At 32.6% G+C, this 115,343-nt stretch carries 99 protein-coding genes and 1 pseudogene (2 of these 100 running past the window's edge); 55 read left to right on the forward strand and 45 right to left on the reverse strand.

Going from position 1 to position 115,343, the window contains the following annotated elements; genetic code table 11:
* The 7 genes from H593_RS0102070 to H593_RS0102100 form a co-directional block, all read right to left on the reverse strand.
* Positions 1 to 88: the beginning of an S-methyl thiohydantoin desulfurase family protein gene (locus H593_RS0102070; protein ID WP_028870890.1), read on the reverse strand. Its footprint begins 998 nt before the window's first position; the window shows 88 of its 1,086 coding nt (coding positions 1–88); its start codon is at positions 86 to 88; the stop codon falls past the left edge of the window.
* A gap of 2 nt (positions 89 to 90) precedes the next feature.
* Positions 91 to 1,290, reverse strand: coding sequence for a cytosine permease (locus H593_RS0102075; protein WP_028870891.1), 1,200 nt, complete (start codon positions 1,288 to 1,290; stop codon positions 91 to 93).
* Positions 1,291 to 1,293: 3 nt separating this feature from the next.
* Positions 1,294 to 1,614, reverse strand: a complete 321-nt coding sequence (locus tag H593_RS0102080) for a hypothetical protein (protein WP_028870892.1) — start codon at positions 1,612 to 1,614, stop codon at positions 1,294 to 1,296.
* Positions 1,614 to 2,414: an aspartate/glutamate racemase family protein gene (locus H593_RS0102085; protein WP_028870893.1), complete on the reverse strand. Its 801-nt coding sequence runs from the start codon at positions 2,412 to 2,414 to the stop codon at positions 1,614 to 1,616. The genes H593_RS0102080 and H593_RS0102085 overlap by 1 nt, the downstream gene beginning before the upstream one ends.
* 11 nt (positions 2,415 to 2,425) lie before the next feature.
* Complete coding sequence (locus H593_RS0102090) at positions 2,426 to 4,087, reverse strand: hydantoinase B/oxoprolinase family protein (RefSeq protein ID WP_037051270.1); 1,662 nt, start codon at positions 4,085 to 4,087, stop codon at positions 2,426 to 2,428.
* Between the two features lie 2 nt (positions 4,088 to 4,089).
* Positions 4,090 to 6,153 (reverse strand): hydantoinase/oxoprolinase family protein, encoded by a 2,064-nt coding sequence (locus H593_RS0102095; RefSeq protein ID WP_028870895.1) that lies wholly within the window; start codon positions 6,151 to 6,153, stop codon positions 4,090 to 4,092.
* A 121-nt stretch (positions 6,154 to 6,274) separates the two neighbouring features.
* Positions 6,275 to 8,635: a TonB-dependent receptor gene (locus tag H593_RS0102100; RefSeq protein WP_028870896.1), complete on the reverse strand. Its 2,361-nt coding sequence runs from the start codon at positions 8,633 to 8,635 to the stop codon at positions 6,275 to 6,277.
* A gap of 115 nt (positions 8,636 to 8,750) precedes the next feature.
* On the opposite strand from H593_RS0102100, the gene H593_RS0102105 reads away from it, so the two are divergent.
* The 14 genes from H593_RS0102105 to H593_RS0102175 all read left to right on the forward strand — a co-directional run bounded on the left by H593_RS0102105 (position 8,751) and on the right by H593_RS0102175 (position 24,143).
* Positions 8,751 to 9,974, forward strand: coding sequence for a hypothetical protein (locus H593_RS0102105; protein WP_028870897.1), 1,224 nt, complete (start codon positions 8,751 to 8,753; stop codon positions 9,972 to 9,974).
* A 515-nt stretch (positions 9,975 to 10,489) separates the two neighbouring features.
* Entirely contained in the window at positions 10,490 to 11,608 is a 1,119-nt protein-coding gene (locus H593_RS0102110; protein WP_028870898.1) for a helix-turn-helix domain-containing protein, read from the forward strand.
* A 155-nt stretch (positions 11,609 to 11,763) separates the two neighbouring features.
* Positions 11,764 to 12,297, forward strand: a complete 534-nt coding sequence (locus H593_RS0102120) for a hypothetical protein (RefSeq protein ID WP_028870899.1) — start codon at positions 11,764 to 11,766, stop codon at positions 12,295 to 12,297.
* A gap of 69 nt (positions 12,298 to 12,366) precedes the next feature.
* Positions 12,367 to 12,780, forward strand: a complete 414-nt coding sequence (locus tag H593_RS18350) for a hypothetical protein (RefSeq protein ID WP_245584992.1) — start codon at positions 12,367 to 12,369, stop codon at positions 12,778 to 12,780.
* Between the two features lie 130 nt (positions 12,781 to 12,910).
* On the forward strand, positions 12,911 to 13,468 hold the full coding sequence (locus tag H593_RS0102130) for a porin family protein (protein ID WP_028870900.1): 558 nt from the start codon (positions 12,911 to 12,913) through the stop codon (positions 13,466 to 13,468).
* A gap of 951 nt (positions 13,469 to 14,419) precedes the next feature.
* Complete coding sequence (locus tag H593_RS0102135) at positions 14,420 to 14,869, forward strand: lipocalin family protein (RefSeq protein WP_245584993.1); 450 nt, start codon at positions 14,420 to 14,422, stop codon at positions 14,867 to 14,869.
* Positions 14,866 to 15,939 (forward strand): hypothetical protein, encoded by a 1,074-nt coding sequence (locus tag H593_RS19820; protein ID WP_028870902.1) that lies wholly within the window; start codon positions 14,866 to 14,868, stop codon positions 15,937 to 15,939. Before H593_RS0102135 ends, H593_RS19820 begins: the two co-directional genes overlap by 4 nt.
* 58 nt (positions 15,940 to 15,997) lie before the next feature.
* Positions 15,998 to 16,882 (forward strand): sterol desaturase family protein, encoded by an 885-nt coding sequence (locus H593_RS0102145; RefSeq protein WP_028870903.1) that lies wholly within the window; start codon positions 15,998 to 16,000, stop codon positions 16,880 to 16,882.
* Between the two features lie 32 nt (positions 16,883 to 16,914).
* Entirely contained in the window at positions 16,915 to 17,991 is a 1,077-nt protein-coding gene (locus tag H593_RS0102150) for a DUF418 domain-containing protein (protein WP_028870904.1), read from the forward strand.
* A 168-nt stretch (positions 17,992 to 18,159) separates the two neighbouring features.
* The gene (locus H593_RS0102155; RefSeq protein WP_028870905.1) at positions 18,160 to 18,744 is read left to right on the forward strand and encodes a CPBP family intramembrane glutamic endopeptidase; all 585 of its coding nucleotides are present in this window, start codon (positions 18,160 to 18,162) and stop codon (positions 18,742 to 18,744) included.
* 228 nt (positions 18,745 to 18,972) lie between these two features.
* The gene (locus tag H593_RS0102160) at positions 18,973 to 19,542 is read left to right on the forward strand and encodes a hypothetical protein (RefSeq protein ID WP_028870906.1); all 570 of its coding nucleotides are present in this window, start codon (positions 18,973 to 18,975) and stop codon (positions 19,540 to 19,542) included.
* Between the two features lie 148 nt (positions 19,543 to 19,690).
* Complete coding sequence (locus H593_RS0102165; RefSeq protein WP_245584994.1) at positions 19,691 to 20,785, forward strand: metallophosphoesterase; 1,095 nt, start codon at positions 19,691 to 19,693, stop codon at positions 20,783 to 20,785.
* Between the two features lie 260 nt (positions 20,786 to 21,045).
* Positions 21,046 to 23,529, forward strand: a complete 2,484-nt coding sequence (locus tag H593_RS18360) for an oxidoreductase (protein ID WP_169338342.1) — start codon at positions 21,046 to 21,048, stop codon at positions 23,527 to 23,529.
* Positions 23,530 to 23,555: 26 nt separating this feature from the next.
* On the forward strand, positions 23,556 to 24,143 hold the full coding sequence (locus H593_RS0102175) for a thiamine phosphate synthase (RefSeq protein WP_028870908.1): 588 nt from the start codon (positions 23,556 to 23,558) through the stop codon (positions 24,141 to 24,143).
* A gap of 720 nt (positions 24,144 to 24,863) precedes the next feature.
* On the opposite strand, the gene H593_RS0102180 is transcribed toward H593_RS0102175, so the two are convergent.
* The 3 genes from H593_RS0102180 to H593_RS0102190 are packed head-to-tail and all read right to left on the reverse strand — an operon-like array spanning position 24,864 to position 27,469.
* Positions 24,864 to 25,919, reverse strand: a complete 1,056-nt coding sequence (locus H593_RS0102180) for an NAD(P)-dependent alcohol dehydrogenase (protein ID WP_028870909.1) — start codon at positions 25,917 to 25,919, stop codon at positions 24,864 to 24,866.
* Positions 25,920 to 25,921: 2 nt separating this feature from the next.
* Positions 25,922 to 26,347, reverse strand: coding sequence for an OsmC family protein (locus tag H593_RS0102185; RefSeq protein WP_028870910.1), 426 nt, complete (start codon positions 26,345 to 26,347; stop codon positions 25,922 to 25,924).
* 27 nt (positions 26,348 to 26,374) lie between these two features.
* Entirely contained in the window at positions 26,375 to 27,469 is a 1,095-nt protein-coding gene (locus H593_RS0102190; protein ID WP_028870911.1) for an alkene reductase, read from the reverse strand.
* A gap of 688 nt (positions 27,470 to 28,157) precedes the next feature.
* Between H593_RS0102190 and H593_RS19825 the strand changes: the two genes are divergently transcribed.
* From H593_RS19825 to H593_RS0102270, 16 genes are all read left to right on the forward strand, one after another.
* Positions 28,158 to 30,881: an ice-binding family protein gene (locus H593_RS19825; protein WP_084142246.1), complete on the forward strand. Its 2,724-nt coding sequence runs from the start codon at positions 28,158 to 28,160 to the stop codon at positions 30,879 to 30,881.
* Positions 30,882 to 31,190: 309 nt separating this feature from the next.
* Positions 31,191 to 33,911 carry an ice-binding family protein gene (locus H593_RS19830; RefSeq protein WP_028870913.1) on the forward strand — a complete coding sequence of 907 codons (2,721 nt, stop codon included), beginning with the start codon at positions 31,191 to 31,193 and terminating at the stop codon, positions 33,909 to 33,911.
* A 478-nt stretch (positions 33,912 to 34,389) separates the two neighbouring features.
* On the forward strand, positions 34,390 to 35,034 hold the full coding sequence (gene thiE / locus H593_RS0102205) for a thiamine phosphate synthase (protein ID WP_037051275.1): 645 nt from the start codon (positions 34,390 to 34,392) through the stop codon (positions 35,032 to 35,034).
* Between the two features lie 646 nt (positions 35,035 to 35,680).
* Entirely contained in the window at positions 35,681 to 36,295 is a 615-nt protein-coding gene (locus H593_RS0102210; RefSeq protein ID WP_028870915.1) for a TetR/AcrR family transcriptional regulator, read from the forward strand.
* A 1-nt stretch (position 36,296) separates the two neighbouring features.
* Positions 36,297 to 37,547, forward strand: coding sequence for a TolC family protein (locus H593_RS0102215; protein WP_028870916.1), 1,251 nt, complete (start codon positions 36,297 to 36,299; stop codon positions 37,545 to 37,547).
* A 10-nt stretch (positions 37,548 to 37,557) separates the two neighbouring features.
* Positions 37,558 to 38,463: an HlyD family secretion protein gene (locus tag H593_RS0102220; protein ID WP_037051330.1), complete on the forward strand. Its 906-nt coding sequence runs from the start codon at positions 37,558 to 37,560 to the stop codon at positions 38,461 to 38,463.
* Positions 38,464 to 38,476: 13 nt separating this feature from the next.
* Positions 38,477 to 38,965 (forward strand): hypothetical protein, encoded by a 489-nt coding sequence (locus H593_RS0102225; RefSeq protein WP_028870918.1) that lies wholly within the window; start codon positions 38,477 to 38,479, stop codon positions 38,963 to 38,965.
* Positions 38,966 to 39,871: an ABC transporter ATP-binding protein gene (locus H593_RS0102230; RefSeq protein WP_028870919.1), complete on the forward strand. Its 906-nt coding sequence runs from the start codon at positions 38,966 to 38,968 to the stop codon at positions 39,869 to 39,871. It begins immediately after the preceding gene.
* A complete protein-coding gene (locus H593_RS0102235) occupies positions 39,868 to 40,596 on the forward strand; it encodes an ABC transporter ATP-binding protein (protein WP_028870920.1) in 729 nt (242 codons plus the stop codon). Before H593_RS0102230 ends, H593_RS0102235 begins: the two co-directional genes overlap by 4 nt.
* Positions 40,593 to 41,699 carry an ABC transporter permease gene (locus H593_RS0102240; protein ID WP_028870921.1) on the forward strand — a complete coding sequence of 369 codons (1,107 nt, stop codon included), beginning with the start codon at positions 40,593 to 40,595 and terminating at the stop codon, positions 41,697 to 41,699. The genes H593_RS0102235 and H593_RS0102240 overlap by 4 nt, the downstream gene beginning before the upstream one ends.
* Complete coding sequence (locus H593_RS0102245; protein WP_028870922.1) at positions 41,699 to 42,820, forward strand: ABC transporter permease; 1,122 nt, start codon at positions 41,699 to 41,701, stop codon at positions 42,818 to 42,820. Before H593_RS0102240 ends, H593_RS0102245 begins: the two co-directional genes overlap by 1 nt.
* Positions 42,821 to 42,833: 13 nt before the next feature.
* Positions 42,834 to 43,580, forward strand: a complete 747-nt coding sequence (locus H593_RS0102250) for an LOG family protein (RefSeq protein ID WP_028870923.1) — start codon at positions 42,834 to 42,836, stop codon at positions 43,578 to 43,580.
* Between the two features lie 7 nt (positions 43,581 to 43,587).
* The gene (locus tag H593_RS0102255) at positions 43,588 to 43,998 is read left to right on the forward strand and encodes a hypothetical protein (RefSeq protein WP_028870924.1); all 411 of its coding nucleotides are present in this window, start codon (positions 43,588 to 43,590) and stop codon (positions 43,996 to 43,998) included.
* Positions 43,977 to 44,420, forward strand: a complete 444-nt coding sequence (locus H593_RS0102260; RefSeq protein ID WP_028870925.1) for a DUF2141 domain-containing protein — start codon at positions 43,977 to 43,979, stop codon at positions 44,418 to 44,420. Before H593_RS0102255 ends, H593_RS0102260 begins: the two co-directional genes overlap by 22 nt.
* A 2-nt stretch (positions 44,421 to 44,422) precedes the next feature.
* Positions 44,423 to 45,316, forward strand: coding sequence for a hypothetical protein (locus tag H593_RS0102265; RefSeq protein ID WP_037051279.1), 894 nt, complete (start codon positions 44,423 to 44,425; stop codon positions 45,314 to 45,316).
* A 14-nt stretch (positions 45,317 to 45,330) separates the two neighbouring features.
* Positions 45,331 to 46,182: a restriction endonuclease gene (locus tag H593_RS0102270; RefSeq protein WP_028870927.1), complete on the forward strand. Its 852-nt coding sequence runs from the start codon at positions 45,331 to 45,333 to the stop codon at positions 46,180 to 46,182.
* A gap of 385 nt (positions 46,183 to 46,567) precedes the next feature.
* Here the strand turns inward: H593_RS0102270 and H593_RS0102275 are convergent, their stop codons facing one another.
* Together H593_RS0102275 and lpxD (H593_RS0102280) are read right to left on the reverse strand one after the other, a co-directional pair.
* Positions 46,568 to 46,759, reverse strand: a complete 192-nt coding sequence (locus H593_RS0102275) for a cold-shock protein (protein WP_028870928.1) — start codon at positions 46,757 to 46,759, stop codon at positions 46,568 to 46,570.
* A 63-nt stretch (positions 46,760 to 46,822) separates the two neighbouring features.
* Positions 46,823 to 47,812: a UDP-3-O-(3-hydroxymyristoyl)glucosamine N-acyltransferase gene (gene lpxD, locus H593_RS0102280; RefSeq protein WP_028870929.1), complete on the reverse strand. Its 990-nt coding sequence runs from the start codon at positions 47,810 to 47,812 to the stop codon at positions 46,823 to 46,825.
* Positions 47,813 to 47,955: 143 nt separating this feature from the next.
* Here lpxD (H593_RS0102280) and H593_RS20695 point away from each other — a divergent pair, with 143 nt between their 5' ends.
* Together H593_RS20695 and H593_RS0102285 are read left to right on the forward strand one after the other, a co-directional pair.
* On the forward strand, positions 47,956 to 48,132 hold the full coding sequence (locus H593_RS20695; protein ID WP_157588753.1) for a hypothetical protein: 177 nt from the start codon (positions 47,956 to 47,958) through the stop codon (positions 48,130 to 48,132).
* Positions 48,133 to 48,590: 458 nt separating this feature from the next.
* Positions 48,591 to 48,947: a DoxX family protein gene (locus H593_RS0102285; RefSeq protein WP_084142247.1), complete on the forward strand. Its 357-nt coding sequence runs from the start codon at positions 48,591 to 48,593 to the stop codon at positions 48,945 to 48,947.
* Here H593_RS0102285 and H593_RS0102290 read toward each other — a convergent pair.
* Both H593_RS0102290 and H593_RS0102295 read right to left on the reverse strand, forming a co-directional pair.
* A complete protein-coding gene (locus H593_RS0102290) occupies positions 48,944 to 49,321 on the reverse strand; it encodes a DoxX family protein (RefSeq protein WP_028870931.1) in 378 nt (125 codons plus the stop codon). The genes H593_RS0102285 and H593_RS0102290 overlap by 4 nt on opposite strands.
* Positions 49,322 to 49,728: 407 nt before the next feature.
* Positions 49,729 to 52,209, reverse strand: a complete 2,481-nt coding sequence (locus H593_RS0102295; protein WP_028870932.1) for a zinc-dependent metalloprotease — start codon at positions 52,207 to 52,209, stop codon at positions 49,729 to 49,731.
* Between the two features lie 181 nt (positions 52,210 to 52,390).
* On the opposite strand from H593_RS0102295, the gene hpf reads away from it, so the two are divergent.
* The 4 genes from hpf to H593_RS0102315 all read left to right on the forward strand — a co-directional run bounded on the left by hpf (position 52,391) and on the right by H593_RS0102315 (position 55,304).
* On the forward strand, positions 52,391 to 52,693 hold the full coding sequence (gene hpf, locus H593_RS0102300; RefSeq protein ID WP_028870933.1) for a ribosome hibernation-promoting factor, HPF/YfiA family: 303 nt from the start codon (positions 52,391 to 52,393) through the stop codon (positions 52,691 to 52,693).
* A gap of 137 nt (positions 52,694 to 52,830) precedes the next feature.
* Positions 52,831 to 53,658, forward strand: a complete 828-nt coding sequence (locus tag H593_RS0102305; RefSeq protein ID WP_028870934.1) for an OmpA/MotB family protein — start codon at positions 52,831 to 52,833, stop codon at positions 53,656 to 53,658.
* Positions 53,659 to 53,775: 117 nt separating this feature from the next.
* Positions 53,776 to 54,066, forward strand: coding sequence for a DUF3817 domain-containing protein (locus tag H593_RS0102310; protein WP_028870935.1), 291 nt, complete (start codon positions 53,776 to 53,778; stop codon positions 54,064 to 54,066).
* Positions 54,066 to 55,304, forward strand: coding sequence for a mechanosensitive ion channel family protein (locus H593_RS0102315; protein WP_037051282.1), 1,239 nt, complete (start codon positions 54,066 to 54,068; stop codon positions 55,302 to 55,304). The genes H593_RS0102310 and H593_RS0102315 overlap by 1 nt, the downstream gene beginning before the upstream one ends.
* A gap of 9 nt (positions 55,305 to 55,313) precedes the next feature.
* Here the strand turns inward: H593_RS0102315 and H593_RS0102320 are convergent, their stop codons facing one another.
* The gene (locus H593_RS0102320) at positions 55,314 to 55,697 is read right to left on the reverse strand and encodes an acyl-CoA thioesterase (RefSeq protein WP_028870937.1); all 384 of its coding nucleotides are present in this window, start codon (positions 55,695 to 55,697) and stop codon (positions 55,314 to 55,316) included.
* 309 nt (positions 55,698 to 56,006) lie between these two features.
* Here H593_RS0102320 and H593_RS0102325 point away from each other — a divergent pair, with 309 nt between their 5' ends.
* Entirely contained in the window at positions 56,007 to 56,420 is a 414-nt protein-coding gene (locus tag H593_RS0102325) for a hypothetical protein (RefSeq protein ID WP_028870938.1), read from the forward strand.
* Positions 56,417 to 56,863: a hypothetical protein gene (locus tag H593_RS0102330; RefSeq protein ID WP_028870939.1), complete on the forward strand. Its 447-nt coding sequence runs from the start codon at positions 56,417 to 56,419 to the stop codon at positions 56,861 to 56,863. Before H593_RS0102325 ends, H593_RS0102330 begins: the two co-directional genes overlap by 4 nt.
* Here H593_RS0102330 and H593_RS0102335 read toward each other — a convergent pair.
* The 4 genes and pseudogenes from H593_RS0102335 to corA form a co-directional block, all read right to left on the reverse strand.
* A complete protein-coding gene (locus tag H593_RS0102335) occupies positions 56,856 to 57,536 on the reverse strand; it encodes a DUF2461 domain-containing protein (protein ID WP_028870940.1) in 681 nt (226 codons plus the stop codon). The genes H593_RS0102330 and H593_RS0102335 overlap by 8 nt on opposite strands.
* 228 nt (positions 57,537 to 57,764) lie before the next feature.
* On the reverse strand, positions 57,765 to 58,649 hold the full coding sequence (locus H593_RS0102340; protein ID WP_028870941.1) for a mechanosensitive ion channel family protein: 885 nt from the start codon (positions 58,647 to 58,649) through the stop codon (positions 57,765 to 57,767).
* Positions 58,650 to 58,796: 147 nt separating this feature from the next.
* Positions 58,797 to 59,300, reverse strand: a pseudogene (locus tag H593_RS18375) (Dps family protein).
* A 114-nt stretch (positions 59,301 to 59,414) separates the two neighbouring features.
* The gene (gene corA, locus H593_RS0102350) at positions 59,415 to 60,485 is read right to left on the reverse strand and encodes a magnesium/cobalt transporter CorA (protein ID WP_028870942.1); all 1,071 of its coding nucleotides are present in this window, start codon (positions 60,483 to 60,485) and stop codon (positions 59,415 to 59,417) included.
* A 197-nt stretch (positions 60,486 to 60,682) separates the two neighbouring features.
* Between corA and H593_RS0102355 the strand changes: the two genes are divergently transcribed.
* Positions 60,683 to 60,907, forward strand: a complete 225-nt coding sequence (locus tag H593_RS0102355) for a hypothetical protein (RefSeq protein WP_028870943.1) — start codon at positions 60,683 to 60,685, stop codon at positions 60,905 to 60,907.
* A 420-nt stretch (positions 60,908 to 61,327) separates the two neighbouring features.
* On the opposite strand, the gene H593_RS0102360 is transcribed toward H593_RS0102355, so the two are convergent.
* From H593_RS0102360 to H593_RS0102375, 4 genes are all read right to left on the reverse strand, one after another.
* Positions 61,328 to 62,188 carry an N-acetylglucosamine kinase gene (locus tag H593_RS0102360; RefSeq protein ID WP_028870944.1) on the reverse strand — a complete coding sequence of 287 codons (861 nt, stop codon included), beginning with the start codon at positions 62,186 to 62,188 and terminating at the stop codon, positions 61,328 to 61,330.
* 63 nt (positions 62,189 to 62,251) lie between these two features.
* Positions 62,252 to 63,253 (reverse strand): type I glyceraldehyde-3-phosphate dehydrogenase, encoded by a 1,002-nt coding sequence (gene gap, locus H593_RS0102365; protein ID WP_028870945.1) that lies wholly within the window; start codon positions 63,251 to 63,253, stop codon positions 62,252 to 62,254.
* A 48-nt stretch (positions 63,254 to 63,301) separates the two neighbouring features.
* Positions 63,302 to 64,288 (reverse strand): 6-phosphofructokinase, encoded by a 987-nt coding sequence (pfkA, locus tag H593_RS0102370; RefSeq protein WP_028870946.1) that lies wholly within the window; start codon positions 64,286 to 64,288, stop codon positions 63,302 to 63,304.
* Positions 64,289 to 64,424: 136 nt separating this feature from the next.
* On the reverse strand, positions 64,425 to 68,807 hold the full coding sequence (locus H593_RS0102375) for a translocation/assembly module TamB domain-containing protein (RefSeq protein ID WP_028870947.1): 4,383 nt from the start codon (positions 68,805 to 68,807) through the stop codon (positions 64,425 to 64,427).
* Between the two features lie 127 nt (positions 68,808 to 68,934).
* Here H593_RS0102375 and tsaD point away from each other — a divergent pair, with 127 nt between their 5' ends.
* Positions 68,935 to 69,957: a tRNA (adenosine(37)-N6)-threonylcarbamoyltransferase complex transferase subunit TsaD gene (tsaD, locus tag H593_RS0102380; protein WP_028870948.1), complete on the forward strand. Its 1,023-nt coding sequence runs from the start codon at positions 68,935 to 68,937 to the stop codon at positions 69,955 to 69,957.
* 797 nt (positions 69,958 to 70,754) lie between these two features.
* On the opposite strand, the gene H593_RS0102385 is transcribed toward tsaD, so the two are convergent.
* Entirely contained in the window at positions 70,755 to 71,537 is a 783-nt protein-coding gene (locus H593_RS0102385) for a tRNA pseudouridine synthase A (protein WP_028870949.1), read from the reverse strand.
* A 101-nt stretch (positions 71,538 to 71,638) separates the two neighbouring features.
* Between H593_RS0102385 and H593_RS0102390 the strand changes: the two genes are divergently transcribed.
* Both H593_RS0102390 and H593_RS19835 read left to right on the forward strand, forming a co-directional pair.
* The gene (locus H593_RS0102390; protein ID WP_028870950.1) at positions 71,639 to 72,427 is read left to right on the forward strand and encodes a LytTR family DNA-binding domain-containing protein; all 789 of its coding nucleotides are present in this window, start codon (positions 71,639 to 71,641) and stop codon (positions 72,425 to 72,427) included.
* A gap of 205 nt (positions 72,428 to 72,632) precedes the next feature.
* The gene (locus H593_RS19835; protein ID WP_157588756.1) at positions 72,633 to 73,877 is read left to right on the forward strand and encodes a S41 family peptidase; all 1,245 of its coding nucleotides are present in this window, start codon (positions 72,633 to 72,635) and stop codon (positions 73,875 to 73,877) included.
* Positions 73,878 to 73,971: 94 nt separating this feature from the next.
* Here H593_RS19835 and hisIE read toward each other — a convergent pair whose 3' ends face one another.
* From hisIE to H593_RS0102495, 20 genes are all read right to left on the reverse strand, one after another.
* Positions 73,972 to 74,568, reverse strand: a complete 597-nt coding sequence (hisIE, locus tag H593_RS0102400; RefSeq protein WP_028870952.1) for a bifunctional phosphoribosyl-AMP cyclohydrolase/phosphoribosyl-ATP diphosphatase HisIE — start codon at positions 74,566 to 74,568, stop codon at positions 73,972 to 73,974.
* A 195-nt stretch (positions 74,569 to 74,763) separates the two neighbouring features.
* Positions 74,764 to 75,519 (reverse strand): imidazole glycerol phosphate synthase subunit HisF, encoded by a 756-nt coding sequence (hisF, locus tag H593_RS0102405; protein ID WP_028870953.1) that lies wholly within the window; start codon positions 75,517 to 75,519, stop codon positions 74,764 to 74,766.
* A gap of 3 nt (positions 75,520 to 75,522) precedes the next feature.
* Positions 75,523 to 76,239 (reverse strand): 1-(5-phosphoribosyl)-5-[(5-phosphoribosylamino)methylideneamino]imidazole-4-carboxamide isomerase, encoded by a 717-nt coding sequence (gene hisA / locus H593_RS0102410; protein ID WP_028870954.1) that lies wholly within the window; start codon positions 76,237 to 76,239, stop codon positions 75,523 to 75,525.
* Positions 76,240 to 76,332: 93 nt separating this feature from the next.
* Complete coding sequence (gene hisH / locus H593_RS0102415) at positions 76,333 to 76,914, reverse strand: imidazole glycerol phosphate synthase subunit HisH (protein WP_028870955.1); 582 nt, start codon at positions 76,912 to 76,914, stop codon at positions 76,333 to 76,335.
* 135 nt (positions 76,915 to 77,049) lie between these two features.
* Positions 77,050 to 78,183: a bifunctional histidinol-phosphatase/imidazoleglycerol-phosphate dehydratase HisB gene (gene hisB, locus H593_RS0102420; RefSeq protein WP_028870956.1), complete on the reverse strand. Its 1,134-nt coding sequence runs from the start codon at positions 78,181 to 78,183 to the stop codon at positions 77,050 to 77,052.
* Positions 78,184 to 78,220: 37 nt separating this feature from the next.
* Positions 78,221 to 79,270 carry a histidinol-phosphate transaminase gene (gene hisC / locus H593_RS0102425; RefSeq protein ID WP_028870957.1) on the reverse strand — a complete coding sequence of 350 codons (1,050 nt, stop codon included), beginning with the start codon at positions 79,268 to 79,270 and terminating at the stop codon, positions 78,221 to 78,223.
* 4 nt (positions 79,271 to 79,274) lie between these two features.
* Entirely contained in the window at positions 79,275 to 80,594 is a 1,320-nt protein-coding gene (hisD, locus tag H593_RS18380; RefSeq protein ID WP_051229597.1) for a histidinol dehydrogenase, read from the reverse strand.
* Positions 80,595 to 80,650: 56 nt separating this feature from the next.
* The gene (gene hisG, locus H593_RS0102435) at positions 80,651 to 81,508 is read right to left on the reverse strand and encodes an ATP phosphoribosyltransferase (RefSeq protein ID WP_028870958.1); all 858 of its coding nucleotides are present in this window, start codon (positions 81,506 to 81,508) and stop codon (positions 80,651 to 80,653) included.
* An 830-nt stretch (positions 81,509 to 82,338) separates the two neighbouring features.
* Positions 82,339 to 83,154 carry a prohibitin family protein gene (locus H593_RS0102440; RefSeq protein WP_028870959.1) on the reverse strand — a complete coding sequence of 272 codons (816 nt, stop codon included), beginning with the start codon at positions 83,152 to 83,154 and terminating at the stop codon, positions 82,339 to 82,341.
* Between the two features lie 11 nt (positions 83,155 to 83,165).
* Positions 83,166 to 85,199, reverse strand: a complete 2,034-nt coding sequence (locus H593_RS0102445; protein ID WP_028870960.1) for a hypothetical protein — start codon at positions 85,197 to 85,199, stop codon at positions 83,166 to 83,168.
* A gap of 14 nt (positions 85,200 to 85,213) precedes the next feature.
* Positions 85,214 to 85,960 (reverse strand): 3-oxoacyl-[acyl-carrier-protein] reductase, encoded by a 747-nt coding sequence (gene fabG / locus H593_RS0102450; RefSeq protein WP_028870961.1) that lies wholly within the window; start codon positions 85,958 to 85,960, stop codon positions 85,214 to 85,216.
* Positions 85,961 to 86,113: 153 nt separating this feature from the next.
* Positions 86,114 to 89,086, reverse strand: a complete 2,973-nt coding sequence (locus tag H593_RS0102455; protein ID WP_028870962.1) for a M16 family metallopeptidase — start codon at positions 89,084 to 89,086, stop codon at positions 86,114 to 86,116.
* 97 nt (positions 89,087 to 89,183) lie between these two features.
* Positions 89,184 to 90,059 carry a succinate--CoA ligase subunit alpha gene (sucD, locus tag H593_RS0102460; RefSeq protein ID WP_028870963.1) on the reverse strand — a complete coding sequence of 292 codons (876 nt, stop codon included), beginning with the start codon at positions 90,057 to 90,059 and terminating at the stop codon, positions 89,184 to 89,186.
* A 158-nt stretch (positions 90,060 to 90,217) separates the two neighbouring features.
* Positions 90,218 to 90,622 (reverse strand): nuclear transport factor 2 family protein, encoded by a 405-nt coding sequence (locus tag H593_RS0102465; protein WP_028870964.1) that lies wholly within the window; start codon positions 90,620 to 90,622, stop codon positions 90,218 to 90,220.
* Positions 90,623 to 91,558 carry a UDP-3-O-(3-hydroxymyristoyl)glucosamine N-acyltransferase gene (locus H593_RS0102470; RefSeq protein ID WP_028870965.1) on the reverse strand — a complete coding sequence of 312 codons (936 nt, stop codon included), beginning with the start codon at positions 91,556 to 91,558 and terminating at the stop codon, positions 90,623 to 90,625.
* Positions 91,559 to 91,644: 86 nt separating this feature from the next.
* Positions 91,645 to 92,211 (reverse strand): elongation factor P, encoded by a 567-nt coding sequence (efp, locus tag H593_RS0102475; protein WP_028870966.1) that lies wholly within the window; start codon positions 92,209 to 92,211, stop codon positions 91,645 to 91,647.
* An 86-nt stretch (positions 92,212 to 92,297) separates the two neighbouring features.
* On the reverse strand, positions 92,298 to 93,083 hold the full coding sequence (gene lpxA / locus H593_RS0102480; protein ID WP_028870967.1) for an acyl-ACP--UDP-N-acetylglucosamine O-acyltransferase: 786 nt from the start codon (positions 93,081 to 93,083) through the stop codon (positions 92,298 to 92,300).
* A 172-nt stretch (positions 93,084 to 93,255) separates the two neighbouring features.
* Complete coding sequence (locus tag H593_RS0102485; RefSeq protein ID WP_028870968.1) at positions 93,256 to 94,662, reverse strand: bifunctional UDP-3-O-[3-hydroxymyristoyl] N-acetylglucosamine deacetylase/3-hydroxyacyl-ACP dehydratase; 1,407 nt, start codon at positions 94,660 to 94,662, stop codon at positions 93,256 to 93,258.
* Complete coding sequence (lpxD, locus tag H593_RS0102490; RefSeq protein WP_028870969.1) at positions 94,649 to 95,677, reverse strand: UDP-3-O-(3-hydroxymyristoyl)glucosamine N-acyltransferase; 1,029 nt, start codon at positions 95,675 to 95,677, stop codon at positions 94,649 to 94,651. Before lpxD (H593_RS0102490) ends, H593_RS0102485 begins: the two co-directional genes overlap by 14 nt.
* Before the next feature lie 354 nt (positions 95,678 to 96,031).
* Complete coding sequence (locus H593_RS0102495; protein WP_028870970.1) at positions 96,032 to 97,255, reverse strand: HD domain-containing protein; 1,224 nt, start codon at positions 97,253 to 97,255, stop codon at positions 96,032 to 96,034.
* Between the two features lie 56 nt (positions 97,256 to 97,311).
* Here H593_RS0102495 and porX point away from each other — a divergent pair, with 56 nt between their 5' ends.
* The 7 genes from porX to H593_RS0102530 all read left to right on the forward strand — a co-directional run bounded on the left by porX (position 97,312) and on the right by H593_RS0102530 (position 103,558).
* On the forward strand, positions 97,312 to 98,868 hold the full coding sequence (porX, locus tag H593_RS0102500; RefSeq protein ID WP_028870971.1) for a T9SS response regulator signal transducer PorX: 1,557 nt from the start codon (positions 97,312 to 97,314) through the stop codon (positions 98,866 to 98,868).
* Between the two features lie 247 nt (positions 98,869 to 99,115).
* Positions 99,116 to 99,571 carry a tRNA (adenosine(37)-N6)-threonylcarbamoyltransferase complex ATPase subunit type 1 TsaE gene (gene tsaE, locus H593_RS18385; RefSeq protein WP_245584995.1) on the forward strand — a complete coding sequence of 152 codons (456 nt, stop codon included), beginning with the start codon at positions 99,116 to 99,118 and terminating at the stop codon, positions 99,569 to 99,571.
* A gap of 166 nt (positions 99,572 to 99,737) precedes the next feature.
* Entirely contained in the window at positions 99,738 to 99,881 is a 144-nt protein-coding gene (locus H593_RS20965; protein WP_169338343.1) for a hypothetical protein, read from the forward strand.
* Positions 99,865 to 100,377 carry a hypothetical protein gene (locus tag H593_RS0102515; RefSeq protein WP_245584996.1) on the forward strand — a complete coding sequence of 171 codons (513 nt, stop codon included), beginning with the start codon at positions 99,865 to 99,867 and terminating at the stop codon, positions 100,375 to 100,377. The genes H593_RS20965 and H593_RS0102515 overlap by 17 nt, the downstream gene beginning before the upstream one ends.
* A 694-nt stretch (positions 100,378 to 101,071) precedes the next feature.
* Complete coding sequence (locus H593_RS0102520; RefSeq protein WP_028870973.1) at positions 101,072 to 101,443, forward strand: hypothetical protein; 372 nt, start codon at positions 101,072 to 101,074, stop codon at positions 101,441 to 101,443.
* Positions 101,444 to 101,878: 435 nt separating this feature from the next.
* Positions 101,879 to 103,078 carry an alanine dehydrogenase gene (locus H593_RS0102525; protein WP_028870974.1) on the forward strand — a complete coding sequence of 400 codons (1,200 nt, stop codon included), beginning with the start codon at positions 101,879 to 101,881 and terminating at the stop codon, positions 103,076 to 103,078.
* Between the two features lie 108 nt (positions 103,079 to 103,186).
* Positions 103,187 to 103,558: a hypothetical protein gene (locus tag H593_RS0102530; RefSeq protein WP_028870975.1), complete on the forward strand. Its 372-nt coding sequence runs from the start codon at positions 103,187 to 103,189 to the stop codon at positions 103,556 to 103,558.
* A 62-nt stretch (positions 103,559 to 103,620) separates the two neighbouring features.
* Here H593_RS0102530 and H593_RS0102535 read toward each other — a convergent pair whose 3' ends face one another.
* On the reverse strand, positions 103,621 to 108,156 hold the full coding sequence (locus H593_RS0102535) for a T9SS type A sorting domain-containing protein (RefSeq protein WP_028870976.1): 4,536 nt from the start codon (positions 108,154 to 108,156) through the stop codon (positions 103,621 to 103,623).
* 330 nt (positions 108,157 to 108,486) lie between these two features.
* Between H593_RS0102535 and H593_RS0102540 the strand changes: the two genes are divergently transcribed.
* The 6 genes from H593_RS0102540 to asnB form a co-directional block, all read left to right on the forward strand.
* A complete protein-coding gene (locus H593_RS0102540) occupies positions 108,487 to 109,437 on the forward strand; it encodes a glycosyltransferase family 2 protein (protein WP_028870977.1) in 951 nt (316 codons plus the stop codon).
* A 21-nt stretch (positions 109,438 to 109,458) separates the two neighbouring features.
* The gene (murJ, locus tag H593_RS0102545; protein ID WP_028870978.1) at positions 109,459 to 110,796 is read left to right on the forward strand and encodes a murein biosynthesis integral membrane protein MurJ; all 1,338 of its coding nucleotides are present in this window, start codon (positions 109,459 to 109,461) and stop codon (positions 110,794 to 110,796) included.
* The gene (locus H593_RS0102550; protein ID WP_028870979.1) at positions 110,789 to 111,676 is read left to right on the forward strand and encodes a glycosyltransferase family 2 protein; all 888 of its coding nucleotides are present in this window, start codon (positions 110,789 to 110,791) and stop codon (positions 111,674 to 111,676) included. The genes murJ and H593_RS0102550 overlap by 8 nt, the downstream gene beginning before the upstream one ends.
* A complete protein-coding gene (locus H593_RS0102555) occupies positions 111,673 to 112,800 on the forward strand; it encodes an O-antigen ligase family protein (RefSeq protein WP_028870980.1) in 1,128 nt (375 codons plus the stop codon). Before H593_RS0102550 ends, H593_RS0102555 begins: the two co-directional genes overlap by 4 nt.
* Before the next feature lie 2 nt (positions 112,801 to 112,802).
* The gene (locus tag H593_RS0102560) at positions 112,803 to 113,861 is read left to right on the forward strand and encodes a glycosyltransferase (protein WP_028870981.1); all 1,059 of its coding nucleotides are present in this window, start codon (positions 112,803 to 112,805) and stop codon (positions 113,859 to 113,861) included.
* A 116-nt stretch (positions 113,862 to 113,977) separates the two neighbouring features.
* Positions 113,978 to 115,343, forward strand: the 5' portion of a protein-coding gene (asnB, locus tag H593_RS0102565; RefSeq protein ID WP_028870982.1) for an asparagine synthase (glutamine-hydrolyzing). The gene runs 485 nt beyond the window's last position; the window shows 1,366 of its 1,851 coding nt (coding positions 1–1,366); it begins with the start codon at positions 113,978 to 113,980; its stop codon lies beyond the right edge, outside the window.

Here is a 115,343-nt window from a genome sequence, read left to right on the forward strand (position 1 = left end):
CTATATAAGGGTCTCCACCTCCACCAGTTCCCAAAACAGTAGAGCCCATAGCGATATAGTCTATGTCTTTTGAGTTTATTTTTCTCATTGTTATTTCATGATTTTTTGAAGTAAATAATAGACTAAAGCAGCCACAATAATTCCTAAAATATTTTTGATTTGAGAGGTCATTACTAGCATTAAAATAACGCCACTAGCCCAAGAAATGACTCCTTTCCAATTGACCTTTTGAGGCATGTCTTGATACGTCTTAGAGATGTAATAATCTGAAATCATAACACCAGCAATAGGTGTAATAGTTATTGTTAATAGGGTGATAAAACTCATGAAGTGGGTTAAGATTCCAAGAGCAGCTAATAGTATTCCAACTAATCCAACAACTAAGGTTGTTTTAGAACGTTGTGAGTTATTTAATTTAAATAAATCATTGAATGCTAAACCAGAAGAATAGATATTCATCACATTGGACGTCCAGGTCGCCAAAATTAAAATGGACATTGCAAAAAACGGAAATCCTAAAGTTGAAAATATGTCAACAATATCATAAGTACCTTGTGTAATCGCTAATATGGCTCCTATAGCCAAAAGACAAAGCGCAGAAGGTATAATACCGAATATAGAACCCAATATGGCATCTTTTTTTGTGGCTGCAAAACGATTATAATCTGGCGATATAACACCACCAACCGATATAAAACCGATTGTGAAACTAATAGCTTGTAATAAGGGCATTTTTTCTTGAGGCTTAAAACTCAATATCTCCTGAAAACTATGCGTTTTAAATGTGACAACTAATCCATAGATAAGAAGTAAAACGATAGCTGGTACGGCGATATAATTGAGCCATTTTAAGTATTTAAAACCAAACACTGCGGTGAGCACCATGATGATTCCCCAAAACACAGAAGAGAGCCATACTGGAATTTCTGGGCCATTCATTTCAATTAATATTTTTGAAAAAGAGGCCCCTGCAATATTACTTTGTATTCCAAACCAACCCAAAGTAGATAATCCTATAACCAAGCCTACTATTAATTTTGCCCCATGGTCTCCAAAACTACTTGAGGCTAATGAAACAGTAGCTTTTCTCTTCTCTACAGCCGAAATACTAAGCAACGACATAAATAATACAACAAAGCTAAAGCCGACTAATCCTGCAAGTATAGAATGACCAAAACTGAGTGAAGCAATTAATGTACTCCCGACTAATAATGCCGGAACACTTACAATCCCACCGAACCATATTCCGGCAAGACTAAACCATTTCGTTGTATTTTGACTGTTTTCCATTTTCTATTTAATTAAGGTATAAATAAGCGATGTGTCCTCCAATACGTTGCCTGCTTGCGCTTCAAAAGCTTTAATATATACAACATCCCCTTCTTTTAAATAGGCTTTTGAAGAGCCATCCTCGTTTAGCATTTCTATTTTTCCTTTTTGAATAATTGAAATTTCATGGCAGGCATGTTTCGTAAATCCTTTTTCAGGAATTCGAGTGCCTTTCTTTAAAAATACAGTGCCAAACTGAATATCAACTTGCTCATTCTTAATATGAAATAAAGACATGTTATAATGCTCTTTAGACGACGGATATATTATGTTCTTAATTTCCATTAGTCAACGATGATATTATTTCCAAATTGATAGTCTTCTTTAAATAAACCAAAACGTTTTATATCGTCTTCGGAAGGTGCTTCTGTGCTCCATTGTCTTGAAGGTTTCCAATTATAATTACGTTTTAAAATAGCAGCTTGCTCTGCTTGTTTTAATGCGGCTAACGAAGGATCTAATACTGGTACATTAAATCTGGATTGGATTTTTTTGAAAAAACCAAACTCTAAAGTACAGCCGAGAATAATGGATTCCGCATGGTCTTTTTCAATCGCTAATTGAGCAGCTTCCATTAATTTTTCTTCGGTTACTTTATGATCTTTCTGAAACTCTGGTACTGTCATACCGACCGCTCTAAAAGAAGCGAGATGATCCTTATAGCCATAGTCTTTGATCGTAGCCTGCATTTCGTGTTCCCATTTTTTTTGACCAATAATTACAGAAAACTTGTTAGATAATTTTAAAGCAATTTCTATCGAAGATTGACAAGGTCCAATGACCACCATATCTCCTGAAATTTCGCGAGTATCGAAAATATAAGGATCGTAAAAACAACCTATAATTAAAGCATCAAAGCCTTCTTTTGCTGCTTGTCTTGTTGCTTTTATTAAATCGGAAGCAATTAAAGCGTTAAAGGTTCTATATTCTAAATTGTCCATTTGACCAACAGAAGCGTTCAATGACCTCACATGCACTTCTGTATCTGGAAACTTGTTTTCTTTGATCATCGTAGCGAAAAAAGAATCGTAAGCATCAAAACCCACAGGGTTTATATACATTATTTTAATAGGTGTAGTTTCCATTTTAACTATTCTTATACGTTATAAAATTCTTTTGCTTCGCTTTTGCTTATGTATCCATTTTTCACATCTAATGCTACATAGTCTTTTGGTCTGTCTGCTGGTTTTCCGTAGCCACCACCAGTAGCTGTAACACATCTAACGATATCACCTTTTTCTAAAGCTATATTTGTTCCTAAATTATGTCGCGTTTCTTCACCATTTTTTCGAATAATTTTAAAATAATTGTACGACCCATCATAGCCACCATTCATCCCCCAAGTTTTCGTTTTTTCTCCTAAAAATGCGGCTGTAACATGTGCGCCATTAGAAACAATTTTATAATCTAGATATTGTCCGTTACCGCCTTGAAACTCACCATATCCACCACCTTCATTATGAAAAGCATATTGTTCTACCTGAATACCGTAGCGCATTTCTCTAATCTCAATAGGAATGTTATACGATTCCCCACTTCCGCAAGATAGTTGCCCACGATTTCCGTCGTGCGTAGCAGAAGCTCCCCAACCACCGGCCAAGGGCTCAGCTTGAATATAAAATTGCTTGGTATCTTGATGAATGCCTGAAATAAATGTGGCACACACAGAGCGCAAATGTCCTGCTGGTAATTTATCTGGAATTAATGGTGCTAAAATTTTCCAGATTAAATCGATAGAAGTGATTAAAACCTCGTAGTACACAGAAACTGCCGAAGGCGCTTCTGCACTTACAATTGTACCGGGTTCACAAAGGACTTTCATGGGTCTAAATGATCCGCCATTTGCATCCATTTGTGGTGTTGTAATCGCTTTAAATAAGCTTCTACAGCCTGTTACCAGTCCGCTAAATGATAGGTTAGTTGCTCCTTTTACTTGTGGATGGGAACCGTTAAAATCGGCTATAAACTCCGTATCTGTAACCGTAATTTTTGCCTTAATGGGAAAAGGGCCTTCTCCAAAACCATTATCTTCAATCGCAGATTCACCTTCATAAACACCATTTGGAATTGTTTTTAAAGCTTCAATAGCCATACGTTCACCATAATTCAAGAAATCCTCTGTCGCTTTTTTATAAGTCTCTAGTCCATATTTTTCAATAATTGAAACCACACGTTTCGCACCAACTTCTGCTGCAGCAATACCAGCGTGTAAATCACCTAAAGTACTTTCTGGTAATCTTACATTGGCTTTAATTAAATCGAGAATAGCGTGATTAAAAACACCTTCTAATTTTACCTTTATAAATGGAAAATGTAACCCTTCCTGATAAATTTCTGTTGCCACTGTTGATACTGAACCAGGAAATGTACCTCCCAATTCTGTCCAATGGGCCTTATTTACTGTGAATGCGATGAGTTCTTTTTTATAAAAAACCGGATAGATGATAGACACATCCGATAGATGTGTTCCTCCACCTGAATAGGGTGTATTGGCGATTACAATATCGCCTTCTTTAAGAGTGTTTTCTCCTTTAAATTTTTCTAATGTTGACTTAACAACAGCATCTAAAGCTGCTAAAAATGCAGTCACACCATTTCCTTGTGCTAATAATTCACCTTTTGTATCTGTAATACCAACGGCATAATCTAAAGACTCATATATAATTGGACTCATACTGGTACGCTCTAATGTTTTGAACATTTCATCTCCGGCTGCTACTAAGGCATCTTGAATAATTTCTAGTGTAAATTTTTCCATTATTATACGTTTTGAAGTGTTAAAATTAAGTTACCATAAATGTCGATATTCAATTTATGAACTGGCGTAACTACCGTTGTAGTGTCTTTTTCAGCAATAATTGCTGGCCCAGAAATAGTCATATCTGGTTCTAGTAAATGGCGATGATAAAATTTTGTTGATTGAATTCCTAAATCATCAAAATCTACTTTTCTAGTGTCAAAAATAGCATCTTCAACTTTTTTACCTGTTTTCTGTAGTGTTGGAAAATCTGGTTTTTCAACAGCTACTTCAGCAACTAAATGAAAGTTTACAAGCTCAACAGGCGCTTCTAATTGAAAAGAATAGTGCTTTTTATGTTCCTTATGAAAGTGAGAAATAATAGTTTCTAAAGGCATACTTTCTGAAAAGTCTTCTAATAATACTTTTACATAATGTTCTTGCCCTGCATAACGTAAATCAGCATAATAGGTGAATTTTATATCATCTAAAGTATAACCATCTAATTTAAAACTAGTGATAGCTTGGTGTTCAATATTTTTAAATTCAGTTTCAATAATCGCTTTTTGACTATCTAATAAGGTAATAACATTGGTACGTATATAATCTCTACGAATATCTGACATTAACATTCCAAAAGCAGAAAACACACCTGCGTGCGAGGGAATTATTAGTTCAGAAACTTGTAACTCTCTGGCTAAATCAGAGCCATGCATAGCACCACCACCTCCAATAACAACCATTGTAAAATCTCGTGGATCGTATCCTTTATTTACTGAAATTAACTTTAACGCGTTAATCATGTTGGCATTTGCGATGCGTAAAACACCTTTAGCAACATCCTCTTTTGAGCCCTTTAATTTTTCACATAATGGTTTTGAAGCGTCTTCAATACCTTTAAAATTAGGCTGTAGTTCGCCTCCTAAAAAATAATCTGGATGAATACGTCCTGTTATAATATTGGCATCTGTAGTGGTAAGGCTCATGCCACCACGACCATAAGCTGCTGGTCCAGGCATTGCTCCAACACTTTTTGGTCCTACATGCATTTTTCCTCCTTTATCAATCCAAGCAATACTACCGCCTCCATTTCCAATTTCTACAATGTCTATAACGGGCGTTTGTATTGGGTAACCAGCTTCGGTACGAGAATGTTCAATTTTATAATTTGTAGTAATTTTAACTTGTCCATTTTCTACTAACGCGCATTTTGCTGTTGTACCACCAATATCTAAAACAATTAAATTCTTTTTATGAATAACATTCCCTAAAGCAATTGCCCCAAAAACACCACTTGCGGGTCCAGACTCTACCATAGTAATTGGGTTTGACCTCACATCGTTAAGCGTCGTAATTCCGCCATTAGATTGCATGATATAGGGTGATTGTTTTAACCCTTGACTTTTTAGTTTTTCTTCTAAATTATTCAAATATTTTTTTGCGATTGGCAAAACATAACCAGATAAAACTGTAGTACTGGTGCGCTCATACTCACGCCATTCTCTAGTAACTTGGTTTGAAGCAATAATTTCTACCTCAGGATATAATTGGTTTAATTTATCTACTAATTCTAATTCATGTTTAGGGTTTTTATAAGCATGTAATAAACAAACTGCAATAGCTTCTACATCTTCTTCTTTGCACGTTTTTATGATATCAGTTATATTTTTTGTGCTTAATTCTTTTAAAACTTCTCCTTTATAATTAAGTCTTTCTTCAACCTCAAACCGTAAATATCTTGGTACGAAAGGCGGTTGTTTTACAAAGTTAAAATTGAATAAGTCAGGTCTATTGCAACGTGCAATTTCTAAGACATCTCTAAATCCTGCTGTAGTTATTAAAGCTGTTTTTGCACCTTTCCGCTCAGTTAATGCATTAATAACTACGGTTGTTCCGTGCGCAAAAAAATTAATTTCTTTTAAATTTAAATTAGCCTTGGTAATTGTATTTAAAATACCTTCTTCAAAGTTAGAAGGTGTAGTATCTGATTTTGCTACTTTCACTCCGGTTGGCTTCCCTGTTTTCTCGTCGAAACCAAGGCAGACTAAATCTGTAAAAGTGCCTCCTATATCTGTTGCTACTCTCATTTTATTTGTGTTTATATATATTTATTAAAAAAGCCACTAATGGTCATTTAGTGGCTTAGCATTCACATTAATTCACTTAAAAATTAACTCAAATATTAATGAAACGTTTCTTCTTTATAAATTAAAACTTATAAGTAAGCGTTGTGCCAAAAGCGGTTGGTTGACCTAACCATGCTAAATCCGAACCTCCATTAGAGAAGGTTTGGTCAAAAAATTCTGTAATATATTGTGTGTCTGTAATATTTGTTCCCCATAAGGCAACAGAAAAATCATCATTAAACGTGAAGCTAATTCTGGCGTTTAAGAGACTATATCTAGGTGATACTGCTGCATTATCTTCATGCCAATACATTTCCCCTGTACCCTCTAAATTTATATTACCATTAAAAGTTATTTTGTCCGAAACATTAAAACTAGATTCCAAACCAAGATTGTAACTATCTTGAGGTACTAATGGTGTTGAATTACCTGAGACATCAATAATCTCATTCGTTCCAGTACTTACTGTTGATGTACCATTTATAATTCTAGATTTACTTACGCCGTAACTACCTAATATATCAAGCCAATTTGAAGCACGTACTCGAAGATCTGCTTCAAAACCTACAGATTCACTTTCTGCAATATTAAAATTACCAATCAGAATTTGCCCTGCGCCACCATCAAGAACTAATGCATATAATTGCTGATTAGAGAAATCGGTATAATATGCTGAGATGTTAAGTATAAATCGATTATCCCAATAAGAATTTTTAATTCCAATCTCGTAATTATCGGTAATTTCAGGTTCAAAAGATGTTTCATACCGAACTGTTTGACCTTGGTTAAAGCCACCTGTTCTGTAACCCTTTCCATAATTAGCATACATCATCATGTTTTCTGTTGCTTTAAATGCTAATGAAAATTTAGGTTGTAATTGTGTATCCGTTCTTTCTGGGTTTGTGCCTTCACTTCTATTATCCTGACTGATATTATCATTATCGAATCGAAGACCTGCTGATAACGTTAATTTATCTGTAAACTGGTAGTCAATAAAGCCAAAGATTGCAAGGGTTCTATAAGTGTTTGTAAAATCACCAATAGCAAGAGGACTTTGTATACCTGAGGGTGCAAATGGTGGTGAAAAGAATCCGAAATCGGCAGTAGCTGTCGTTATAAGTGTTTTGTCTAGGTTTTGATAAAACATACCTAAATCCCAGTTTATCTTACTATCCTCATCACTCAGGGAACCTAAACGTATCTCTTGATTGAAGGTTTTTGTATTACTATCTTGATCCTGTCTTAATACATCAGCAGCAGTAAAATCTAAGTCTCCAAAAGCATTTCTATCTACTTTATTAAATGTCGTTAGCGACGTTAATTTTATTTTATTCAAATTAAAATTCACCTTTAAATTACCGTAGGTGCTTTTTAAAGTTCCTACTCCGTCTTGATCTGCAAGGATTGCCATGTTGTCATAATCATCTGGTGCTATTTTTGCATTACCATCTTTTGGTATCGCATAATAAAGACCGCCTGCTTCTGTGTCAATTACCTGACCAGTAAGCGTAGCAGATATTTTAGAAGATAGTTTAGCTTTTAATTGTGCCCTAAGTGTTAAATCTTCTATATAATCTGGCGCCTGATCTAGAGTTGTATTGTTCAATAGACCATCTCCTTTTTTATATGAACCAGAAACACGATAGAATAATTTGTCCTTTATAAGAGGTCCAGTAGATGATAACTGTGCTTTTAATAAATTTCCGTTTGCATAACCAACTTGAGCCTTACTTCTATATGTATTAGTTGGTTCATTGGTAACAATATTTATGGCACCAGCAATAGCGTTTTTACCATATAAAGCGCCCTGAGGCCCTTTTACAACTTCAATCAATGCCACGTCAAATAATTCTTGGTTTAATAAATTGGCGTCAGGCAGCGTTACTCCATCAATTACAAATGCTATAGGTGCATCTCCATTTCTGATTTGTGAAATTCCTCTTACCGTAATAAAATTATTTCCTATATTTTGTGAAGATGTAAAATTAACATTAGGGATTTGGTCTGTAAATGTTTGAATATTATTAATGCCCTTGGTCTCTATATCTTCAGCGGTAAAAGAAACAACAGATTCTGCAATTGTTTGTACAGATTCTGCTCTTCTTCTAGCTTGTCCAATTACATTTCTAAATCCTTTAACCATTACTGCATCTAATTGAGAACTATCTTCTTCAAGTAGAACATCAATTTTTGATTTTCCATTAACAACTACTTCTACAGTTTTAAATCCTAAAAAAGAAAAAACAAGAGTGGATCCTTGCCTAACCTCAATTGAATAATTTCCATCAAAATCGGTTGTCGTTCCATTTGAAGCTCCTTTTTCAATAACATTCACTCCTAGTAATACTTCAGAAGCAGTTTTGACATTACCGCTTACTGTTAATTCTTGAGAGAATGAGAATAATGGAAGAAAAATAAGTAATACTAATAAATTTCGTAACATTTTAATATTTATTTTGTTGGTTTGGTTGTAAATGTAGATTTTAAATTTTTCCAATTTATTTATTCCACATATTATTTATTATATTTGTAATTCCTTCTGATTAATATGGAAATAAATGGAAAATCAAAATTTAGACGCTTTAAACTTAACTAACACTGTTTTTAATGTGTTAATCGAAAGTGTTGTAAATCATTTTAAGCTTAAACATAACATATTAATTAAGTATAAAGATTCTCAATTATATGGTTTTGGAAACTATAATACTGAACAACCTAGCTTAAAAGGAGATTTTGAACTAATTATAAAAAGTTATGTCAACGGTAAATATTTATATAATAAACAGCGAGAAGCTGCCTCTGGAAAACCAATTATCAAAATAAGTGGTGATTACAAAAATTTATTTTTTAAATATTTAGGTTTTCAAAATATCACGGATTTTATTAAAAGTGACTTGTTTACTTCAAAACAGAGAATCAAACAACTAGAATTAATAACTAAAGGAGACAAAATTAACGAACACCATTATGTATGTTATTATTACGGAGAAGATAGTAAAATGAATAAGGGTCAAGTTATTATACATAATAATTGGAAAACCATAGAAATGATTTACGTGTATGTGAATGAAAAGGAGGAAAAAAATACGTACACATTTTATGGTAATATTACTCAGAGTGAAGACTTTGCACACATTAATACCAAATATTATGTAGGTAATAAAAAGAGCGAAGGCGCAAAATTTATATTTTTTATTGGAAAATCATCACCAAATGAAAGACAGTATTTAATTGGGACGTATTGCGGATTTGACAAATACGATAGAGCAATTTCTGGTAAAATGATTTTAAAAAAATATAACTCTAAAGCTGAAATTGAAGATGAAGCAAATGATAAATCTTTCGATCCAATACTTTGTCAAGAATTAAATAAAAATAGAACAGTAGTGGAGAGCAACATTAGGAAAAATCCTTTGCTATTTTCTAAAAAAAGTCCATTTGCTCAGGTTTTGACACGTACATCTGGAGATTATGTTTTTAAATTTGAAATAGAACAAACTAGGCACGAACTAAAATTAAAAATAGAAAAATACCACTTTAATATTATTAGTATAAATGATTCTATAATAATTGAAGATGATAGAGTTACTGTATTAAACAAAGGGCAAATAATTAATTTTGATTTTTCAGTATCTGGGATGTTTCATTTACAAAAAATATCTATTTATATCAATGCTATATATTTTGTAGAGAATGATAATAAAGTTACAGGCATTTTTAATGGTGTGGATATTAATAATAAAATTGTTTCTGGTAATTTATCTATTGTAGCTATTAACTAAGTTTCTCCACTTTTCTACTGCGTCCTTTCTTAATAGCATGTTTACTCGTATATCTACTATTTAATAAACAGGAGCTCGTTAACCTTGAATAATTTTGGCTAGCTCCTAATCTCATTCTTAAGTTTCATTAACATTTCAGAAGAAACTTTTAGAATAAATTTTTTCAAGAAACTGGAGAATAACTTTCGCTTTTCACCAAATTGAGGAACTATGATTCGTGAACTCAATAATATAAAATAGAAAGATTACTATCTGATTTAAATAAATCATTTAAAAGAATCATATACATCATTCTAGGTTATTCTTCTGTTGTTAAAATTAGAGGAACCAATAAAGCATTTATAAAATTTCTTAAGTCTTTTGTACAACTTCAATGCTATGTTAAATGCTATCTAAATGTAGTCATTGAAAATACCATTCGTTAGTACTGATTAAAAAATCATCCCTTCCCTCCTGTTTTTAAATATATTAGTAATTTTACATTGTTTTATGGAACAAATTTTTACTTTTACGACATGAATTTTTTAAGTGTTTTTCCAGTATTAAGTGTGATTTTTGGACTGGTCCTAATGATTTTTATTCTATTTAATAAATTTGGCCTTGGAAATAACAAAAGGATACGATATGTTTTATCCTTCTTACTATTTATTTATGTGATTACGGCATTAGACTACCATCTTTCAATCACTAACCAAATACCTGTAACCTATTCGGGAGTCACCTACTTTTTCTATCATTTTACAGGGTTATTATTTTACTATTTCATAGCTCTTTACACCAAATCTGAAATAAATACAAAAAAATGGGTGCCTATAGTAGTTGGGTATACCCTACTCAGAATTTTAGTATTTCTTCCTTTTGATCAAAATCAAGATTTACAAGGTTTTGTAGCAGCTTTGGAGACTTCAAACTACGGCATATTGGTCTTAGTGGAATATATTTTGGTGAGTTCTATCAATATTGCACTTATGTTTCTTGCCTATAAGAAATTAAAAAAGGCGCCATTACTAATTGAATTAAATGAAAATCAAAAAAACCTTTACAAATGGATTAAGATTATCATAATCGCAATCGTATTCCTACAAATTATAGTTTTTGTGACCACAATTCTAGGCAGTTTAGATATTGGTAATTTTAATTTTTATCTAAAATTTGAAACACTCATCTATTCGATATTTTTCTTCATATTCGCATTTTCTATAATGCATTTCCCCGTATTTGCTTATTCTGGAAATTTTGAAGATCTACCCACTTCTACTATTGAGAAATATGCAAAGTCATCATTATCTGATTCTTCAGATCTTTTTGAAAAAATAAAAGCTATCGTAAATGAGGAAAAGATGTACTTAGACTTCGATTTAAAATTGAATACCATCGCTGAAAAATTAGACCAATCCATTCATCACATATCACAGGCTATCAACCAGAATGCAAAAATGAGTTTTACTGATTTTATTAGCAGTTTTAGAATTGAAGAGGCCAAAAAGAAACTCATAGAGCCTAAACCAGATACAATATTTGCTATTTCTTTAGATGTAGGTTTTAATAGCAAAGCTGCTTTTTACACTGCTTTCAAAAAACACACACAAATGACCCCTACCGAATTTAAAAAACTTTACAAGCCTATAGATTGATATAACTTTGTAATTATATGATTTTTAACCACATTAAAAGTGTCTTCCCGATAAATGAAGACACTTTTTTTTGTTTGGGTTTATAGGGAGAAACACTATGGAGGTTATTTCAAAATATATTTGCAACTTAATTTAAAAACTAAAAACATACTTAAATGAAAAATTTAAAATTGGTAGTGCTAATTGCTTTAGCACTTAATCTTGTCACTGTCTCTTGTAGTAGCGATGACGACAATAACGTTACACCTTCAGATAATGTAATGACTATAGAAGGAGAGCAAATTAGCATAGAAACTGCGGTTTTAGTGGGATATGGAGAAAATGATAATGGCAGTTTTGATTGGGACGTTAGCTTATTATCAGAAGGATTTGTAATCACTATATCAGAGCCAGAGAACACCACTGGAAATGGATCTAGTATATTTTTAGAGCTGAGCACAAATAGTGCATCAGGTCTTGTGCCAGGGACCTATACATTTGCTAATGAAAGTTCAGCATTTAAATTGGTAAGTGCACAAGCAAGTACCAATTTAAATGCTGAAACCGGCGATGGAAACTATTTTATTGCAACTAGCGGTACTGTAACCATAACTGGTACGGGTACTAATCAGGTTATAAAGGTAAATCTCGTAGGCGAGAATGGGAACAACATAACAGCCTCTTATAGCGGTTTATTGCAAACTGTCTAAATTATTTAAACATTACGTGTTATGCAACATTTAACTACAAATTAGACTTTAGAACAAAAATTAAACTGAATGAAAAGAGTTTTATTAACAATGGCTTTGTGTGGAATGGCTTTAATGGCTATATCTCAAACCGCTAGCGTAGAAAAATCGACTTACGGCATTCAAACAAGATTTTTAGGGATTTGGGTTCACAATGAATCTAAACTCACAAACTCAATAGCATTAAGAACTGAAATCGGATTTGACAGCGGAATTTGGGGAGGAAGTTTCTACGATAGAACTAGATTTTTAATGACACCTGTTATTACACTCGAACCAAGACTATATTATAATTTGAATAAAAGAGTAAGGAAATCTCGTAGAATTGATGGGAATAGTGGAAATTTTATTTCTTTAAAAACCAGCTATCATCCAGATTGGTTTGTTATTTCTAATACGGAAAATGTTAGTGTAATTAGTGATATTTCAATTATACCGACTTGAGGAATTAGAAGAAACGTCGGAAAACATTTTACTTATGAAACTGGAATTGGAATCGGTTATAGATATGTTTTCGCTAAACTAGCACAGCTTTTGACTTAGCTCTTAAAAATAAATTAAAACTATAACAATTATGAAAAAATTATTACTATTATCAACTATTGCAATTTTCGGAATATCAAATTTAATCAATGGTCAAAATATTGATTTCGGGTTTAAAACAGGTCTTAACATTTCAAACATAGCGGGAGGTGAAACAGATAGAAATAACTTATTTGTTTTTCACATTGGTGGGTTTGCTGAGTTTAAGATAAATGAAAAATTTTCACTTCAACCAGAGTTATTGTATTCTAGACAAGGTTCGGAAGTTGGAAATTCAGTAAAAATAAAATTAGATTATCTAGCAATACCTTTGATGGCAAAATATTATTTATCTAAAAAAATTAGTTTAGAAGCTGGGCCACAAATATCATTTTTAGTAAATGACAAATTTGATTTTAATGAGAGTTCAATCTCTGATGCTGATACAGACGCCTCAAGTTTTGATTTTGGACTTAATTTTGGTTTTGGATACAATATCAATTCTAAGCTATCTACCCAAGTTCGATATAATTATGGCATTACAACGATTAGTGAAAATCCGGATATTAAAAATAGTGTGTTTCAAATTTCATTGGGGTACAGATTATAAAGAATACCACCTCTAAAGTAAGAAGACACCTTAATTATAAGGTGTCTTCTTGTTCCTAACTATGTTATCGTAAAATAAGTTGACTAATAATCGATTCAAAAGCATGAAAAAAAGTAACGCCAGTAGGTAACAACGTTTCTCCTTTATTGCTAGTTCTAGTTCATTTGCGAAAACCTACAGGGATTTTCTATTCAGTCTGTATCAACTGCATGAGGTATTCAAACGCGCTACACCTGAGCAAAGCGTGCTGCCGCAGCAGACCAAATAAAACAATGTTGCATTTAAGCTTGGTCATTTTCCATTCTAGTTTGTTATTGACAATTTCTGTTACTAAGACTATGCAAACAAATCACAACGTTATAGAATAAAAAAGCAACCTCGCTTTCAGCACAACATTAAATAATTAAAATTGTATAAATTAAGAATGTTGAACAGCTAGAGAATCTACGACAACGAAACGTTTGATTTTCTAACTTTATGACGCTAACAAACCTCATTATATTCCGAGAATGTATTGAGGTTTTTTTTTAGTGTGTTCATATTTATTATTTTTCAATGGTCTTATGCTTTTTTCTTTTAATGTTTCCCTTAGGTTATAAAATTTTGAATAGGCTCGTTATATCTATTAAAGTATAAATGGCTATAAATTTGAAATATTCTTGACTCTTCTTTTAACGTTATCCCCTTTCTTTTGACAATAAAAATAGTAATCGTGATGCTTTTGGGTAGTATACATAACAGATAGATGTATAATTAATTGTTTATGAGGCGTATTAAATACACTATCATTATTTATTCAAACTATTGATTAAAAGCATTTTATGGTTTTAAAAATGTCTTCCCTATAAACGAAGACACTTTTTTTTGTTTGGTATTATAGGGAGAATCATTAAAATGATCTTGTCTAAATATATTTGCACCATCAATTATAAACGAACAAAAATAAATCCAGTGAAAAAAGATTCTAAAAAATTAAAAAGAGGTATCAGAGCGATTGTAATCATTAGTCTTTTAAACATTACAAGTCTGTTATTAATTTCTATGGGAAGTAATACTTCTCTTGAGAAAGACCAAACAAACCTGCTATTCAACAAGTGGCATCTAGAGACCTATAAAATAGAAAGTAAGTTGTATCCACCCAACAAAAAGGAAAAAGACGATTACATTCTCTTTAAAAAAGACATGACTTTCACTTCAAAATCAGAAGGTAAAGAAGACGAAGGAACCTTTATCCTAAATACAAACGGTGCTTACGTTGTAATGAGCGATAAAAATGGTGAAAAGATAAAAGCCTATATCATTTCAATATCAAATAACTCTTTAATACTGAAGTATGATATTAATGAAATTAAGGATGTTGAAGTTCATTATAATAGCGCGAATCAAATTCAAAAATTATGAAAAAATTTATTAGTATTTTATTTGTGTTTTTTAGTTATAGTTCATCTTTTTCGCAGACGACTATAGATCTAAAAATAGTTCCATTCGAGATTGCGAATCAAAATTTTTATATAGACAACGTTATAGATAATCGTCAAGAGCTCCACCTTGGAGTTATAGAAAATAAGTCTAATAAGAAAGTGACATTACGTTTTGAGAATGGCACTGCTACAACAATCAAAAACTTTATGGATGCCGCTCTGCCTAAATCAGGTGACAGAGTTCCGATAACTTTAAGGGTTAATCATTTGAAAATTGAAGAAGCACAAACAAGTATCGATAAGAGAACGGCTAGAGTTTATATAGAGCTCCATTTCTATGCAGAAAACGGAGAAGAACTTTATAAAGTCGTTCATTACGAAGATCAGGTTTTTCCAGTATCTAATTTATCTGAAATTTACGAAACCCACGAACAAAGAATCCGAGCAGCATTAGAATATTGCTTATGGAGTTTCATTAATGCACAAAAAGTAAATACAACTCATAATCTGATAAAAGATGACGTACTGGATAACGCTAATTCAACTAAAAAAGCATCCACGTTTGAAGCCTATGTCCCTTTAGGTAAGTGGGTTAATATGTTAACATTCCAAAGAGTGACAGATAAATATAATGAGGGTTGGAATGTAGAATATACTGGGTTTTCAGACAATGACAAGGACCTTATTATTCCTTTTGTAATAGGCTTTGGTCAATCTAAATCTAAATCAGATATAGTACGAGAGCGTGGGTATAGTTCTGTTGATTCATATGTCCTCGGTTTTGGATTCAATGGCTTTATCAAAATAACACCTGGTGTTTATGTCGATCTTGGTTTAAATGTACCTCTCGGACTGGAAGTGTTAAGAGATCTGGAAGACAATAAATCAACCAACTTTTTAATAGGTCTCAGTGCTAATCAGGGAGTGAAAATAATTCCTTGGAAAGATTTTGGAATTGTCATTGGAGCAGGAATTTTTCAAAGGTGGCAGACCTCTAAAGTAATCAATAGAAATTTTGGGTTTGCATTGGAATTAGGAATTAATTTTTAATTTCATTATCGAGACGCATAAGCCATAATTATACAACGAAAATTAAAACAGTCATAAAATGAGTTTTACACGATTTCTATCCTTATTTGAAGAGTCTCAAATAATGACCTTCATTGGCTATTTTTTTATTTTCAATATTAGCCTAATTTTCATTGAAACATTGATAGATTTAATTACCTCAAAAAAAAGAAGATGGAAAGATACAGGTGCTAATTTTTTAATTTTTATAACAAATCAGTTTCTAGAAAAAACAATAGTCGGTTCCATTGGGGTTATATGTTTAATGCCTTTTTATTGGCTGACTCCACTTTCTATACCCATGAACCTACTGACTTGGGTTCTTGCATTTTTTGCCGCAGATTTGACCTATTATTGGATGCATAGAATAGAGCACGAACAAAGAATTTTATGGGCTTTGCATAGTGTGCATCATTCTTCTAAAGATTATAATTTAAGCATTTCGTTCCGGTTGAGTATTATAGAAGGTTTTATAGAATGGATATTTTTAATTCCAATGATACTCATAGGTTTTAGCCCTTTTCAAGCTATAGTAGGTCTGATTCTAGTTGCTCAATTTCAAACATGGATACATACAGAACGTATTGGTAAACTAGGTTGGCTAGATAAGGTTTTTAATACACCCTCTGTACATCGTGTACATCACGGTTCAAATAAAAAATATTTGGACAAAAATTATGGTGGTTTTTTGATTATTTGGGATCACATATTTGGAACCTATCAAAAGGAAGAAGAACAAGTTATTTATGGGTTAACAAAAGGTATAAACACCAACAACCCACTGTTAATTAATGTGATAGAATTTAAGAGCATCATAAAAGATCTAAAAAAGTGTAAATCATGGAAAGATCGATTTAAGATAATCTTTGGGAATTTATCATGGAGACCAGTTTATTTCAAGGAAGAATCTAAAAAAATATATTAATAGATTAACATTTTGCAAACTAAAAATACGTAATGAAACAAAGAATAATAGGAATAGATGTAGCGCGAGCATTGGCAGTTATCGGAATGATCGTCGTCAATTTCAAAGTAGTATTTGGAGAAAATGGCCAACTTTGGGTAAAATCTTTCGCTAGTATTTTTGACGGAAAAGCTGCAGCAACATTTGTAGTTTTAGCAGGTGTTGGACTTGCTTTAATGACCAATTCAGCAATTAACCATAGAGATAGAGCGAAAATAAAAGTTGCTCGAATTAGAATAGCCAAAAGAGCTTTGTTTCTTTTTATTATTGGTATTTCATACATCACAATTTGGCCAGCAGATATTCTACATTTTTATGGGATTTATATGGCCATCACACTGGTGCTATTAACTTGTAAAGAAAAAACAATCCTAATTTCAGGTATTTGCATCATTCTAGTGTATCCAATTCTAATAACAGTTTTAAATTACGAGACAGGTTGGATTTTTGCCACTTTAGATTATCAAGATTTTTGGACGTTTAAAGGCTTTATTAGAAATCTATTTTTAAATGGTTTTCATCCAGTAATGCCTTGGACTGCCTTTATGCTCTTTGGTTATTGGTTCGGAAAACAGGATTTACACAACGACAAATTCGTAAAAAAAACATTTTGGATGAGTACCATCATTTTTATTTCTATTCAAGTTGTGTCTTTTCTAACCATCTCGACTTTATCAGAAGGAAACAAAGAAGTTACTTTGGAACTGATTGAAATTTTTGGAACAAAACCAATGCCACCACTACCCATTTATATGTTCAGCGGCACTGCCATTGCCTTTGCGATAATTTCAGCGTGTATACTAATTGCCAAGAAATTTAAAAACAGTTTTATCATTGATGCCTTAAATAAAACAGGCCAATTAGCATTAACCTTATACGTGGCACACGTCATTGTTGGAATGGGAATTATTGAAGTAATAAACCCTTCTAAAATAGGGAATTATTCAATTGAATTTTCAGTGATTTATGCAATTGTATTTAGTTTACTGTGTATCTTATTTGCTGTTATTTGGAGAAGATATAACAAATCTGGACCCTTAGAATGGGTGATGCGAAAGCTAACGGATTAAAAAACTAATTGTATAAATTAACACTTAACTTATAGTTCGTACTTTATTCGCGAATATTACTAGCACTCAAAAGAAATGAAAGGGATACTTTTTAATATATTTTCTGAAATTTTTTCTTAAATCTAACAAATTTTTAAATGATAATACAAGAATTTTAAATCAGATGTTATGAATAAGAAGTCAATTTATATTATTTTAATTTCCATGATTTTTTTATGGGGTTCATTTGTTGTCGTTAGTTTTTTTTCTGACCCAATGGGATTTATTTCATATTTAGGATTTGCAAATAGTAATAGTGGGACTGCCTTAAGTTGGGCGTTGGCGTTATTAACAGTGATTTTATATTGCTTTAGTGCAGCAAAAATATCAGAAGTAAAGTACCATATGTTCAAAATGGATAGACTAAAAGTAGTCGCAATTCTTGCAGCTGTTTTTGCAGGGATAATGGAAGAGGTGATTTATAGAAAGTGGATTATGGATTATCTCGACTCACATGATTTCTCTGTTATAGTGCAGGTCTCATTATCAGGTTTAGCTTTTGGAATCATCCATCTATTATGGGGAATAAAGAACAGAAAAGCTGGAGTAAATGCTTTTATTTCCACATCCTTATTAGGCTTTGCCTTAGCCATTGTTTACTTAGTCTCTGAGCGTAGTTTAGCACCGTGCATAGTTGCTCATTTTATGATAACAGCACTTATAGAACCCGGTTTATTGGTTGCTGCAAAAGAGGATAAAATAGGGTACTGGTGAGAAAACCTAAAGAGGCCCTTAAACGAAATGAAATTATATAATAAGCTATGGACAAAGGTCCTTTTTGTTGCAAGTAAAAAACATCGTTATAGAGATTATTTAGAACAAAAGTATCCATATCCAACAATTAATCAAATTAAAGAAAACGCTCTCTTTTTGTAACAAAAAGAACATTAATTCGTCATAGTATCAACCTAAAGAATAAATAAAATTTATTTAAAATTTAAAATGAAAACGGCAAAATTATTCTTAGTTATTTTAATAGCCATCGCCATCCAATCCTGCTCTTCTGATTCTGATATAGACCCAGAACCGACTATTGACAATAGAAATGGCATTCATTATAAAGGTGTTTTTTATCCTTTAAATACCGCAATAATTAGGAAAAAGGAGTTTAATGTTTGGAATAGGGGGCCAAGTGTCTATATCCGTTTATTCAATGCAGATCCATTATTCAATGCAGATGATCCCTTTATTACACATCCAAAATGGCTGGATATAAATAAATTTAGTTTTTTTTATGAAGCAACCGAAGTAACGACTCGCACTATAACTCCTGTACCCCATTATAACATGCGCATAAATACAGGTTATGATCCTTCTAATATTCATTTAGCGACTACGATTCTAAGAGATTATACAGTACGCCCAGAAAATATAGCAGTTGCTAGTATTGTGCATATAAATGCTATATCCGCAGATGAAATAGATTTAGATTTTGAATTTACGCGGCCAGATGGCGAAATTATAACAGGACGTTATAAGGGGTCTTATTCAGATGTAAGCACTGAAGATTAATAAATTTAGTTTTAGAGTTTAAAATAAAAACACAATGTTAAAAAAAATAGTAAAATTATTTTGTGCTTTCTTACTTATTGTAATCGCATCTATTGCCTTACTTAGTAGAATTACAGGAATTGGAATAAAAGCACCCGATGGTCGCTATTTGGGGTACTCAAATGAATGGCTATTTCTCGACTATCAAAATATTCCTGTCCGTCAAGATGGCCCTTATGTTCTAACCGAAAATGATACACGTTATGCCCTTTATATTAATGGAGACGGCAAAGCTCCTTCCGAGGTACTTCGACAAGACGTAACAAACGAAGTTGAAGTTATAGTAGACAATGCTGTAGGGACACAATTTACAGTTCCTTTGCGAAAAGCTTATCAACGTTCAGAATTGAGTATTCCGAGTCCTAAAAAGCTATTCGCTATTTCAGATCTGGAAGGTGAGTTTGACACTATGGTTCATCTATTACAGGTGAACGGTGTAATAGATCATGCTTTAAACTGGAGTTATGGCACCGGTCATTTAGTCTTAATTGGTGACATGGTTGATCGCGGTAGGAATGTTGTTCCTTTGCTATGGTTAATTTACAAATTAGAGGGGGAAGCTAAGTTGGCTGGTGGACATGTTCATTTTGTATTGGGCAATCATGAACGTTATTTATTAGATGGGAGAACCAAGTCCGTTGCCTCTAAATATTATGGTACTTTTCGCACTACAGATTTGTCTCAACGGGAATTATGGTCTGAAAAATCAGAATTAGGACACTGGTTAAGGAGTAAACCTGTGATGCTGAAAATTGGTAGTACTTTGTTTGTACATGCTGGCATCTCTCCTAAAGTATTAAGCATGGATCCTTCACTTCAATCCATTGACAAAGAAGCAGAAAATAATTTTGTGACTGATGATGTAGTAAGAAGGAATATTGACGGCAGTGTGATACATGATGCCAATGGCATACTATTTTATAGAGGTTTAGCGCTAGACAGGAGTGCAGATGATCTTGGTGAAAAAGCGAGCACAGCGCATGTGAATCAGGTGCTTGAAAAATTTAAAGTAGATAGAATAGCTATTGGACATACTTTGGCCACAAACATTAGCCATGACTATGATGAAAAAGTTATACGTGTTGATGTGCATCATTCAGGTGAGGTGAGTGAAGGCTTAGTCATAAAAGACAATACACTGTGGCGAGCCGATGACAAAGGGAAAATGTTTCCACTCAAACAAGTGGAAAACAGTACGGAATAAAAAAGGACTAGTGAACTAAGGTATATTAACATTTAGTTACAGTGCTATATTTAGAGTTGAATGTGGTATTATAACTATTTCGTTCAAAAAAATTTAGTGCTGAATGAAAATAGTTTAAAGGGTCTGGGTTATATTAATGATGTATATGTCAAGAGTACTGAGTCGGATAGTATATCTTTAGTAAGTAAACGTTGTAAAAAAGCAAGTTGCTATCTTTTTGATAAGTATCACATAGAATAATAGCAATTATTAAATTCAGTATGAAAATAGTAAAACGAGTTCTTAAATTTATCGCCATACTTATTGGGATCTTACTAATCTCTTCAGTCATTGTTATACTCGTAGATCAACAAAGTACCAGTTATTTAAAAACTAAAAACAATAAATTTGCTAATAACACCTATCTAATTACCAATGCAAATATTATCCCAATGAATCAAGACACTATTTTAGTTAACAAAATGGTATTCATAAAAGAGGGTTTAATTCAAAATATATCGGATAATATTGAAATGAAGGGTGTTGAAATTATTGATGCAAAAAACAAATACTTAACCCCTGGTCTTATAGATATGCATGTTCATGTATGGGATAGATATGAACTTGGCTTATATCTATCCAATGGTATTACATCTGTTCGTAATTTATGGGGTATGCCCATGCATTTAAGACTTAAAGAAGATATAGAAAATGATAAAATTATCGCTCCCATGTTTTTTACAAGTGATCCTAAACTGACGGGTCCAGAATTTATTGGAGATGATAATTTACACCTAACAAGCCCCCTTGAAGCCAAAGAAAAAGTGATTTCATATAAAAAAAGAGGCTACGATTTTATTAAAACCTATTATGCAGAACGCGCAAAAGGTGGCGTTGGTTTAATTATTTCTGGTGGTATTGCACCTAATGTACAAGGTTGGACAGGCCCTTTTTCCGCAAGAATGAGTACAAAAAAACACGCAAGAAACCATAAGGTAATTACAGATGCAGTGCATAAAGAAGGTGGTAAAATATGCATGCAAATTTTACACGCAGGACGATACGGATATCATCCGCTTGCGGTTGCACCTTCGGCCATAAAATCACCAATTAGCCCCTTTAAACCATTTAAACTAAAACAATCAGGTATCAAACGTACCATTCGTGATTTTGTAAATTCTGCTAAACTAGCAAAATTAGCGGGCTATGATGGTATAGAAATTATGGGTTCTGAAGGGTATTTGATTAATCAATTTATTTCAGAAAGAACAAATACGCGCACTGATAATTATGGCGGAAGCTATGAGAATCGAATGCGTTTACCTATTGCATTAGTAAAGCAAACTCGTGAAGCAGTTGGAACCGAGTTTATCATCATCTATCGTTTATCCATGTTAGATTTAGTAGAAAAAGGAAGTACTTGGCAAGAAGTAGTTGCCTTAGGTAAAGAAATTGAAAAATCTGGTGCCACTATCATAAACACAGGAATTGGTTGGCACGAAGCACGAATACCAACCATCGCAACGTCAGTACCAAGAGCTGCATTTACTTGGGTAACTAAAAAAATGAAAGAAGAACTTTCGATTCCGTTAGTAACTTCAAATAGAATAAATATGCCAGAAACAGCTAAAAAAGTATTGGCAGAAGGTCATGCAGACATGATTTCAATGGCACGTCCGTTTTTAGCAGATTCAGAATGGGTAAATAAAGCAGAAGCAAATAGATCGGACGAAATAAACACATGTATTGGCTGTAATCAAGCGTGTTTAGATCACGTCTTTGAACAGAAAGTAGCAAGTTGCTTAGTAAACCCAAGAGCATGTCATGAAACGGAACTAAATTATCTTCCAACAAAAATAAAGAAAAGAATTGCTGTTATAGGCGCAGGACCTGCAGGATTAGCTGCGGCAACCATCGCAGCACAACGAGGACATGACGTTACCCTTTTTGATTCCGAAAAGGAAACAGGAGGACAATTTAATATGGCGAAGCAAATTCCGGGGAAAGAAGAATTTTATGAAACGATACGTTATTTTAATAAACAAATAGAATTACATCAAGTCACTGTAAAATTAAATACGCGAGTCACTAGTGAAGATTTAAAAAGTGGTAATTTTGATGAAGTTATATTAGCGACAGGAATCAAACCAAGAACCTTAAAAATTGAAGGTATTGATCACCCTAAAGTATTAGACTATATTGATGTTTTAAAATTCAAAAAACCGGTTGGTAGACGTGTTGCAATTATTGGAGCAGGCGGAATAGGTTTCGATGTTTCAGAATATTTAGCACATGAAGGTGAAAGTACCTCATTAAACATTGACGCTTGGTTAAAAGAATGGGGAATTGATAAAACAATGAGCGCTAGAAGTGGAATTGAATGTGTAACCGCAGAAGTTAATCCATCACCAAGAGAGATCTTCATGTTTAAACGCAGCGAAGGTAAATTTGGTGGTAACTTAGGTAAAACTACGGGTTGGATTCATCGTTCTACATTGAAAAAGAAAAAAGTCCAGTTTATCAACAGCGTTCAGTATACAAAAATTGATGATATTGGCTTGCATTATATTCAAAATAAAGAGCAAAAAGTGTTAGAGGTAGATAACATTATTATTTGCGCAGGTCAGTTGCCACTTAAAGAATTACTAGAGCCATTAGAAGCAGAGGGCATAAAAGTTCATGTCGTTGGTGGTGCAGATGTTGCTGCTGAATTAGATGCAAAACTAGCTATTAATCAAGCCTGTAGATTAGCTGCTACCATTTAATATTTGGTAATTAAAACAAAGACTCCATGATTATTATAATAGCGCCCGTAGATGACCTCCCAAAAGAAATTGACCTACTCAAACAGCTATTTGAAGCAGGTTTAGAGCATTTTCATTTGAGAAAACCTCATAAAAACTATAAAGCACATTGTGAGTATTTAAATCAAATAGATGAACAGTATCACAATAAAATAGTCGTTCATTATCATCATGAATTAATAAACGAATTCAAATTAAAAGGGATTCATTTTCAAGAACAAAATAGAATAGATCATATAGATAATCCTGGTCAATATTTTAAAGGTCTTGATATGTTCGGCAAAACAATAAGCTCTTCATTTCATAAACCTAAAGATTTGGAGGGTTGTTATTTTGAGTTTGATTATCATTTGCTAAGTCCTGTCTTTTCATCTATTTCAAAAAAAGGCGAAGAAGGTCGTGGTTTTGATGTATCTCATATTGATAAAACTATTGTAGGCATGGGTGGAGTTACAGCAGATAATTTAAAAGCCTTTGATACCTTGGGCTATAAAGGCGTTGGTGTTTTAGGAGGTGTTTGGCATAGTGATACACCTGTAGAGGTTTTTAAATTAATGATTGCTCATTTTAAATAAAGAGATCATAGATAAACAACAAACAGTCGCGCTGTACATGTTGCTACATTATATTAATAATACCCTTGAATACGTTCCAGAGGTTGACTTGATCTGACAATTCGCATCCTAAAGATAACAACCACTATGTAGAGCAGTAATAAAACATGATTACATCTAAGCTGCATGACGTAACTTAAGGAAATTCTCCAAAAGAGCACTTGTAAAATATTCAAAAAACATGTTCATCTGGCCCTGAATTGGTACAATTACGGATGAAGAATATTTCAGAAGAAAAAGACATTAAAAATAGCTGCACAAGGTCGAGAAATCACATCTCATTTTCAAACCCGATTAATCACTAATGGGCACTATAAATAAGCGTAAGAAGTTAAAGAAGATGGTGTCTATTTAGATAAAACTGACGTCTGCCCTACTGTAGTTAGATACTAGTTATAAACTTGGCAAATGATTGGTGGTACAGCAACTACCATTCAGAATTATGAAAAATAGCCAAACCATCCACACGATGTTTTCAATTGTGAACAGTGTGTTCAATATCCCATAAAGACAGGTCTTTTAAACACTATTGAGAACCTAGAGTTATTAAACGATTTGCGTCGCAACCTTGGATAGCTTTCTAAAGTTTTGATATCTCAATGAACACAAGAGTTTGCCCAAACAAAAACAGCATCTAAAACTACTTTAGATGCTGTTTTAAATAGTATCCGAAAGACTATTTTATTTAAGCGATTTCATATCAATTACAAACCTGTATTTAACATCATTACTAGTAACACGCTCGTAAGCTGTATTTATATCTTGCATATCTATAAGCTCAATATCACTAGTAATATTATGTTCTCCACAAAAATCTAACATCTCCTGTGTTTCTTTAATACCACCAATTAGAGAACCAGCAATGCGCTTGCGTCCCATAATGACACTTCCTCCGTGAAATGGCTTCAAAGGCTCTACTGCGCCAACTAAAACCATTGTTGCATCAATCTTAAGCAATCCTAAATAGGGATCCATTTCATGACCTACAGGAATAGTGTTTAAGATAAAATCAAAACTACCTTGGTGTTTTTTCATATCGTCCTGATCCTTTGATACTAAAACTTCATGAGCACCTAATCGTTTTGCATCTTTTCCTTTTTCTGGTGATGTTGTTATCATGACCACATGTGCCCCTAAAGCATTCGCAAATTTAACACCCATATGGCCTAAACCTCCTAAACCTATCACACCTACTTTATCTCCTTTTTTCACTTTCCAGTGACTTAGTGGAGACCAAGTCGTAACTCCTGCACATAATAAAGGTGCTGTTGCTGCTTCGTCTAAGTTTTCTGGGATGCTTAGTACAAATTTTTCATCTACAACTACTGCTGTTGAATAACCTCCATACGTTTGTGTGCCTTCCATATGTTTATTTGGACTGTTATACGTAAATGTGGCTCGTTTTTCACAAAATTGCTCCAAGTCTTGTTCGCAAGAAGAACAGGTTTGGCAAGAGTCTACCATACAACCTACGCCTACTAAATCTCCTACTTTATAAGTATTTACACCATTACCAACTTCAACAACACGACCAATAATTTCGTGTCCAGGTACTACTGGATACGTTGATCCTTTCCAGTCATTTCTTACGGTATGTATATCACTGTGACACACACCACAATAGGTAATATCTATTTTTACATCGTCCGCTCCTACGGCTCTTCTTTGTATATCTAAAGGTTTTAAAGCCTCTGTTGATGCTGTTGCACCATATGCTTTTATTGTTGTACTTGCCATTATTATGCGTTTTTTAAAGTTACTATTAATTCAATTTCTGTTTGTAATAATTTAGATATAGGACATACTTCTTTAGCTTTCTGTGCTATTTGCTGAAATTGTTCTGCATCAATATTAGGTACATCTCCTTCTAAATTTAAGCTAATTTTGACAATAGCTCCATCTTCAAAAGTAACCGTAGCATCTACATCTAAAGTTGTTGCTGTGAAATCAGCTTCGTTTAATAAGAAGCTTAATTGCATGGCAAAACAACCGGCATGAGCTGCACCAATTAATTCCTCAGGATTGGTTCCTTTCTCTTCATCTTCAAACCTTGTGTGAAATGAATATTGTGTCTTGTTAAGAACCTTACTTCCAGTAGTTAAGTTTCCTTGTCCCTCTTTTCCACTGCCTTTCCATTCAGCGTTTGCTTTTCTTGTAAATTTCATAAACTATTTATTTTAATATTAAATTATTTATTTAGAGGCTTTTGGATAATCTGTATACCCTTTTGCTCCTGTTGTGTAAAACGTATCTCCATCCCATTCTGATAAATCTAAGTTATTTTCCAAACGTTCTACTAAATCTGGATTAGAGATATACAGCTTACCGTAAGCTACTAAATCTGCATGACCTTCTTCAATTATTTTATTTCCTTTGTGTTGATTAAAAGCAGTGTTGATCATTAATGTTCCATTGTATAAAGGTCGGAAATGCTTGGCAACTTCTGTCACAGCATAAGGTATTTCTGAAACATCTGTAAAGGGTTCAGAAAGATGTACGTATGCTAAATTATAATCATTTAGTTTTTTAATGATGTATTCAAACGTTGGGATGGTATCTTTATCCATAGTCATACCAAATAAACCGTGTAATGAAGGATTAAAACGTGCGCCAATTTTTTCCTGCGGAATAACTTCTTTAATGGCGTCTAGAACTTCAAAAAAGAAACGGGCTTTGTTTTCAATACTTCCGCCATAATTATCTGTTCTTTTATTAGACGTTCCATTAAAGAACTGATGAAATAAATAGCCATTAGAGGAGTGTATTTCTACGCCATCAAAACCTGCTTTTACTGAATTTGCAGCTGCATTTCTAAAATCTCTAACCGTAGTTTTGATATCTTCAATGGTCATTTCCCTAGGCGTAACAGTATCTTTAAACCCTTCTGGAGTATATGATTTATCGTTTGGATTGATAGCCGAAGCTGAAAGCGGTAATGCTCCATTATGAAAATCAGGATGAGACATCCGTCCTACATGCCATAATTGAATAAAGATTTTTCCTCCTTTATCATGTACGCGCTTAGTTACGTTTTTCCAACCTTCTAATTGCTCATCTGAATAAATACCCGGAGTATTAATGTAACCTACAGCATCAGTAGATACTTGCGAACCTTCTGTAATAATTAAACCCGCTGATGCACGTTGCTCGTAATACAAGCCTTGTAAACCATAAGTTGGCACATGACCTTCATTATTTGCTCTACTGCGCGTCATAGGCGCCATAACGACTCTGTTATTTAGGTTAATATTTTTGTTATATGTTGTTAATAAATATTGCTTACTCATGTTCTATTTTATAAAATATTAATAAACAAATTTACAGAACTGCCGCACCAATTATCGTTGACCTATATCAATTAATATATATTTAACGTATGGCTAGGTCTATTTCTGTTTTCTAGACAGTTCTCTTTGTTTAATCGTGAAAGTTTAATGCCGTTACACTATATTTTTATGGTTGATTATTCATTTCTTATTAAAAGATATTTACGAATCTCATGGCCTCGCTATCGCAGAAGAGATACTCGTGAGTTTAGAATCTAGTTTAGTAGTTATCCTAACTAACTTTTCAATTTTATTAACATCTTAAAAGGACTTTTGTTAAAAAAATAAAGAACGAAATCATAAGCTTTAGGTTTTTACCTAAATCAATTTCAAAATAGAATAAGATATGTTTTAAATAGTGCCTTTAATCATAAAAGTGATTGGCTATGAATCTAAATAAGATTTCGAATACCTTTATTTCTATACTTCTATAAAAACACAATAGACCTGTTTTATTTTATAGAAATCCAAATATTATCGCTGAAGCACTAATTAATGCGATAAAATACATGTATTTCATATAATTTAACATTTTATTAACACTTTTAAAGACAAAGTGTTCTCACCTTGCTCACATAACCTACCTAAAATTGAAACAACTTTCAATGAATAGGGAAACACGAATATCAATTATATTAAACACAATCTCATGATGTCCCAAACAAAATTCTTATCACGTATTTCTTTAATTTTTCTATTCTTCTTAGGCGTTAATAGCGCTTTTTCACAAATAGATCTTGGATCTATTGAAAATTTCAGTATTTATACATCTATAGGCGCGGTATCAAACACAGCGACTACAAATATTACGGGCGACATTGGTTCAGATGATGGTGCCATAACTGGTTTTGGAGGACTTTCAATTGTAAATGGTAATATTCATAACACGAATAGTATTACTGCCCAAGCAGACTTGGATTTAAATGCTGCTGTTGTTCAAATAAATAATACAACAACAACAGCTGTTCATATTCCCGTTTTTGGTAATGGAGAAACGCTATATCCGGGGGTTTATTCTCAAGCAGCTGCGGCATCTTTAGATGGGACTCTAACCTTAGATGCACAAGGAAATCCTAATGCACAATTTATCTTTAAAATAGGAGGCGCATTTTCAACCGCAGCAGGAGCGACAGTCGTTTTAATTAATTGCGCTTCACCGTCAAATATATTTTGGCTTTCTGGCGGCGCAATCTCTATGGCAGCTTCAACAACCATAAGTGGTAATTTAATTAGTAACCCTGGAGCAGTTGGTATAGGTTCAGGAGGTAATATAGATGGAAGAATGCTCTCTACCACTGGCGCCATTTCTATTTATGGCTCCATAATGAACAATGGCATTCCAAGAGTAGACACAATTATGCAGCCAACATGCGCAGCAGCAGCGGGAAGTTTTCAAATTACGGACTACGACGCCAACAATACATACGTCTTCACTCCAAGCGTGTTAAGTATTTCAGGAACAGGAATGGTCACTGCAGCTCCAAACACCTATACATTTACAGTCACAACAACTGCAGGTGGTTGTAGTTTTACTGCCACTTCAATAAACGTGGTCATTAACACAGGACCACTCACAAATTATTGGACAGGGGAAATTAGTTCAGATTGGAATAATGCAGGAAACTGGACCTGTGGCATCCCTACTAATTTAAATAATTATATAAATATTATTCCTTTAGTAACAACAATATATCCTGTAATTGGCACTCAGCCTGACAATAGTGGTATTGTTGCAAATCTTGAAATTCCAAGTGGTGCTTCATTAACCATAAATAACAACAACTTACGAATTACAACTATTTTAACCCTAAACGGTAAAATTCAGTTAAAAGGAGAATCCCAATTATTACAAGATACTGGAAGTGTTTTTGATGCGGCGAGTACTGGCACTATAAAAATTGACCAACAAGGAACAGAAAATAGCTATAGGTACAATTATTGGAGTTCACCGGTCAACTCAAGAGAAACAGCATTTACCATTGGAGAAGTTTTAAGAGATGGTACAGACCCAAATAATAGTATGAATATTGATTTTGGAACTAATTATACTTATGCTGACGGGACAACAAGTTCACCAATTAAACTAAGCGCCTATTGGATGTATAAATTAGCAGATTCTGGCTTAGGCTATAGCGCATGGGCGAGTGTAGGAAATACCTCAGAAATAAAAATAGGACAAGGATACACTATGAAAGGTTCTAATACCAATGCCGTAGAACAAAATTACACCTTTGTTGGCAAACCAAATAATGGAATTATTGAATTACCGGTAAGTGCTAATAATGATTATTTGCTTGGAAATCCATATCCATCGGCTATAGATGCTGATAAATTTATTGAAGACAATGGGGCATCTTCAGGTACCGCTTCAATGACTGGCACTCTTTATTTTTGGGAACATTACGGTGGTGACGCCCATACTTTGGCTGATTACCAGGCAGGTTACGGAACCTATTCTAGAGGTGGTGGTGTTTCAGCTTCTTCTAACCCACCTGTTGCAGGCGTTAGCTCTTTAGGACTATCTGTAAAGGGAGCTCCAAAACAATATATTCCTGTAGGTCAAGCATTTTTTGTGGTAGGTGATGCAGATGGCGGACAAATTCAATTTAACAATAGTCAGCGTGTTTTCGCAAGGGAATCTTCTGGGAATTCTGTTTTCATGAGAACCAATACATCAGAAGCCACAACTAACAATGACCTTAGACCAAAATTCAGAATTGGTTTTGATGCACCTAACATAAGTCACCGGCAAGTTTTACTTACTCTTGATGGCAACACATCTGATGCTGTAGACTGGGGTTATGATGCAGAAATGTACGAAGTTTTTGATGATGACATGTATTGGATTCTTAACGATAAAAAATATGTAATTCAAGCAACTAATAACTTTGGTATTGATAAAGAAATCCCATTAGGAATTAGAACATTAGAAGGCGGACTCATAAGTATTAAAGTTGATGAGTTGGAAAATGCTGAAGACTACACTAACCTCTATATTAAAGACAATTTAACAGGTGAAACACATGATATTACAAACCAAGAATTTTCAATTAATCTAGAGGCTGGTGAGTATCAAGATCGTTTTTTACTTGTATTTCAACCAAGTCTAAATATTATAGAAGAAGAGACTTCATTAGACAGAATTCAAATTTATATGAATAATTCAATTTCTAAATTACAATTAAATGGAATTGTAGATACAGAAATACTGAATGTTAATTTGTTCAACTATTTAGGACAACAAGTAAAAACTTGGAGTATAAATCCAGATAAGCACTCCGTTTCGTTACCAATTGAATTAGCTTCAGGAGTTTATATTGTGATCGTTGAGACTACAACAGGAAAAGAAAATAAGAAAATAATCATAAACTAAATAATAACGCATCATAAATAACTAATACACATTTTTATAAAAAAGAGGCTTCTAAATTGAAGCCTCTTTTTTTAATTCGACATTCTATGTACCGAGAGCTTTCAAATAATCCTGCTATTCATTAAAGGTTTTATTAAATTATTCTAATCGCACATACAGTGTGCTTTCCTAATTCGCCAGCGCATAATAAAAACACACTCGCTCTCACTCCTTTAATATCGACATTAGATGAGAGATTGATGAATTGTCTGCTTAAATAATAATTTCAATAAACACAAGTATATATACGAATCCTAACACCCAAAAACCATGATAATCAAAACAAAATTCTTATGTCCTATTTTTTTAATCGCTCTGTTCTACTTCTTCTTCGGAACTAATACTGCTATTTCTCAAATTAATCTTAGATCCATTGAAAATTTTAGTATTTACACATCCAATGGAGCTATATCTAATGAAAATACCTCAAACATTACACGTGATATTGGTACAGATGCAGGTGCCGTAACTGGTTTTGGATCTCCTTCGGTAATAAATGGAAGTATTCAAATTGCTAATAGTATGACTATTCAAGCAAACTTAGACTTAGTTGATACTTGTGTTCAAATAAATAATACCACAACTACAGAGAGTCATATTCCAGTTTTTGGTAATGGAGAGACACTCACTCCAGGAGTTTATTCTCAAGGAGGTGCAGCCTCTATTGTAGGGACTCTCATTTTAGATGCACAAGGTATTTCTAATGCCCAATTTATCTTTAAAATAGGAGGCGCATTTTCAACCGCAGCAGGTGCTACAGTAGTTTTGATTAATTGCGCCTCACCAGCAAGTATATTTTGGCTGTCTGGTGGCGCAATTTCCATGGCTACTTCAACGACTATGAGTGGAAACCTCATAAGTAATCCTGGAGCAGTTAGTATGGCTGAAGGTGGCACATTAGTAGGTAGAATGCTTTCTACCACTGGCGCTATTTCTATTGATCAAAACGAAACCATAAATACTATTCCAATAATAGGCACCATTACCCAACCAACATGCACAACTACGACGGGAAGTTTCCAAATTATAAACTATGATGCCAACAATACCTATAGTTTCACACCAAGTGTCGTCAGTATTTCAGGAACCGGGTTGGTAACCGCATATCCAAATACATATACCTTTACATCTTCAAATTCAAGTAGTTGTGTTACTTCAGTAGTCATTACATCAAGAATCATAAATTATTGGACAGGAGAAAGTAGTTCTGATTGGAATAATGCAGGAAACTGGACCTGCGGTATTCCTAGTCATTCAAATGATTACATTAATATTATTCCTTTAGTAACAACGACATACCCTATAATTGGAGCTCAGCCTGACAATAGCGGTATAGTTACAAATCTTGAAATTCCAAGTGGCGCCTCATTAACCATAAACGATAATAGTTTACGTGTTACAACTAATTTAAAACTAAACGGTAAAATCGACTTGGAAGGAAATTCCCAATTATTACAAGATACTGGAAGTGTTTTTAATGTGGCAAGTAGTGGGGCTATAGAAATAGATCAGCAGGGCTCGGGAAATAGCTTTAGGTACAACTACTGGAGCTCGCCGGTTAATTCAAGGGGTACTGCATTTACCATTGGAGAAGTTTTAAGAGGTGGTACAGATACAAATAATATGATAGAAATCGATTTTGGCTCTAATTATACTTATGCTGACGGAACAACAAGTTTACCAATTAAACTAAGCACCTATTGGATGTATAAATTAGAAGATTCCGGTTTGGGGTATAGCGCCTGGGCAAATGTAGGTAATACCTCAGAAGTAAAAGCAGGCCAAGGATATACCATGAAAGGTTCTAACACCAGTTCTGTAGAACAAAACTATACATTTATTGGCAAACCAAATAATGGCATTATTGAATTAACGGTAGACTCCAATAATGATTATTTGCTTGGAAATCCATATCCGTCTGCTATAGATGCTAATAAATTTATTGAAGATAATGGAACATTTCCAGGAACATCTTCAATAACTGGTACTCTTTATTTTTGGGAACATTATGGTGGTGACAGCCATAATTTAGCAGAATATCAAGCAGGTTATGGAACCTATTCTAGAGGTGAAGGCGTTTCAGCTTCCTCGAGTCCACCTGTTGCAGGTGTAAGCACCGCAGGATCATCAGTAAAAGGACCGCCAAAACAATATATCCCTGTAGGTCAGGCCTTTTTTGTCGTGGGTGATACAAATGGTGGGCAAATTCAATTCAACAATAGTCAGCGTGTTTTTGCAAAGGAATTTTCTGGAAATTCTGTTTTCATGAGAACCGATAATTCAGAGGCAACAACTAACAATAACCTAAACAATGATCTTAGACCAAAATTCAGAATTGGCTTTGATGCGCCTAAAATAAGTCATCGTGAAGTTTTGCTTACCCTTGATGATAACACAACCGATGCCGTAGACTGGGGATATGATGCAGAAATGTACGAAGTTTTTGATGATGACATGTATTGGGTTCTTGACGATAAAAAATATGTGATTCAAGCAACTAATAACTTTGGTATTGATAAAGAAATTCCATTAGGTATTCAAACATTAGAAGGTGGACTTGTAAGTATTAAGGTTGACGGATTAGAAAACGCAGAAGACTACACTAGTCTCTATATTAAAGACAATGTAACAGGTGAAACACATGATATTACAAACCAAAATTTTTCAATTAATCTAGACGCAGGTGTCTATCAAAATAGATTTTTTCTAGTGTTTCAGCCAAATCTAAATATTATAGAAGAGGAAACTTTATTAGATGGCATTCAGATTTATATGAATAATTCAATTTCCGAATTACAATTGAATAGAATTGTAGGTACAAAAATACTGAATGTTAGTTTGTTCAACTATCTAGGACAAGAAGTAAAAGCATGGAGTATCGATACGGATGAGCAGTCCATGTCGATTCCAATTCAATTATCTTCAGGGAGTTATATCGTGATCGTTGAAACTACCACTGGAAAAGTAAACAAGAAAATAATTATTAATTAAATGATATTTGGCTAATTCTATAAGTATCAAATACACATTTTTATAAAAAAGAGGCCTCAAAATTGAAGCCTCTTTTTTAAATTCGGTCTGCTATATAACCAAAAGTTTAAACTAATACAATTATGAAGCAGAGGTTTTATCACTAAAGCTAACAATTCCAATACAGTTGACAGCAAGCCAATACGCATAATAGCGCTTCCAATGATATATAAACCCTTATAAATTATTGGACAAAATTGTCATACTAATTAATAGAACGATGACTAATCCTACTAAAAATATAATCCAGCGTAAAGGTTTTATGCTAAAGTATTAAAGGTATAATTACCTGACTTATAAAACACACCATTTTGGTATTATAATTAATGAGTATGCAAATGCTTAGTGCTTTTTAATTAAAGTATTTATATCTTGCCGTTCATATATTTATTTAAAGTTTCGAAAGACAAAGTCCCCTTTTAGATTAGAATAAAAAGACATGATTATACCTAAGCTACATTATATATCCCAAGGAAATTCTCCAAAAGAACACCTAGAAAACATCCAGAAAGCATGTTCATCTGGTGCAGAGTTGGTGCAATTACGGTTAAAAATTAGTTCAGAAAAAAAAATATTAAAGTTCGCCAAAGAAGCTAGAGAAATCACATCTCATTTTCAAACCCGGTTAATTATTAACGATCATTATAAAATAGCTAAAGAAGTCAAAGCAGATGGTGTGCATTTAGGACCATCAGACGTCTGCCCTACTATTGCTAGAAAGTATTTATATACTTGGCAAATGATTGGTGGAACAGCAAATACATTAGAGAATTGTGAAAAGTTATTAGATAAAGAAATTGACTATATTAGTTTAGGGCCTTTTCGAGAAACAACTACGAACGACAATTTAAGTCCGGTTTTAGGTTTAAAAGGTTATACTGCAATTACAGATGTCTTAAAAACTCCAATACCAATTATTGGTGTTGGCGGTATTACCACAGCAGATGTTGAAGCCATATTAGATACTGGCATTTCAGGGATTGCTGTATCTGGAGAAATTACACGTGATTTTAATATTGTCAGAACATTTAACCAATTACTTAACGCATCTTTAATAGAAGAAAAACGTCATACATTTGAATAGACTATCCAGTATTAAGAAAGTTTACAGTAAACATTTCCAATTAAATACTATTTGGAAAACACAATTGCGATCAAAGAAAACTTTCACAATTGTTTTACATCATACCACCCCTATTTAGGGGTAAATTGATATAATTCAGGACCTCTTAAAGTTTCGCTTTTATGTCATTAATTAGATATTTATAAATATCATTCTTCGATGTTTCACTGGTATGTTAACTGTATACTATCCTTTATAATAATTATAATTATAGGTTCATATAAAGCTGAAATTTTGTTTCAGTAGCATCAAAAATTATTCTACCGTTTATTACTAAGATTTCATTGTTTTACATGAATTCGCTTTATCTCATAATTATAATAATACCCTGACATAAAGCACATCATAGTTTTTATTAAGAATCTCTAGTAGTTCTCATCGTACCAATTACCTCATTCGCTAAAAAGATCTACCAGACTATTTTTTTCACGTTCAATGCTGCTTTTAATTAAATTAACTAATGAGGTTTCTCAAAGCTAGCTAGTTATGATACTCCTAATTTACTAGTGTAAATCCATTTGAAAATAATTTCATGATATTAATCATCTATTTCATATATAAAATATTGTATATTTGCTAACCATATGGTTAAACCATCTAGTTTAATATGAAAACAAATAAAGACGAAAATACAGAAGAACAAATACTTAACGCCGCAAAAAACGTGTTTCAAGTCAAGGGAATGGATGGCGCTAGAATGCAAGAAATAGCTGATAAAGCAGGTATTAACAAAGCCATGTTGCACTATTATTACAGAAGTAAACAATTACTCTTTGAGGCCGTTTTTAAAACTGCTTTTTCCCTATTAGCACCTCAATTAAATACTATTTTAAATGATGACTCTTCTATTGAAGACAAAATAAGAAATTTTACCTCAAACTATATAACGTTCATTAGCAAGCATCCATATTTACCAAATTTCATCATTCAAGAACTAAATAGAAATCCAGACTTCATTTTAAAGATGAAAAACAATTTAGGGTTTCCTAATTTAGAAAAATTCAAGAAACAAGTCAAAACTGAAGTTGAAAAAGGCATACTAAAACCAATTAGTGCAGAACAATTATTCATCAATATTCTAGCACTTAATATTTTTCCTTTTGTGGCCAGACCATTAATAATGGCATTTACAAATACAAATGATAAAGCTTATAAGCAACTAATTGAAAATCGTAAAACGGAAGTTGCTGACTTTATTATTAATTCTATAAAGAATACATAAAATGAAACAATTAATAATCGTTCTAATCCTCTTAAGTGTTCTGCCCAGTGTTGCTCAACAAACCATTACGCTCGAGGAATGTTATACTTTAGTGACTCAAAATTATCCTTTAGTAAAACAATCAAAACTATTCGATATGCAAAATGAATTGGAATCAGATGTCATTTCCACTTCAAGATTACCGCAATTCAATTTAGACGCACAAGCAATCTATCAATCTGATGTGGTAGAAGTGCCAATTCCAGATTCGAGTATAGAATCATTAAATAATGATCAATATCGGGCAACAATTTCTGTAAATCAGTTAATTTATAATGGTGGAGTAACAGATGCTTCTTTAAATTTAAAATCTGCTCAACTTAAAACAAAACAGAAACAAATTGAAGTCAGTTTATATCAATTAAAACAACAAATAAACCAACTCTATTTCTCTGTTTTATTAGCTCAAGAATCTAAGTTATTATTAAACGCTAAAAACACTCAACTACAAGCAAAACTTAAAGAAGTGCAATCTGGTGTCAAATATGGTATTATTTTACCGTCTTCAGATAAAATTTTAGAAGCTGAATTATTAAAAATAAGTCAACAGTTCCAAGAATTAGAAAGTAATAAAACAATGCTTATTGAAACACTTTCAAGTTTAATAAGTCTGCCATTATATACATCAACGCTATTTCAAAGTCCTCTTCTAGAAACCCAAATCAAAAATGAATTAAACAGACCAGAATTAGAGTTGTTTCAACTTAAAAAAGAAGAAATCGAAAATTCAGAAAGTGTATTATCTAAACAAAACACACCTAAATTACTTGGGTTTGCAACTGGTGGTTATGGTAATCCAGGACTGAATATGCTAGACAACTCGTTTCAAACATTTTATACTGTAGGTTTCAAGTTGAATTGGAATATTTTTGATTGGAAATCAAATAAAAAACAACGCGAATCATTACTAATCAATAAAGATATTATAGATAACGAAACCGAAATTTTTAAACTGAACACTAACATTGAATTGAATCAGCAACAAAAAGAAATCACTAAAATTGAAGCTTTTATCATTTCCGATTTATCGATAATAAATCTTAGAAAAGAGGTACTTAAATCAGCAGACTCACAACTTAAAAATGGAGTTATTACCTCTTCGGCATACATCACGGAACTCACCAATTTATACGAAGATGAAAATACATTGGTAAAACATAAAATTCAATTACAACTCGCAAAAGCAAATTACAATGTCATTAAAGGACTATAAAAATAGACATATGAAAAACTACAAATATATTTTAGGACTAAGCATTGTTACTTTAAGCTTATTTTCTTGTAATAATTCTAACAGTAAAGCTGATGGTTATGGAAATTTTGAAGCCACAGAAATTACTATTTCCGCCGAAAACAATGGGAAACTAATGCAGTTTGATGTTAACGAAGGAAATGTGCTTCAAAAAGACCAATTCATAGGTTATATTGATACTATTCAGCTGGCTTTAAAGCGTGATCAATTACAAGTATCTAAAGCTGTAATTAGCTCAAAATCTAAAGGTGTTTTATCGCAAATTAATGTATTGAATGCAAAATTAAATACAGCAAACACTAACAAAAATCGAGCTCAAAATCTCATTAAAGATAATGCAGGCACACAAAAACAACTGGATGATGTTCTAGGAGAAATAGACGTTATTAAGAACCAAATTAGAAGTGTTGAAATCCAAAATGAACCTGTGGTAAATGAACTAAAAAGTATTGATGTGCAATCGCAACAAATTAAAGATTTAATTCAAAAAAGCAAAATTATAAATCCACTAAACGGAACGGTTTTGACCAAATATACTGAACCAAACGAGATTACATCCTTTGGAAAACCTCTTTATAAAATTGCCGATTTGAGTACGATGCAACTACGTGTTTATATAAGCGAAACACAATTGGCAACTATTAAAATAGGGCAAGAAGTTACTATAAAAATTGATGATGTGGATACTATGAAATCTTATAAAGGAATAATTAGTTGGATTGCTTCGGAAGCTGAATTCACGCCAAAAATAATTCAAACTAAAGAAGAACGAGTTGCCTTAGTTTATGCAGTTAAAATAGATGTTACCAATGACGGAAGTCTAAAAATAGGAATGCCTGCAGAATTATGGATAAACAAATCAGATGCTAATAATTAATAATAAATAAACCATGAAACAAGTAATTTTCGCAATAAGCCTTTTGGCTTTAGTAAACTGCAAAGACACTAAACAACAAGAAGCTAAAATAGAAACTGTTGAGCAACCCGTTGAACTTATAAACGAAGGTCACAACGAGTATACCTCAAACGTATATGCTAATGTTTGGATCAAGGATATTGAGTTGGATAATAGTCGTAAATGGCCAGCCAATACAGAAACCAAGGAAGGTGTACAAAACATGCAAAATATAATCAAAACACAAACAGCTAAGACATTGGATGACTACTATAAATTAGCTGAACGACTGAATAATGACAAAAACTATGTCATAAAAAATTGCACTATGAAAGGTGCTTCACACGATAATTTACATATTTGGCTCTTGCCATTAATGGATAAAATTGAAGCGCTTTCTCAAGCTAAAACCCTGAAAGAAGCGTTAAAATTAAAATATAGTATAGAGGGAAACCTTAATGCATACAATGATTATTTTGAATAAATGGGCATTACTATTTCAAACATATCAAAATCCTATAAAAAAGTAAAGGCTTTACAGCATATTTCTTTTGACGTAAAGCCAGGTGAACTCTTCGGATTAATCGGTCCAGATGGTGCTGGTAAAACGACTTTATTTAGGATATTAACTACACTTCTAATTGCAAATGAAGGTTTAGCAACTGTGGCCGGTTTTGATGTGGTTGCAGATTATAAAAGTATAAGAAAGAATGTTGGGTATATGCCAGGGAAATTCTCACTCTATCAAGACTTAACGGTTAAAGAAAACTTGACTTTTTTCGCAACTATTTTTGGAACCACTATTGAGGAAAACTACGATTTAATAAAAGAAATTTACGTTCAGATTGAACCCTTTAAAAATCGTAGAGCGGGAAAATTATCTGGCGGAATGAAGCAGAAGTTAGCATTGTGTTGTGCTTTAATACACAAACCAGAAGTATTATTTTTAGATGAACCTACGACCGGAGTGGATCCTGTTTCTAGAAAAGAATTTTGGGAAATGTTAAAGCGTCTGCAGCAAAAAGGCATTACTATTTTGGTGTCTACACCTTATATGGATGAAGCCGCTTTATGTGATAGAATCGCACTCATACAAGATGGGAAGATTTTAGAAATTGACACACCTCAAGCTATTGTAAAACATTACTCAAAACCTATTTATAATGTTCGTGCACATAATATGTATCAACTAATCAATAGCTTAAAAGAGTATCAATACAATCATAGTGTTTATCCATTTGGTGAGTATGTGCATTATACCGATAAGAGAACGAGTTTTAATCCAGAAGAATTAAAGATGTATTTAGAATCGGAAAATTTAACCAACATAGAAATTAAAATAACAGTAGCTACTATTGAAGATACCTTTATGGAATTAGCAAAATCATGAATAATAATAAAGTCATACAAGTAAAAAGCTTAACTAAAATGTTTGGAGATTTTACAGCTGTAGACGCCATTACTTTCGACATTGAAAAAGGAGAAATATTTGGATTCCTAGGAGCTAATGGTGCAGGAAAAACAACAGCTATGAAAATGCTTATAGGCATCTCTAAACCTACTTCTGGCGAAGCAAAGGTAGCAGGTTTTGATGTTTATAAACAAACGGAGGACATTAAGAAAAACATTGGTTATATGAGTCAAAAGTTTGCTTTGTATGACGATTTAACGGTTAAAGAAAATATTACATTTTTTGGTGGTATTTATGGTTTATCAAGAAAGAAAATCAAAGAAAAGTCGGAGGCCTTGATTGAAGAATTAGGACTAGAGAAAGTGGCCAACCAATTAGTGGGGGCCTTACCATTAGGATGGAAACAAAAATTATCCTTTTCGGTGTCTTTAATACACGATCCCAAAATTGTGTTTTTAGATGAGCCAACAGGAGGCGTTGACCCGATTACGAGGCGTCAGTTTTGGGAAATGATTTACAAAGCCGCCCATCAAGGCACTACCGTTTTTGTAACGACACACTATATGGACGAGGCCGAATATTGTGATCGCGTTTCTATTATGGTTAATGGAAAAATAGAAGCTTTAGATACACCTAAGAAGCTTAAAGAGCAGTTCAAGGCAGCAAATATGAACGATGTGTTTTTAAAACTAGCAAGAGGATGAAACGTTTTATAGGCTTCATAAAAAAAGAATTCTACCATATCTTTAGAGATAAGCGTTCGTTGTTTATTCTCTTCGGAATGCCAATTGCTCAAATTTTGTTGTTTGGTTTCGCTATTACCAATGAAATTAATAATGTGGATATCGCCATCTTGGATCATTCAAAAGATGCAACCACAAAAGAAATCATAAATAAAATAGCTGCTTCAAAATATTTTAGCATCAAACAAATGATAACTCGTGAAGCAGGCATTGCTTCGGTGTTTCAAAAAGGACAGGTAAAAGCCGTTTTGAATTTTGAAAAAGATTTCAGTAAAAACCTAATTAAAGACCATAAAGCAACCGTTCAAATAATTACAGACGCCACAGATCCAAATACTGCAAATACAATAACTAACTATGTAAATGCTATCCTTCAGCAGTATCAAAAAGAATTGAACAAAGACATCACTATTGCTTATCAAATAGTTCCTGAAACACGCATGGTTTACAATCCAGAATTAAAGAGCGTATATATGTTTGTTCCTGGTGTTATGACCATTATTTTGATGTTGGTTTCTGCAATGATGACGTCCATTTCCATTACCAGAGAAAAGGAATTGGGGACTATGGAAATCCTCTTGGTGTCGCCATTAAAACCGTTTCAGGTGATTATAGGAAAAGTGCTACCATATATTTTTCTTTCAATAATCAACGCTTTAGTCATCGTTATGTTGAGCATTTTTATATTTAATATGCCAGTTCAAGGCAGCTTATTTTTATTAGGATTGGAAAGTGTGCTATTTATTATTTCGGCTTTGGCTTTAGGCATATTAATCTCAACCATTTCGTCAACACAACAAACTGCTATGATGATTTCTTTAATGGGATTGATGCTTCCCGTAATTTTATTATCTGGCTTTATTTTTCCTATTTCAAGTATGCCTTTACCTCTTCAAATAATTAGTAACATCATTCCGGCAAAATGGTTTATCATCATTCTAAAAGGCATTATGCTGAAAGGTGTAGGATTACAGTATATATGGAAAGAAACCTTAATTCTATTAGGAATGACGGTGTTTTTTATTGCATTAAGTGTGAAGAAATATAAAATTAGACTGGAATAATGAAAACAATCTTATACATCATACAAAAAGAATTCAAGCAAATTTTTAGAAATAAAGGGATGCTTCCTATAATTTTTGTTTTGCCATTATTGCAGCTCGTTATTTTATCTAACGCAGCCACTTTTGAGGTAAAGAACATCAAGTTTGGATATATCGATAACGACCATACATCAACATCTAGAGCTTTAGTAGAAAAATTCAATGCCTCTACTTATTTTGATATGTTAACTGATTTTCAATCTAAAGCATTAGCAAGTTCAGCAATGCTGCAAGGCGAAGTAGATGTCGTTTTAGAAATACCACTATATTTTGAGCGTGATTTACAAAAAGAAAAATACAACGATTTAGGTGTTACCATTAATGCTATTGATGGTGCAGCAGCTGGTGTTGAAAATGTATATGTAACGCAGATTATTCAACATTTTAATCAACATTTAAAAGTTGATTTATTACAAGTTTCAGACAAACAAATACAGCCAATAAACATCGATACCATTCCACTGTTTTGGTATAACGAAACCTTAAATTATAAAACATTTATGGTACCTGGTATTTTGGTGTTATTAGTGACAATGATTACGCTATTTCTTTCAGGAATGAACATCGTGCGCGAAAAAGAAATTGGCACCTTGGAGCAAATCAATGTCACACCAATAAAGAAAAGTCAATTTATTATTGGAAAACTCTTTCCGTTTTGGGTCGTTGGAATGGCATTACTTACGATTGGATTGATATTGGCAAAACTTATTTTTGATGTTCCAATGCTTGGAAATTTATTGCTACTATATGCATACACCTCTATCTATATACTAGTAATACTTGGTATGGGTTTATTTATTTCGAATTTTACCGATACGCAACAGCAAGCTATGTTTATTGCATGGTTTTTTGTGGTAATTTTTATACTAATGAGTGGTTTATTCACCCCAATCGAGAGTATGCCAAAATGGGCGCAGATGCTTACCGAATTTAACCCTATTAAATATTTTGTTGAGATTATACGCATGGTGATGCTTAAAGGTTCAGGATTTAAAGATATTTTACCACTTGCCCTAAAAACATTAGCCTATGCTATTGTAATGAATGGTTTGGCCGTTTGGAGTTATAAAAAGACATCTTAAATAAAAATGACACATGAAGACTGATAAAAAAATAAAGCTATCTATAGATCAATCTTTGTTTGTTTGTGGTCCTCTATCGCGTTTTAAAGAATTATCCTTTGCATTTAAGGTGTTTTTAAATTTTATAAAAGCCTTTAGAAAAATGCATTTTGTTGGGCCTTGTGTCACTGTTTTTGGTTCTGCTCGATTTACAAAAGACACTGAGCACTATAAAAATGCCGAAAAAATTGGTGGTGCATTAGTAAAAACAGGCTTTACAGTAATGACAGGTGGTGGTCCGGGTATTATGGAGGCTGCTAATAAAGGTGCTTTTGAGGCTGGTGGAAATTCAGTTGGGTGCAATATTATTCTACCTTTTGAGCAAAAGCCAAATCCGTATCTTCATAAATGGATTAACATTCCATACTTTTTTTTACGCAAAGTAATTCTCGTAAAATATTCATACGCTTTTGTAGTGATGCCAGGAGGAATTGGCACTTTAGATGAACTGTTTGAAGCTCTAACTTTAATACAAACTAGAGTTATCCAAGATTTTCCAGTTGTTATTTTTGATTCAGAATATCATAAGGAATTGTGTCATCACATTCAAATAATGGCAGAAAATGAAAGCATCAGCCCAGAAGATATGAAACTGCTATTTGTAACCGATTCTGTTGAAGATTTAATTACACATATCAAAACAAATTCCATCACAAAATTCGGACTAGTTAAAAAGCAAGTCAAACCAAAATGGTGGCTTGGTGAATCAACTAATAAATAAATATCAAATGAAAAATAGAAATATTATCAACACTGTAAGTGCTATTATTTTAGCACTGTTTGCATTGCTCACTTTATTTTTAAGTAGCTCTGTAATTTTTGATTGGTTTGGAATAAGAGCCGAAGAAGGAAACTATGTATTGTTTATAGTTTGGGCAAATTTTATTTCCAGCAGTTTATATTTAATTGCAGTTTATGGCTTTATAAAAAGAACAAAGTGGACTTTTTGGGTGTTAATTACAGCTTTGGTAATCTTAATCGTTGCCTTTATTGCATTACAGTTTCACATTAACAATGGTGGAATTTATGAAGCTAAAACTATAAAAGCCATGATTTTTAGAATGTCAATGACATTAACTTTTTCACTTGTAGCCTTAGTGAAATTTAATAAATCATTATGGAGAAAATACTCATATTAAGTTTGCTGTTGTTTAGCACATTAGTTGGCAATATTAAATCAGATTCTTATTCATTAACTATTAAAACTAATGGTTTAGAAAACTCTGAAGGCACAATAATATTTGCTTTATACAATAAAGATGGTTCTATATCAGACCAAAAATTTAAAAAATATTACAGAAAAGAAAACGTAAGTATTATTGATAAAAAAGCAGAAGTCACTTTTAACAATTTACCTCAAAGTTTATATGCTGTAACAATTTTGCACGATGAAAATGAGAATGAAAAAATGAATAAAAAATTCATGTTACCATTACCTGCTGAAGGTGTAGGTTTTTCAAATTATGATGATTTTGGATTAAGCAACCGACCAAATTTCAAAAAAGCCAGTTTTAACATAAATAGAGACACAAACATCGTAGTAAAAGCAAATTATAAATAGAGATGAAGTCTAGATTCATCATTTTGTTTCTTCTTTTATATCCTAGCTTCCAATTAAGGGCTCAGGAGGCAGATTCTCTATTACCAAAATTATCATTAGATCAAATAGCTTTAATCAATCAAAGTGATAGTTATATCTCATTCCCAACAGATATTGGTAATATTGAACCTTTACTATTTGAAGCAAATGTAAATCCCTCATTCATTATTAGAGAGCGAAAAGACTCTAAACTAATGGCGGTGTTAACAGCTCAAATAACAATCCGGATGTATAATGAAGAATCGTTTCCTGTAAGAACGCCAAGTTATATTCCACAGGTTTCGGTTTACTATCTAGTCAATAAAAAAGAAACTCTTGATAACTTGGTTTTCTTCGGAAAAATAGCACATCATTCCAATGGACAAGATGGTGATTTTTATAATGACGACAACTCAATCAACTTAAAATCAGGAAATTTCGCTACTAATTTCGTTGAATTCGGCATTCTTAAAACGGCGTATAGTAAAAGATTGAAAGCCATTAAAACCATTAAAAGTTCTATTGAAATTCATCCGAAAAGTTGGATGACTCAAGAGTTACAAGGTAAGTATAGTGGTTTAAGATGGCATAACTCATTTACATCGTTTAAGTTTTCTTTAAAAAATAATAAAAACGAAAGAGCTGATTTTTCATTAAAAGCTGAAGCAACTTTAATGCTTGATAATTTTGATGACTTGAACGTTTTTGATTTAGATAGAATCAATGCCAGTCTTACCTTTTATTATCATCCAAAGTTTTTTGAAGATATAGGCTTGTTTATGCAATTTTATCATGGCATGGATTATTACAATATTTATTTTGATCACCAAATATCTTTTATTCGATTTGGTATTATGACAGAAATTCTAAGATTTTAAAACTATAAAACAATATGGAAAAGCAAGTTTATATTAAAAAGAATAACGATAAGATGGAACTTTTTTCGTTTGAAAAATTAAAACATTCTCTGGTATCAACTGGCGCATGCAAAGAAGCAGTTGAAACTATAGTAAATAGCATTCAACCTGATATTTATGATGGTATTTCTTCAAACGAAATCTATAAAAAAGCTTTTGCCTTATTAAAAAAATATAATAAAATCTCTGCTTCTCGTTACAGTTTAAAACGTGCTCTGTTCGATTTAGGACCAACTGGTTATGCATTCGAAAGGCTAGTTGGTGCACTATTAAAAGAAAAAGGATATAAAACCAGAGTTAGTGTTATTTTAAATGGCAAATGTGTGACTCACGAAATTGATGTATTAGCAGAAAAAGGTAAAAATTCGTATGCTATAGAGTGTAAGTTTCATGCTAAAGCCAAAACCACAAGCAACGTAAAAGTACCATTATACATTAATTCTAGATTTTTAGATATTCAAGAACAATGGAATACAAATTCAAACCATCAAACACATTTAAAACAAGGTTGGTTAGTAACAAATACCAGATTTACAAAAGATGCCATAAATTATGCAAAATGTGTTGGTCTAACTTTATTAAGTTGGGATTATCCAAAAAATAATGGGCTAAAAGCAAATATTGACACATTAGCATTATATCCTGTGACCACTTTAACAACATTAAAGAAAAAGGAAAAGCATCAGCTCATAGAAAATGATGTCATTTTGGTCAAGGAATTGATTAATGCTTCTGAGAAGATGAAAAATATCGGATTATCAGATTTAAGGATTCACCGTGTTTTAGATGAAGTAAAAAAATTATGTTACAATAATCCTACCCCATAAAATACTTTGTAGAAGTCATACGTATGGTGATGCTAAAAGGTTATGGGTTTATGGATATTCTTCCACAATTATTAAAAACACTATATATGCCTTTGTAATGAATGGTTTGGCTGTTTGGAGTTATAAAAAAACATCTTAAATTTCTAAATCTCGAGTTGTTTTTTATTCCTATATCTCGCCTTCGCTCACGACAATGAAAAGCTTAACGCATAAAATATATTCTATTCCTTATTTATTAATGTTGAGTTTTTAAGGCTGTAAACAGCAAATGGTTACATAAATTTGTTTAAACAAATTATATTTATGTTGAGTACTTATAAAATTTAGAGTATAAAAAAGCCTATCACTTAGTGACAGGCTTTAAGTTTTTTTGGTTAAGCGAATATTAGATAACCTTTACGTTAACTGCGTTTAATCCTTTTTTTCCTTCTTCAAGATCAAATTCAACTGCATCACCTTCACGAATTTCGTCGATTAATCCAGAAATGTGTACGAAGTGATCTTTGTCTGAACCTTCTTCATTTATAAAACCAAAACCTTTGGCATCATTGAAGAATTTTACTGTTCCTTTACTCATTAGATTATAATTTAATGTTTAATAATTATTTATTAATGTTCAAAGATAATAACAAAAATTGTATTATCTAGTTAATTTTCGAAGTGCAACCCATTGTTTTAACATTTCTCTTGAATCTGTTGCTGGATAACCTAATACCGTTTTTCCTGCAGCCACATCATTCATAACACCAGATCCAGCGCCTACAGTGGCTCCAGAATGTATTGTGGTATGATCTTTAATAGATGCGCTTCCTCCTATCATAACACCATCACCTAGGGTTACTGAGCCTGCTAATCCGCTACTTCCTGCCATAATACAAGAACGACCTAATATACAATTATGTGCAATTTGAACTAGATTATCAATCTTACATCCATCGCCTAATATTGTAGAACTAAATTTTCCGCGGTCAACACAAGAATTCGCACCAATTTCTACCTGATTTCCTATAACTACGTTTCCTATATGTGGAATTTTAATCAACCCTCTACCATCATCACTTGGACGATAACCAAAGCCATCTGCTCCAATACTTACATTAATATGAAATATACAATGGCTCCCAATCACAGAACGTTCTCGAATCACTGTACCAGACCATACTGTAGTGTGATCACCTATAGTAGTTTCATCAAAAATGGTCACATTTGGATACAGTATCACACCTTTACCTATAACAACATCTTTACCAACATAACAGCCTGCTCCAACTCTACTCCCTTCTCCAATTGCTGCCGAAGCATCAATGCTTGCTGTAGGATGAATATCTGTTTCAAAATAAGGTGCTGGTGGTGCAAACACCTCTAACAATTTAGCCATAGCCAAATCGGCATTTTTAACCTTTATTATGACACGGTTATTACCAGGCTCTAAATCTATTGTGTCATTTACGATAGCTAAAGATGCCTTAGAATCTGCCCACATGGCAGCATATTTCCTATTTCCTATAAATGTTGCTTGGTTACTATTTGCTTTTTTAATTTGTTCTAAACCTGTAATAGTGTGAACTGTTTCTCCTAAAACTGCTCCATTTATAATAGTATTAATTTCTTGTATGGTCAATGACTTCATTAAAGTATGTGTTAGTTATTAATCGACAAGATACTAAAATAGTAAGTAATTATTGTGCTTCAGGATTTCAAAATCAAGTAAATCTAAGAGGATATATGACTAGTTGACTGTTTGATTTTAAATACATCTAAATATTATGAATTATGGAAACTCTAAATCACTGTAGGTTATTATACGCATCAGAATCTGCATATCTCATTGAAACTAATTATCCGGCTGGAATGTATCCACTAATTTTAGTTAATCCAAAATTCATACTGGTAATACCTTTACCCATAATTCCTGAAAACACGATTAGAATACATAAATCTATAGGGTAAATTAGTAATCCTTAGGTCATCGCAGTATGTCCATTAAAAAAAACCGTCTATTAAGATTGAGGCTTGTTTTGTAGGAGAAACTATAGAAGGTATTATTTTTCTTTTCGTGGTATATTATCACCTTTTCCTTTGACTACGCAATCTATTCTGTATTCAGAACCTCTTGTAAATTTTGCAGACATTTCATGGGAGTTCACTAAAGGCAACGAAGGAAGGTTTTGAACAAATTGCAGAAGCCCTTCATGTAAGCTGTGATTTTCGCTATATGTTAAGAATTTGGCAAGGAATCGTTTGTCAATTGTAATAATGAACCAATCAATTATATTTTTAAAATCAGTGGTAACAATTTGTTCTTACTGATTTTTTTTCCTTCCTAATCATTGAACAAGATATTATTACTAAATAGGTGAAATCCGTAATCCCGGACCTAAAGACTTATCTTTGCACAAACCTATGTTATGATCAATGCAATTACTATTGTAACTTTATTTTCGGCCTTATCATTTCTATTCTATGGATTAAGCTGTTTAACCTCAAAGCGAATGACCTTAGAGTTTAAGCGTTTTGGATTGTCAAAACAACAACAAATGCTTACTGGTATTTTACAACTAGTTGGCGGTATTGGTCTTGCCATTGGTTATTACCAATCGCAAATATTAGCTGCAATAAGTGCCGCTGGACTAGCCCTTTTAATGTTATTAGGGTTTTTGGTACGCTTAAAGATAAAAGACTCTTTAGTACTCTCTGCTCCTGCCTTTATGTATGCACTTCTCAACATATATTTAGCACTTCGGTTTTTTAATGTTTTGAATTAGAGAACAATAAAACCAGAGAAAGCAACCGCAAGGCACATTAATAAAAATAGAAATGCTGGAAAGGATTTATACAAAGGGTCTTGAATTTTAAAATGCATCAATATAGAACCCGTTAATAGCGCTGCCAAAATTAAAGCAGACGGTCTTTCTAACGAAAACACCCAGATGGAAACAATTAAACCTATTGCTCCAGCCACTTTTAGAGTACCTACCAAATAACACAGCCATACTGGCAATCCATACACTTTAAACTCTTCTTTAATATTTTGAGCATTACCACCTCGCCATTTTGTGGGTTTATCTTTTTGAATAAGCCAAACATTCAATAAACTAATAGCTACGATAAGTTTTAAAGCGATGATAATATAAGACATGTCAGTGAGTTTATAATTATTAAATGGAATATAATAAAAATCTTGGCTTTCGCATATGAGAATTCTTATTTTTTTGTAAAGTTAGTGAATCAAATACATTAGTTTATTTGTTCTTCTCTATTTTTATATCCTAATATTAATTTAGGTCAGGTTAAATCCCATTGAAATGCATCTATAATATGTACGTAAAGAGTAACGTACAGGAGTTTTAAAGATGCTATTTTATTATTAAAATCTTTGTTGTTACATAAGTACTGTGGCTAGTCGTTTTTAAAATTAAACCTTCACATATTTTATATATTAATGTAGAGGTCATTTTAGTTGAATCTTAAAATATAGTTCATAAAAAACACCTTCTTAAGATTAATAAGAAGGTGTTTTAATTTATTTTCTTCGGAAACTTTAGATCATTTAGGATCTAAAATATCGTCAATACGCTTAACTAAATCTCTATAATGATACTTAGTTACTGTATTTACTTGTCTGTTTCCTGCAGGAGCCAATTGACGTTTTAAGGTATTTAGCTCACCCCGAACTAAAGCTCTAATATCTGACTGTGAGACATTATAGTAATCACCATTTCGTTGAGATTCTAAATCTTCGGTCATCAAAAAGGCCATACGATCTACATAAGCACGTTGTAAATTTCTACGATACACATCTACATTTTGAGCGATATTAGCTTCAGAAAAGACACCTTTTCTTAAATCTTGCATCATTGTTAATGCACTGTAATTTGTAGCGTCAATACTTTCGTGATCTATTAAACGCCCCAATTTATCAAAACTTAATAAGCCATTAAGGTATCTGCTCTGTAAACGTCTTAAACGCTCAGTATATCCATTATAATCAATATTTTGAAGCATGGCTTTATCTACTAACCAATTTGGCGTTTCGAACGCATTTTTATGCAACCACTCCATAGATTGTTGTTGTAGCAATTTTGGAACAGCTTGATAGGCAATTCCACCCTGGCTTGGCGTAATCAGGTTTTCTTTTACTCCTGCAACATTTCCTGCAACGTGACCAATATATCTATTATAACATCCTAATAACTCACCATATAATTCTTCTAAATCATCATAATTGTTAGTCTGACTGCTTGTCCACGTTGGGAGATTTTGAACGACATACTTCAAATTTTTAAGCGCATAATTAGACGCTTTAATGGCATCGTTTCCTATATCTTCTGTTTGCGACGTAGGATCAAATCTAGAACTCTGCTTTCCGAAGACATATTTAACATCGCCCGCTTTTTGCATAATCCAACTGTCAAGCGTTGTACGTTCTGCCTCTGCAGAATATGCCCCAGGAATAGAGCGATAACCCCAATTTATGGCATAATGATCATAAGGACCTATCTGACGAATAAACCTTATATTTTGGTCCCCTGGTTGTGCTATATAATTGTAACGTGCATAATCCATAATTGTGGATGCAATCCCAAACTCTTGAGTAAATGCTCCATTTCTATAGTTTTCAACATCGTAAGCTTTACTTGCACTCATATTGTGTGGCAATCCAAGAGCATGACCAACCTCATGAGCAATCACCATTTTCATCATTTCGCCAATATCTTCTGCAGGTGTATCTAAAGTTCTCGCACTGGGATTCGCTGCTCCAGTTTCTAATAAATAACGATTTCTATAGGAGCGTAAATGGTTATGATACCAAATAATATCACTCTCAATAATTTCTCCACTGCGAGGATCTGACACACTTGGACCTATCGCATTTCTAGTCTCACTAGCAACGTAACGTACCACAGAATAGCGAACATCTTCTGGGCTAAAATCTGGATCTTCTTCTTTAGTAGGTGGATATTTAGCAATTATCGCATTTTTAAAACCTGCACTTTCAAAAGGACCTTGCCAAAGCTCAATACCTTCTTTTATGTATTTGCGTAAACTTTCTGGTGTTGCAGGATCTAAATAATAAATAATTGGTTTTACTGGCTCTACCAATTCACCTCTCGCATAAGCTTCTGGATCTTTGGGTTCTAATCGCCATCTACGAATATAGGTTTTACGATCTGCTTTTAGTTGTTTACTTCCGTAGTCCACTTGACTGTAAGTAAACCAACCGACACGGTCATCTGCAAAACGGGATTGCATTGGTTCTTCTGGTAATAAAATCATAGATTGATTCATTTGCAAACTAATAGTCTCTGCAGACTCAGCAGATGGTGGCTCTGATGCGTTATAGGTCATGTCTTGCACGACTTCTATGTTCTGCGGAAAACTTTTCATCCCATTAATAAAACTTCTAGAAGGGTCGAGGTTACGAACTTTATATGAGGTTCGTAACCGACCTGATAAGCCGCTAATAGACTTTACATCTGTATTATAAAACTTAGTCACATCAATAACAACCGCTGTAGAATCTTTGCTGAATGCTGCGATATCAAATGCAAATAATGTAGGTTCATAATTATTTGATTTCACTGATATACTAATTGGTAATTCTTCGTCTGCTACGGAATTATATGAGCGTTCTTTTATTAATATTTTTTTATCAAAACGTTCCCAAGCGACAAGTCGCTCTCCCGTTTTTGTTCCTGCATTAATATATCCACCTCCTAAATTAGCTGGGAGTTTTGCAATCCTACTCACTAAAAGCATATCTTTTCCTAAATACGCATTAGGGATTTCAAAATAGTACGTCTCTCCTACTTTATGTACTTTAAATAAACCTTCATCTGTAACTGCATCCTTAGTAATGACCTTATCGTAATCTTTAATTTTCTCTAAATCCTTTTTAGGAGTTATTTGTTGAACAGCTTCAGTTTTACTCTTTTTTTTGCGCTTGTTTTTTGTGGATTGACCTTGATGGGTTATTGGCAGTATAGAAAATAATAGTACCAAGGCGTAAAGAAACGTTTTTTTCATATTTGGTTGGTTTTATTGTAATATCCTATAAAACTAAGAAAAACAGACTAAGGTATTTATGACTTTCACAAAACTTTAATGTCTGTTCGTCCTATTTTAGCAAATGAGACAAGAATGCTAGGGATACTGTTATCATGGTTTCACCAGAGGCCGTATGTTGAAAAAAACTAATAATAACGATATGAAAATTAATTATGAATATGATGATGTTTCTGGAAGCGAAAGTTTAGAAGCATTTACCGAAGAAAAATTACAAGCAGTATTTAACCGTTTTGATTTTGTTATAAGAGCAGATGTCTTTTTCAAAACAGAGAATACCTCCAGCGATCAAACAGGAATGATCTGTGGCATACGATTGAGTGTTCCAGGTCCTCGATTATTTGCGGAGTCTTCTCACGATAATTTTCGTGATGCCGTCTCAGAAACAGTTAATGAGATAACAAAACAGTTAAAAAAACGTAAAGAAAAAATGAAAACTTTTTAAAGATATAGTGTTTTGTAAATGTGATATTTAAGCATGATTATTGACATGATTTAGGTCATAAAATAATCACAAATTAAGAAAGTGATGGTCCGTATGACTTTTACTCTCGTACATATAAAGTAAACTAATTAAACAATATGAAACGAATTTCAGTAATAGTATTATCAGCTTTGTTTTTCACAGCTTGTGTTTCCAAAAAGAAGTATTTGGCATTAGAACAGGACCATGGAGAATTGAAGAGTGAACTGACTAAAACTAAAGTCGAAAAAGAAGAATTAGAATCTAAGTTTTCTAAAATACAGCAACGAGTAGACAGCTATAATTCTAAAATTAATGAACTAACTGAAGATAATAATACGAAATTAGTATCTGTAGATGGTTTGGTAATTTCAGAAAACCAAAAAATAGCAATGCGTGAATCTTTAAAAAATGTTCCGCCTGCTTACATGAATACTGCAAGGACATTGAAAGATTCAATGAATTTGGCTTTGCAATTCAACTTAAAATCATCGTTAGAAAATATTGATGAAGATGAAGATATCGCAATCAATATTGAAGAAACGGTTGTCATGATCTCTATTTCAGATAAAATGTTATTTAATTCTGGAAGCTACAAGATTAGTGATAAGGCCAATGATATCTTACAGAAGATCGCGAATGTGATCAACTCTGAAGAAAGTCTCGATGTAATGGTAGAAGGACATACAGATAACAAACTCATGAAGAATAGTGCTACTGTTAAGGATAATTGGGATTTAAGTGTGTTACGTGCTACCGCAGTTGTAAAAAAATTACAGAACGATTATCAGGTTGCACCAAAACAATTAATTGCTGCAGGACGAAGTTTTTACCAGCCTTTAGTTGAAAATGATACTAAAAATAATAGAGCTATAAATCGTCGAACACGAATAGTGATTTTACCAAATATCGATAAATTCTTTGCCATGATGGCTGCAAACAAATAATTACTTAACCTATAAGTAGTATTGTGGTGAATTAATCCAAGAAAAGACTGTTGTTTCCAACGGTCTTTTCTGCGTTTATTAAGTTTAAATCAACTAATTTTGTATAAAATTTAATTTATGCTTTCATTACTTAATAGCTTCAGAATTGTAGCGCTTTTAGAAGGTGTTTCCTATTTATTATTGCTTTTTATAGCATCTCCCTATAAATTTTTCACCCAAGACGAAACTTACGTCAAATTACTAGGTATGCCTCATGGATTTTTATTCTTAGTTTACATCGTTTTAGCTATTATGGTAGGAAAAGAATTAAAATGGAAAACCAAAACACTTTTAATTGTGCTAGTGGCTTCTATAATTCCATTCGGCACATTTTATATTGAAAAAAAATATTTAAAACCCATTAAATAATGGATAAGTTACACTGCTATTTTTACGATTATTTTGTGTCTATTGGAGTCACTGAGCTATCTGCGACATATTTCAATATGTTATGCTTATTGTTTATTTTACTGATCATTACCTACATTGCAGATAAACTTACAAGAGTTTTGCTTATTAATTTCTTTGGAAAATTCTCTGAGCGCACTAAAACAAATTTTGATGATCTTCTAATAAATCATCGTGCACCGCGAAATATTGCGCACTTGCTCCCTTTATTTTTAACGATAAAGCTATTTCCATTTGTATTCCATGACTTTCCACAGTTTGAAACCTATATCATTCTATTTTTAAAGGTGGTTACCATCATACTTACGATTTGGATTATACGCAGTATATTGAAAACTTTTGAATCGTATTTCAAAACACTACCGAGCCTTAGGGATAAGCCAATTGATAGTTACATACAAGTAGCAATGATGTTTGTTTGGATTGTTGGTATCGCTTCTATTTTAGCCATATTAATTGACCTTTCATTCTTAAAATTCTTTACAACTCTTGGTGCTGCATCTGCGATCTTATTATTAATTTTTAAGGATACCATTCTAGGGTTTGTTGCCAGTATTCAAGTCGCTATTAATGATAGTGTTCGTATTGGAGATTGGATTACTATGGAGAAATATGGAGCAGATGGTGATGTCATTGAAATTAACCTGTCTACTGTACAAGTGCAGAATTTTGATATGACGATTACAAATATTCCTACATATGCACTTATTTCAGATTCGTTTAAAAATTGGCGTGGGATGACTTCTTCTGGCGGAAGACGTATAAAACGATCAATCTTACTAAAGGCAAGAAGTGTTAAATATCTAAATGATGAACATATTGAAAAACTCAAAAAAATTCAATTGATAACAAACTATCTTATTCGGCAACAAGCAGATATAAGTAAATTTAACGAGAAAAAAAACATAGATAAGTCGGTTATGATTAATGGTCTAAACTTGACAAACCTAGGCGTATTTAGAAAGTATTTACAGACTTATATTGAGCAAAATTCCGCAGTAAATAAAGAGATGTTTATTATGGTTAGGCAATTAGCTCCAACTTCTCAAGGTTTACCTCTAGAGATCTATTGCTTTAGTAGTGATAAGCGTTGGGAAAATTATGAATATATCATGAGTGATATATTTGATCATGCACTGGCCGCTGTCACTTATTTTGATTTGGAAATCTATGAATTAAATGCTGGGATTGTAGAGTAATTGTTAATCCTATAACCTGTCTTTCACAAATTCAATTTCGGTTTTTCCATGAGGTACAGGTTTACCATCGTCACCGAGGTTAACCATAATAATATGGTCTACCGTAAGTATCGTTTCACGAGTCATTTTGTTACGTACTTCACATTTCAGCGTTAATGAAGATCTTCCAAATTTGAGTACCTCAATACCTATTTCAATAATATCCCCTTGTGTTGCTGAGGCCATAAAATTAATTTCAGATATATACTTCGTTACTACCTTAGAATTCTCTAACTGAATAACAGTATACAAAGCAGCTTCTTCATCAATCCATGCCAAGAGTTGCCCTCCAAATAGTGTTTGGTTGGGATTTAAATCTTCGGGCTTTACCCATTTTCGTGTATGAAATCTCATCGTTATTAATAGTTTTTAAGGTGTCTAACTGTGCGTACTCATATTCTTAGAATAAAAAATAAAACATATTGATTAACATGCTATAAATTAATTCATTTGCGATTTATTTTAAATTGAATGATCATTACAAAACATTAATTTAGATATAAAATCCTACTTAAAAATACTGCTTTCTCTTTTCAAATTAACGCGAAACCAATTGGTAAATCCTATTAAGATATATCATTTGTTAATAAGACCGTTGACAAGATATAAATGACAAAATAAATCATTATAACTTTATGATTATTTTTAATAAAAATTAAGGCTATGAATGATCGATCTACAAATTTAAAATCTATTCGACCTGTAATTGAAACAGCTCAGGTTAATGATAATATGAGTACTGATGAATGCTTTCAAAATGGAACATTACGACCAATCATCAAACTGCAAAATCACTTACTAATTGTAGTGTTTCAAAACTATATTTCTAAGCGTAAAAATGTATTTTATGATCTCTCTATTCCTAAGCAATTAGCATACATAAATAATACAATACAAAAAGACATAAAGTTTAGAAATTCTATAAAAGGTATGATTATAGGTCAATTTACAATTGAAGAATATGCCATTTATATCGAAAATTCTTCAGCACTAAATAAACGCATGATGAATATCGTAAAAGAACGCTTAGTAAACAACATACAATTATTTCAACAACCGCTTTCTACAGCTATATGAGTTCAATAAAATCGCAACTTCTAGAAGTTTGTTTTACACATGTAAATAAACGCATTGCTAATTACAAGAACGAATTAGAAACCATAAAAGATTCTATTGAGAATAATGATAAAGGTGATGAGGAAAATGATTCTGGGAATGGAAAACTTTTTAATGACTTAGAGAAAAACATAGAATATCTGGGTGATGCGTCTAAAATGTTGGATACACTTAAAACAATTAACTCTAAAGCTATTCATCAAAATGCTATTTTAGGTAGTTTAATAACTACAGATATTTCAAAATTTTATTTAGCCGTAAGCATCGGTAAAATTGAAATCGATAACGAGAATTATTTTATAATATCTAAGTCATCTCCTATTGGTGAATTACTATTAAATAAAACAGTTGGTGAAAGCATTACCTTTAATAACACAACTTATAATATAAAAGAAATTAGATAATGGACTCACCATTTAAATTTGTGTTCAATACATCACTCATATAATTAAAAAATGGCCTTATGGCATCGAATGATGCATTGACGTCCTCAATAAAGCCGTCACTTATAACTTCTTTATCTGTATAGTACTTTGTGAAAATGAATTGCTTCTTTTTAATTAAATCAATTGCAGGATGTTCTTTGTCAAAATCACGAGGTGCGGTCTTTAATTCGTCACCAACAAAATTTCCCCAAACAGATTTGAATTTATTGTCTTTAATGATAGTTCTAATCTCTTCATCATCTTGTTCAAACTCACGACGAATTCTGAGTAAATCTTCCTTGTTAGGTTGCCAAAAACCTGTAGCTATAAATGATTTATTATTTGGCTGAATATGAACGTAATACCCTCCTCTAAGGTCTGGTTTTTTTCTATTGAAAGATCCACCAAAATGGGTTTTATAAGGCAATTTATTTTTTGAAAACCTTACATCTCTATATATTCTAAATAGTTTAAAACCATCTACAACGTCATGTTTATTTAGGTTCTCATAGATAGTCTTGTAGGCTTTTTTTGCTTCTGTTTCTAATACTTTAAACTCTGGCTTATTTTCATTAAACCAATCTCTGTCATTATTTTTTTCTAATTTTTCAAAAAAGTCAAGAATATCTTTAGAAAATTTTGGTAATGTCATGTCTGTTTTTTTACAAATTAAAAGTACAAAAATAAGCCCTGAATTCGTGTCAAGGCTTTATCAAATTACCTGCATTTATATTTATTATCATCTGTTTCTCGTCAAGAGCTTTATGTAATCTTATAAATCTTTTTGACTTCTATAGTTACTGCCTCAGCCCTATCGGCTAGTTCTTTATATCTCTGTACCTTATGAATGTTATTAGCGCCTTAAATAGAAATAGATATTTTAACTTACCTCCTCTTTATTAATGGATAATTTGTTGTCAAATTGCAAGGTTCTAATTGGGAAAGGTATATTTACGCCTGCCTCGTCATAAGCTTTCTTAATTTCAATAATTGCCTGTGTCTTAGCTCTTAATTTCTCAAGCAGACTTTCTGCATCTATCCAAAATCTACAAAGGTAGTTTATAGAACTTCCTCCAAACTCAGTATAATAAAATTCAACATCTTTTGGAGATTCTACTTGGTCAAAAGTTTTAGCGATTGTTTCTTTAGTTAATTGTTCTACCATTTCTAAATTTGACTCATAGCCTACACCGCATTCTAGAGACACCCTCATTCTCGTAGTTAAAGAATAATTTTTGATTGGATTTTCTAGAATTAATTTATTAGGGAAAATTACGATATTATTGTCGGCTTCTTTCAAAATAAAGGTATTAAGATTAATATCCATTACTTCACCTGAAAAACCATTTGTTTCCACCCAATGACCAATTCTTATGCGCTTTCTAAAAGATAATACGATACCCGAAACCGTGTTAGATAATGTACCTTGAAGTGAGAGACCTACTGCTAAACCTACAACACCTGCACCAGCGAGAAGTGAAGTTAAAGCTTGACTTAAATTTAAGATACCCAAAGCTATAAATAAACCAACGGAAACTGTAATCACAGATGCAATTCTCGATACCACCAAACTAATAGATTTTTGTTCTACGCGTTTGCTAACTAATTTACCCACTAACTTACTTACATATCTCGCCACAAAAAAAGCAGCGACAAACACTAAAATTGCTAATACCAAATTGGGGAGATTTGCTATTATAGCATTAAACCATCCAAAAAGTTTGTCTTTTAAATTTCCAAATGCAATACTAAATTGATCATTCATATACTTAAACTAATATTTTAAAATTAATGTTACCGTAGTTATTAAAATAACCACGGTACGCCACAAATATCTTGATATTTATAGTATACCGTTTGCTCATACCATGAATCTTTTGATTCGTTTGGTTTTAATTATTATAAATGTGCTTTATGAAACAATCATGTCTTTGTTTAGTTTTTCTGACGTTTGTTTAGTCCAAGCATCGAGCATCCAACTTGATTTTTCGAGTTCTCTTATGTATGCTCCTGTTAAACCTATAGTTCCTTCATCTTTGGCTTCAGTCGCCTTTTCAATCACAACACTTAATTGTTTTAATAAAATACTGTGATCATTAAGAACTTATAGTACCATGTCTCTATCAGATTGTAATGGAGAAACTTCCTTTATTTCAGAAATTTCTAAATAATCAGATAGTTTACTCATTGGATGATATCGTAACGTTAAAATACGTTCTGCAGTTTCATCAATTTTAGTTCGTACATCAGTGTATAACTCTTCAAACTTATTATGAAGATCAAAGAAATTTTCTCCCAAAACATTCCAATGAAAATTTCGTAGTTTTTGGTAATAGATATGGTAGTTTGCTAATAGTGTATTTAATTCTACTACAACTGGCATTAACTTTTCGTCTTTCATATTCAAATAATTCATTTGTTAGTTTTTTAAGTGTAATTAATTACACTAAATAAACTATGTATTATTTGAGATTTCACAAGTGATTTAACAGCCTTTAACTTTTTTAAGATTCGATTAGCTTAAATTATGTTAAAGCCAACGCTTTTTTCTAAAATAAATTAACATAAAAATAAAGAGAATAAACATCCCTGTCAATAAGATAAAGTATCCATCATCTGAATTAAGCTCTGGCATATTCTTGAAATTCATTCCGTAGATACCTGCAATAAAAGTCAACGGTATAAAAATAGTGGCTATAATAGTTAGCACCTTCATAATTTCATTCATCTTATTACTTATGATGGTCATATACATATCCATTAAACTCCAAATCATTTCCCGATATAAATCTACAGATTCACTCACTTGAATGATATGGTCGTATAAATCACGTAAATAACTATGTGTTTTTTCTTCAATAAAGGCAAAGTCTGTCTTTTCCATACGACTAATGACTTCTCGCAATGGATAAATTGAACGTCGCATTTTTAAAACTTCTTGTTTTAATTTCTGAATTTGGCCTGGTGTACGATCATCTGCATCTTTAGACTGAAATAGGAAACCTTCTAATTCTTCAACTTTATCACCTAAAACTTCAATGACGGTAAAATAATTATCAACAACTGCATCTAAAATAGCATACATTAAATAGTCTGATCCCTGAGAACGAATGCGCCCTTTTGCAGAATTCAAACGTTCACGTAAGTCATCAAACACATCTCCATCTGCTTCTTGAAACGTTAGCACATAGTTTTCTCCAACAATCAAACTCAAATGTTCATAATGAATCTCGTCATCATTCTTAATAAACAGCATTTTAAAAACTACAAGCATGTAGTATTCAAACTCCTCTAATTTTGGTCTCTGACCAGTATTAACAATATCTTCCAAGGTTAAAGGATGTAGTTTATAGTGCAAACCTAGAGTTTCTATATCTTTTACATTGTTAAGTCCGTTAATATTAACCCAGGTTACATGATCATTTCCTTCAAAATTAAAAGCATCTTCAACAGAACTAGAATTTAAACTTGTAAACTCTTCTTTAGAATAATTTACAATCTCAATATTTGTTATTGTCGATTGTTTTTCACCCCTATATGCTATTGTTCCTGGCGGAAGATTAGATGTTTTGTAAGACTTTTTTTTCTTTTTTACTTTCATAAATGCGACACATTGTGATACATATAAATGTATTAAAACTTTTTGGTATAGCAGACACCTATTTGCTAATTAGTATAGACTATTGAAATCCGATATTTTACACCTCTATTAAAATTACTTTTGAAATATTAATCATTCACTTGCATATTTATTTTTTTTTTACTAATATGCAAGCTTAAGAAAAGAAATACAAATACATGGGAAGACCTCCAACAAGACCTATAAAATTTAGAGATGGATTTTATTTAGAAATTAGAAATAAAGGTAAAAATACTGGAATCAAGCTGCACAGAGACACTAAGGATCAAATGATGCGAACTATTAAAGAATATGAGCATAGTAAAGATGTTCTTATTCTTGGTGAATCTAAAAACGGAAAATGGGTTAACAAAACGCCTACTTTACACGTTGTGGAGGATTAAAATTTTACAAATTTAAGTGTTGAAACTCAACTTAGTTTTATATGTTATGTATAGGATTTTGTTGAGTTTTTTCATGTTAACTCCTTTTATTTAAACAAAGTATAAAATTCATTTTTTTTTGTTTATTAACAAATACCATAAGCCCTAAGTAGATAAAGCATGAGTCCAATAAACACAAAATTGAAGTTTCAATTTTAGAGAATAAAGCACGCTATTTGAAAGGATTTCTAATTTGAAAGCAACTAGACAAGTCTCAATAATTTATTAAGAAATTGAACAACTACCTTAACCTTCTAATACATACCATCTGCAAGATATTCATAACATAATAACAGCTATAGAATTATGTTGTTATTCATTACCCTATAACTTCACAATAAAATACGTTAAAAAAACCGTTTTTTATTAGTTAGTTTTTTACTATAAATTCTTAGTATGATACGCGACTAACCCTTCAATTGGTCGTCTTTCAAAATTACCAACTATAAACCCGAGTTCTTCTCCAACTTCTTTGATTTCTGTCTCTGAAAAGAATGCAATTGAACCAGCAAAATGCACAGGAACAGTTTTTATCTCCTCTTTATACTGAAATATCATGTTTTTAACAAATTGTCTAATTCCGTTTTTGATAAGCTTTTTGATGTATTTAGAATCCTTATTCAAAAACATGAACTCTGCAAAAGTTGCTAAATATGCGTTAGGATTTGGTTGTTTATAAAGATTATACTTGATATAATCGGCTTCTAAATTGTATCTATCTTCAAAAGCCACTTTAATATCTTCTGGCATTGAATTATAATAATAGTCTTTGATCAGCTTTTTTCCGTAGTAATTACCAGAAGCATCATCCATTAATGTATAACCTAGAGAAATAACACGTTGATGTAATCGTTTACCATCATAATAGCTACAATTAGAACCGGTCCCCATAATGCAAACAACTGCAGCTTCATCATCAGTATTAATAGTAGCGCGCACTGCTGCCATAGTATCTTCTTGAACTTCTATGATTGCGTTTAAGAATATAAGCTGTAGTACATTAGCCAACATCGCTTTTGGTTGTTCTGTACCGCAACCAGCACCATAGAAAAATACATGAGTGACTTGGTTTTTAAGATCCATGAGCTCATCGCTCTTTCTAATAATTTTTTTAAGCTTTTTCTCCTTTAAAATTGCGGGATTAAGCCCTTTAGTACGTATTTTTTCTTGAAGTTGTACTCCTTTATGATCTACTACAATCCAATCGCATTTTGTAGAACCACTATCAACTATTAAAATCATAAGCTAATTTAAAAACATAAATCCGTAGAATAAAAAACTACACTACGAATTTATAAATGAATCTTATAAAGAATTTACTTTTTGAGCTAAATCTACAAGTTTATTAGAGTACCCAAACTCATTATCATACCAAGATATAAGTTTAAAGAATTTTGAGTTTAATTCAATACATGCGTCGGCATCAAAAATACTTGTACGTGCATCGCTTACAAAATCTTGAGATACTACAGCATCTTCAGTATATCCTAGAACACCTTTCATAGAACCCTCAGATGCTTTTTTGAAAGCTGCTTTAATTTCTTCTAATGACGTTTCTTTTGTTGTTTTAACCGTTAAATCTACTACAGACACATCTGCAGTTGGTACACGAAATGCCATACCTGTTAATTTTCCATTCAATTTAGGAATAACTTTGCCTACAGCTACTGCTGCTCCTGTAGAAGACGGAATAATATTTAAAATAGCCGAACGTCCCATTCTGTAATTTTTTGCAGATGGTCCATCAACTGTTAATTGTGTAGCTGTACTTGCATGAATCGTTGTCATTAAGGCTTCTTCTAATCCAAAATTATCGTCAATAATTTTAGCCATAGGCGCCAAACAGTTTGTTGTACATGACGCATTTGAGACAATCTTATGTTCACTTGTTAATTCATTATCATTTACACCCATAACAAACATTGGTACATCCTTACTTGGTGCAGAAATTACAACTTTCTTCGCTCCTGCTTGAATGTGGTAATCTGCTGTTTCTAAACTTGTAAAAATACCTGTACATTCTGCAACAACATCTGTTTCAACTTCATCCCACTTTAAGTTTTTAGGATCTCTTTCTGCAGTAACTCTCACTTTTTTTCCGTCGACAACTAAATGCCCATCTTTAACTTCAACCGTCCCATCAAAATTTCCATGAACAGAATCGTACTTTAATAAGTAAGCTAAATGCTCTACATCTAACAAATCGTTGATTGCAACTACATCGACGTCGTCACGTTTTACTGTTGCTCTAAATACGATTCTACCTATTCTTCCAAAACCGTTAATTCCTAATTTTAAATTTGACATATTAATTATTTATTTATTTCTATTAGTATTTAATTATGTGTACAACTGTTACGTTGACATGATATCTGAAACTCTTAAAAGCTCCATATTAATTTCTGATTTTCCTTTTACTGCTTGGTCCAAAGGCGTCACTGCAATTTTATCACTTAATAAACCTACCATTAAATTAGTTTTACCATCTAATAAAGACTCTACAGCTTTAACTCCCATTCTACTTGCAAGTACACGGTCAAAACAAGATGGAGAACCACCACGTTGCATGTGACCTAAAACAGAAACACGCACATCATATTCTATCATATTTTCTTCAACATAATCTTTAAGTTCAAACACATTTTTCCCTATTTTATCTCCTTCAGCAACGATAACAATACTTGACGATTTACCAGATTGCTTACTGCGACGTAACGATTCTAATAAACGCTCTAAGCCTAAATCTTCTTCAGGAATTAGAATTTCTTCTGCTCCTGCTCCTATTCCTACGTTTAATGCTATATGACCAGCATCACGACCCATAACTTCTATAAAGAATAATCTGTTATGTGAACTCGCAGTATCTCTAATTTTATCTATAGCTTCAACTACCGTATTTAATGCCGTATCATAACCTAAAGTATGCGACGTTCCGAAGATATCATTATCTATAGTACCAGGAATTCCCATTACAGGAAAATCAAACTCTTCATTAAAAATCATTGCTCCTGTAAATGTACCGTCACCACCAATAGCAACCAATCCATCAATATTAGCATCTAGGAGATGTTGATGTGCTTTTTTTCTACCTTCAGGAGTCATAAATTCTAAGGAACGTGCAGATTTTAAAACGGTCCCTCCTTTATTGATGATTCCTTTCACACTTCGAGCATCCATAGGTTTGAAATCACCTTCAATCATACCTTCATAACCTCTATAGATCCCAACGCATTCAATATTATGAAATGCACAGGTTCTCACTACAGATCTTATCGCAGCATTCATTCCGGGAGAATCTCCTCCAGAAGTAAAAACACCAATTTTTTTTATCTTTTTTGACATATATTTTATGTTGAAAAAGTAAATCTAGTAAACATTAATAAGAATAAAAATGGATTTGATCTTTATTTAACAGGACTACAAAAACTCAAACGTTTTCGTTAATAAATAATATTAAAATTGTTAAAAATGGAGAGGATTAATTGCTTTTTGAGTCTTTTGCTGACGTAATATTTATAAAATCTGGAGTGAACTTCTCCTCGTTTTCTTTCTTTTTCTCTTCTTCTGGCTTATCTTTCGTTTTGTTTTTTCCTGTAAAGATGATTTTCAACAATTCTTTGAAGGTATCAAATTCTACATTGTAAGCTAAACCTGCTCCTTGTGTGTATCCAATCTCTTCTCCAAAGTTTCTAATACTATTTTCTCTATTAAAAAACGTTGCCTTTAGTGTTCCATCATCATTTAATAGTATATCAATTTGAACGTCACCAGCAATTACCGTCTGGTTAACTCCACCAATGGGAACTCCTACTTTACCATTTATAAGAATTCTATCACTAATTTTTGTACTTAACGTAAGTCCAATCTCGTCATTGGTTTGAAAATCGGTAGTTTGTTGTCCTGCAGTGTAATTTAAATCAACTTGTATTTTATCGTCTTTACTTCCGCCAAGAATACTATTAAAGAGAGAATTGACACGATCTGATATGGTTCCATATGCATTTTGACCAAGATTAAACTCACTGGCGAAAGACCCAAATGACAATACATTAAGTGCCTGAAACTCTCGAGATTCTTTAGTTTCCAATCGATAATCTAGCTCAGACCTAATGTTAGAATCTACTTCAGGGAAATTGAAACTAAAGTCTGGATCTGGTTGTTCTAGCTGACCAGATAAATTAATTTTCACTTCAACGTCTATATTTCTATTTATAGGATTATCTAATAATACTGATGGATTAGCTTGTGCTTTATAAACTGCTGTTAAACCTACTTGAGCTTTTAATGGATCACCTTCCCAGCGAATATAACCATTGGGCTCTACCGTTAGTTTCTTTTGTACTAAGCCTCCGTAGGCAAAGTTATAAGTCCCTTCTACAATTTGAAAATCTCCAAACATTTGAAACTTTCCGTTGGTATTAATATCAAAAAGTAGGTTTCCATTACCTTTACCTTGAATGGTACTGCCTGAATTTTTATCAATTACAATTTCTATATCTGCATAAGGGTTTACAAAAAGGTTAAATTCCAGCTCTACCCCTTTTACTTCTGTATTATTGATAGTTTCTCCCCTTAAACGTGCTTCTTTCTCCTGTGGACTTAAAAAGTGCATATAAGAGTTGTCTCCATAACTCTCTAAATCACTTAAAGGGATTTTGAAGACTGTACCCTGGGCTGTGCTCCCATTAAATTCTATTTTTAGATTATCTGTAGGTCCAGATATATCTGCTTGTCCATTTACAAATGCTGTCCCATAATACAACTCTTCTTCATCATAATCTGTATTTAATACTAATAAACGATTTGTATCAATTTCTAAACCTAATTTCCAATCTGAGAAATTTTGATGTGCGATAAAACCGTTAAGAGTCGCTTTTGAAAAGAACTCAGAATCTGTGATTTCGACCTCTTGGAATATAAAACGCTGTGATTCTAATTTTACTTGAGAATCAAAATCGAAGCTATAATCTACATTTAGGTATGGGATCGTTATTCCTGCATTGTCTAACAGTAAATCACCGTTAAATTGAGGGTCGTTTAATTGTCCTGTAATCTTAGCTCTTCCTGACACTAAACCTCTAATATTGGTGATTACACCTGCTCCAAACGGATCGAGTGGGTCTAATAAAAACTCTTCAAATGTCACATCTAAATCGATACGATTTCCATCTACATCTATTAACCCTTTTGCATCTAACGATTTTAAGTTATCATTCTTTAGCGTAACATCAACCGTATAACTCGTTAAGGATTGATTCCCTTTTACACGAGCGTTAAGCTCTCCTAACTCGTAATCATTAGCTTTCAAATCACTAATAACTACTGTAGAGTTCGGTAAATACACACCCTCTTTTTGAAGGATGTCTAATTTCCCATTGACGCGACCTTCAAGAGATAAACGATCAATTCTAGGTGTGATTTTAGTTAAATCAACATCTGTAAAATCTAACTTTAAATCTTTATAGCTATCACCTAAAATTTGTCCAGATAATTCAATACGTTCTTCAAAATGATTCATGACCATTTCACTAATATCAAAATTCTTAAAATCACGTGTGAATGCAATTTTATTGAGTTTGTTTTTATCTTCGTTAATAACCCATCTATTATCTTTAAATACAACTTCAGATTTTCTAAAACCTACAACAGACTTATTATTTTCATCAATGGTATAAAACATATTAAGATTGAAATCATCAACACTTTGTTGACCTCCTTTAAATTCAGATTTAATAAATAATGTATCGCGTTGGGTTACATTAATTAAACTAAACTTTGAAACGTCATAAAACTTCGTACTTAAGGTATCTATCTCAATATACGTGTTAAATAAAGGATTACTATTATCAATTAAAATTGAGATATCATTCGCAAAATAATCTAGAAGTTTAATTTGTGGTGAATTAAACGTAACATTGAATTGTTTCTCATCTGTTTCAATTCGACCTTTTACAGTTGTATTAGGGCCAAGTTCTAAATCATGGTAAAATACTTCAACAATTTTATTATAAATTTTAAAATTAAATTCTAAATATTGATCTGTTTCAATTTCATTTGGAACATAATTAGTATAAATACTACCAACCGAATTTTCAACTAATTTGCCTATATCTGCAAATCTAAAGTCTCCGCTCATAGTTCCTTCAATGATATCTGGAGAATTAATTGTTACGATATGTTTCTTATCAAGAAATTTAGACTCTATTTTAAAATCTTTAAAAAAGTATTCGTCATGTTCATTAATATAGGTTGTGTTTTCAAACTCTAATGTACCAAATGCATCATCAATTGTAGAGCCTCTCATTGAAGTCCTTACTTTTCCTCTAAATACTGAAATACTATCTTTAGTAATAAAATTTAGCGCTCTTAGGTTAGCGTATTCTACATTGGCATTAAAATCGAATGCTTTGATATCATTAGATAAATCTGCAAGACCATCGAATTTAAACTTGAAATTTATATCCTTAGATTCTAAAAGTCCGTTAAAAATTTGATTCCCTAGTTTTCCAGAAACATCAACACCTTTATAATTATAATTATTGTATTCTATTTGAAATACTTCACCTGCAACTTGAGTACTCAAATTATCTAGAGTAAATCCTCTACCATCAACATCTAAATCAAAAGACGTTGTTTTTACATTTGGATCATTAAGTAATACCCCTAAATCAAACTCATCAAAAACAATGTTTCCGATATAGCTAGCATTATCAATATCATCAATACGAGTCATTTTCATATCAGACACAATCAAACCTAAATCTGTATAAATATTAATATCTGCATCTATAGTTGTATCTGTGATGTATGATGTTCCTGTTATTCTGAAATCTCCAAGTTTTGAAAATACTGATGGTATCGATTCACCTAATATATTAGGTAACAAAGCTCGTAAATCATAGTAATTTGAAGATAGATTATCAAATCTAGCATTCATTGAAAAGTCGCCCTCTTCTTTACTTAATAAATTTTTAAAATTAATATCCCCATATATTTTACTTCTCCCACTGGCATTTAGCCTTAAGTTTTCTGCAGTTAAATCATTTAAAGTACCAGATAAATTGACATCTATAATTGCTTTTTGATTGCTTCCAAATTCATTGTAAAATGTATTGAGATCATTGAGATAAACTTCCGCATCCTTAAAGTTAGCCGTGACTTTAACCTTATCTTCAAAATCCTTAAAATCTTCGCGATTATAATCAAAACGCAAATTTCCGACGAGATTAGATTTTTCAGTTCTAATACTTAAATTATCAAAAATCATATGGTTTAAGGTGTACTCAAAATCGGTCACCATATTTTTGACATAAGCACCTCTACTATCCTTGAAGTTTAAGGTGTTTATTCTTGCATTCACATTGCTTCCTGAAATGATAAAGTTTGTTGAATTAATATTAAGATCGTAAAACTCTAATACGTTCTGTGTTTCTCTATTTTCGTCAATTAACCTGAATGTACCCTCATAAATAGAAACATCACTAGAGGATAATAAAAAAGTACTTTTATCTTTTCTTGGATTATTCTCGTCAAATTTATCTACAAAGACATCAAGATTTGTATTCTCTTCACCTTTATATGTTTTAACATTGAATGTCAAGTTTATAATATCAATATCTCCAAAATTAAGCGTACCATCAATAATATTTCTATAGTTTAGAATTGATGTATTAATCTCCTCTACAGCAATCAAAGTGTCTTTTCTGTAATCTTCAATGTAGATTTCCTTGAGTTCTACGTCGCCATTAAATTGCAATCCAATTTTACCTATATTTATATGAGTACCAAAGTCTTCATTGATAGTACTTGTTACATATTTCCCTAAACTGGTCTGTACTGCAGGAATAGAAAGTATTAGCACCAAAATGATGAACAATAGCAAAATAATTGCTAAAATCTTTGATACTATTTTAAAGAATTTTTTGATATGCCTTGAAAGTTATAACTTTGTCCTCAAAATTAACAATTATTGTGCCTAATTTATATTAATGAGCCTACAAAATATATATATTCTCGCTATTGAGTCGTCCTGTGATGATACTGCTGCTGCTGTTATGCATAACGGTAAAGTTTTAAGTAACATTGTGTCTAGTCAAAAAATCCATGAAGAGTATGGTGGTGTTGTACCAGAATTAGCGTCTAGAGCACATCAACAAAATATTGTTCCCGTCGTGGATCAAGCACTAAAAAAAGCAGGAGTCAACAAATCACAGCTTAGCGCTATTGCATTTACTAGAGGTCCTGGTTTGATGGGCTCTCTGTTAGTAGGCACCTCATTTGCAAAGTCATTGGCTTATGGTTTAGGGATCCCGTTAATAGATGTCAACCACATGCAGGCTCACATTTTAGCGCACTTTATTGAAGAAGATGATTTTGAAAAACCGCCATTTCCGTTTTTAGCAATGACGATTTCTGGAGGTCATACGCAGATTGTAAAAGTAAATTCATATTCCGAAATGGATGTTATTGGAGAAACCATCGATGATGCTGTTGGAGAGGCTTTTGATAAAAGTGGAAAACTATTGGGTTTAGGTTATCCTGCTGGACCAGCAATTGATAAACTCGCTAAATTAGGAAATCCCAAAACGTTTAAATTCACAAAGCCTAAAGTGAGCGGATTGAATTTTAGTTTTTCCGGATTAAAAACTGCCATACTATATTTTATACAGAAACAAGTCAAAGCAAACCCTAATTTTGTTGAAGAGAACTTAAACGATATTTGTGCGTCTATTCAATATACGATTATCGGTATTTTAATTGATAAACTAAAGTTAGCTTCAAAAGAAACAGGTCTCAAACATATTGCTATTGGTGGTGGCGTTTCAGCAAATACGGGAATTCGTCAAGCCTTAAGAGATGGAGAACACAAATTTGGATGGATAACATACATCCCAAAATTTGAATACACAACAGATAACGCTGCGATGATTGCTATTGTTGGGCATTTAAAGTATTTAGATGGTGCTTATGCTGAGCAAAATGTGATGGCTTCTTCTAGATTGAAGATTTAAGTTAGTGGGCAGTATTTAGTGAACAATATGCGGTGTTTACTCAGATGAATAATTCTTCTGATGCCAAAAACATTCCTAAAAAAAATACTGCGCTTAATTAAACCGTTATGTTACTTTTATCTTTTAACTAATACTCAATGGCTAGCTATTTTTACGACATCCTAGAAACAATTACCCTTTTTTAGATGGCTTTTTTATTGGGTTTTCAATAGTGGTTATAGCTTCACTAATTATTTACATGTTTTCTAAAAATAAGCTAGTCCTTAGTTTTATAAACAAATCCATAAAAACGATAAGAGCTCTCTCTGTAATTTGTTTTATAATACACCTACTATTCATAGTTAGTTATTATTGGTCAAACCAAGTTGGTTTTTTTTTAGCACGAGAGCAACTGGTCCTTATGCTTGGGCTTATTGGTTCATGCAACTACGACCGCTAATTTTTGCTTGTTATTGCAATTATTTTGGTTCAATAAAATAACTTCATGATTGAAATGTGTAGGGTTATTAACAATCTTGATTTCTTTTATTACAATTCCTTCCGGAGTGTTTTTTGAAAGACTAGTTATACTAATCACCTCATTTCATAGAGATTATTTACCGAGTAATCAAACCATGGGAATATTTATTATACTGAGCGTGATTTGGTGTTTTCTAGAAAAATGTATTATGTTTTGCGCTTTGGTATTTATTAGTTTTTTCATCGGCAAAAAGCAGAAAACACCTAAAGAGTAGTCACATAAGACTTTGTAAATTTTTGAAAAAATTCTATTCCTAATAAGTCTTTGTAAAAAAAAATCACTCAAACTCCACCGAGTTTAATATTAAACCAGAAGCGGGAGCTACATAATCCATGACCTCAATACTTTCTGCTTTTAATGAGTTTTCGATATAAGCCAAGTCTACGTCTCCTCTACCTAATTTAATAAGTGTCCCCATCATCAAACGAATTTGGTTTCTCCCAAAACCTTTTCCTCTTACAATAAGGGTGTAGGTCTTCTTAGGGAAGAAATTAGCTGTAAATAAACTATTTTCTATAAGCTCACAACTTTCTATTGTTCTTGTATATAAGCCTTTGTCTGTTGCTCTAAAACAGTAGGGTTTAAAATTGTGGGTACCTTCAAATAGTTGCGCTCCTTGTGCCATCAACTCAATATCTAACTCATCGAGAATGGTGGTCATTAATGGTGCACAAAAGGGATGACACTTTTGTCCGTAAGTAAATAAATATACATATTCCTTAATTTTTGAATGCTGGATGATATTAAACGTTGCATCAACTTCTTCAATAGCCAATGCTCTCAAATCTTGTGGAAGATTATGATTAAACAACGCTAAAAAAGCAGCTTCATCTTCAATTTTTTCATAAATAAATAATTCAAAAGCTGTTTCATTCGCAGATACCATGGCATCTGTACGACCAGATCCTAATGTTTTAAATGCCACACCATCAAGAATAAAATTAAACGTTCTATCAATCATTAAATGAATCGTTTTTAACTTAGGTTGTTTCTGCCAACCATGAAAACGATAACCCAAAAACTGAATCTTAATTAAATAGTAATAACGTTTATTAATCATAAAGGCAAGAACGCTATTTTATGAGTTTTTACAAAATTTTTGCTGGCTTTGTTATTGGTAATTATCGAATGAAGTTCTATTTTTAAGCATAAAAATTTCTAGTGCATAAAAAATATCCTTTTGACCCCTCGATAAAACACCATATCCTAATAGCTTTAGGTCTTGCGTTATGGGTTTTTCTGTTTTTATATTTTACAGAGCCCATAGATGTTGATCAATTCAACACTAGTGAAAAATTGATGTATCTCCCAATCTACGGTCTTATAGTGGCTGTGAGTTATCTTTGTTTTATACCTTTTCAGAATTGGCTTTATAAAAAAAGTCAGTACCAATGGAAACTGAGCCACGAGATTGTATTTCTGATCATTTTTCTTTTGGTATCTATGGCAGTTGCACGACTATTCTATTTATTTGTGATTGTTCCAAATGAACCCTATCCTTACACATTGTGGTATCATACCAAAAGTATTTTCCTACCTGCTTTAACTGTAATTCTTCCCATTTTGATTATTGGTCGTTTTGCCTTCGGAAAATATAAAAACAAGAAACTCGAGGAACAAAAAATTGAAATTCAAGGCGAAGGTCATTACGAAAGCTTACGATTACTTCTGAATGATTTGATCTGCATTCAATCTTCAGATAATTATGTGGAAGTTTTTTATATCGACGGAACAATGCTTAAAAAAAGTCTTATTAGAAATACACTGTCAAAAGTATCTAATTCATTTCCCGAGTTATTAAGAACGCATCGTAGCTTTGTTATTAATCCATTCCATTTCAAATCTTGGAAAACCGAAAAAGGAAAACACTTTTTATTACTTGCTCAAGACATTGAAGTACCTATTTCAAAAACATACCTAGATAACGTAAAAGAAAATTTGAGCGTTTAATGATGAGTTCACATTCTAAAAAAAAGGATACATTCAACTCATTTATTAATCGTTTATTTTAAGAATAAATGATTGATAAAAGTTTCATTGTAATTCTACCACAGGACAGAATCATTTCGCCCCAAACGCTTATTATTATTGAATACTATGTAATTTATAAAATACATTTGTCCCAGAAAGTTTAATCACATAAAAATCACTTATCATGAAAAATCTAGTTCTATTTAGTATCCTTTTTTTATTCGCGATGACTTCAGTTTTTGCTCAATCTCTAACTTGCGATTGCAAAACTGATTTAGCTTTTATTGTAGAAAAAATCAAAAAAATGCCCTCTTACAAAAAGCAAATTAAAGGCCAAAAAGAGACTCAGTTTGAAACAGTCTATGCCTCTCTTTCTAAAAAATTAGAACAACCCATTCTGATTGAGGACTGCTACAAAATGTTATTAGAACAAATGTCTTTAATAAATGATGTGCACGCTTCTCTTCGTTTTAATGATACTTATTTAACTACAGAAAACGCAAAAGATGACGCTAAATTAAGTGCGTTTAAAACTAGCGACCTCTTTAAAAACCATCCTAAAACGTTGCGAGATCTTTCAGAATTGAAAAAGGAATTATCTAAAAAAGCAATTGGCGACTTAGAGGGAATTTACGGTTATGGAGATCAACAACAAATAGGGATCTATTATGCAGATAATAAAATGGACTTCATTGGTGTCGTATTAGAGAGTCAAATAAATCAATGGGAAGCTGGTGAAATCAAATTTTATTTAACGCACACCAATGGAATTAAATATGACGTGTATTATTATAACCACGAAACGAGAACACCCAGTTTTATAAAAAGCATGTCTTTTGAAAATGGAAGAATTTGGAGCTACAAAAAAGTTGGCAACACATCTAATGCAGAACTTCCAATACAAGATCAATCTGATTGGGTTTTTAAAACTTTAAATACGAATACACAATATCTATATTTCGGTAATTTTAGCTCCTTTAGCAAAGAAAACAAAGAGACCTATAAAACGTTCTATGCTAATGTTAAAACTAAACTTTCCGCAGAAAATATTATTGTAGATTTAAGAAGCAATCGTGGCGGCAATAGTAAATTATCAGATCCTTTTTTAAAATTGTTAAAAAACAAAAACGTTTATATTTTAACCAATTGTTTTGCGGGAAGTAATGGAGAACAATTTGTACTTAAACTTAAAGATTTAAAAAATGCGCAACACCTAGGACAAACAACTAGAGGAATTATAGCTTACGGGATGAATTACGGCTATCAACATGACACACCATCAGGACATTTCATGATAACGCCAACAGATATGAATTTCCATAAGTATATCCAATATGAAGGAAAAGGAGTCTCTCCAGAAAGACCATTAGATTTTGATAGAGATTGGATTGAACAAACTTTAGAAATCATTGAGAAAGACGCTCAGTAAAATTAATAAGAGTTTTATGTGGTTCTAATGCACGATTAAACTTTCTATTTATCATCATTAGAAAAAAGCCATCACAATTGTGATGGCTTACTTTTTATTTCTCACGGCTTTTTAAAACATCTACAACATCATTCAATTTAAAACCTTTAAATTGTAATAAAATCATATAATGAAATAGTAAATCTGCACTTTCGTCTAAAAATAGTTTATCATCATTATCTTTTGCCTCAATAACGACTTCCACAGCCTCTTCTCCTACTTTTTGAGCGATTTTATTGATGCCTTTAGCAAATAAAGAAGCGACATAAGAGGTGTCTTCTGCGGCATTATTTTTTCTGTTTTCAATTACAGTTTCTAAATCTGAAAGAAACCCAAAACTTTGAGTATTATCATCATTCCAGCAGGTATCAGAACCTTTATGACAGGTTGGTCCTTCAGGATTGACTTGTACTAAAAGAGTATCGCTATCGCAGTCTAACTTCATTCCAACGAAATTGAGCACATTACCACTTTCTTCTCCTTTAGTCCATAAACGTTGTTTGGTTCTACTAAAAAACGTCACTAACTTAGTTGCAATTGTTTTCTTTACAGCCTCTTCATTCATATAACCTAACATTAAGACTTTATGGGTTGAAGCATCTTGAATAATTGCTGGTACGAGTCCGTTATTTTTATTGTAATCTATATTCATATTCTCTATTACTCCTTTCTTATTAAGGAACTATTTTAATTAAAGTTATCATTACTGCAAAGGCAGTAAACGTATTGTAATTTAATTGTTTATGTATCCCAAAAACAGACTTTATTAAACTCTACTTAGGGACATACTCTAAAAATATATTTTTATTTCAACAATGCTTAGTGACCATAAAGAATGACGATACAGTTATAATCGTACTTCTATATTATTCTTTCTTAGTTCTCGTTTCAAATCCAGAATCTCAATCTCACCAAAATGAAAAACGCTAGCAGCCAAAGCAGCATCCGCCTTACCCTCTTTAAATGTATCTACAAAATGTTGAACCGTTCCTGCACCTCCAGAAGCGATGATTGGAATATTTAAAGTTTCTGAAAGTTTAGCTAAAGCTTCATTTGCGAATCCAGCTTTTGTTCCGTCATTATTCATTGACGTAAATAAAATTTCTCCAGCACCTCTTTGCGCAACTTCTCTTGCCCAATCAAATAGATTTAGTGCTGTTGGTATCGTTCCTCCTGCCAAATGGACAATCCATTGATTGTTTATTTGTTTCGCATCAATGGCTACAACAACACACTGACTGCCAAATTTATTAGATAATTCATTTACTAAATCTGGACGCTTTATAGCACTTGAATTTATGGAAATTTTATCAGCACCACATTTTAATAAATCATCAACATCTTCAATAGATGAAATCCCGCCGCCAACAGTAAAAGGGATATTAACTTGCTCTGCAACTTTTAAAACCATGTCATGCATTGTTTTACGACCTTCTAAGGTCGCAGAAATATCTAAAAACACTAATTCATCTGCGCCTAGATTCGCATATTGCTTAGCCAGTTCTACTGGATCTCCAGCATCCCGTAAATCTATAAAATTGACCCCCTTAACAGTACGACCGTTTTTAATATCTAAGCATGGAATAATTCTTTTTGTGAGCATAATTTAAAAATGTGATTCTAAGTCTTTCAATTTAATATGACCTTCATAAAGTGCTTTACCAATAATAGCAGCTTCACAACCTAAGTCCTCGAGTACATTTAAATCATCAATAGAAGTCACACCTCCAGAAGCTATTAACTTGATATCTTTTGTTTCGCTTAAAATTCTTTTATATAAATCAAACGAAGGTCCTTGTAACATCCCGTCCTTGGCAATATCGGTACAAATCACATATTTTATCCCTTTGTTTTCATAAGATGTTATAAACGGAATCACATCCATGTCACTCTCCTCCTGCCAACCACTTACAGCTATCTTTTCATTATTACAGTCTGCACCTAGAATTATTTTTATGCCTCCATATTTATTAACCCAGCCTTCAAATATTCCTGCATTTTTGACCGCAATACTTCCTCCTGTAATTTGTTTTGCTCCAGAATTAAAAGCAATATGTAAATCCTCATCTGTTTTTAAACCTCCGCCAAAATCAATTTTTAATGTGGTTTTAGATGTTATTTGTTCTAATACCTTATAATTGACAACATGTTGAGCTTTGGCACCATCAAGATCTACTAAATGTAGATATTGAATTCCCGCTGCCTCAAACTCCTTAGCAACTTCAATAGGGTTTTCATTGTATATTTTTTTTGTACTGTAATCACCTTTTGTGAGTCTAACACATTTTCCATCGATGATATCTATTGCTGGTATAATTCTCATGTTCACTTCCCACGACAGCGGGAATCTCTTTTAATTAATATTTGTTTTCATATCTGTTAGATTTAAAAAAAACCTAGCAGTATATCTTTAATTTTAAAGCTCTAAAAAATTCCTCAATACTTGTTCTCCCACTACACTGCTTTTTTCAGGATGAAATTGAACACCATAAAAATTGTCTTTTTGTAAAGCAGAGGCATATTTTAACTCATATGTAGTTGATGCGATGGCTTCTTGGCACATGTCTGCATAAAAACTATGTACAAGGTACATGAAAGCATCCTCTTCTATGTTTCTAAACAGATTAGATTTTAACTCATTTATAGTATTCCAACCCATTTGAGGGACTTTAACTGCACTTGAGAAACGTTTCACATCAACATTAAAAATACCTAAGCCTTTTGTATTTCCCTCCTCACTCGAATTACACATCAATTGCATCCCTAAACAAATACCTAAAACCGGTTGTTTTAAAGTTGGAATAAGTGTATCTAACCCACTTTTTTTAAGCATCTTCATTGCAGAACTAGCTTCTCCAACACCAGGAAAAATAACTCTCTCTGCAGATGTAATAACTTCAGGATTGTTTGAAAGAATAGCATCCACCCCTAAACGTTTAAAAGCAAATTGAATACTCTTAATGTTTCCTGCGCCATAATCGATTATTACTAGTTTCAAAGGTTTACTGTCCATTCATAATTATTTTTCATTGAAGCTTGTCATTACAAATTCCAAAACTAAATTTTCAAATTCCAAAAAATCTCTCCAAGATTCTAGATTTGGAATTTTATTTTTTTTGTTTACTAAAAGTATTTACAACACTCCTTTTGTGGATGGTAATATCATTTTCTCTATATCTCGTTTTACAGCCATTTTAATAGCTTTTGCAAACGCTTTAAAAATCGCTTCGATTTTGTGATGTTCGTTAGTACCTTCTGCTTTTATGTTTAAGTTACACTTCGCACCATCTGTAAACGATTTAAAAAAGTGGTAGAACATTTCAGTTGGCATTTTACCAATCATTTCACGTTTGAAATCTACTTCCCAAACTAACCAATTACGCCCTCCAAAATCTATTGCAGCTTGAGCAAAACAATCATCCATTGGTAGAGAAAAACCATAGCGTTCAATTCCTAGTTTATTACCTAATGTCGCAGCGAACAATTCTCCAAGTGCAATTGCTGTATCCTCAATGGTATGATGCTCATCAACTTCTAAATCACCATCCACTTTAAGAGTTAAGTCTAATTGTCCGTGACGTGCAATTTGATCAAGCATATGATCAAAAAAAGCTATTCCTGTATCAATATTACTGTTGCCTGTGCCATCGAGATTTAAATCAATTTTAATTTTTGTCTCATTGGTATTTCTCTCAATACTCCCAGTTCTAGCATCTGCTTTTAAAAAGGTGTAAATAGCCTCCCAATCATTACTTTCTATAGCGATATATTGATCTAATGCCTCACGTTTCACTGTGATTTCATCAGTTCCTAAATTGGTATTATCATTTATAAAAATTCCTTTTGAGCCTAAATTCTTAGCTAACTCTATATCTGTTAAGCGATCTCCAATAACAAAGGAGTTCGCTAAATCATAATTCGAAGAAAAGTATTTAGTCAGTAAACCTGTATTTGGTTTTCGCGTTAGCGCATTGTCTTTTGCAAAAGTTCTATCTATAAATTGTTCCTTAAAAACCACACCTTCTGCTTCAAACGTTTTTAGTACAAAGTTGTGAACTGGCCAAAATGTATTTTCTGGATAAACCTCTGTTCCTAAGCCATCTTGATTAGTAATCATTACGATTTCAAAATCTAACTCTTTTGCTATTTTACTTAAATATTGAAATACTTTTGGGTAAAAATCTAGTTTTTCAAACGAGTCGATTTGTTCATCTGCTGGTTCTTTTATAATGGTTCCGTCTCTGTCTATAAATAGTACGCGCTGCATAATTGTTTCTTATTAAAACCTCAGATCTAGAAAGACCTTACAGGTTGGTTAATGCTGTAATTAATTTTATATTTTCTTGTTGAGTTCCAACCGTAAATCGCAAGCAGTTTTCACAAAGTGGTTGGTTGGTTCTATTTCTTACTACAATTCCTTGCTGTATCAATCCCGTATAACGAGTATCTGCGTCATCGACTTTTACTAAAATAAAATTAGCATCTGATGCATAAACAGTGTCTACAAATTCAATCTTTTTTAATTCTAAAATAAGCCAGTCACGTTGCTCTAGAATCCTCTTAATTTCTTCGGAAATCGCTGTTGGTTTAGACAACCGCTCCAAAGCTTTCAATTGCGTTAATTCATTAACATTATAAGGCGGTTTAATTCGGTTTAAAACAGAGATTATTTCTGTTGAAGCATAACAAACTCCCAAACGAATTCCCGCCATCCCATAAGCCTTGGACAAAGTCTGTGTGACTATTAAATTAGGAAACTCTTTCAATCTTCTAATCCACGACTCGTCTTTCGAAAAATCGATATAAGCTTCATCAATAATTACAATTCCTTTGAAATTTAATATCAACTTCTCTATGGTATCTGCTTTAAAGCTATTCGCTGTTGGATTATTTGGTGAACATAAAAACAACAATTTAGCTTGCGTATTTGCAGCGCTTAAAACGTCATCATAGTTAGGCTCAAAATCTGAACTTAATTGAATCTTAATATTTCTAACCGCATTGATATTTGCCAAAACATCATACATACCATATGTTGGTGGCAACGTAATTATAGCATCTTTATTAGGTTCACAAAAAGCTCTAAAAATTAAATCTAATACTTCATCACTACCATTTCCGAGTAAGATATTATCTGTAGAAATATCTTTTAATTTGGAGAGTTGAGATTTCACTTTATACTGTTGCGGATCAGGATACCTATTAACTCCATTTTGAAACGGATTCTCATTGGCATCTAAAAACACCATATCACCAGACACCTCATTGTATTCATCTCTTGCTGATGAATACGGTTTTAAGTCTTTGATATTTTCTCTCAAAAAACTATCCAATTGAAATTGTTGACGATCCATTAGGTTACTTTATTTTTAAGTTAGACGTTCCTGATTTTTCAGAAATTAAATCTTTTAATCGCAATGTCACCGCATTTTTGTGTGCTTGTAAGCCTTCTGCCTCTGCCATTAACTCAATGGTATTACCAATATTTAAAATACCTTCTTTTGTGATCTTCTGAAATGTGATGCTTTTAGTAAAACTGTCTAAATTGACACCAGAATAGGCTTTACTAAACCCATTAGTTGGCAAGGTGTGATTTGTTCCTGAGGCGTAATCTCCTGCGCTTTCGGGTGTGTAATTTCCAATAAATACAGATCCTGCATTCGCAATATTATCTACATAAAAATCTTCATTTTCTGTACAAATAATAAAATGCTCTGGTGCGTATTCATTAATCATATCTAAAGCAATGTCGTGATTCTCAACATATATCAATTTAGAGTTATCAATTGCTTTTTGAGACATTTCGATTCTTGGTAGTAATTTGATTTGCTTCTCAACTTCAGAAGAAACAGCGTCCATTAATTGTCTTGATGTAGACACTAAAATAACCTGACTATCTGCTCCATGTTCTGCTTGACTTAACAAATCTGAGGCGACATAACTTGCGTTTGCTGTATCATCTGCAACAACTAGTAATTCACTAGGTCCAGCTGGCATATCTATGGCTACTCCATATTTTGTTGCTAATTGTTTCGCTACCGTTACATATTGGTTTCCAGGACCAAATATTTTATAAACTTGGGGTAAGGTTTCTGTTCCAAAGGTTAACCCTGCAATAGCCTGAATACCTCCAACTTTAATGATTTTAGTCACACCACATAATTGCGCTGTGTACAGAATTTCATTGGCTATTTTTCCTTCTTTATTTGGAGGAGAACACAATACGATTTCTTTACAACCAGCAATATTAGCAGGAACTGTCAGCATTAATACTGTCGAAAACAAAGGTGCTGTACCTCCTGGAATGTATAACCCAACTTTCTGAATAGGTCGCTTTTCTTGCCAGCAATCAATACCTTTGGAGGTTTCTACAGAAACACGCTTTGTCTTTTGAGCTATATGGAAAGTTTCTATATTTTGCTTAGCGAACTGAATCGCTTGTTTTAATTCTTCGGAAACTGAATTTGATGCGTTTTCGATTTCTTCTGAAGAGACAATCATCCCCTCCAATTTGACTCCGTCAAACATTTCAGTGTACTTTAATATCGCTTTATCTCCCTGTCTCTGAACATCATTGAAAATTTCATTAACTGTATTCTCTATATTCTCTAAAGTTTGAGTTGGTCGTTTTAGTAATTCAAACCAGTCTGCCTTATTGGGATTATATGTTTTATTCATTAGTTGATTCTTTACTATTGTTTAAATTAGTGTTAAAAAAAAGATAGAGTCTTACATTAAAGTACCATGTTCTCTATTGGACACACCAATATTCCTTCTGCTCCATTTTTTTTAAGCTCATCAATAACTTCCCAAAACTCATTTTTATTAATTACAGAGTGTAACGAACTCCAACCTTCCTTAGCTAATGGCAAAATTGTTGGACTATTCATTCCTGGTAAAATGTTTACGATAGTTTCCAGCTTATCATTTGGTGCATTTAACAAGACATATTTGCTTTGTCTTCCGCGCAGAACAGATTGTAACCGAAACTGTAACTTATTTAAAATTTGTTGGTTTTCCGGAGAAATTAAAGGAGAAACAGCTAGAACAGCTTCAGATTTTAATAATATTTCAACTTCTTTTAATCCGTTTTTATATAATGTACTTCCACTCGAAACAATATCAACAATTGCATCTGCTAATCCAATGTTAGGCGCAATCTCAACCGAACCGTTAATGATATGCAAATGTGCCTTAACATTATTCTTCTCTAAGAATTGAATAACTGTATTTGGATATGACGTAGCAATGCGCTTGCCTTCAAGATCTGCAACACCACTATACTTTGCTGCTTTTGGCACTGCAATGGACACCTTACACGAAGAGAATCCTAGTTTTTCAACAACTGAAATTTTATCGCCTTTCTCAATTAATACATTTTCACCAATAATTGCGGCATCAACAACTCCATCTTTTAAATATTGAGGAATATCACCGTTTCTAAGATAAAATACTTCTAAAGGGAAATTTTTTGCAGATGCTTTTAATTGGTCTTTACCATTGTCTATAGAAATCCCAACGTCTTTTAAAATCTTCATAGAATCGTCATAAAGGCGTCCTGATTTTTGTACTGCTATTTTAAGTTTACTCATAATTTATCTCGAGAAAGCGAGTATCTTTTATTTTGTGTCTGAGCTAAAATCGCGAATCAAAAAACCCGTTTGATTAGCTCAAACGGGTTTAAATATGTTTTGAATTTATTCAATACATCTTCAACTCGCTTGATAGCCAGTATAAAAATGATGATGTAATTGAGTAAGACTCATTAAATTATTGTTATTAAATTATATGCAAAGGTTGCGAATTAAAATTCATAATTCCAAATCTTGAAACACGATTTATGATAATATTAATATTTCAGTTTAAAATTATAGATTAATCCTATTTTACTCCTATTTGCCAAGGATAAGGACTTTGGTCACGGTAATCAAGACAGACTTCGATTTTTTTATTAACGACTGTAAAACTTACGTTTGCTCAACGGTCACTACTTCAGTAATATTTGCTTTTTAAAAATTATCTAGTTTATGAATTCTATTCGCTTTCTTTGAAAGCAAATCATATAAATAAACACGACTATCTTCGTTATAGCCATCCACATGAAGCGTAAAATTTTAAGACTTTATTCCCTAATTCTGAAAACCATAGTCTTTGCAAGACTCTGGTAACCCTTGAATATTCTTAATTTTAAACCATCTATATTCACTATCAATTATCGCAATTTATACTAGCCATTTTTAATCCCAATATGAATTATAGCATCTACTATGTTTCCATTTGCAGCATCGTAAATAAATAGAGGCTAATTAGACTTTTTATCATAATAGGTTTGCACTAAATCTTGATATTTAGTTTATCCTAGCTTTGAACAAAACCACAAAAATTAAATATCAAGACTATGAGAAATGCTCTCAAATAAATATTATTGGTTACCTAAAATAATTGGCAATCCAGAATCTCCAGAACCTATTACAATAACTTTACTATTTGGAGACTCAGCAAGTTTCATAGTAGCATCTATACCCTTATCTTGTAAGATTTTATCAGTTAATGACGCGCTTAATATTCTATTAGATTCCGCTTTACCTTCAGCTTCAATAATTACTTTTTGAGCTTCCTTCGCTGCAGTCACTAATCTAAACTCATACTCTAAAGATTCTTGCTCTTGCTTTAATTTTCGCTCAATAGCTTCTTTAATTGTTGAAGGTAAGGTTACGTCTCTAATTAAAATATCATTAATTTGAATAAATTGAGGCTCAACAATCTTTTTTGTTTCTTCCAAAATTTCATCTTGAATAGCATCTCTCTTACTTGAATATAATTGCTCAGGTGTATAACGACCAACAACACTACGCGCAGCACTTCTTATGGCTGGCTGTAATACTCTACTCTTATATTCAGTTCCTTTTTGATTATGTAATTTACCTAAGTTTGCAGCATCTGGCTCATACAATACAGAGGCATCTAGTTTTATATCCAATCCATTAGAAGATAAAACAGACATTTTTTCAGGCATTTCTTGTTGACGCGTTTCATAATCGATAACACGATTCCAAGGCGCTATAATATGAAAACCAGGCCCTAACGCTTCTTTATCAGGATCTACACCTTCACCAAGTGTCTCGTGTACTACTCCAGCATGCCCAGAATCAATTGTGACCGCTGATTTAAATAATCCTATTAATAATAGAACTATAACAATCAACGCTATAATGCCACTTTTTGGTAATTTTTCCATGATTTTAGTTTTTAAATAAGTCCGTTATATTTTCTTATAAACCACTCAGTAGCTAGACTTAATGCTATGAGTGCTAGAAGATATTTCCAGTCTATCAAAGGTACGACTTTTTTAGTGCTTTTTTGTATTGTAGCGAACCTAGAATCGTTAATTAAATCATAACTTAATGTCGACGTATTATCAATAAAATAGGAAGTTCCTTCGCTATTTATTGCTAAGGCCTGAAGCTTAGTAACATTGGCATTTAAGAATTGTTTCTCAACATTGTAGTCTAAAATTTTGAGTTCACCAGATTTTGATATATTCTCGTTATTTACTGTTACAGTAAATGAATAATTCCCTGCTTCTAAACCACTTAAATCTACTTCATACGCTGTATTCTTTAAGACAAACGGATATGATTTAACATCATCTGTATCTTTGTTTTTTAGAGTAATATCTAAATTTGCATTATCTTCAAATATGTAATTCTTATTGAAAAACTGTGAAGTGATTCTCACATTATCATTACCGTTATAAAAAGATTCATAATTTACATTTAATCGTGTCCTACGCTTATTAGTACTTAGATACTGCACCAGTTTCCCAATAAAATCATCAAACGTATTAAATGAATTCTCATTAATGTAGGCCTGCGCTCTCCATCTCCATAACCCCTCACCCAGAATTAGTGCTTCACGTTTATCATTAATCTCAAAAGTGGCAAAAAGAGGTTCGTCAATTTGATTACCATTAATCGTTTTATAAAGAATAGTTTCAAAAGGTACCACAAATGAGGTTTCACCAAATGCTCCTTTTAAAGGTGGAAATTCTCCAAAGTTCAAATCATCCACTATAAATGTTGAATAGTTTTGATTTAAACTTGGTTGATACTCCTCGGTTTGATTCGTTAATTCTTGTTTGTAATTATTTTGCAATTGATTTAATAAAGACCAATTTGTTTTCGTCCCAGTAATAACAATTTTATTGAGTTTCAACTTCTCAATTTCATTGAATAATGCTCTAAAGTTGTTCGTTGGTTGATACACAATAACCAATTGATAATCTGCCGATTTATTTAAAAATTCAACCGTAGACAGGATATCTGCATTGCGTTGCTCATTGCTTTCTATCGATTTTTTAAGTGTACCTAAATCTGGGTGCAATAGATCAGATACTATGGCAACATTCGTTTTTTGATCTATCACTTCAACCGCAAAATTTTTGACATTGTTGATGGTGTTTTTTTCGTTTTCTAGCGGAACTACTTGAGCCTTATAACTCGTCACACCTACTCTAGTAGCGGGTAATGTAAAGTTCACGATTTGTGAAGTTTGTGATTTACTAAACGTTAGTGGTTTAGAAAATACTATTGTGTTTCCTGCAGAAACTCTCAACTGTGTATTTACTGTCGCATTCCCATTATAAGTTGCAATAACCTCTACCGGAAACTTATTTTTTAAATACGCGTAGCGATTCACATTTAACTGCTGAACCTTAATATCTGTATATGTAGTTGTATCTCCTAAAATAATTGGAAAAATGGATTGCTTATATCGTTTTGTCATATAAGCATAGTCATTTCCGTAGGTTTGATTCCCATCAGAAATAATAAGCGTTGGCGAGATGGAGTTATTATGCACTTCAGATAAACGCTCAAAAATTAACGCAAGGTTAGATTGCTTCTCGTCAAACGATAACGAATCTGTTGGGTTTATTTCCTTTCCGAAACGATAAAACTCCAAATTAAAATTCTCGTTCAAAGCTTCATTAGCTTTCAAAGACTTAATAAGATCTGACGTGTTTTTCGCCTGATCTAGATAGCTTATAGATTCTGAATTATCTACAGCCACCACCAAATTTGGCTTTTCATTATAATAGGTAACCTTATCAAACTTAGGATTAATAAGTAATAAAAAGATTGAAAAATAAGTCACAAAACGTAAGGCTGATAATAGCCATGCACGTCTCCCTTTTAGTTTCGCTTTATAAGCATACTGAAAAAGCGCTAGTGATAGCGCTATGATTCCAGATATGAAGATATATGTTATTGTTTCTGTTTGCAATGAATATAGTTCTATTATGTCAACATTCCACCATCAACATTTAACGTCTGCCCTGTAATATAAGTACTCATATCACTAGCTAAAAACACGCAAGCGTTTGCGATATCTTCTGGACTTCCGCCACGTTTTAAAGGGATGGCATTTCTCCAACCTTTTACAATTTCTTCGTCTAATTTAGCAGTCATTTCAGTTTCAATAAAACCAGGAGCAATCACGTTGCTTCTAATATTTCTAGACCCTAATTCTAAAGCTACAGACTTTGAGAATCCAATAATACCCGCTTTTGAAGCTGCATAATTGGTTTGCCCTGCGTTACCTTTTACACCAACAACAGAACTCATATTTATGATAGACCCTTTACGTTGCTTCAACATCGTACGTAAAACGGCTTTAGTCATGTTAAAAACCGATTTTAAGTTGACTTCAATTACTTTATCAAAATCTTCTTCTCCCATTCTCATGAGGAGATTATCTTTTGTAATTCCTGCGTTATTTACTAATATATCTATGCTTCCAAAATCTGCAAGAACATCTTCTACTAGTTTTTGAGACTCGTCAAAATTAGCGGCATTACTTTGGTAACCTTTAGCTTTAACTCCTTGAGCCTTTAATTCTTTCTCTAATTCATTTGCTGCTTCTACCGAAGCGCTATATGTGAATGCCACATTAGCTCCATGCTGAGCAAAAACTTGAGCAATACCTTTGCCTATACCACGACTTGCACCAGTGATTATTGCTGTTTTTCCTTCTAATAACTTCATTATATACTATTTAATAGTTGGTATCCAAATATAGGAAATACATGTTGTAGAACATATAAAAATTTCACAAAATGTTTTGCTGTTTTTAGATAAAAAAAAGCAGCTACAAATAAATGTGACTGCTTTTGAGTTTTTTATATATCCGAAGTGATATTACATCTTAACCTCTTCTGGTTGCTCGTAGTTAAATAGATAATCAATATCCATTTCTTGTAGCTTACCTAATTTTTCTAATGATTTGAAATCGATATCTTTTTTATTACCAATGACCATCACATTATAATTTTCACCTTTAATATTTTCATTAAAGAAATCACGCAAATCTGACATAGTCATCTCTTTTATAGCGTTATACATATCTTCTCTATTGTCATTATCGATTCCTAATTTTTTAAGTCCCTCGTAAGTCCAAAATATATTAGATTTTGTGATACGCTCTGCTGCTAGCTTTTTTAATGTCGCCTCTTTAGCAGCATTGAATTGCTCTTCGGCTTCTGGCATATTAGTCATCAACTCCATCATTGCATCGACTGCTTGTGGCATTTTATTAGCTTGTGTACCCATATAGGCCATAACGTAGTTAGAATCCTCTTTATTTATTGCAGTACTGTAGCCAGCATAGGCAGCGTAAGCTAATGATTTAGATTCTCTAATTTCCTGAAAAACTATAGATGACAATCCGCTACCAAAATAGGTGTTAAACAGTGTTGAAGCTGCCATGTTATCTACTTTGAAAGGATCTCCTTTTGCTAAGAATAGCATTTCAGATTGTACCATATCAAAATCTACGAAATATACATTCCCGCCAGTCTCTTTTTCAAGATAAGCCATTGCTTCTGGATATGCTTTTAATTCTTCGGAAACTTTATGACTTGTATTTAAAGCTGCTACAGCTGCATCGATATCTTTTCCGTAGTAAAAAATACGTTGCTCAAAGTTCTTCATACCTTTTATGATATCGACTAATTGAACAGGATCCATAGCTTCAAGCTCTTTAGTTTGAAAGATGTTTCTCAAACGTGAATTGTCACCATATTTACCGTAATTCATTAAACCATTTATAAGGATATTTCCTTTTTGTGATTTACCATCTGCTCTCCCTTTTGTAATAGACTCTACATATTTATTGTAGGCCTCTTGATCTGGAACAGCATTGTTCCAAAGGTGTTCTAAAAGCTCTAATCCTTTTGGTAAGTTTTCTTTTAATCCACTTAATCCAACGTAAGTTGTCTCTGCTCCTGCGCTTACATAATAGCTGACGCCTAACTTGTAGAATTCTTTCTTCAATTCTTCAGCAGAAAAATTATCTGTTCCCAAGTACTCCATATATCCAGCTGCAAGTCCTAACTGTTTATCGTTATCACTTCCCATGTCAAAAATGATATTCATATCAAATAAGTCGTTACTCTCATTATTAATATGGGAGACTTTAATACCATTATCTAATTTAGTTTCTTTGATTTCTTTCTTATAATCAATAAATTTTGGCTGTAATGGTTTAGATTTCATTTTACCAAAATCCACTAAAAATGGAGAACTCAATTCTCTATTTACATTAACTGGTGTAATTCCTGGGTTTTGAACTTTTACAATAGACGCATCTTCAGCTTGCCTTTTGTAAGTAACCACGTAGTTGTCCTTATAAAAAGTATTTGCAAAATCAACTAATTCTTGTTTAGAAATTTTCTTAAGGTCATCTAAAAACTGAACACGATTCTTCCAATTCTCATCCTTTATAAAAGCATCCACATACATATCTGCTAGAGCAGAATTGTTTTCATATTGCTGAGTTTGACTTAATTTTAAATCATTAATGACAGCATTCATCATCCATTCATCAAATTCACCCTTTTTTAATTTTTCAATTTGAGCTAGAAGCAACAATTTAACCTCGTCTAAAGTTTGTCCCTCTTTTGGTGCTCCACTAAAAGTATGGTATCCATATTCTTTCAGGAATGTTGGACTACAACCAGCATATTGCACCAATTGTTTTTGATTTAAGTTTAAATCTATAAGTCCAGCGTTTCCATTAGCAAGAATCATATCTGCCATAGTGACTAGTTTTTCTTGTTCTGAACCAGCGCTTTCCGTTCTAAATGCCATAGAAAGACTTTCAGACGTTGGACCAAAAACCTCTTTCACAACTGGTGAAGTAATTGATTCTTCTGTTGGTAATATAGGATGAACGACTTCTTTCTTTTCAAATTTTCCGAAGACATCATTTACCGATTTAATCGTGTCATCAAAATCAATATCACCAACCAATACCATTGCCATATTATTTGGCACATAATACTTATTGAAATAATTATGAATATCAACCATTGAAGGATTTTTTAAGTGCTCTGCAATACCTATAGTTGATTGTTGACCATAAGGATGATTTGGAAATAAACCTTCTAGCATTGCGGCGTATTGCTTACGACCATCATTATCTTGACCTCTATTAAATTCTTCAAAGACTGCTTCTAATTCTGTATGAAACAAACGTAATACCAATTGACTAAAACGCTCTCCTTCTAAGTGTAACCACTTATCTAATTCATTTGCTGGTATTTTATTAGTATACACTGTTTGTTCAAACCAAGTGTATGCATTAGTTCCTGTAGCTCCTAAAGAAGACATCATTTTATCATATTCATTAGCAATACTGTGATTTGAAGCTTCGAGAGACACTTCATCAATCTTTTTGTATAATTCTAACTTCTTTGCAGGATCATTTTCAGCTCTGTGTTGCTCATATAAATCTGAAATTTGATCTAAGAACCCTTTCTCTTTTTCCCAGTCTGCAGATCCAATCTGATCAGTACCTTTAAAAACCATGTGTTCAAGATAGTGAGCAAGACCTGTAGACTCTTTTGGATCGTAATTTGAACCCGCTCTTACAGCAACATAAGTTTGAATTTTTGGTTCTTCTACATTTTTACTTAAATAGACTTTTAACCCGTTGTCCAAAGTATACAGACGCAAACCAGTTGGATCATTAGCTACAGCCTCGTAAGAGAACCCATTAGCATCTGTAGTGGATTCTACAGCATAAGCTAAATCCTTGTTTTCATTTTCAGTTTTGCAATTGTAAGCCAGAGCGACGATACAAAGCATCAATAATAGTTTGATGTGTTTCATAAAGATTGATTTGATTAAAAAAAAATTCCGTTAACTAAATGTACAGTCAACGGAATTATAATGTATGTTATTTGTGTTTATTTTAACAGGAAATATCTTATTTATTCATTATTTCTGCTACCTTCTTTCCAATTTCAGCAGGTGATTCTACAACGTGAATTCCACAAGCTTTCATAATCTCCTTTTTTGCTTGAGCAGTATCATCACTTCCTCCAACAATTGCTCCAGCATGACCCATGGTGCGTCCTGCAGGTGCAGTCTCTCCAGCAATAAAACCAATAATTGGTTTTATGCTTCCACTCGCTTTGTACCAATACGCAGCATCAGCTTCAAGCTGACCTCCAATTTCGCCAATCATAACAACAGCTTCAGTTTCTGGATCATTAATTAATAACTCAACAGCTTCTTTAGTTGTTGTCCCTATAATAGGATCTCCTCCAATACCAATAGCAGTGGTAATTCCCAATCCTTGTTTTACAACTTGATCTGCAGCTTCATAAGTTAAAGTACCTGATTTTGATACGATACCAACGTTACCTTTTTTGAAAACAAAACCTGGCATAATACCAACTTTAGCCTCACCCGGAGTGATAACTCCCGGACAGTTAGGGCCAATCAATCTACAATCTCTTCCTTTTATGTAGTTTGAAGCTTTAATCATATCTGCAACAGGAATACCCTCTGTAATTGTAATAATCACTTTGATACCTGCGTCTGCAGCTTCCATAATTGCATCTGCAGCAAATGCAGGCGGAACAAAAATAATAGTAGTATCTGCTCCAACTTCTTTCACAGCATCTGCAACCGTATTAAAAACAGGTCTATCTAAATGTGTTTGACCTCCTTTTCCCGGAGTCACACCACCAACAACATTTGTCCCATACTCAATCATTTGACCAGCATGAAATGTACCTTCACTCCCGGTAAATCCTTGAACAATTACTTTTGAATCTTTATTAACTAAAACGCTCATTTGTGTTTGTTTTACTGCCTTTTTTTCTTCGGAAATGTACCGTTGGAAGAAATTATAGGCTATTTATAGTTTTGATTTTTACTTTTTTATTTATTCAGAAAATGATTTTCTGAACGCGACCACAAAAATAAGATATTGCTTGTGATTTTTAAACCTTTTTAAACTTTTATTTCAGCATAAGAATTTAAACTTTCTGGTGTGTCATCAGCCAATTGACTCATCTCATATCCTTTATATAATTTACCATCCTTGACTTCCCAAATAGATATAAAGTGTGCTAAAGCATCTTCTTTTTTTGGTCGCTCAATTGATGTTACATAAATGGTGTATCTCGCAGTTACTGTATTACCATCTTCTAAAAGATGACTCAATCTATATTTAAATGAGTGAAAAGAAGCTTTCACACCTTCAAGCATATCTTGTAAACCATGTAAATCTAATTTTGTATAGCCTTTACTACTATGCCATTTCAATTCACAATCTTTATGAAAATAATTTACGACACCTTCGTCTTTAGCCAAGTCTAAGTCATAAAATGCTTTGACTATTTGTTTTGCTGACATTTATAAGTTTTTTAATTTTTCAAGGATTTCAGGGATTTTTCTAATCGCTGCAATTTCTTTGTATTTGCTTCTAAAATCATCTGCAGGAACACCAAAATAGCTTTTATAACCTTCTAGTGATTTACTAACGCCTGCTTTTGCAGAAATTATTGCTTTTGTTCCTATGGTGATTCCGCTGGTAATTCCTACTTGTCCCCAGATAGTCACTTCATCTTCAATGATTACACATCCTGCGATACCTACTTGTGACGCTATCAAGCATTTTTTACCAATTCGCGTATCATGACCAACCTGAATTTGATTATCTAACTTAGAACCTTCTCCAATAATAGTATCTCCTGTAACACCTTTGTCAATGGTACAAAGTGCTCCTAGGTCCACATTATTTTCAATGATTACTCGTCCGCCAGATTTTAACTGATCATAACCTTCTGTCCGGTTTTTATAATAAAATGCACTTGCTCCTAATACTGTACCTGCATGAATAGTGACGTTGTCTCCAATAATAGTATCATCATAAATACTAACATTAGAATGAATAATACAGTTATCGCCTATAACAACGTTATTCCCTATAAAACAATTGGGTTGAATAATTGTATTCTTACCAATTTTAACTGTTTGAGAAATAGCACTATCGGACGATTGAAATGGCTTAAAGTGAAGCGTTAATTTATTAAAGTCTCTAAAAGGATCATCACTTATTAGGAGTGCCTTCCCTTCTGGACAATCTACTTTTTTATTAATTAACACAATAGTAGCGGCACTTTCTAATGCTTTACCGTAATATTTTGGATGATCTACAAAAACAATATCTCCAGATTCTACAACATGAATTTCGTTCATTCCTAAAACTGGAAAGTCATCTGCTCCAATATATTCGGTAGAAATAAGATGAGCGATTTGTTTAAGTGTATGCGCCTTTGGAAACTTCATATTTTTAGTCTTCAGTGGTGAGTTTTCAGTGGTCAGTCATTCAAGTAAGCACTGCTAACTGAAGACTAATTACTGACTACTAATTTCTATTCTTTTACGCGTTCTTTATAAGTCCCCTTTTCGGTTTCTATTTTTATTTTATCACCTTCATTTATAAACAAAGGAACATTAACCTCTGCTCCTGATTCAACGATAGCAGGCTTTGTTGCATTTGTTGCTGTATTACCTTTGATTCCAGGTTCCGTTGATGTCACTTCAAGAACCACACTCGCTGGCATATCCACCGATAGTGGCATATTATCTTCAGTATTAATCAATACCGTAACGACTTCTCCTTCTTTCATTAAATCTGGACGGTCTAATGCCGCTTCTAATAAACGAATTTGTGTATAATCTACTTCATTCATAAAGTGATAAAACTCACCGTCGTTATATAAGTATTGAAATTTATGTGTCTCAACACGTACATCTTCAATTTTATGTCCAGCAGAGAAGGTATTATCTAAAACCTTACCTGTGGTAACACTTTTCATTTTTGTTCTAACAAAAGCAGGTCCTTTACCTGGTTTTACATGTAAAAATTCTGTAATCTTAAAAATATCATGGTTATATCTTATGCATAATCCGTTTCTTATATCTGAAGTACTTGCCATATATTATATGTTATTAAGTTGTTTTTTTATTGAGTTATTACTCAAACGCTATTATTATGTGTATTCCTTTTTCCGAAGAAAAAAAATTAATTTGATTTGAAATATCCTTTCATAATTCCGCGATGTGAATTCTTAATAAACTGAAGAATCTCATCGCGTTCTGGAGTTGCTTCCATCTCTGCTTCTATTAAATCTGAGGCCTGAGTATTATTATAATTTTTTTGATATAGCATTCTGTATATATCTTGAATTTCTCTAATTTTCTCTGTCGTAAACCCTCTACGACGCAAGCCTACAGAGTTAATACCTACGTACGATAATGGCTCACGACCAGCTTTTACGTATGGTGGCACATCTTTTCTAACTAAAGATCCACCTGTCACGAAGGCATGATTACCAATAGAGACAAATTGGTGTACAGCGGTCATTCCTGCCAAAACCACATAATCACCAACATTAATATGTCCCGCTAATGTACTGTTATTTGAAAAAATACAATTATTACCAACAATACAATCGTGGGCAATATGGCAATATGCCATAATCAAACAGTTATTCCCAATCACGGTTTTCATTTTATCTGTAGTGCCTCGATTAATCGTAACACACTCTCTTATAGTAACATTATCTCCTATTACTGTAAGCGTATCTTCGTCATCATATTTTAAATCCTGAGGTACAGCAGAAATAACAGAACCTGGGAAAATATTACAATTTTTTCCAATTCTTGCGCCTTCCATTATCGTTACGTTACTTCCAATCCAAGTTCCTTCTCCAATTGTAACATTGCTATAAATAGTTGTAAAAGGCTCTATAACTACATTCTTCGCGATTTTTGCTCCAGGATGTACGTATGCTAAAGGTTGGTTCATTTTTTAGTTTTTATTTTTACTCAAAATTAAAATGTATTCGCCAAGAATATATAGAAATGTATTACTATTTTATCTTAGCTCTGTTCATTTTTAAATGTTATTTCATCTCTAAAGTGTCATGTAATACTAAAGAAATTTTATTTGATTCGTTAAAAATACGTCAAATATAATTTTATTTGACTTTAGAAATTTGTGCCATTAATTCTGCTTCTGCACACAATTGTCCATTAGCATAAGCATAGCCTTGCATGTGACAGATACCACGACGTATTGGCGTGATTAAATCGCACTTAAATATAAGCGTATCTCCAGGCACTACCTTTTTCTTGAATTTTACTTTATCAATCTTCATAAAGAATGTTAAGTAATTTTCAGGATCTGGAACAGTACTCAATACTAGGATACCTCCTGTTTGCGCCATAGCTTCTACAATTAAAACGCCAGGCATTACTGGTGCTCCAGGAAAATGACCCTTAAAGAATTCTTCATTCATAGTCACATTTTTCATTCCTATGACATGAGAATCTGATAATTCAAAAACTTTGTCTAGTAATAAAAAGGGTTGCCTGTGAGGTAACATGTCCATAATTTGCATCACGTCCATCAAAGGCTCTTGATTCAAATCTATTTGCGGAACATTATTACGTCGTTCATTTTTTATAATTTTAGACAGTTTCTTAGCAAATTGGGTATTGATGTAATGCCCAGGTTTGTTGGCAATTACTTTTCCTCTAATGCGCGTACCAACTAAAGACAAATCACCTATAACATCTAAAAGTTTATGTCTTGCTGCTTCATTAGGATGGTGAAGCGTTAAATTATCTAAGATCCCATTTTGCTTAATTGCTATCGAGTCTTTATTAAAAGCCACTTTTAGCTTTTCCATTGTTTCTGGAGATAATTCTTTATCCACATACACAATAGCATTATTAAGATCGCCTCCTTTAATAAGACCATTTTCTAATAACATTTCTAGTTCATGTAAAAAACTAAAGGTCCTAGAGTCTGAAATATCTGCTTTAAAATCTGACATATGATTTAAGGTCGCATTTTGAGTCCCTAAAACTTTGGTCCCAAAGTCAACCATAGTAGTGATTTGATATTCTTTAGAAGGCATAACGATAATCTCGCTTCCAGATTCTTCATCAGTATATGATATTACATCAGAAACAACGTATTCTTCTCTAAAGTCATCTTGTTCAATAACACCTGCTTTTTCAATAGCTTCAACAAAAAACTTTGATGATCCGTCCATAATTGGAGGTTCTGAAGCATTGAGTTCTATAATAGCATTATCAATATCCAAACCTACTAAAGCAGCTAGTACATGCTCTGAAGTTTGAATGATTACACCGTTTTTTTCCAAACAGGTGCCTCTTTGTGTATTGGTCACATAATTGGCATCTGCTTCAATCACGGGTGCACCCTCAAGATCTACTCTTTTAAAAGAAAACCCATTATTTGCTGGCGCAGGACAAAATGTAATTGTCACCTCTTTTCCTGTATGCAAACCAACACCTTTAAGAGAAACTTGTTTCTCTATCGTTTTTTGTTTAACGTCTGTTTTAATTATTGCCATTTAGTTTTTTTTCTAAATCATTAATGGATTTAACAATCTTAGGTAAATTTTTAAAATGCACATAAGACTTATTCCAATCTCCAAATGTAAATGATGGAGACCCCTGTAATATTTCATTATCTTTTACATGTCTCCCAATGCCAGACTGTGCTTGTACGCGCACATTGTTGCCAATAGTTATATGCCCAGCGATACCTACTTGACCGCCTATTAAGCAATTTTCACCAATTTTAGCAGACCCAGCAATTCCTGTTTGAGCAGCTATAACTGTATTTTTACCAATCTCAACATTATGTGCTATTTGTATTTGATTATCCAATTTTACTCCTCTTCGTATCACTGTAGAACCTAATGTAGCTCTATCTATGGTTGTTGCAGCACCAACATCTACATGATCCTCTATAATCACATTACCTATTTGCGGCATTTTACTATATTCTCCATTTTTATCTGGAACAAAACCAAAACCATCTGCACCAATAATAACCCCAGAATTGATCACACAGTGTTTTCCTATCATGGTTTCTGAATATACTTTAGCTCCCGAAAACAATATCGTATGATCTCCAATAGTTACATTATCACCTATATACGTATTAGGGAAAATTTTCACATTATCACCAATTACCACCTGATCTCCAATATAACTAAAAGCGCCGATGTAAACATCTCTTCCTAATTTAGCAGATTCTGAAATAAACGACGGTTGTTCAACACCCTGTTTATTAAATTTCACTTGGTTATAGTATTCCAAAAGTTTTGAAAACGATTGATAAGCGTCATCAACCTTAATAAGGGTAGTTGAAATATCATTCTCGGGCTCAAATGTTTTATTAACTATCGTGATTGATGCTTTGGTAGAATATATGTATGAATTATACTTAGGATTTGCCAAAAAAGTCAAAGAGCCTTCTGTCCCTTCCTCAATTTTTGAAAGTTTAGAAACTTCAACCTCAGGATTACCTACGACCTCGCCTTCTAAAATTCCAGCTATTTGTTGTGCTGTAAAGTTCATACGAGCAAAAATAGGAAAAATGCGGAAATTATTTACAGTTGTTTGTGTTTAAAAGGTTAGATAATGAGTTGTTTCTTGTTGTGTTGTGCTTTAACGTATTTTAATTAGTCACTTAATTAGTTATTAATCCCTAAAATAATCTGGTTTTTCTTCGGAAATTCAAAAACTTCAAGATTTTATAAATTAAAAATTGATTAGCTAAATTTGCTCCTTTAGGACTTTTTAATTAAAAACTTCATTGCATTTAACGGTTTCTTATGCCTAGGTATAATTATGATCCTTTGGAAAAACCAAAACTGCAAAGAATAATCAACTACATACTGCACCTTTAAGCGGAATAACAAACACTGAATCCTATTCTTTCGGATAACAGATGTAATACTTAGTAACTGCTTTAGACAACGCTTTAATGTTGAACTGATCTGATGCCTTTGTAATATCAACCACTTTTCCAGATTTCTGCAAAATTTTAATTTTTTGTTTTTTGGATTGATACGCTAGGTTTGAGATTTCATCAATAAAGACAAAGTATGCTGCATCAGCCTTTGAAATATTATATTTCGAGACCAGATTAGTAATATGTTTATCTAAAGTTGACGGTTTAATAGGTTTATTTTTTAGTTTAATCTTCAATAAATCTCTATTAATAATCATGCTACAAAGATGACTTAAGATAAAATCATCATGATATTGCCAATCTTTCATAGCAGACACAATATCTGTATCGTCCAATCTAGAAAAGGTTTCTAAAGTATGGTCGTCAAAATTGTTACTTGTAATTTCATTCCGAAGAAAAAAAGATAGAGCATCACTTGCTCTTAAATTTACACCTTTAACAGATAACTCTTTAGCTCTCTTTAAAACCCGAGTCAGTAATTGCTCGGCTACCAAACCTGTTTTATGGAGATAGACTTGCCAGTACATAAAACGTCGCGCAACCAAGAATTTCTCAAGGCTATAAATCCCCTTTTCTTCAACAACCAGTCTATCATCAACAACATTTAGCATGGTAATTAATCGTTCGCTATTTACATTACCTTCGGCAACACCTGTATAAAAACTATCACGCTTGAGATAATCTGCTCGATCCATATCAAATTGGCTAGAAATCAACTCGCATAAAAATGGTCTGTCATACTTGCCTTCAAAAATTTGAATGGCTAGCGTTAAACTTCCGTTAAATTCTTTGTTGAGTTTTTGCATAAAACGCAGAGAAATTACTTCATGAGAAACTCCATTTACAATACTGTGTTCCATAGCATGAGAGAATGGTCCATGACCAATATCATGTAACAAAATAGCAATATAGAGCGCTCTTTCTTCCTCTTGAGAAATCATAACCTCCTTAAAACGAAGCACATTAACCGCTCTTTGCATTAAATACATGCAGCCTATAGCGTGATGAAATCTTGTATGGTGAGCTCCTGGATAAACAAGGTACGATAATCCCATTTGAGAAATCCTACGTAATCTTTGGAAATATTTATGCTCAATTAAATCAAAAATATCCGAATTGGGGATAGTAATAAATCCGTAAATTGGATCGTTAAAGATTTTAAGTTTGTTACTTGTCTTCAAACTGAAAAATTTTATACCATAAACTATGGTATCGTATTAATTATAAACAAATATACATGAACACTATAAATATTCTTTGGGTTGACGACGAAATAGATCTTTTAAAACCACATATCATTTTTCTAGAACAAAAACAATATAAGGTAACAACGTGTCAAAGTGGAACAGAAGCTATTGATATTATCGACGATACTAGTTTTGATATTGTGTTTTTAGATGAAAACATGCCTGGACTTACAGGTTTAGAAACCTTACATGAAATTAAGGAACGTCGCGCTAATCTTCCAGTCGTGATGATTACTAAAAGTGAGGAAGAATATATCATGGAAGAGGCTATTGGTAATAAGATCGCCGATTATTTAATTAAGCCTGTAAACCCAAATCAGATTCTATTAAGTTTAAAAAAGAACTTAGATCACTCTAGACTCATTTCAGAAAAAACGACTTCTAACTACCAACAAGAGTTTAGAAAGATTGCTATGGATATGTCTATGGTGAATACTTTTGAAGAATGGAGTGATTTGTACCAGAAATTGGTGTATTGGGAATTGCAACTTGAAGATATTGAAGATGTCGGTATGACAGAGATTTTGGAATCTCAAAAAAACGAAGCTAATGTTCAATTTGGAAAATTTATAGAAAAAAATTATCCAGGATGGTTTGAGCCTAATGTAGATGCACCTACAATGTCGCATAACCTATTTAGAGATAAGGTTGTACCAGAGTTAAGTAAAGAGCAGCCTACTTTATTAATTGTGATTGATAATTTGCGGTATGACCAATGGAAAGCGTTTGAACCTATCGTTAACAATTATTATAAGAAGGAATCTGAAAGTCCGTTTTATAGCATCCTACCTACGGCTACTCAATATGCAAGAAACGCAATATTTTCTGGCTTAATGCCTTTAGACATGGAGAAATTACACCCAAATCTTTGGAAAAACGACACCGACGAAGGTGGTAAAAACATGCATGAATATGAATTTTTACAAGCACAACTTAAACGTTTAGGTTTACAAAACTTAAAAACAGAATATCATAAAATCACAAATTTAAGAGCTGGAAAAAAATTAGCTGATAATTTCAAATCACTTAAGGACAATGATTTATCTGTGATCGTTTATAATTTTGTGGATATGCTCTCCCATTCTAAAACAGAAATGGATGTTGTTAAAGAACTAGCATCCAATGATAAAGCGTATCGTTCTCTAACAGTGAGCTGGTTTAAAAACTCACCATTATTAGAAATGATACAACAAGCTCAAAATTTAGGGTTTAAATTAATTTTAACCACAGATCACGGCACTATAAATGTAAAGAATCCATCAAAAGTTATTGGTGATCGTGATACAAGTTTAAATTTACGTTATAAAACTGGACGTAGTTTAACCTATGAAGATCGAGAGGTTTTAGTTGCTAAAAATCCAAAATCTATTCATTTACCTGCACTTACCATGAGCAGCTCTTTTATTTTCGCAAAGAGTGATTACTTCTTAGCTTATCCAAATAATTATAATCATTATGTAGGATACTATAAAAACACATATCAACACGGAGGCGTGTCTTTGGAGGAAATGATTATTCCATTTGTGGTCATGAATCCTAAAAATTAAGAGTAAATAACATACATTAACTCTAAAAAAATAGTCAGATAAAAGGTTATAGCTATGTGTAATTATACTCTTATATAATTTCTATAAACTCACTTTGATTCATCTCAAAAACGATAAATTACTATGCTCCAATAGTCTACGTAATGCAAATATCTTCGATGAAATACACTTTTTCTTAGTTTTTACGAATAATTATTCCTATTATTGCAATTGAAATTAAGTTATAAACCTGTTTGACCATTAAATAATGTCAAAACTATTGGAACTAGAATATCACATAGAAGACATAGAGGTTGTTGCAAAACAAATCTTAGATCATATTTCTTCAAGAACCATTCTTTTTTATGGAGATATGGGTGCTGGTAAAACAACACTAATAAAATCCTTAGTAAAATTATTGGGCAGTGATGACGACGTTAGTAGCCCAACATTTTCCATTGTAAATGAATACAATATTAAAGATAAATCTATTTATCATTTTGACTTATACAGAATTAATGATGAAGAAGAAGCCTTAAATTTTGGGTTTGAAGATTATTTATATACCGCAAATTGGCTGTTTATAGAATGGCCTCAAAATGCTCAAAATCTTTTACCAGAGGACATAAATACTATAGAGATTTTGCACAAAAGTAAGAACTCAAGATCCCTCAAATTGAGCCAAAACATAATATTAACCCAGAAAACCCGCAAAAAGCAGTAAAATATTGAAAATAAATTAGCAACCTCACACCGCATCATAGTTATAGACTACGGAAAAACCGTAATCATAAGGCGATTTTAAAGTGTTTTTTAACACTCCTTTTAACAGTTTTAGATATAAGGCATTCTTATATTTGAATAATTAATTAATTTAAATCCCTTATATTATGAATAAAAAAAAGTATGTACTCGCTATTGCAATTTTCGGAGGAATGTTATTTACTGCTCATGCAACTGATTTAATCAACCTAGATGGACAAGTTAAAACTGAAATCGACAAAAGAAAAGTTAAAATTGCAACACACGGTTAAAAAAAGCAATTCTAAAAGTATCATTAATGGGAGTATATTAGGTGTTTTAATATCTATAACTCCCATTTTTTTCTATTCTTATGTGTATGTCCCTGAAGTCAAAATCTGGGATAATTTTCTATTTACATATGACTCTGGATTTTATGAGGATGTAAGGACAAGTTTTTGGATGATAATGACGAAAATTATTCCATTATTTCTTTTATTTATATGGTTTTTCACATGTCGTCATTGGTGGTATCATTCTATTTTAGTACCAATCTCTATGTATCTGTATCAGTCGATAGGTACAATAAACGATGATGTTATATTTTTTGATAATTTTGATTTGATTTATATGTTACCCATCATGGCTATAGTCATTCCTTCAATATACCTAATAAGAGCTAAAATGTTTGATAAAATAAACGATGCCGACAAAACCATGCAAGAATTGGAAGAAGAATTCATGATGAAGCCTAAGGGAATTTGGGGTACAATTAAGCAGTATTTTTAAAACACACAGGCACTTTTAAACGTCACAATTCTTAATACTATAAATGTTCTACTATCAATTATCAAAAAGCTGTTGAATGAATTTTATATTTTAAATGTGATGTTAAACATAATACTTGCATTGATTTAAAATCCCATGAGACTATCTTTTATTTAATAAAATAGTAATAAATTTGAGGTATTTTTGATGTTGGTACTTTTATTTTGGTATCCGTCGTAAGTGCTATCTAATTTGAAAATAAAGTTATATGGACATATGACTATTCGACTTGGCAACTCAAAAAACTATAGTTACGTATACATTTCCATGATTTATTCTTGACACAAAAAAAACAGTCAATAACTGACTTAGATTTGGCTTCCTTTTTATGTAATTAAACATCTTTTACTCTTAGATGGTAATGCAGTCATAATTAAATTAGCAAAGGGGATTAAAAACAACTCCTTGCTTAATTCACTGTCATTGAGTCTTATAAAACCAAAGATAAACACAGGCATCTCTAGAAAAATTTTCAAAACTAATATAATATCATAATAAATTGCGAGTTAACTTTTTCAAAATCCAATAATGGGAAATATCAAAGAAACATGTATTTAAAATATAGAAAACAGTCTATACCAGTAGATTATTAAATGAAAAAAAATTATATTTGTACATAAAGAAACCCACTTACTCTAACATAATCGTAATTATAATGAGTAAAACAATTAATAGAATCATCCAATTATTACCTGCTCTCAAAATGAGCGCTAGACAGTTTGATCTGTCCATTGGAACTGGAAATGGTTACACATTGCGCATGCAAAAAAACAATGCGTCTGTAGGGAGTGATGTTATAGAGCGTATAGTTAAAGTATACCCTCAAATTAATCTCGTTTGGTTAATTACTGGCCAAGGTAAGATGTTTGTTGAAAATTTATTAAAACCTGAGGTGAGAACTAAAGCCGAAATTCAAGCCTATATCGATAATAAGCTCAACCAGCATTGGTCTGATGAAAAAAAAGCGTTACTTAATGAGATTTTAACGGAACTTGATAAGGCAACAAAAACAATTAATTACTTATAATCAATTGTCTTTAAAGACTCTTATTTATTCAATTTTGGTTTTAGAGGATCTCATTTTTTAAACTCCTTTTTTACATACTTATAGTGTTTATAACCAAAGCTTAACAAGCATAATCCAGATAAACATATTTATATCTTCGAAAAAAGATAAATCAATTTCATATTAGCAAAATACATCATATCCACAAAATCTTCAAATCCAAATCCACCAAATGAAAACTCAAAAAACTTAATTTTGTAATACACTCTTGCATATAATCATCTAAAAACACCGAAATATTGTCAATAAAATCAATATTTAGATTAAAACTTCTCCAGTTGAAATATATTGCAAACCAAACTTATACATAGAAAATAATGTACAAGGAATATATAAAAACTAAAATTGCAAATAATAGATAATTATTTGTAATTTGAGTTACCAATTAAAAACTCAATGAGCAAATCATTATCTCCCTTTACAAAGGCCCAACTATTACCTCAAGAAGAAATGCTTGAAGTTTATAAAAAGAAGGGTGATTTATTTATAGGCATCCCTAAAGAGACATATTTTCAAGAAAAACGAGTATGTTTAACTCCAGATGCGGTTTCAGCTTTAGTCTCTAATGGTCATCGTGTAATGATTGAGTCTGGCGCTGGCGAAGGTGCTAATTTTAAGGATAAATCTTATAGCGAAGCTGGTGCAGAAGTTACAAAAGACACTTCAAAAGTGTTCTCCTGCCCTATTCTTTTAAAAGTTGAACCACCTTCTATAGATGAAATCAAATTAATCAATCCGCAGACGCTTTTAATCTCTGCATTGCAACTTAAAACACAAAGTAAGAATTATTTTCAAGCTTTAGCAGCAAAACGCATAACAGCATTAGCATTTGAATTTATCAAAGATGAAGATGGTGCTTATCCTGCCGTACGCTCATTAAGCGAAATTGCGGGCACTGCTTCTATATTAATTGCTGCTGAACTCTTATCTAATATCAATGGAGGAAACGGACTCATGTTTGGTAACATTAGTGGAGTGCCACCTACTGAAGTTGTGATTATTGGCGCTGGAACTGTGGGCGAGTTTGCAGCAAGATCTGCTATTGGTCTTGGCGCGAATGTTAAAATTTTTGATAATTCAATCACTAAATTACGATGTGTACAATCAAATTTAGGTCGCACATTATATACCTCAACGTTACAACCCAAAAATTTATTGAAAGCTTTAAAGCGGTGTGATGTTGCCATTGGTGCTGTGCGAGGTAATAACCGGTCTCCTATTGTGGTTACAGAAGCTATGGTTAATTCTATGAAATCTGGATCTGTGGTCATAGATGTAAGTATAGATATGGGTGGCTGTTTTGAAACTAGTGAAGTTACAAATCACGACAAACCTACTTTTGATTATAATGGTGTGACGCATTATTGCGTGCCCAATATTCCTGCGAGATACTCGCGCTCTGCCTCTGTATCATTGAGCAATATCTTTACGCCTTATCTTTTAAAAATTGCCGAAGATGGTGGTATAGAAAATGCCATTCGTTTTGATCGTGGTTTAAAAAATGGGTTGTATTTTTACCACGGAATTTTAACTAACAAATCTGTAGCAGATTGGTTTGATTTAGACTGCAGTGACCTCAACCTGTTAATTTTCTAGTAAAAAGAATATCATTGTTATAAACTTAACATGTTAAAGACGCAATTACACAAGGGAATGATCAATTGCGAACAGCGTGTGACCTTTAAAAACAACAAATAAAAACACATGAAACTACTACATCGAATAGGTTACTATTTGGGAGGATTCTCCATTGGTTTAATTTTATTAGCTTTTTTTTTAGGCGGAAAAAAAACATCTTGTGATTACAGTCCTAATGCTAGAACTATCAAAAATATTAGCATAAAAGAACGCTTTTATTCTGAAGACACGCAACGTGTCATGCAAAATTATAGTTTAGATACACTTGCTGTTTCCGAATTAATAAAAACAAGTAGTGTTAACTTTTCTGAAAGTGATACTAAAGGAGATTCTTGTAAAACCTACCTTCTAGAAAATGAAATTGATGATAAAAAAGTTGAACTATGGATTAAAAATTGTGATTCTAGCGCAACTATCCAATCTATTAAAATCAATTAAAAAACCATTGCTAGTTTATTACACTAACAATGGTTTCAAACTCAATTCAACTAACTATTTTATTATCTTATTGGGATTTTCTTTATTAAACTTGTATCGTCATAGATTAATCTAACGACGTATACACCTCTAGAATAAGTAGAAACATCTAATTCTCTCGTCATTTGAGATAACTCTTCCATCTCAGATGGATTAAATGTTTCGGTATGTATAACTTTACCTGATAAATCATAAATAGAATATCCTCTAGCCGTTACAGACTGTAAACCATCTATTCTAACTTTCAATATGTCGCTCGTAGGATCTTGGTAAATCATAAAATCAAACATTTCGCTTTCAACAGGAATTTCTACTGTACTACTGCACTCTTCTACAAAAACCATAACCGTATCTTCATCACCATCCAATGCATTATAAACTAAAACAGAATATTCTGTATCCTCATCTGGAGATACTTCTATAGTTTGTGTTGTTTCGCCATTATTCCATAAATACTCACCACCACCACTAGCTGTAAGCGTCACGGTTTCTTCGTCGCATATAAATAAATCTTCTCCTGCATCTGCTTGTACTAGTTCTAATACATTTACAATAATGGCTTTGGTATCTTCACAGTTATTGATAAATCCAGTCACCTCATACGTTGTGGTACTTGACGGACTAACAGCAATGTTTGGTTGTGTAGCTCCATTATTCCATGAATAAGTATTAGCTCCAATTGCAGAAAGTGTAATAAATTCACCCTCTAAAATCATAATATTATCTCCGTTTGTAATAATCACATTTGGATTTGGATTTACACCAACTTGAACCTCTGCATCATCTTGATAAGCTCCATCAAAAACAGTAACGGTATATGTTTGAGTATTTGTTGGATTAACAGTAATGCTTTGTGTGGTTTCACCTGTACTCCATAGATAACTATCCCCTTCACTCGCTGTAAGCGTTGTTTCGTAACCTTGGCAAATCGCTTGATCTGCTCCCGCACTTGCTGTATAAATAAAAGGCTCTACAGTAACGACCAAGTCATCAATAGATTCACATTCATTAGATAAACCTGTTACCGTATAGGTCGTCGTTACTATTGGATTTACTGTTATACTGGTTGTTGTTTCACCTGTACTCCATATATATGACTCTGCTCCTGTTGCCGTTAATGTTGTAGAATCACCCTCGATAATGATAATATCATTTCCTGCGTTAGTTTCTGGTAACTCATTTACTGTTACAATAACAGCATCTGAACTAGAACAATTATTGGTAAAAACATCTACTGTGTAGGTTGTTGTTACATTTGGATTTACCGTAATACTTTGTGATGTTTCACCAGTATTCCAGAGGTATGTTGAACCTCCTGAAGCTGTTAATATCGTTTCATTTCCGAAGCAAATAGCAGCATCGTTACCTGCATCTGCAACAGGAACTTCATTTACTGTAACCGTAATACTATCAACGCCAGAATCAATACCATTGGTACTAAATGCTGTAACGGTATATGTTGTTGTTGCCACTGGCGACACTTCTATTGTAGATGTAGTCTCGCCTGTACTCCATAAATATAATACACCTCCAGATGCTGTAAGTGTTGTTGTTTCTCCGTTACATATCGTAATGTCTGCTCCTGCATTGGCATTGACATTTTCTGTTTCTACGGAAACAATAACAGCATCGCTAGATTCACATCCATTAGAGTTACCTGTTACAGTATACGTAGTTGTACTAATTGGACTTACTATAATACTGGGTGTTATTTCACCTGTATTCCACACATATGATTCTGCTCCAGAAGCTATTAATGTTGTGGAACTGCCTTCTATAATTAAGATATCATTACCTGCGTTAGTTTCTGGTAAGTCATTTATTATTACTGTTACACTATCATCATTAGAAGCTGTTGCTGCAGTATTGAAAGCAGTAACGGTGTAGGTTGTCGTTTGATTAGGATTTACCGTAATACTTGAAGATGTTTCTCCTGTACTCCATAAGTAGGTTGCACCTCCTGAAGCAGTAAGGATAGTACTTTCTCCATTACAAATTACAATATCTACTCCGGCATTGGTATTGACATTTTCTATTTCTACGGAAACGATAAGGTCATCACTAGAGTCACATCCATTAGAAGTACCTATTACGGTATACGTTGTCGTATTATTTGGACTTACGGTAATACTAGGTGTTGTTTCACCTGTACTCCATATATATGAAGCTGCTCCAGAAGCTATTAATGTTGTAGAATCGCCTTCTATAATTGAGATATCATTACCTGCGTTAGTTTCGGGTAAGTCATTTACTGTTACTATGACACTATCGTCTTCAAAGTTAGCGCCTGATGCACTAAATGCAGTAACTGTGTATGTTGTTATTTCTGTCGGAACCACAATAATAGAAGCACTAGTTTCTCCTGTACTCCATAAATATGTTGTTCCTCCTGTTGCTGTTAATGTTGTAGATTCACCATTGCAAATCTCAGTGTCAGCTCCAGCATTGGCATTGACACTGTCATCTAGCAAAAAAACGGTAACAGTATCTGTATTTTCGCAATTGTTAGTTGTACCAGTAACAAAATATGAGGTATCCAATAAGGGATTTACCGATATAGTTTGTGTTGTTTCACCTGTGCTCCATAAATAAAAGTCTGCTCCTGTTGCTGTTAATGTTGCGCTTTCGCCGTCAAATATGGTTTGATCTTGTCCTGCATCAATATTTGGAATTTCATTTACAGTAACTATAATTTCATCTGTGCTTGAGCAGCTGTTTTCAAAGACCTCTACGGTATACATTGTTGTACTATTTGGGTTTACATTTATTGAGGCTGATGTTGCTCCAGTATTCCATAAATAAGCAGTTCCCCCTGTTGCAGTTAATATAACTTCTGTGCCTTGACAAATTTCAATATCTTGTCCAGCGTTTGCAGTTGGTATCTCGTTTACAGTGATAGAAATTTCTGCTTGAGTTATACTTCCATCTGAGTGTGTTCCTGTAACCGTATAAGTTGTAGTTATATCTGGTGAAATTTCTATGCTTGTAGATGTTTCTCCTGTATTCCAAACATAAGAATCTGCTCCTGATGCTGTTAATGTTGTGCTTGAGCCTTGGCAAATCGCATCTAAATTTGATGTAACATCAACTTGAGTTCCTGTGTTATTTTGCATTTCAATATCTACACCATTCAAATAGTCTTCAACATCTGAATAGCCACTATTGTTTGTGTCTGATTGTCCGTTATTATTTAAATTGCCATAGTTATTTAATTCCCATTGATCTGGCATACCATCGCCATCACTATCATAATCGATAGGGTGTGTGTTAATTGGTATACTACTAATAGTATTTAAAAAAGCAGCTCTATGCGATGTGTTTAAAACGTTTTCTTGAGTATATTGATCTAATATATTGTTCTGTACATTGTCTAAATAAAGATCATCTAATGCATCTAACTCTTCAACTGCGTCGCCATTTGCTAATAACCGTGCATTTACCCCAACATTATATTTAATATCTTCAAAAGCGCCTGCAGCAGACTGAATCGTAAATGGATTACCAAGTTGTGTAAAAGGTGTTAATGTTCTGAAATCTTCTGTTAATGGGCTTTCATTTCCTACTCCAGAATATATTGTGCCCGACGGATTAAATCTAAAACGCCACATTTGCCAATTGTCTGCATTTGGGTCCGTGATTACATCACTAACATAATTACCTGATGTGTATATGGTTGGAAAATTTGTTGTATTTGGTAACCACAACATTCCTCTAATATCTAAATCGGCAGGAGGACTACTTCTAAAATGTACATAATAATTATTAATATGATTAGCTTCAAAACCTCCTAAAGGCACGGATAATCGAGTTCTAAAGTTCCATACTATATTATTAATCACATCAACTCTTCCGTTAGATTGAAAGTTTGGAAATCTATGACTACAATTATAGAACATATTATTAATAAAACTTAGGTTTTCTGAAATTTGAGGTTCTCCACCCATAATCATACCTGTTTTATTACTTTCAGCAAATAAATTTCTTTGCCATGTATAATTATTTCCGTTTCCACTGTTGGCATTTTCATCGGTTCCCCAAGAAAAAGAACAGTGATCAATAATGTAGTTGCTACTATTAAAAATTTCAAATGCATCAATTTCTGATGATGGATATGGAGAAAAACCTGGTCTCACACGAATATATCTCATGATAAGATTATTGACATTTTGGAACCTTAGTCTATTATTAGCTATTGTGATACCTCCAGACGGTGACGTTTGACCTGCAATTGTAATATTATCTTGATTAGTGAAATAAATCTGGCTCGTTAGATTAATAGTACCTGAAACTTCAAACGTAATAATACCTCCATCTGTACTTTTAGTATCTTCTAATGCTTGTCTAAAACTTCCGGATCCAGAATTATTTAAATTAGTTACTATATAAACAGGTTTTCCTCTTCCACCAGTCGCATATGCTCCTGCTCCACTAGCTGTTGGAAATGCCAAATCAGTTTGGGAATAAAAAGTAGTGGGAATTAAAAAAGCTACTAATAATGTTAAAATTAAATAATAAACTTGAACACCATTTACATGGTATAGAGATTTTGGGGATGTCATTTTTTATTAATTTGGGGCCTAATAGGTCAGCAACTTATATAAATAAATTCAAAAACACGTTTAAAGTATATATTATTCGTTTAACTGTAGTTTTATGAAGTAAAAAACTTACCTATTGCAATAAAGTTTTAAGGATTGTTGTTTATGTGTTGTACTAAATACGATGAAGTATAAAAAAAAGACGTTTAACAGCAAAACTTTAACCTTTGTAGGAATTTATTTTCTAAAAAAGCAATGAAGTTTAATGAAAAAAGTAACTTTGTAATAGATTAAATATGCCAACTATAGTGCTTAAATTTATAATTATCATTAGCACCTCTATAATTATTAATGAACTTAAGACAATTCATTCCGAGTTTAGAACCCATAAAAGATAAAGATTTCAATTTTACCTTTAGTGTGTTTACTCCACTTTATAATGCTGAAAAGACCATAGAGCGCGTACACCAGTCTTTATTAAATCAATCTTTCACAGATTTTGAATGGATTATAATAAATGATGGATCAAGTGATAAGTCACATGATGTTATACAAAATATTGTTGCATCTTCTCCTTTAACCATTAACTACATCAATAATGCTTCTAATAAACATAAGATGGCTTGTTTTTTTCAAGCTATTCATATAGCAAATGGACGTTTATTTCTAACATTTGATGCAGATGACGAATGTTTGCCAGATTCTTTGGAAATTTTCAATACAGAATACTACACATTATCAAAGGAGCAAAGATCGGACATCATAGCAGTGACTGGGTTATGTAAAGATCAAAATGGAAATACTATCGGTAGTCAATTTCCTTCTAATCCTTTAATTAGTAATCCTTTTGAAATTAAAGCTATTAAAAACATAAAAGGTGAGAAATGGGGTTTTACTAGAACGACCCATTTGCAGAGCATCAAATTCGACGATTGTTTTATAGTAAATGGTTTTATGATGGAAGGCATAATATGGAATCTACTGGCAAAGCATGGCTATCAGACAAAATACATCAATACTGTAGTGAGAATTTACCATACTAATGTTGCAAACTCTATAAGTTCTGTCGGTGATGATAAAACGGCTTTGGGATCTGTTGTCTATTATGTTGCTTTATACAATTGGTTTTTTAAATCCCATGCAAGGAAAGCTCCCATGTTCTTTTTCAAAAGGCTATACTTCTTACTATCGAAATCAAAATTTTTAGACTTAAACCTAAAAAACTACACAACGTCTATTGATTCATTTCTTATAAAATTTTTAGTTGTATTATTATGGCCGTTCAGAAAATTTTTTAAATAATCATCTCTAAAAACACTTAAGTTGTCATCAAAATTTTCTTTTAAAGGACTTAAACATAAATTTTTAAAAAATCCTATAATAGCAAATGTTATTACGGTTGGTATAACCGTGCTTTTTGTTAAAGGCATTGGGTTTTTTAAAGAAATTATTGTGGCTGAAAACTTTGGTCTATCCGAGTTATTAGACACATTTTTGATTGCCGTTTTGGTTCCTTCCTTTATCAATGGTGTTTTCCTGGGTTCATTTAAAAGTGTATTCATTCCTAATTATGTAAGTGAATTAAAAACAGGCAAAAATATAGGAGCATTTCAAAGTACTAGTTTTATCATTACCATTTTTGTTTCAATTTTTTTCTTTTTAATTGCTTTTCTGTTTACCGATGTTTACCTAGAAAGCTTCTTTGCAGGTCATACTCAGCAATACTACGAGCTTATTAAAGTTCAATTTTACTATGTAGCGCCTAGTATTCTTTTTTGGGGGTTTTCATCTTTGATAAGTGGCATTCTAACCATAGATGATGAATTCACCTTTTCTTCTATTTCTGCTGTATTTCTGCCTTTATCAATCATAATTTGTTTGTTCTTTTTTAAAGAAGAACTAGGCAACATTGTTTTAGCATTTGGAACATTGGTAGGTAGTTTTTTAAGCTTCCTATTTTTACTGTTTGTTGCTATAAAACGAAAGACAATACATCTAAACAAACCAGATTTTGCATCAGTAAATATCAAATTATTGTTTAAACAATTGCCCGCAAAATTAACGGCAAGTTTACTATCAGGAATCAATCCTTTGGTAGATCAGTATTTTGCTGCTCAATTAATTATTGGATCTATTGCTGCTTTAAATTACGGAATTAAAATACCTGCTTTTGCTATCGGTATTATTGGGATTGCGCTGGGTAATGTATTATTACCATATTTTTCAAAAAGTACAATTGACAATAAAAAAGAAGCGTTTAAAAAACTAAAACGCATACTGAAATATTTGATTATTGGTAGTTCATTGACAATGGTGGTATTGCTCCTACTTTCATTACCTATAATAAGTCTAGTATTTGAACGAAATGCATTTACAGCATTAGATTCTGAAATTGTTTCTAAAGTTCAGCAAATGTATCTTCTACAATTGCCAGCATATGTGACAGGGCTAATAATGGTTAAATTCTTAACGTCCATAAATAAAAATAATTTTATGGTATTAACCTCCGTAATTGTCCTTCTAATGAACTTTACTTTAAACTATATTCTTATTGATATCATGGGTATTTATGGATTAGCGCTATCGACATCTTTAGTTTCTATAGTTAACAGTGTCCTTTTATATGCTTACATTAGCCACCTAAACAAATTGCATGTTTAACGTTGTTACAGCTACATATAATAGAAAACATACACTAGAAAGGGTTTATAATTCTTTATTAAATCAATCGTATAAAGATTTCGTTTGGATCATTGTAGACGATTGCAGTACAGATAATACCTATGAACTCATTAAGGATTGGATGAAACAATCAAAGATGAGTATTGAATATCATAAACTAACTACCAATCAAGGAAAACCTAAAGCTGTAAATTTTGGTTTAGAAAAATGCACTAGAGATTATACTATAATAGTAGATAGTGACGATAGTTTTGTATCAAATACCTTTGAAGATCATAAAAATACGTGGACATCAATTGGCGCACGCGAAAACAATATTGCCGCTGTGTGGACTTTAGTTTACGATGATGACGGAAATATTAAAGGTGACAAATTCCCAGAAGATGAATGGGAAGTTAGTTTTCAGCAACGCGTTTTAAATCAGAAAAAACAACTAAAAGGCGATAAATGGCATAGCTGGAAAACAGAAATCTTAAAACAACATCCTCTGTATTCACAGCCCAATTGTCATATTGGAGAAAGCCATACTTGGAATGAAATTAACAAAAAACACGATTTTCTTTGTTTGAATATTCCACATCTTACTGCTCATTATTCTGAGATGAGTTTAATCAATTCAAAGAAATCAAAAAAACGTTTAGCAACAGGATACTATTATAGTTCATACTATGGGCTAAAGGAAGTTTCTACTTCTGAAATCATAAAACATAAGTATTATCATAATTTAGCATTTGAATATGTAAAATCAAGATTTATATTTTCAGATAAAAAACTAAAATTATCAACCGGTAAATATGTACTATCACTATTAATTTTCTTAGGATTATTACCTTTAAGACTCCTTAATAAAGTGTCATGAATATATTAAAATACATTACTTTAATAATGCTATTGTGGGGAATTCCTAGTTTTTTCTCATATAACGAAACCATTGGTAGTAAGATGAGTTATCTCACCTATGCATTACTCCTTATGTATTACTTAATGAGCTCTAAAAGAAAGTTATTGATTCCTTTTTTAGTCTTAGGTCTCTCCTATTTTTTAATTAGTGGTTCCACATTTGTAAATGATGTCAATGATTTTACATATAAGCTTATAAAATATATTATTCTTATTACTGCTGGAGCTGAATTAGCACGAAATACAACTAAGAAAGAGTTTTTTATTCTTGCCATTTTAGGAAGCTTGAGTATCCTCGTTCATGCTGTGGCGTTTCCAAATGGTTATGGTCGTTATAGCGGATTTTACTTAAACCCAAATGGTGCAGGATTTGTCTGTATTATTGGTTATTGTTTAAGTTATGTTATTGAGAATAAAAAATTGCGACTCGTCGGACAATTTATATTAACCTTTGCTGGTATTATAACCTTTTCTCGAACATTTATTTCGTTATGGCTTATAGTTAGTTTATTATCAATTTTAGCAGATAAACGAAATTCACTCACCTTTGGCCTAGGTGCTGGAGTTATTATTGTTGTCTTTAGTTTAGCTTCGATTTTAAAGCTTAATGCGGTAAGATTTTCCGCCTTTGAAGGGTTATTCACAGACCAGTCTGAATCGAGTATATCAACAATCAAAGATGGCTCTAGGCTAGATACCTGGTCTATATACTATGATGAAATAGTTGACAACCCAATTATTGGCAACGGATTTCAAATGCTAAGCGGATTAAATCCAACCAAACAAGGTGTACATAATACCTTTTTAATGGTTTTAGGCGAATCTGGAATCTTTCCATTTTTACTCATTATAGGCATTTATATGTTCATGCTAAAACGAAGTTTTGAGCAATTTAGGAAAGGTCCACACAAACTCATGCTTGCCATCACAATAGTTGGAATTTTAATGATCATGCATAATTATTTCGATAATAATTTAATTCTATTTACAACGATTTGGATATTTGTAAGATTAGAAAATACCGAAAACGAATCTAAAAAAGAAGAAGAAGAAGAAGAAGAACTAACCATTAAATCGATTTAAAATTGACTATTGTACATATAACAGGTAGTTTAGGTGGCGGTGGTGCCGAACAAATGGTGCTTCAGTTAGCAACGAATTCTAAAGATGCAGATATACCTACTATTGTAATTGCTGTTACAGATAACAATACTTTAGAACCTAAGTTTGCTAGCAACACTATTGAATATCATTTCCTTAATGTTACCTCTTATAGGAACCCTAGCTTTAAACAAGGTTTACAAAAACTCCATAATATTATAAAAGAATCTGATGATGTCGTATTTCATTGCCATGCCTATCACAGTGTCTTACTTGGTATGGTTTATAGTCGTTTTTACAAACAGACTCCTATCATATTTACACTACATTCTAGCACAGTGGAAAGCACCATCAGAAGACTCACCTTATTTGCAACTAAACCTTTCAGAAAAAAGGATATTATTTTTACGAGTAATGCGAAAAAATGGTATTTAAAAAATAGTGCTATCATACCAAATGGTGTCGATTTTGCTGGATTATACATTGATGACTCAAGAACAATTGATCCAGATAAATCATTTTCGTTTTTGTACCTCGGAAGATTAAGTGACGAGAAAAATCCATTATTTATGATTACTGCTGCTAAAGGATTAATACAAACCGGTATAACAAAATTTGTATTTGATGTTGTTGGCGATGGAAATCTAAAAAATCAACTTTTGAATGCTATTAAAACTGAAGGTCTCGATAAGCATTTTAATATTCTAGGGTTTCAAAATGATATAAAATCTTTTTTGAAAACAGCAAATTGTTTGATATTACCTTCAAAATGGGAAGGAATGCCCGTGGCGATTATAGAAGCTTCAGCGGCCAAACTACCTATAATATCTACACCTGTAGGGAGTATACCGAATTTTTTGAATAACACTAATGCGGCTTTATCGTCTTTAGATACATTTCAAGAAGCAATGGTTTCTTGCATTCAAAATTATGAAGAAGCACTAAGGAAATCCGACATTCTATATAATGAGCTAAAAACTAAATACGACATTAAAACTGTGTTCAAAACGCACTTAGAATTATATCAATGGGTCTCTAAATAATCAACGCATCTCATTTCGTAGGTTAAAACAACTTTTAATAGTCTTTTTGTACCATAAGTAGATTTAATCTCTATTTTTGTCTTGTACTTAAAACAGCTAAATTCATATTCTAGTTTATGTGTGGCATATACGGATCAACCTTAACATATAACGAGTCTCAAGTCAAAGACAAACTAAAGCGAACTGCCTTTAGAGGTCCAGACAAAATGGGTTGGCAATTCTATAAACAAAACAACCATCAAATTATATTTGGACATAATAGATTATCTATTATTGATTTGGACCTAAGATCGGACCAACCATTCACATATCATGAGTATATTCATGTTGTTTTTAATGGTGAAATCTATAATTTCAAATCTATCAAGGACACACTTGAAAAAAAAGGATATCAATTTAGAACTACAAGTGATACTGAAGTATTATGCGCTGCCTATTTAGAGTATGCTCAAGATTGTGTTGAACATCTTAATGGGATGTTTGCTTTTGTGATTTATGACGAAAAGAAGCAACTCTTTTTTGGCGCTCGAGATCGATTAGGTCAAAAGCCATTCTACTACTACCATGACGGTAAAGACTTTGAGTTTGCTAGTCAGATCTCATCCATTCAATTACATCACGATAATCTTACGGTTTCTGAGCGTTCTATTTCCTATTATCTAGCTTGGGGACACATTCCAGATCCGTTATCCATATTTAATGAAGTTAAAAAATTAAAAGCCGGACATACATTTACTTTTGATCTCAATACATGCGAATTTCAGTCTCAACCCTATTGGGATATTGATTATAAAAATGAAAAACCATTTAAAGGATCTTATGAAGATGCGAAACAAGAGCTTAATGAGATTCTAAAAGACGCAGTATCTACACGATTATTTGCGGATGTTCCTGTTGGTGTTTTTCTTTCAGGAGGCATAGATTCATCATTGATTGCAGCAACTGCAACACAAACATCAACATCTAAGATTAAGACATTTTCAGTTAAATTCAATGAAAAAGGATTTGATGAGAGTCAGTATGCACAAAAAGTAGCAAATCATCTAGGTACAGATCATCACATTATCGAATGTAACAATGATGAAGGTATTGATCTCATAGAGAACTTTTGCCATTATTATGATGAACCGTTTTCAGATTCATCAGCTATTCCATCAATGCTCCTCTCAAAATACACTAAAAAACATGTTACGGTTGCCTTATCTGGTGATGCTGGAGATGAAAGCTTTTTAGGATACCATAGATACAATTGGACTCTAAAGAAAAGTGGTATTTACAAATTGCCAAAATCAGTTAGAAAACTATCAGCAACAGCATTGAGTAAAATGCCTAATTATAAATTAAAAGTTATCTCAAAAGCACTTCGCTATTCCGATGAAAATGATTTTTACTTAAGTATCATGACCGGTGTTGACCTATCTTACATAAGAACATCTTACGATTATCATGATATAGATGAGCTTAAGTACTTAAGGCATAACC

The organism is Psychroserpens burtonensis DSM 12212 (assembly GCF_000425305.1).
GTDB lineage: Bacteria > Bacteroidota > Bacteroidia > Flavobacteriales > Flavobacteriaceae > Psychroserpens > Psychroserpens burtonensis.

Coding starts and splice junctions, on each gene's coding strand:
- hpf (WP_028870933.1), top strand. CDS start 52,391: ATGAAAATTAATTATGAATATGATGATGTTTCTGGAAGCGAAAGTTTA.
- H593_RS0102210 (WP_028870915.1), top strand. CDS start 35,681: ATGAAAACAAATAAAGACGAAAATACAGAAGAACAAATACTTAACGCC.
- H593_RS0102520 (WP_028870973.1), top strand. CDS start 101,072: ATGAGTAAAACAATTAATAGAATCATCCAATTATTACCTGCTCTCAAA.
- sucD (WP_028870963.1), bottom strand. CDS start 90,059: ATGAGCGTTTTAGTTAATAAAGATTCAAAAGTAATTGTTCAAGGATTT.
- hisIE (WP_028870952.1), bottom strand. CDS start 74,568: ATGAATATAGATTACAATAAAAATAACGGACTCGTACCAGCAATTATT.
- hisC (WP_028870957.1), bottom strand. CDS start 79,270: ATGGATCGTCAACAATTTCAATTGGATAGTTTTTTGAGAGAAAATATC.
- H593_RS0102275 (WP_028870928.1), bottom strand. CDS start 46,759: ATGAGTAAAGGAACAGTAAAATTCTTCAATGATGCCAAAGGTTTTGGT.
- H593_RS0102360 (WP_028870944.1), bottom strand. CDS start 62,188: ATGATTTTAATAGTTGATAGTGGTTCTACAAAATGCGATTGGATTGTA.
- H593_RS0102255 (WP_028870924.1), top strand. CDS start 43,588: ATGAAAAATAGAAATATTATCAACACTGTAAGTGCTATTATTTTAGCA.
- H593_RS0102305 (WP_028870934.1), top strand. CDS start 52,831: ATGAAACGAATTTCAGTAATAGTATTATCAGCTTTGTTTTTCACAGCT.
- H593_RS0102265 (WP_037051279.1), top strand. CDS start 44,423: ATGAAGTCTAGATTCATCATTTTGTTTCTTCTTTTATATCCTAGCTTC.
- H593_RS0102110 (WP_028870898.1), top strand. CDS start 10,490: ATGAATTTTTTAAGTGTTTTTCCAGTATTAAGTGTGATTTTTGGACTG.
- H593_RS0102485 (WP_028870968.1), bottom strand. CDS start 94,662: ATGGCAATAATTAAAACAGACGTTAAACAAAAAACGATAGAGAAACAA.
- H593_RS0102150 (WP_028870904.1), top strand. CDS start 16,915: ATGAAACAAAGAATAATAGGAATAGATGTAGCGCGAGCATTGGCAGTT.
- H593_RS0102470 (WP_028870965.1), bottom strand. CDS start 91,558: ATGAAGTTTCCAAAGGCGCATACACTTAAACAAATCGCTCATCTTATT.
- H593_RS0102315 (WP_037051282.1), top strand. CDS start 54,066: ATGGATAAGTTACACTGCTATTTTTACGATTATTTTGTGTCTATTGGA.
- lpxD (WP_028870929.1), bottom strand. CDS start 47,812: ATGAAGTCATTGACCATACAAGAAATTAATACTATTATAAATGGAGCA.
- H593_RS0102290 (WP_028870931.1), bottom strand. CDS start 49,321: ATGTCTTATATTATCATCGCTTTAAAACTTATCGTAGCTATTAGTTTA.
- H593_RS18350 (WP_245584992.1), top strand. CDS start 12,367: ATGAAAAGAGTTTTATTAACAATGGCTTTGTGTGGAATGGCTTTAATG.
- H593_RS0102080 (WP_028870892.1), bottom strand. CDS start 1,614: ATGGAAATTAAGAACATAATATATCCGTCGTCTAAAGAGCATTATAAC.
- H593_RS0102230 (WP_028870919.1), top strand. CDS start 38,966: ATGGGCATTACTATTTCAAACATATCAAAATCCTATAAAAAAGTAAAG.
- H593_RS0102120 (WP_028870899.1), top strand. CDS start 11,764: ATGAAAAATTTAAAATTGGTAGTGCTAATTGCTTTAGCACTTAATCTT.
- fabG (WP_028870961.1), bottom strand. CDS start 85,960: ATGAAGTTATTAGAAGGAAAAACAGCAATAATCACTGGTGCAAGTCGT.
- H593_RS0102455 (WP_028870962.1), bottom strand. CDS start 89,086: ATGAAACACATCAAACTATTATTGATGCTTTGTATCGTCGCTCTGGCT.
- H593_RS0102320 (WP_028870937.1), bottom strand. CDS start 55,697: ATGAGATTTCATACACGAAAATGGGTAAAGCCCGAAGATTTAAATCCC.
- H593_RS0102245 (WP_028870922.1), top strand. CDS start 41,699: ATGAAAACAATCTTATACATCATACAAAAAGAATTCAAGCAAATTTTT.
- H593_RS18360 (WP_169338342.1), top strand. CDS start 21,046: ATGAAAATAGTAAAACGAGTTCTTAAATTTATCGCCATACTTATTGGG.
- H593_RS0102310 (WP_028870935.1), top strand. CDS start 53,776: ATGCTTTCATTACTTAATAGCTTCAGAATTGTAGCGCTTTTAGAAGGT.
- H593_RS20965 (WP_169338343.1), top strand. CDS start 99,738: ATGAATAAAAAAAAGTATGTACTCGCTATTGCAATTTTCGGAGGAATG.
- hisB (WP_028870956.1), bottom strand. CDS start 78,183: ATGCAGCGCGTACTATTTATAGACAGAGACGGAACCATTATAAAAGAA.
- H593_RS0102285 (WP_084142247.1), top strand. CDS start 48,591: ATGATCAATGCAATTACTATTGTAACTTTATTTTCGGCCTTATCATTT.
- H593_RS0102440 (WP_028870959.1), bottom strand. CDS start 83,154: ATGGAAAAATTACCAAAAAGTGGCATTATAGCGTTGATTGTTATAGTT.
- tsaE (WP_245584995.1), top strand. CDS start 99,116: ATGTCAAAACTATTGGAACTAGAATATCACATAGAAGACATAGAGGTT.
- hisD (WP_051229597.1), bottom strand. CDS start 80,594: ATGAATAAAACATATAATCCCAATAAGGCAGACTGGTTTGAATTACTA.
- H593_RS19835 (WP_157588756.1), top strand. CDS start 72,633: ATGAAAAATCTAGTTCTATTTAGTATCCTTTTTTTATTCGCGATGACT.
- H593_RS0102550 (WP_028870979.1), top strand. CDS start 110,789: ATGTTTAACGTTGTTACAGCTACATATAATAGAAAACATACACTAGAA.
- corA (WP_028870942.1), bottom strand. CDS start 60,485: ATGAAAGTAAAAAAGAAAAAAAAGTCTTACAAAACATCTAATCTTCCG.
- H593_RS0102270 (WP_028870927.1), top strand. CDS start 45,331: ATGGAAAAGCAAGTTTATATTAAAAAGAATAACGATAAGATGGAACTT.
- H593_RS0102105 (WP_028870897.1), top strand. CDS start 8,751: ATGGAAAATCAAAATTTAGACGCTTTAAACTTAACTAACACTGTTTTT.
- pfkA (WP_028870946.1), bottom strand. CDS start 64,288: ATGTCAAAAAAGATAAAAAAAATTGGTGTTTTTACTTCTGGAGGAGAT.
- H593_RS0102075 (WP_028870891.1), bottom strand. CDS start 1,290: ATGGAAAACAGTCAAAATACAACGAAATGGTTTAGTCTTGCCGGAATA.
- H593_RS0102295 (WP_028870932.1), bottom strand. CDS start 52,209: ATGAAAAAAACGTTTCTTTACGCCTTGGTACTATTATTTTCTATACTG.
- hisA (WP_028870954.1), bottom strand. CDS start 76,239: ATGAGAATTATACCAGCAATAGATATCATCGATGGAAAATGTGTTAGA.
- H593_RS0102160 (WP_028870906.1), top strand. CDS start 18,973: ATGAAAACGGCAAAATTATTCTTAGTTATTTTAATAGCCATCGCCATC.
- H593_RS0102260 (WP_028870925.1), top strand. CDS start 43,977: ATGGAGAAAATACTCATATTAAGTTTGCTGTTGTTTAGCACATTAGTT.
- tsaD (WP_028870948.1), top strand. CDS start 68,935: ATGAGCCTACAAAATATATATATTCTCGCTATTGAGTCGTCCTGTGAT.
- H593_RS0102100 (WP_028870896.1), bottom strand. CDS start 8,635: ATGTTACGAAATTTATTAGTATTACTTATTTTTCTTCCATTATTCTCA.
- H593_RS0102330 (WP_028870939.1), top strand. CDS start 56,417: ATGAGTTCAATAAAATCGCAACTTCTAGAAGTTTGTTTTACACATGTA.
- gap (WP_028870945.1), bottom strand. CDS start 63,253: ATGTCAAATTTAAAATTAGGAATTAACGGTTTTGGAAGAATAGGTAGA.
- H593_RS0102180 (WP_028870909.1), bottom strand. CDS start 25,919: ATGGCAAGTACAACAATAAAAGCATATGGTGCAACAGCATCAACAGAG.
- H593_RS0102145 (WP_028870903.1), top strand. CDS start 15,998: ATGAGTTTTACACGATTTCTATCCTTATTTGAAGAGTCTCAAATAATG.
- H593_RS0102220 (WP_037051330.1), top strand. CDS start 37,558: ATGAAAAACTACAAATATATTTTAGGACTAAGCATTGTTACTTTAAGC.
- hisG (WP_028870958.1), bottom strand. CDS start 81,508: ATGAGTAAACTTAAAATAGCAGTACAAAAATCAGGACGCCTTTATGAC.
- H593_RS19820 (WP_028870902.1), top strand. CDS start 14,866: ATGAAAAAATTTATTAGTATTTTATTTGTGTTTTTTAGTTATAGTTCA.
- H593_RS0102335 (WP_028870940.1), bottom strand. CDS start 57,536: ATGACATTACCAAAATTTTCTAAAGATATTCTTGACTTTTTTGAAAAA.
- lpxD (WP_028870969.1), bottom strand. CDS start 95,677: ATGAACTTTACAGCACAACAAATAGCTGGAATTTTAGAAGGCGAGGTC.
- H593_RS0102130 (WP_028870900.1), top strand. CDS start 12,911: ATGAAAAAATTATTACTATTATCAACTATTGCAATTTTCGGAATATCA.
- porX (WP_028870971.1), top strand. CDS start 97,312: ATGAACACTATAAATATTCTTTGGGTTGACGACGAAATAGATCTTTTA.
- H593_RS0102240 (WP_028870921.1), top strand. CDS start 40,593: ATGAAACGTTTTATAGGCTTCATAAAAAAAGAATTCTACCATATCTTT.
- H593_RS0102555 (WP_028870980.1), top strand. CDS start 111,673: ATGAATATATTAAAATACATTACTTTAATAATGCTATTGTGGGGAATT.
- H593_RS0102355 (WP_028870943.1), top strand. CDS start 60,683: ATGGGAAGACCTCCAACAAGACCTATAAAATTTAGAGATGGATTTTAT.
- H593_RS0102385 (WP_028870949.1), bottom strand. CDS start 71,537: ATGATTAATAAACGTTATTACTATTTAATTAAGATTCAGTTTTTGGGT.
- H593_RS0102175 (WP_028870908.1), top strand. CDS start 23,556: ATGATTATTATAATAGCGCCCGTAGATGACCTCCCAAAAGAAATTGAC.
- H593_RS0102215 (WP_028870916.1), top strand. CDS start 36,297: ATGAAACAATTAATAATCGTTCTAATCCTCTTAAGTGTTCTGCCCAGT.
- H593_RS0102235 (WP_028870920.1), top strand. CDS start 39,868: ATGAATAATAATAAAGTCATACAAGTAAAAAGCTTAACTAAAATGTTT.
- H593_RS19830 (WP_028870913.1), top strand. CDS start 31,191: ATGATAATCAAAACAAAATTCTTATGTCCTATTTTTTTAATCGCTCTG.
- H593_RS0102525 (WP_028870974.1), top strand. CDS start 101,879: ATGAGCAAATCATTATCTCCCTTTACAAAGGCCCAACTATTACCTCAA.
- H593_RS0102190 (WP_028870911.1), bottom strand. CDS start 27,469: ATGAGTAAGCAATATTTATTAACAACATATAACAAAAATATTAACCTA.
- H593_RS0102155 (WP_028870905.1), top strand. CDS start 18,160: ATGAATAAGAAGTCAATTTATATTATTTTAATTTCCATGATTTTTTTA.
- H593_RS20695 (WP_157588753.1), top strand. CDS start 47,956: ATGGAAACTCTAAATCACTGTAGGTTATTATACGCATCAGAATCTGCA.
- H593_RS0102325 (WP_028870938.1), top strand. CDS start 56,007: ATGAATGATCGATCTACAAATTTAAAATCTATTCGACCTGTAATTGAA.
- lpxA (WP_028870967.1), bottom strand. CDS start 93,083: ATGAACCAACCTTTAGCATACGTACATCCTGGAGCAAAAATCGCGAAG.
- H593_RS0102225 (WP_028870918.1), top strand. CDS start 38,477: ATGAAACAAGTAATTTTCGCAATAAGCCTTTTGGCTTTAGTAAACTGC.
- H593_RS19825 (WP_084142246.1), top strand. CDS start 28,158: ATGATGTCCCAAACAAAATTCTTATCACGTATTTCTTTAATTTTTCTA.
- H593_RS0102540 (WP_028870977.1), top strand. CDS start 108,487: ATGAACTTAAGACAATTCATTCCGAGTTTAGAACCCATAAAAGATAAA.
- H593_RS0102535 (WP_028870976.1), bottom strand. CDS start 108,156: ATGACATCCCCAAAATCTCTATACCATGTAAATGGTGTTCAAGTTTAT.
- efp (WP_028870966.1), bottom strand. CDS start 92,211: ATGGCAAGTACTTCAGATATAAGAAACGGATTATGCATAAGATATAAC.
- H593_RS0102090 (WP_037051270.1), bottom strand. CDS start 4,087: ATGGAAAAATTTACACTAGAAATTATTCAAGATGCCTTAGTAGCAGCC.
- H593_RS0102095 (WP_028870895.1), bottom strand. CDS start 6,153: ATGAGAGTAGCAACAGATATAGGAGGCACTTTTACAGATTTAGTCTGC.
- H593_RS0102185 (WP_028870910.1), bottom strand. CDS start 26,347: ATGAAATTTACAAGAAAAGCAAACGCTGAATGGAAAGGCAGTGGAAAA.
- H593_RS0102340 (WP_028870941.1), bottom strand. CDS start 58,649: ATGAATGATCAATTTAGTATTGCATTTGGAAATTTAAAAGACAAACTT.
- thiE (WP_037051275.1), top strand. CDS start 34,390: ATGATTATACCTAAGCTACATTATATATCCCAAGGAAATTCTCCAAAA.
- H593_RS0102465 (WP_028870964.1), bottom strand. CDS start 90,622: ATGTCAGCAAAACAAATAGTCAAAGCATTTTATGACTTAGACTTGGCT.
- hisF (WP_028870953.1), bottom strand. CDS start 75,519: ATGCTCACAAAAAGAATTATTCCATGCTTAGATATTAAAAACGGTCGT.
- H593_RS0102085 (WP_028870893.1), bottom strand. CDS start 2,414: ATGGAAACTACACCTATTAAAATAATGTATATAAACCCTGTGGGTTTT.
- H593_RS0102250 (WP_028870923.1), top strand. CDS start 42,834: ATGAAGACTGATAAAAAAATAAAGCTATCTATAGATCAATCTTTGTTT.
- H593_RS0102530 (WP_028870975.1), top strand. CDS start 103,187: ATGAAACTACTACATCGAATAGGTTACTATTTGGGAGGATTCTCCATT.